Source organism: Corynebacterium sp. KPL4072, assembly GCF_037908395.1.
In the GTDB taxonomy this organism is placed as follows: Bacteria; Actinomycetota; Actinomycetes; order Mycobacteriales; family Mycobacteriaceae; genus Corynebacterium; species Corynebacterium kefirresidentii.
This window is the reverse complement of record NZ_JBBMGE010000001.1, coordinates 1-115,343: the sequence shown is the minus strand read 5'-3', so window position 1 is coordinate 115,343 and position 115,343 is coordinate 1. Positions and strand designations below refer to the sequence as shown.

The window sequence follows — 115,343 nt, the reverse complement described above, 5'->3', positions numbered from 1 at the left end:
CAGGACAAGGCGCAGGAAGAAATTCAGAAAGAGCCCCAGCGCAAGGGCTATACCCCACCGAAGGGTCGTCCTACGCCAAAGCGCTCCGAACAAGAGATCGCGCGCGGCGTAAAGCGCGATCCCCATGGCATGTCCGAAGCACAGCGTTACCAGCACCGCAAGGACATGAAGAAGTCCATGAGCAAGGACGAGTGGAAGGAATATAAGAAAAAGGAGCGCCAAGAGCGCCAGCAGGCCAACCGTGAGCAGCAGGCCCGCATGGCTGACGGTGATCCGCGTTTCCTTCCCGCTCGCGATCAGGGCGCAGAACGCGCCTATGTGCGCGATTGGGTAGATGCGCGCCGCAGCTTGAGCAATTGGGTTATGCCAATGGCCCTAGTTCTCATCGTGGTCGTGTTCTTGACTTACGCGGTACCAAGCATCGCGACGGTCATTAACGCGGTGGCGATGGTTATCCTCATTATCTTTGCCATCGAGGGCATCATCTTGGCCCGCCGCTGCAATAATGCCGTGCGTACCAAGTTCCCTGGCACCACTGAAGCCGGCTTTAGCCTGGGCTTTTATGCATATTCCCGCGCCAGCCAGCCGCGCAAGTGGCGCATTCCGCGCCCCCGCGTGGAGCTCGGTGCTGACGTTTAGGGAGATGTGCTCATGGCCATTCCGCAGCCCGATTCTCAGGCACGTACCGCACACGACGCACAGCTCGCGCCTTATGGGCGCCTGACCGAAGCCGCCCAATGGCTAGCCGCCTGCCAAGGCAGCGCCCCCGCTCAGGAGCCGCAGCGTATACGAGCCATCGTCTTTGCTGAGCAGGAGCCCCAGCTACCGGCTCCCGAGACCGCTGCGCGTCGGGCCGGGGCCGGACTGAATGTAGTCACGGTGACGGATCTATCCCAGGCATATGACTTGGGAGCCGCTACCGCAGATGCGGAAATTAATGCCGGTGCGGACCTACTGATTCCCGGCGGCGTGGAAAGCGCCCGCGTCCCCGCCGTGGTCATGGCGACGATGACGCAGACGGAGCCGGTAGTGATCGTCGGCAAGCAGCCCAGCGTGGAAGACTGGAAGCGAGAGGTCTCCGCCATTCGGGATGCCATGTTCCGGGCCCGCAACCTCGAGGGCATGGAGCTCGTAGCCTCCTGCCAGTCTGCGGTGCTGGCCGCTGCGGTGGGGCTCATTAGCCGAGCCGCGGAGCGTCGCACGCCCCTGCTTATCGATGCCCCCTTGACCGCAACCGCGGCGCTCCTTGCCGAGCGCGACAACCCTGGGGTGAAAGAGTGGCTCTTCGCCACTACCCTATCCACCGCCCCTGCCCATGAGTTGGCGCTAAGAAAACTGGGCCTCCAGCCACTGCAGCAACTGGCAATGGAGCCGGAGCCCGCGCTCGGCGCCCTAGCGGCGCTGCCGATGCTACTTACCGGAGTCGAGATCGCCGCAGACGTCTAAGCCGCCGCCTATTTCACTAGGGTATGCAGCCAGCCATGGGTATCTTCCACGGCACCGCGCTGAATTCCGGTTAGGCGCTCGCGCAAGGTCATGGTGATCTCGCCTGCTTCATTGCCATTGACCTGGAAATCGGCGGAATCGCCCAGCACGTGGCCCACCGGGGTGATAACCGCGGCAGTACCGCAGGCAAAGGCCTCCGACATTGCGCCGGATTCTGCATCGCGCTGCCATTCCTCGGCCGTAATGCGGCGTTCGGTGACCTTGTAGCCCAGGTCTTGGGCAACTTGCAGAAGAGATTCGCGCGTGATGCCCGGCAACAAGGAACCGGATAGTTCTGGCGTAACAATCTCCACATTCTCGCCGGAGCCATAGACAAACATGAGGTTCATTCCGCCCATTTCTTCGATGTAGCGGCGTTCAATAGCGTCCAACCAGACCACCTGGTCACAGCCCTTTTCATCCGCCTGAGCTTGGGCCAATAGCGAGCCCGCATAGTTGCCCGCAAACTTGGCCGCGCCGGTGCCGCCGGGCGCTGCGCGCACGTAGTCGGTGGACAGCCAGACGGATACCGGTTTGATGCCACCACTGAAGTAGGAACCCGCTGGGGAGGCTATAAGCACGTAGCGGTAGGACTTGGCCGGGTGAACCCCCAAGGAAACCTCGGTGGAGATCATAAAGGGACGCAGATACAACGCCGCTTCTCCACCGGCTTCCGGTACCCAGTTCTTATCTACTTCCACCAATTGGCGCAAAGACTCAATAAACTCCTCCTGCGGCAGCTCCGGCATAGCCAAGCGTTCAGCAGAGTTGATAAACCGCTGGGCATTATGGTCTGGACGGAAGGTGGCAATGGAATCATCGGGCTGACGATAGGCCTTGATGCCTTCAAAGATTGCCTGCCCGTAGTGGAATACGTTGCTTGCCGGTTCCATTGTCATCGGCCCGTACGGTCTTACCTGAGCATTGTGCCAGCCCTTTTCTTCGGTCCAATCAATGGTGACCATGTGGTCCGTAAAGTGCTTGCCAAAGCCGGGGTTGGCGAGGATTTCGCTCAATTCCTCCGCAGACGTGGGATTATCGGTCCGAGTAATCGTGTAATCAAGCATGCCCACAATCTACCCCTTTATCTATAGCGAGGCAGGAATAAGTTCACCGCTGCGCGGTACAGTAGAGGGAAGATTGATAAGCCTTTTTATAAAGGAGGACACTATGGCACAAAACGAATTGCCCGCACGCGGTCACTTTCCCAAGCTAAAGCTGGGGAAGAAGGTTCCAAAGAAGGCGGACGCACTACTAATTGCTGCGTTCGAGGGCGAAGGCGGGCTAGAACTGCCGGGCACCGAGTTGCTAAGGGCTGCCGCACTGCGCTCCACCTACGAAGCACTGGTGGCCGTAGGGGCTTCCGGCACCGCCGGCGAGGTCACGCGAGTACCGGCTCCAGCTAAGGCTGGCGTAGCCTCCATCATCGCCGTGGGATTGGGCGAAGCAGAAGAAGTAGACGATGAAACGCTGCGCCGCGCTGCAGGCCAGGCCGCCCGCTCCATTACCAAGATTGAACAGGTAGCTACCTCTCTGGGCGATTTTGGCATCGCCCCAGTGGTAGAAGGCCTCATCCTCGGCGGCTATAAGTACTCCGGCCTACGCAGCGAGCCATCTACGGTGCCCACCACCTTTACCGTAGTGGCCGAGAAGTCAGCCCAAGAGGAATTTGAAAACGCGAAGATTACCGCTGAATCCGTTCTTCTCGCCCGCGATCTGGTCAATACTCCATCCAACCTGCTCTACCCAGAAAGCTACGCCGCTTTCCTTTCCGCCCAAGCAGCAGAGGCGGGCCTTGAGGTAGAGGTCTTGGATGAAAAGGCCCTAGAAAAGCAGGGCTTTGGCGGCATCCTGGCGGTCGGCCGTGGCTCTGCACGTCCGCCGCGTTTGGTCCGCTTGAGCTGGCGCCCGAAGAAGGCCAAGCGCCACGTCGCGCTGGTGGGCAAGGGCATTACCTTTGATACCGGCGGCATTTCCTTGAAGCCAGGCGCCAAGATGTGGGACATGATTTCCGATATGGGCGGTTCCGCCGCAATGGCCGCTGCCATCATCGCTGCGGCAAAGCTGAACCTCAAGGTGGGTATCACCGCTACCCTGCCACTGGCAGAAAACATGCCAGGCAGCGATGCCACCCGCCCAGGTGACGTCATCACCCACTACGGCGGCATTACCTCCGAGGTGCTCAACACCGATGCGGAAGGTCGCCTCGTGCTTGCTGATGCCATTGCGCGCGCCAGCGAGGACAACCCTGACTACCTCATTGAAACGGCTACTCTCACCGGCGCCCAGATGGTTGCTCTAGGTGAGCGGACCGCCGGCGTTATGGGTTCCGAGGAATTCCGTGACCGCATGGCCGAAATCGGCCGCGAGGTGGGCGAGAAGGCTTGGGCCATGCCGCTACTGGAGGAACACGAGGAATCGGTAAAATCCGCCAGCGCCGATATCCGTAATATCAACGCTAAGCGTGAGGGCGGCATGGAATATGCCGGCACCTACCTCCAACACTTTGTGGGTGAAGGAATCGAATGGGCCCATATCGATGTGGCCGGCCCTTCCTTCAACACCACTGGCGCTTATGGATACACCCCAAAGATGGGCACCGGCGTGCCCACCCGCACGGTGGTAGCAGCCCTGCGCGAAATTGCTGAATTAAAGTAGCACCACAGCAGGCTTTATGCGATTAAACTCCTAAAGGCATGAAGCCTGCTCTGATTATCGTTGACGTTCAATATGACTTTTGCCCCGGCGGTGCCTTAGGCACCGAACGAGGCAATGAAGTCGCTGCCAAGATCGCTACCCTGCAACAGGATTATGACACCGTCGTAGCCACGCAGGATTGGCATATAGATCCGGGCTCTCACTTTTCCCAGAGCCCGGATTTTGTTGATTCCTGGCCCGTGCACTGTGTAGCCGAATCCCACGGAGCGGCCATGCATGAGGCTATCGGGCCGGCCCAAGCCTACTTCCGCAAGGGCGAATACACCGCCGCCTATTCCGGATTTGAGGGTGCTGCTAACGGCACCCTGCTTGCTGACTGGTTGCGCGAGCACCACATCGATGCCGTAGACATCGTGGGCATTGCCACCGATCATTGTGTTCGTGCCACCGCTACTGATGCCCTACAGGAGGGGTTCACCGTCCGCGTTCTGCGTGACTATTGCTCCCCGGTAAATGAATCTCGCGGTGAGGTGGCGTTGCAAGAGTTAGCCGCTGCCGGCGCCACGATCTGCTAGGCAAAAGAAAACGCCTGCGGCCCTCGAACCGAAAGTGGTCCGAGGGCCGCAGGCGTCTCTCTACAAGGTGTTTCCATGTATCGGCTAAAACAGCCGCCCTCTGGAAACATGAGGGGTTCTCTCTATCTCTCTCGCATGCGCTCTCTCAAACGCATAAATTCAGTATGGGTTACCGATATTGGATACGGGTGGAAAGATCCTGAAAGTTTCCTGTTGACCTAGCAACCACATTCCTTCACCCTCCCACCACGCATCGCTAGGCCTAGACCACATGCGGAAAACCCTGCGCTGGGTGAAGCGTTTGTTATACGGTGATCTGCGTCCCCACGGGTGCCCGAGCACGGGCTGAGAGTGCGCTACAGCTGCGTATCTACCGTTCGAACCTGTTTGGTTAATACCTACGAAGGAAGAGAGGAGAGCCTGCCATGACGGCTGCCCCAGAAAACCACCCCAAGCATTCCTATTCCCCCATTCGACACAACGGCTTAGAGGTCCCAGAGACCGAAATCCACTTGGACGATTCCCCTCATGCCCCTAACGAGCCCTTCCGCGTTTACCGCACGCGTGGTCCCGAATGCGCACCGGAGCAGGGGCTTCCGGCATTACGCACCGAGTGGATTCAAAAACGCGCGGATACCGAAGAATACCAAGGCCGCAACCGAGAGCTCGCTGATGACGGCCGCGCCGCACAGCGCCGCGGTGCTGCCTCCCAAGAATGGAAGGGCTCTAAGCGCCTGCCACTTAAGGCGAAGGCAGGCCAACGCGTTACGCAGATGCATTATGCCCGCCAGGGCATCATTACCCGAGAAATGGAATTTGTAGCTCTGCGCGAGCATTGCGATGCGGAATTCGTACGTCAGGAGGTCGCTCGCGGCCGCGCGATTATTCCCAATAATGTCAACCACCCCGAGTCCGAGCCCATGATCATTGGCCGCAAATTTCTTACCAAGATTAACGCCAATATCGGCAACTCAGCAGTATCCTCCTCCATCGATGAGGAAGTATCCAAACTGCGCTGGGCTACCCAATGGGGTGCGGATACCGTCATGGACCTGTCTACGGGTGACGATATCCACACCACCCGTGAGTGGATCTTGCGCAACTCCCCGGTTCCCATCGGCACCGTCCCGATTTACCAAGCATTGGAAAAGGTCAATGGCGTAGCGGAGGACCTCTCGTGGGAAATCTTCCGTGATACCGTCATCGAGCAATGCGAGCAGGGCGTGGACTATATGACGATTCACGCTGGTGTGCTTTTGGCCTATGTGCCTTTAGCTAGCAATCGCGTGACTGGCATTGTAAGCCGCGGCGGCTCGATTATGGCGGGCTGGTGCTTGGCCCACCACAAAGAATCTTTCCTTTACGAGCACTTTGATGAGTTATGCGAGATTTTTGCGCAATACGATGTTGCATTTTCGCTTGGCGACGGCCTGCGGCCCGGCAGCCTAGCCGATGCGAACGACGCAGCCCAGTTCGCTGAGCTTAAGACGATTGGCGAACTTACCCGCCGGGCTTGGGAGTATGACGTCCAAGTCATGGTGGAAGGCCCTGGCCATGTCCCGCTCAACATGATTCAAGAAAATAACGAGCTCGAGCAAGATTGGGCCTCTGACGCGCCCTTTTATACTCTCGGCCCGCTAGTTACCGATATCGCTCCCGGCTATGACCACATCACTTCTGCCATCGGCGCCGCCCATATCGCTATGGGTGGCACGGCGATGCTGTGCTACGTGACCCCGAAAGAGCACTTGGGCCTACCCAACCGAGATGACGTAAAAACTGGTGTCATTACCTATAAGATTGCCGCGCACTCCGCGGACGTGGCCAAAGGTCACCCTGGCGCCCGTGCCTGGGATGACGCGATGAGCAAGGCCCGCTTTGAATTCCGCTGGAATGATCAGTTTGCGCTTTCCCTCGATCCGGAAACCGCGCAGGCTTACCATGACGAAACCTTGCCTGCCGAGCCAGCAAAGACCGCCCACTTTTGTTCCATGTGTGGCCCCAAGTTTTGCTCTATGCGCATCAGCCAAGACATTCGGGATATGTTTGGCGGGCAGATGGCCGAGCTAGGCATGCCAACGCTAGGTGAGCAAGTCCGCGAGGCCGTCGACGGCACTGCACCGGAGAAAGGCATGCAAGAAAAGTCTGCCGAATTCCGCCGCCGCGGCTCCCAGGTCTACCTACGTGAAGAGAGCGATCTAGCTTAATTCAGTCCCCGTATCGGGGTTCTCGCCGCGCTCGAACCGGGCGCGGCGTTTTCTTTGTTCTTCCCTTTTACGCAGAATGCGGTTTCGCTCCAGGCGTTCACGCATGCGCTGCGGGTAGCCGGTTTCTTCCACGTCATAAATATCGCAGCTCAATAATGCGGCCACCGCGTCGATACCCTTTGGCCCGCCGATGCGACGGCGGATGAACTCGCCGTTTTCATCGACAACGACAACCGACATCTCGTTGACCACTGTTTCCGGCTCCACAAAGGCCTCTACATACATTCTTCCGGCGGCCCACTGTTGCAAATCCTGCGCGTCTTCTGGGCGGATGGTCTCCCCCGGTCCGCGGGGAGGTCGCAGTGACGATCTGGACTTGTTGCGGCGGAAGGGGTTGAACATAATTCCCTAGCTTACCCGGAAGGAGGGTAGTTACTAACCCCACATCTGCACGAGGGTGAGCATCACGCTGTAAGATTGTCGGGTAGCGATAGAACACTTCCAACTTTCGAGGAGTCTTATAACTCATGGCGAACTCCGTTGAGATGCCCGAGCTGGGCGAATCCGTAACCGAAGGCACCATCACGCAGTGGCTCAAGTCCGTCGGCGACACCGTCGAAGTAGACGAGCCTTTGCTCGAGGTCTCCACCGACAAGGTCGATACCGAAATCCCCTCCCCCGTAGCCGGCACCATTATTGAAATTAAGGCTGACGAGGATGACACCATCGAGGTTGGCGAGGTCATTGCCATCATCGGTGACGAGGATGAGGCAGGCTCCGCATCCAACGACTCCTCCGCTGACAAGGACGAGGAAGAAGCAGAAGAAGCTCAGGTAGAGCCAAAGGCTGACTCTTCTAACGGCGGCTCCGGCGACGCATCCGACGTGGAAATGCCAGAACTTGGCGAGTCCGTCACCGAAGGCACCATCACCCAGTGGCTCAAGTCCGTCGGCGACACCGTCGAAGTAGACGAGCCACTGCTCGAGGTCTCCACCGACAAGGTCGACACCGAAATTCCATCCCCAGTAGCAGGCACCCTGGTAGAAATCCTCGCCGACGAAGATGACACCATCGAGGTAGGCGCAGTCATCGCCCGCATCGGCGACGAAAACGCCACCGCATCCTCCTCCGACTCCAAGCCAGAACCACAGGCCGAAGAAAAGAAGGAAGAGGAAAAGAAGGAAGAGCCAAAGGCAGAGGAAGATAAGAAGCCGGAGCCAAAGGCAGAGGACAAGAAGGAAACCCAGCAGGATTCTTCTCTCAATACCTCCGCGAAGGTCAACAACGGCGACAACGTTCCTTATGTCACCCCACTGGTACGCAAGCTGGCTGACAAGCACGGCGTAGACCTCAACAACGTTGAGGGCACCGGCGTCGGTGGCCGTATCCGCAAGCAGGACGTGCTTGCTGCCGCTGGCGAGGGAGACGCACCTGCCAAGTCCGGTGCGCAATCCGATAACTCCCCACGCGCTCGTTGGTCCACCAAGTCTGTGGATCCGGCCAAGCAGGAGCTTATCGGCACCACCCAGAAGGTTAACCGCATTCGCGAAATCACCGCTTCCAAGATGGTAGAGGCGCTGCAGATTTCCGCACAGCTTACCCACGTGCAGGAAGTCGACATGACTGCCATCTGGGATATGCGCAAGAAGAACAAGCAGGCTTTCATCGACAAGCACGGTGCCAACCTGTCCTTCCTGCCATTCATCGTGAAGGCTACCGCTGAGGCCCTAGTCTCCCACCCGAACGTCAATGCGTCTTATAACCCAGAGACCAAGGAGATGACCTACCACGCGGACGTCAACATCGCTATCGCTGTTGATACTCCGAAGGGTCTGCTCACCCCGGTCATCCACAAGGCACAGGACATGACCCTGCCGCAGATCGCGCAGCAGATTGCGGAGCTGGCTGATAAGGCCCGCAATAACAAGCTGAAGCCGAACGATCTGACCGGTGCTACCTTCACCGTGACCAACATCGGTTCCGAGGGCGCCATGCTCGATACCCCGATCTTGGTTCCGCCACAGGCCGGCATTCTGGGTACCGCAGCCATTGAGAAGCGTCCGGTGGTTGTCAACGAAAACGGCCAAGACGCCATCGCCATCCGCCAGATGTGCTACCTGCCATTCACCTACGATCACCAGGTGGTTGACGGTGCGGACGCAGGCCGCTTCATCACCACCATCAAGGATCGCCTGCAGACCGCGGACTTCCAGGCAGACCTCGAAGTCTAAAGTTCTATCGCCGCTTAAAGCCTCCCAGCCCCACTGCGGGGCTGGGAGGCTTTTGCTATGTCTGGGGTGCCAAGTGGGGGTGATAGATCCGCCTTTAGCTGAACCATCCATCCCGTTTTATTCGAGGCTTTTCGCGGTCGTTCCCCCTAAGCCCGTGGTGAGCGCCTTTGGAGCCACCCTAGACAGTGATGCGGTGCATAAAAGTTTCTCAAGGGGGATCGGCTCACCCATTATTAAACATATAATTAGGGCGGTTATAGCCATTGTCCCCCACTAAGGAGTCTCACTGACATGGAATTCATCTCCCGCCACCTAGGGCCGGATTCTACGGAGCAGGCCACCATGCTTGCGAAGGTAGGCTACGACAGCGTGGACGCGCTGGTCGATGCCGCCATTCCCTCCAAGATCCGCGCCGCAGAATTGCCTCAGCTTCCTGAGGCACTCTCGGAGGATGAAGCACAGGCTACGTTGCGGGAGTACGCCAACCAGAACACTGTGCTAAAGCCTTTCTATGGTCAGGGCTTTTCAGATACCCTCACCCCAGCGGTCATCCGCCGCGGTCTGCTAGAAGATGCTGGTTGGTATACCGCTTATACGCCGTACCAGCCGGAGATTTCCCAGGGGCGTCTGGAAGCGCTGCTGAATTTCCAGACCATGATTGAATCCCTCACTGGACTACCGATTGCGAATGCCTCTCTCTTGGATGAGGCTTCTGCTGCGGCTGAGGCCGTGGGCCTTATGTCCCGTGCGGTAAAGAAGGGCCGCCGTGTAGTGCTCGATTCCCGCCTGCACCCGCAGGTGCTTACCGTCGCCGCGGAGCGTGCCCGCGCGATTGACCTCGAGGTGGAAATCGTCGACCTGCGCGAAGGCCTCGTAGGCGAGGACCTCATTGGCGCCGTCATTGCCTACACCGGCACCGAGGGCGACATTTTTGATCCCTCTTCCCTCATCGAAGAGCTGCATACCCGCGGCGCGCTAGCCGCTGTGGTCACCGACCCGCTTTCCCTGCTTCTCTTGGAAGGCCCTGGCTCACTGGGCGCCGATATTGTACTCGGTTCCTCCCAGCGCTTCGGCGTGCCGCTCTTCTTCGGTGGCCCGCACGCTGCTTATATGGCGGTTACAGAAAAACTCAAGCGGCAGATGCCTGGCCGCATCGTCGGTGTTTCTAAGGACGCGGATGGTCGCCCGGCCTACCGCTTGGCACTGCAGACTCGCGAGCAGCACATTCGCCGCGAGCGCGCCACCTCTAATATCTGTACTGCGCAGGCGTTGCTAGCTAATGTCGCCTCCATGTACGCCGTCTACCACGGTCCGCAAGGCCTCAAGGCTATCGCACAGCGCGTGCATGGGCTTGCCTCCAGCTTCGCCCAATCCGTCAAGGATGCCGGAAAGCAGCTGGTATCTGAAGACTTCTTCGATACAGTCACCGTCGCCGGCGTGGATGCCACCAGCATCAAGGAAAACCTCCAGAAGGAGGGATACCTCGTGCGCGCGATCGGTGAGGACAAGGTATCGGTGTCCTTCGGTGAGTCGGCGACTAAGGAGGACGTCGCCAAGCTAGCCCAAGCCTTCGGTGCCGAGGCGACTGAGGCTGACTTCGACCTGCCTAAGAGCCTGCAGCGCAGCCAGGAACCGCTCCAGCACGAGGTCTTCAACCGCATCCACTCCGAAACCCAGATGTTGCGCTACTTGCGCAAGCTGGCTGATAAGGACTTGGCGCTTGACCGCACCATGATCCCGCTGGGTTCTTGCACCATGAAGCTCAACCCCACCGCCGCCATGGAGCCGATTTCCTGGCCGGAATTTGCTGGCATCCACCCCTACGCCCCGGAAGAGACAACCGCCGGCTGGCGCGCACTGGTCGAGGAGATTGAAGGTTGGTTGGCCGAGATCACCGGCTATGCCAAGGTCTCCATCCAGCCCAACGCCGGATCCCAGGGCGAGCTGGCCGGCCTTTTGGCCATCCGCCGCTACCACGTAGCCAATGGCGATAACGAGCGCGATGTAGTACTCATCCCGGCTTCCGCACACGGCACGAATGCGGCCTCGGCTACGCTGGCTAACCTGCGCGTTGTGGTGGTAAAGACCGCGGACGACGGCTCTATTGATCTGGCGGATTTGGATGAAAAGATTGCCAAGCATGGCAACCACATCGCCGGCATCATGGTGACTTACCCGTCCACCCACGGGGTCTTTGACCCAGAGGTTCGCGATGTTTGCGATAAGGTCCACGCGGTGGGCGGCCAGGTCTACATTGACGGTGCGAATATGAACGCGCTGACCGGTTGGGCCCGCCCAGGGCAGTTCGGCGGCGATGTGTCCCACCTCAACCTGCACAAGACCTTTACCATTCCGCATGGCGGTGGCGGCCCAGGCGTGGGTCCAGTAGCAGTGGCCGAGCACCTTATCCCGTTCCTGCCCACCAATGCCGCGGATCCGCAGCTGGATGCAACCACTGCTACCCCGGTTGGGCAAGGCGTGCCTATTACCAGTACCAAGTATGGCTCGGCCGGTGTGCTGCCGATTTCCTGGGCATACCTAGCTATGAGCGGCGCGCAGGGACTTGCTCAAGCCTCCGCCCACGCAATTTTGGGCGCAAATTACCTGGCCAAGTCCCTGGAAGATTCCTTCCCTGTGCTCTACACCGGCAATGCTGGCTTAGTGGCCCATGAATGCATCCTGGATCTGCGCGCGCTTACCGACGCCTCTGGGGTCACCGCCGCGGACGTCGCCAAGCGCCTCGTAGACTTTGGCTTCCACGCCCCGACCCTGGCTTTCCCGGTGGCCGGCACCCTCATGGTGGAGCCCACCGAGTCCGAGGACTTGGGCGAGCTGGATCGTTTCATCGAGGCAATGCGCACCATCCGCGCCGAGATCCAGGAAATCATCGACGGCCAGGTGTCCTACGAAGGCTCCGTCATCCACCATGCTCCGTTTACCGCGGAGTCCGTTAGCGCCGATACGTGGGACTTTGTCTTCAGCCGAGAAAAGGCCGCTTGGCCAGTGAAATCCCTGCGCCACAGCTACAAGTACTTCCCGCCGGTGCGCCGCATCGACGAGGCCTATGGTGATCGCAACTTGGTCTGCAGCTGCCCGCCGCCGGAAGCATTCGATATCGACGATTCTGAGGAGTAAACATGACCGAACTACTTACCTCCCCACTCAATGCCGAGCACGAGAAGCTCGGCGCCACCTTTACGGCCTTCGGCCCATGGAACATGCCGCTGAAGTACCATAACGAGCTAGACGAGCACCGCGCTGTACGCAACAGCGCCGGTCTATTTGACCTGTCTCATATGGGCGAAATCTGGGTCAACGGCGCCGACGCCGGCAAGTTCTTGTCCTATGCCTTCATCTCCAACTTTGAGCCCCTCAAGGTGGGCAAGGCCAAGTACTCCATGATCACCGCCGAGGACGGCGGCATCATCGATGACCTCATTACCTACCGCTTTGAGGAAGATAAATTCCTGGTCGTCCCGAATGCCGGCAATGCCGATACCGTGTGGGACGAGCTCAACAAGCGCGCCGAGGGCTTCGACGTCACCTTGAAGAACGAGTCCCGTGACGTGGCCATGATCGCCGTCCAGGGTCCTAAGGCCGCAGAAATCCTCGTCCCGTTGGTGGAAGACAATAAGCAGGACGAGGTCTATAACCTCGGCTATTACGCCGCCACCATGGGTAAGGTGGCGCGCACCTTTGCCATCATCGCGCGCACCGGCTACACCGGTGAGGATGGCTTCGAGCTCATTGTGTACAACTCCGATGCCGCGCGGCTGTGGGAAGAGCTGCTCAAGGCCGGTGCAGAATACGACCTCAAGCCGTGCGGCCTCGCCGCCCGCGATTCCCTACGCCTCGAGGCCGGCATGCCTCTTTACGGCAACGAGCTCTCCCGCGACATCACCCCGGTAGAGGCGGGCATGGCCCGTGCCTTTGCCAAAAAGGAGGCCGATTTCGTCGGCTCCGAGGTCGTCCGCCAACGCGCCGCCGAAGGCCCGCAGGTAGCGATCACCGGTCTCACCTCCGAGCAGCGCCGCGCAGCCCGCGCCGGTGCCGAGGTTTTCGTGGGCGATGAGAAGGTAGGCACGGTCACCTCCGGCCAGCCTTCCCCCACTCTGGGACACCCAGTGGCCATCGCGCTGCTGAATACCGGCGCGAACCTCGAGCCCGGCTCCGCTGTAGAGGTGGAGATTCGCGGTAAGCGCTATCCTTTTGAAGTAACCGCGTTGCCGTTCTATAAGCGCGATAAGTAAGCATCTTTTCAACCAGCCCGAAAGGACTACATCACCATGGCTAACCTTCCTCAAGATTTTTCCTACTCCGAAGACCACGAGTGGGTCAACGCTGCCGCCGATGCCGTTGCTGGCGCTACCGTGCGCATCGGCATTACTTCCGTGGCTGCTGACCGCCTCGGTGAGGTCGTCTTCGCCGAACTGCCGGAGGTAGGCGATACCGTTACCGCCGGCGAGTCTTGTGGCGAGGTCGAATCCACGAAGTCCGTCTCTGACCTCTACTCCCCTGTCACCGGCACCGTAAAGGCCGTTAACGAGGTTGTGCACGATGACTACGCTGTCATCAACAACGACCCGTTCGGCGAGGGCTGGCTTTTCGAGGTTGAGGTTGATGAGGCCGGCGAGCTCATGGATGCTGCCGCTTATGCATCCGCCAACGGCCTAGATTAATTCGACCCCACGCGGGAGGGTGTGCCACGCGCACCCTCCCGCTTTGCTTTGCCCACCGCACCAGAGGAAACTTTGAGTCTATGACTGCACCACGCGATCCTTTCTTCCCCGCCGAGCGTTCTATCCGCGCCTCCGATAAACCACTAGAGGTCCGTTTCTTGGGCCGGATGGACTACCAGGAGGCCTGGGACTACCAGGCCGAGGTAGCAGCCGCGCGCGCCAAGGGGGAACAAGACGATGTGGTGCTCGTAGTCGAACACCCCAATATCTATACCGCCGGCAAGCGCACCCAACCGGAAGATATGCCAGATAACGGCCTGCCCGTTATCACCGTTGACCGTGGCGGGCGCATCACCTGGCATGGCGAAGGCCAGCTGGTCATCTACCCCATTATCAAATTGGCCGAGCCCGTCGACGTCGTCGACTATGTCCGCCGCCTCGAGGAGGCCACCATCCAGACGGTCCGCCAGATGGGGGTAACCACCGCCGGGCGCATCGATGGCCGCTCGGGCGTGTGGGTTCCTTCCACTACCGAAGCCAAGGATCCCTCCGCTCCGAAGCGTGACCGCAAGATTGCCGCTCTTGGAATCCGCATTACTCGCGGGGTGACCATGCACGGTTTGGCGCTTAACTGCTGCAATACGCTGGAATACTACGACCACATCGTGGCATGTGGCATCGATGACGCCGATGTCACCACCCTATCGCTGGAGCTCGGACGCCAGGTCAGCCTCGAGGATGCCACCCAACCGCTTTTGCAGGCGCTTGATGACGCCCTCTCGGGCCGCCTCATTGTCGCCGACCACACCTTTGGCTCAGCCCCTGATCCCACGAAGTTAGCGAATGAAAGGGCTAGACAGAGGCGTCGACAAGCGCGGCAAGAACCCTAGTTTGGGGCTGGCGCGGAATAGGATGTGACCGCGGCGAATTATACCTAGAAGAGCTATTAGCCATCACCACCATCAACCGATAAAGTGAGTTTTTGTGACTGTTAAGCCTGAAGGACGCAAGATGCTCCGCATTGAAAAGAAGAATGCGGAGTCACCCATCGAACAAAAGCCACGCTGGATCCGCAACCAGGTTCGCACTGGCCCGGGCTATGAGGACATGAAGTCCCGCGTGGCCGGGGCCTCCCTGCACACCGTGTGCCAGGAGGCAGGTTGCCCGAATATCCACGAGTGCTGGGAATCCCGCGAGGCTACCTTCCTCATCGGTGGCGATAAGTGCACCCGCCGCTGCGACTTCTGCGATATCGCCACCGGCAAGCCGGAAGAACTAGACCGCGATGAGCCGCGCCGCGTAGCCGAAAATATCCGGGAAATGGATCTTAATTACACCACCATTACCGGTGTTACCCGCGATGATCTCCCCGATGAGGGTGCATGGCTCTACGCCGAGGTCGTGCGCAAGATTCACGAGCTTAACCCCCACACCGGCGTGGAAAACCTCACCCCGGATTTCTCTGGCAAACCGGACCTGCTGGAGGAGGTCTTCGAAGCCAAGCCGGAGGTCTTCGCGCACAACCTGGAGACCGTGCCGCGCATCTTCAAGCGCATCCGCCCGGCCTTCCGCTACGAGCGCTCCTTGGACGTCATCCGCCAGGCACATGATTATGGCCTCATTACCAAGTCCAACCTGATTTTGGGCATGGGCGAGACCGAGGACGAGGTCGAGGAAGCATTGCGTGACCTGCGCTCTGCTGGCTGCGATATCATCACCATCACCCAGTACCTGCGCCCCGGCCCGCGCTTCCACCCGATTGAGCGCTGGGTACGCCCGGAGGAATTCGTGGCCCACTCCAAGCTGGCTAAGGAACTCGGCTTCGGCGGCGTCATGTCCGGCCCGCTGGTGCGCTCTTCTTATCGCGCTGGCCGCCTCTACGTGCAGGCTATGGAAAAGCGCGGCTTCGAGCTGCCGGATAACCTCAAGCACCTGGCGGAGACCTCTCAGGGTGCCACCGCCCAAGAAGCCTCCACCCTGCTGGAGAAATACGGCCCATCGGAAGAAACACCCGTGACCACCCGCATGGCCAAGGCTCCGGCTAATGCGAATTCGGCGGCGGCCACCGTCCGCTAAACCACACGTTTTCATAACGGCCTGCGCTTTCCGCGTGGGCCGTTTTAACATTCATGCCCATTGACCTTTAAAGTAGGAGCCATGGCGAAAGATGACAAGGCAGCACTAAAGGCTGCAAAGAAGCAAGAACGCGCGGCCAAGCGCCAGCAGCGTAAGCAAACCTGGTCCCAAATGTGGCAAGCATTTAATATGCAGCGCAAGCAGGATAAGGCGCTTATCCCCATCATGCTGGGCGCCTTCCTGGGCATGGGCTTGCTCTTCTTCCTGATCGGCTCGCTTTTCAACGGCCAGTGGTTCATGCTCATCCTGGGCTTGGGCATCGGCGCGCTGCTCGCAATGTTCCTATTTACCCGCCGCCTTGAGCGCGATATGTACAAGCGCGTGGAAGACCAGCCGGGTGCTGCGGGCTGGGCACTCGAGCAGCAGCTGCGCAATACCGTGGGCATCGTCTGGTCCGTCAAAACCGGCGTGGCCGCCACCCGCCAGCAGGATCTTATCCACCGCGTCATCGGCAATGCCGGCGTCATCTTCGTGTGCGAGGGCAATAAGAACCGCGTGCGCCCTACCCTCAACCAGCTTAAGAAGCGCGTAGACAAGATCGCCGGCGGCGTTCCCATCTACGAGATCTTCGTAGGCAACGGCGAGGACGAGGTCCCCGTATCCAAGCTGCGCAATAAGGTCATGAAGCTGCCGCGCAACTTTAATAAGAACGAAACCTACGAAAACATCCGCCGCATCGAGGCCATGGACTCCATGCCGGGTACCACCCCGGGCATGCCCAAGGGCCCTGTCCCCCACCAGGCCCAGAACATGGCCGGCATGAACCGCCGCATGCGCCGCGCCCAGCAGCGCAAAAAGAATAAGTAGGGCGCCTAAAGCGAATCCCTGCCGCACCATATGAGGTGTGGCAGGGATTTTCTCTTGCCCGGAAAATCCGGGCGACTTAGGAGCGAATAACGATGGTGCCGGTGGCGCGGTCATGCATTCCGCGTCCATCCGCATCAACCATGGCCGCTGGGAAAAGTACTCCGGTCAGCACGGTGCGCAACGCCGCGCGCCACAAGCCCACGCGGGCACCGGGAACGTCAAGTCGGGCAACACCCATGCCTAAAAGCAACATGCCGGGAGTGCGGGCGAAAAGCCAACCACACACGATGCCCATGATGACCCAGAGGGCGTAGCCCAAGAAAGCCACACCGCCGAGTTCCGTAGTAAACATGTGGATGAGGTTGGCGATGAGCATGCACACGATCCAGTCAATCGCCACAGCGCCGGCGCGGCGGCCAACGGAAGCTAGTGACCCCGGTCCGGACTCCGGAAGACCCAGCTTTTCTCCCGGCCAGCGACCGGGGCCTTCCATATCATCGTATTCGCCCGGAATATTTGGGCCGTCGAGCCACGTACGCTTATCTGCCATGCTCACCAATCTAGCGGGCGGAAAGTGAGATGTGAAACGAGGGGAATCGCAATCCCTAGGGCGAGAACCTAGTAGGCTATAGAGAGACAATTCACCGGTCAACAACGAGGAGACAAACGTGTCTTTCGAGACAGTGCAGGACATCGTCCAGTTTATTAAGGACGAGGACGTAAAATTCGTCGATATCCGTTTTACGGACGTCCCAGGCACCGAGCACCACTTTTCCATCCCAGCAGAAGAGTTCACCGTAGAAGATGCCGAAAGCGGCCTCGCTTTCGACGGCTCCTCTATCCGCGGATTCACCACCATCGATGAGTCCGATATGACCCTGCTGCCGGATCCAGCCACCGCGCATATTGATCCGTTCCGTACGGCCAAGACCCTGAATATCAAGTTCTTCGTCCACGACCCATTTACCTTTGAACCGTTCTCCCGCGACCCGCGCAACATCGCGCGCAAGGCGGAAGAGTACCTGCAGTCCACCGGCATCGCCGATACCTGCAACTTTGGCGCTGAGGCCGAGTTCTACCTCTTTGACTCCGTACGCTTTGGCACCGACGTCCAGCACGGCTTTTACGAGGTTGATTCCGATGAAGGTTGGTGGAACCGCGATAGCGAAACCAACTTCGACGGCACCCCGAACACCGGCTACAAGACCCGCCTGAAGGGCGGCTACTTCCCCACCGCGCCGTATGACAAGCACGGTGAAGTGCGCGACGCCATGGTGGAAAACCTGCAAAAGGTAGGCTTCCACATCGAGCGCTTCCACCACGAGGTGGGCGCCGGCCAGAACGAAATCAACTACCGCTTCAATTCCATGTTGCACGCGGGCGATGACATTCAGACCTTCAAGTACGTGGTCAAGCAGACCGCAGCGCAGTGGGGCAAGACCGCCACCTTCATGCCCAAGCCGTTGGCTGGCGATAATGGTTCCGGCATGCACGCCCACATGTCCCTGTGGAAGGACGGCAAGCCGCTGTTCCACGATGAAGCCGGCTACGCAGGTCTTTCCGATATCGCCCGCTACTATATTGGCGGCATCCTCCACCACGCTGGTGCTGTGCTTGCGTTCACCAACCCAACGCTGAACTCCTATCACCGTCTGGTCCCAGGCTTCGAGGCTCCGATTAACCTAGTCTACTCCCAGCGCAATCGCTCCGCTGCAATCCGTATCCCGATTACCGGTTCCAACCCGAAGGCTAAGCGCATCGAATTCCGCGCTCCGGACCCATCCGGCAACCCGTACTTGGGCTTTGCCGCCATGATGATGGCCGGCATCGACGGCGTAAAGAACCGCATCGAGCCACACGCTCCGGTAGATAAGGACCTCTACGAGCTGCCGCCTGCAGAAGCTGAATCCATCCCGCAGGCCCCGACCTCCCTCGAGGCTTCCCTCAAGGCCCTGCAGGAGGACATGGACTTCCTCACCGAAGGCGATGTTTTCACCGAGGATCTCATCGAGACCTACATCAACTACAAATACGAGAACGAGATTAACCCCGTTCGCCTGCGCCCAACCCCGCAGGAATTTGAGATGTATTTCGATTGCTAAAGCTGCGCTAGCCAGCGTCCTATAGGGGACGAAAGGGCACGCGCCTACAAAGCTCAGTCCCGAGACCTTCAGTGGGTCTCGGGACTTGCTTTTTCTAAGCCGACCCCGCGAGATGCGATCGATGCCACAAGATGATCTAGGCTTGACCCCCGCCCCTAAATCCATACTTAGCGAGAGTTCTCACCAGCCCAAACGAGAGCAAAATTCTGATAACCCGACCGAAAGAAATTAACATGTGGGTGTGACTGATAGATTCCGCCAACTCCCAGCCCCTGGCCCCGCGTGGGGAGGCAGCCTCATGGGCACCTCCATCGTTTCGCGCCTACTCGTGGAAGAAGGCATGATGATCCTGGCCGGCATTTTTGCCGCCATTGCGTGCGTCATCTTTGTCGTCCTCACCGCGGGTTTCTTGCGCTACCGCCATCCCAGCTTCGAGCGCACCACGATGGCGGAATGGTCGATGTTTTTCATCGGAATCTTGGCGCTCGGCGCCGCGCTTTCCGGGCTCACGGACATTCCTACTTTCCGCCTCATAGGCTTTTGGATCGGTGGCCCAATTACGGTTATCACGTGGGCTATCCAGCTCACACGCTTTGATGGCGAGCCGAAGTTCACCTGGGGCCTGCCACTGGTTGGCCCCATGATTTCGGCCTCGGTTTCTGGTTGGCTGGCTCACGATTACGGCCAGTTCTACCACGTAATGGGCATGATATTTTTCTTCATGTCCCTGGTAACGGCGGTGCCGACCTTTGCTCGCGTGTACTGGGCCGCATGGCACGGGAAGGTGGATTTTACCGGCGCGAAATCAGCCACTGCCTGGGTACCACTAGGCGTGGTAGGCCAGTCCACCACGGCTATGCAGATTCTTTTCCCCGGCCCGGTATCCATTTATTACGGCCTGACTGCCCTCATCATCGCCATTCCGCTATCCATCTACGCGATGTTTACCTTCTATCCCAATGTAGCTCGGTGGGTCCCCTATTCCCCTGCCTGGTGGTCGTGCACCTTCCCGCCGGGAACCGTCAGCATGGGCGGCCACCAGCTGGCATTGGTCAATGGCTCCGAGCTTATCGACGCCATTGCGCTCACCATCCCGGTTCTCCTCACCGCACACTGGATGCTGTGCTCCACCCGCTTCCTGAGCTGGGTATGGGAAGGCAAAAAGGAAACAGGCCCTGAAGAGCCACTTATCACTACAGGCCAATAAAAGGAGCAACCGCTATGCGAGACGCCAGCTTTGAAGGTGGGAAGCGCCGCAACGGTCGCCGCTGATGTATAGTTCCTCCCCCATCACCTTCATCGCTTGGGAGTGCGCGGACCTGACTGCAGTAAGACAGGTACTCGCCGGCGTGCAGCGAAACGGCATCTATCTCTACGGCGAGCACCTGCTCTTGGAGACGTCGTGGCTGGGCCAAGGCGCACGGGACTTCTACGCCACAGCATGGCGCTGGAGTGCAGATGATTGCCCGCTTTTCTATGAGTTGGCGCGACAGGGCAAGGTCCTCATCACCATTAATACTGCGGTGATTGCCTGCGGCGATAAAGAAGACATCGCCACGGCGCGCGACTGCATTGCACAAGACCTCATCGCCGCCCGCAATCCGCAGCATCTGTGCAAGCTGCTTGCCGACGCCGCAACAAAGCCGACCTAAAGCCCTGGTTGCTCGCTGCGCTTCATCCAGCCCATACGTGGAACAAAGCCGCGGGGATGTTTCATCTGGGCTACTGCGTCAGCAATCATGAGGCGGTGGCGGCGCGAAACGCTATCGGGAAGCTTCGCCACCGAGAACCAATCCGCCTCGGTATTTTCTTCATCACTGATGACCGGCTCTGCGCCCTCTGCTACCGATACACGCAGCGCCGTTCCCATGAAGGTGCACTCATCGCCATTGGGATAGGTCACTGGGCCGGTTTGCCCTACGCCCAAAAGCGCTTCCACCTTGGCCTCGAGTCCGACTTCTTCTTTGACCTCTCGCAGCGCAGTGGTGGTAATTTCCTCGCCCGGCTCACAGATTCCTTCCACCGGTGTCCACACACCATTATCGGAGCGTTTGACTAGGAGCACGGAAGGAACCTCCCACAATGCGGCATCTGCGGGTACATCGCGGAGGAGAATGGCGCTACAGGCCGGCACGAAGATCTGATCGTGACCAATCTTTTCGCGCAGCTGAACAATGAAATCTGGAGTCGGCATGCCACCTAGGGTAGACCAGTGCCGCCGATCTAGGCCATCGGGCCCAACACCTTTTTGGCAAGCCGTTGAATATCGGTAGCCAAGGTGAAAGTCAGCTCCATATCCGTCTGTGTGTTCTCGCAGGAGCGCCCTTCTTCGAGAGATTGCGTCGTCCCAGAGACCACGCCCACGATGGTCTGTTTGCCTTCTACCTCGCCATAGACCGGCCCGCCCGAATCGCCATTGGTACTGCACACATGTGCCCGTGCAGCAAGCGAATCCCACTGGCGGTCCTGCCAGGTAAGCTGCGCAATTTCCGCATCATGGGATAGCGATCCACACGTCTCATTAGTAACCACGCCCAGCTTGCACACCTTCTGTGGCAGATGAGCCAGCGAGGTGGCGACGGTATTGTCCACTTCCCCGGGGACATAGTAATCAGCACTGCTGGTGATTTCGATAAAAGCTACGTCGAGGTCATAACTCTTTTCGGCGTAGATATCAGAATAAATGACCTCACCAATGGGCTCGGCGGGATATTTGAACTCACCGTCGGCAGAGCCAGCCCAGACCTTATCGTGAGGTTTGCCGCAATGGCCGGCGGTAACGGCGATGGTGCGGGCGTCGGCAAGCGTAAATGACCATGCCGCCGTACAAGAGTGGTACTGGAAATAAGCACCCGGCTGCGGGTCATCGCCGGAGAGCTCAAGAGCCGTGCCCGGCGCGATAGGCGCCACGGCCGGGGAATAGACCTCATTAGGAATGAGGTTTTTATAAGACAGGGCAGAAAAACTTGGTTCTTCCCCACCCCGAATCGGGCTGCAGGCCGCGAGGAGCACGGCCGTGCAGACTGCACCAACGCTAGTTGCTATCCGCGCCCGCATCCCCGGCGTCGTCCTTAGCGTCTTCATCCTTAGCCATCTCCGCCTGGGCCTTGAGATCGCGGATGAACTTTTCTGGGTCAAACTCGGTGTAGTGTTCCGGGCCGGCAAAATTTTCTAGGGCCATGAGCTAAACCTCCGTTTTCTGAATCGACGTGGTGATGTAATCCTTGACCACCGCAGCATCATTGGGCAAGTCCTTAACATGCCGCTCAGTATCGAGAATGCCAGCAAAACGCTCAGGCGGCTCGGGGGCAGAGCCAATGGCCTCTGTGATGGTCTCTGCAAACTTCACCGGCAGTGCAGTCTCCAAGCATACGATGGGCGTCTCCAAGCCTTCGCGCTGCGCCCCGCGGGCGACCTTAATGCCATCGGCTGTGTGCGGATCCACCAGGTAGTTGAAACGCTCGTGCACGTCTTTGATGGTGGCGAGGCGATCGGCGTGGGTGGAGGAGCCGGATAGGAATCCGTACTCTTGACCGGCGGCGGCGATCTTCTCTTGGTTGAGGCTGAAACCGCCCTCTTTGACCTTCGTGCCAAAAAGCTCCGCTGCTTGGGCTGCATCGCGGCCGAGCAAGTCGAACACAAACCGCTCAAAATTAGAGGCACGCGAGATATCCATCGACGGCGAAGACGTAGCCACGGTTTCTGCGGCAGGGCGCGGACGGTAGTTTCCTGTGCGGAAAAACTCATCTAGCACGTCATTTTCATTGGTAGCCACGATGAGGCGATCGATGGGAAGCCCCATCTGGCGGGCGATGTGGCCGGCGCAGATATCGCCAAAGTTGCCGGTAGGAACGCTGAAGGAAACCTTCTGCTCGGCATTGTCGGTGACCTTCAGCCAGCAGGAGATGTAGTAGACCACCTGGGCCATAAGCCGCGCCCAGTTAATGGAATTTACCGCACCGATACGGTAGGTGGACTTAAAGTCGGCATCTCCCGAGACCGCCTTGACCACATCCTGGCAATCATCAAAGACGCCATCAAGGGCGATATTGAAGATATTCGGGTCATCCAGGCCAAACATCTGTGCCTGCTGGAAGGCCGTCATGCGGCCGGCCGGGGTGAGCATAAAAACGCGAATGCCCTGGCGACCTCGCATCGCATACTCTGCTGAAGAACCCGTATCACCAGAGGTGGCGCCCAAAATATTCAGCGTCTCGCCGCGGCGGGCGAGCTCATATTCAAAAAGCTCCCCCAAAAGCTGCATGGCCATGTCTTTAAATGCCGCAGTAGGTCCTTCAGAAAGGTGCCCGATAAAAAGGCCCTCTCCCAGTTCGGTAACGGGGACGATCTCTGGGTCTGCAAACTTGGGGCTGGTATAGGCCCGGGCAGCGATATCCTCGATATCTTGCGCCGGAATATCGTCAATGAAAAGCTTGAGCACCTCGGCCGCGAGTGCCGCATAGCCTTCATCCGCAAGGAGCGTGCGCCATGAATTTAAAGTGGCGAAATCCAACTGCGGGTAGCTCTCTGGCAGGTACAAACCTCCATCGGGGGCAAGCCCGCCAAGGAGAATATCCGTAAAAGATGCGGGCTGACGGGCGGTATCGCGGGTCGAAATATACTTCACACAAAAGAATCTTAGTAGTTAAGGCGTAAGGTATCAGCCATGTCGCAGCCGAATCCCAGAGAAGTCATTACCACTCAAGCTTTAGGCATTTGGGTGGCCGCCATGGCGGTCTACCTCGTAGCGATTACTGGCCGTACCTCTTTTGGCGTGGCCGGCTTGGACGCTATTGAGCGCTTCGATGTTGATGCCGGCCGTATCGCGGTCTTTACCTCCGTGCAGCTGGGCGTGTATGCCCTAGCCCAAATTCCTACCGGCATATTGATCGATAAATTTGGCCCACGCCTGCTCCTGGTAGTCGGCGCCGTCATCATGGGCATCGGTCAGGTTGTGCTGGGTTTTACCACGAGCTACGGCGTAGCCATCGCTGCCCGCATACTTATTGGCGCGGGCGATGCCACGGCGTTTCTCTCCGTGATGCGCATCCTTCCCTATTGGTTCCCGCTGCACCGCACGCCTATGTTTACCCAGGTGACCTCGTCGCTCGGGCAAATGGGCCAATTCATCTCCGCAGTGCCTTTCTTGTGGTTGCTGGGCGCAGCCGGCTGGACCGCCGCCTTCGTTACCCTTGGTGCGGTGGGCATTCTCGTGGCCATCGCCGCGATTGTAGCGGTGGCAGATTCACCGGAAAAGCTGGGCATTATCCCCACGGAAAAAGAACCGCCCAACTCTCAGGCCACCAGCATCCCGGCGCGCCTGAAGAAAGTATTCCGCTCCCCAGTGGCATGGCAGGCCTACTTCATTCACTACATCGGTATGCTCCCGCTCATCGTCTTTGTCATGCTCTGGGGAATGCCCATGATGACCCAAGGAATGGAGCTATCCAAGGCGAAGTCCAGCCTGGTGCTTACCTTGTTGGCGGTATTTTTGGTCCTCGTCGGCCCATTGCACGGCAAGATTTCCTCCCGCGCACAGCATATTCGCCCGTGGCTCAGCCTGGGTTTTGTAGCGGTCCACGTTCTGACCTGGCTCATTTTCTTTACCTTCGGCACCGACAGTGGTCTGGCCGCGATTTTGGTGGTGTCCTTCGTTACCGCGCTCTGCACGCCGACGGCTAACTATGGCTTCGATATCGTGCGCGAGCGCATGGATCGATCCGTGGTGGCCACTGCTACGGGCCTGGGCAATATGGGCGGGTTTACCTCCGGCATGCTGGGCGCTCAGCTCTTCGGCATGGTGCTGGACCATTCCTCTGCTGCCCCTAACTACTCCATGCCGGATTTCACTGCAGCCTCCGCGGCGGTGCTAGCCGTGTGGGTGGTCGGCATGATTGGTGTGGTAGTCACCCACTTCCTGCGGCGCCGCGCTGGCGAGGATGGGCCTTCTGTTACCATCGTGGAGGTTTCTTAAAGGCCAGAGCTTGGTTACTCGGGGTTGACAATAAAGCGGATGGTTCCTTCAGGATCCGCTAAAAGCTCACGGGTAGCCGCCACGGCTTCCGCCTCATCGAAGGCGATGCGTTCAAAGCCAGTATCGTTTAGTTCCACAATGTCTGCCCCCGGGCAGGCCAAAAGAATTGGCGAGTGCGTGGCGATGATTATCTGCGCGCCGCGGTCAACCGCTTGGGCTATTTCCCCCACTAGGGCCAGCTGCCGGATAACGGAAAGTCCCGATTCTGGCTCATCAAGGACATATACGCCTTGGCCATTGATGTGCTCATAGAGCATGTCGAAGACGGATTGTCCGTGCGAGCGGCGAGATAAATCTACATTCTGGGACAAGGTGGAGCGGCCTGCGCGTTCGTCTGATGAATCTCCGCGTGCAATCAGATACTCGTGTTTTTCAGCGCGTAGGAAATAGGCGCGTTGGATGACTTTATCCGTGACGCAGCGAATGGGGCTGCGGGGAACGATTTCATCGGGATCGTCCATCCGTCCGCCTTCGGGAGAGCAGCCCAAATCACTGGCCACACCGGCGAGCAAACTAGATTTACCAATGCCGTTTTCCCCCACGAAGACGGTTACCGGCCTCCGCAGCTTAAAGCTTCCTAGGTCGGCCAAGTAATCGAAAACCGGCAGCTTTGCCCTGTAGTCATCGGGCTTAAATTTCAGGCTTAGGGCATCAATCAGCATGGCCTCTAGACTAATTCAGCTCATCCAATATGCGCAGCGCGTCTTCACGTGTAGCTTCCGCACCAAAGTTTTTCAGGTGGCCAGCCAGTTCACCAGTGGGAAGTGATTGGGCGATGGTATCGGCCGGCACGGTATTGACGGCATAGGCCACTCCTACCCCACCGGTGATGGGGATGGCGATGGCGGCGATTACTCCCACCGCGGTCGATAGCGTGGACTTGAAAGTCATAGTCTCCTCCAAAGGCTTCGGCACCGAGCACTATGCTCGTTACCAATTTGTGATGTTTTACCTTAGGAAGAGTTACTGCCAAGGCCATGCCGCCCGGCTGCGGGTTGCCTGAATTTTCATCCCCAATTCGCAGTTAAGCCCGGCTAGTTCGCCGGGTAACTTTCTGCGACGATGCCGTCGCTAGCCGGCATTACAAGTCCTCGTTCAAAGGCCACGAGGACCGCCTTTTCATCAGATTCACTGATGTCACCGGCTTCCACTGCACTGCTCAGCTCGCGCTCAAGGTACACGCGCACATCAGACTTACCGTTTTCGGTCTGGGTAATATCTCGCGGGACGGAGTTTAGGGGAATGCCCAATGCCTTAGCCAGGGAGGTCACCCGGTTAGCATCGGTGGAATTATCGTCCCTAATGGCACCATTGACCTGCGCAGGAACGTCTTCTTGGACTACGCCACCGGCCACGGCCTCGCCCACGGTCATTGTCCCTTTGGGTGGATTGTCGCGGTTGGTTGCCCATACCCCTACTGCGATGGCCACGATGACGGCCACGGCCACAAAGACCCATAGATAGATGAGTTTGCGGCGGTGTACCCCACTGATTTTAGCCATGGAAACCAGCGCCATCGCTAAAAGAACCGTAGTCATTGCCGCGCGGGTTTTCGCCGCGATCATTGAGGGCATCAATGATGGAGCGAATGGTGGCCTCCCCTATGCGGTCGGCGCGGCCCCATGAGCGAGGGGTTTGGCGGGAATTTTGCGGCGTTGATTCCGGGCTCGGCGGTGTGGGCTTGTGCTCCCGAGGCGTGGAGACCTCAATGGTCACTGTGGTGCCATCAAGGTGGAGGGCGTCGCCGTCGCGCACGCCCGCGGCACGCGCAGCGGAAAGCAATGCGGATAGCTCGCCCACCGTAGCGTTATTCACATCAAGTTGCAGCTTAAAAGACATAACTAGCCAGTCCTTCCTCTTTCCCATCCCACTCTAGAGTCCGGCAGTGCAAAAAGTAAGGCCGCAGTGCTCACACCGGGGATTTTCAAGGGCAACTCTAAGAATGCTCGAAGGATTCCTCCTCGCCCCAAAAGACTTCATCGACTACCTTGCGGGCATGCCGGGTTAGTTTCAAATAGTGTTCCAAAAACTCCTGGTTATCTTCCGGTGCCCATCCGGCGGCACCGGCTACTTGGGCCAGCTGCGGGCCAGGTCCAGGCAGTTGGTCCACGCGCTTGCCGCGCACAAGCACTAGCGCATTGCGGGCGTCGGTAGCCATAAGCCAGGCTTCGCGAAGGTCAGATACCTGCCCGGCGGAAAGGATAGCGGTTTCTTCCAAAGCATCAAGCACGCGCAGCGTAGACGGATCATGGAGCTCGGCGTACTCGTGGGCATGCATCATCGTCAGTAGCTGAACGGTCCATTCAATATCGGTTAGCGCACCGCGACCAAGCTTGGTGTGAGTATTGCGGTCCGCGCCGCGCGGTAGGCGCTCATTGTCCACACGTGCCTTCATGCGCCGAATATCGCGAATGGTAGATGCGCTGGCGCCACCTTCTGGATAGCGGAAGCTATCCACCATGGACATAAAGCGCTCGCCTACCTCTTTATCCCCAGCAACGAAGGCCGCGCGCAACAAAGCCTGCAGTTCCCAGGACTCGCCCCATTCGCGGTAGTAACGCTCATAGGAGGAGATAGTGCGCGCCACCGCACCGGAGCGACCTTCGGGACGCAGGCCTAAGTCGACATCCAGTGGCGGGTCTCCCGAGGGTTTAGACAAGCGGCGCCGGAGCTTATCGACGATCCCGATGGCCCACTTCACTGCCTCCCCTTCTGCAGCAGAGTCAGCATCCTGTTCGGCGGGTTCTGCGACCACGAGCACGTCCGCATCTGAACCGAAGCCCAGCTCCATGCCTCCCAGCCGGCCCATGCCAATGACCGCAATGCGCGCTGGTGGCTCCGCATCCTCGTTGGCTAGGCGCCATGCCCGCACCTCGGCGCGAAGGGCAGCTTCCAGCACGGCATCCCAAATGGTAGATAGCTCATAACACACCTGCTTGACCGGCATAAAGCCCAGCAAATCCGCACTAGCAATGCGGGCAAGCTCTACCCGGCGCAGCGAGCGAGCCACCGCCACCGCCTTATCTGGGTCGGCGTGGCGCTTGCTGGAATTAACCAGTGCTTTGGAGACCTGGTCGGGCTTGGTTTCCAGTAGCTTGGGGCCAGTGGCGCCGTCGGAAAGCTGCTTTAGCGAATCCGGCGCGCTAATAATCAGATCCGAGGTAAACGGTGACGTGCCCAGGATGTGCATGAGCCGCTGGCCCACAATTCCTTCATCGCGCAGCATGCGCAAGAACCACGACCTATCTTTCGCAGCCTCGGAAAGTTTGCGATAGTTCAGCAGGCCCATGTCTGGGTCTGCGGTATCGGAAAGCCATTCCATCAAGGTGGGCAGCAATATCGCCTGGATGCGCGCTTTGCGTGAGGTTCCTGCCGCCAGAGAAGTCAGGTGCTCAAAGGCGCGGTCCGGGTGGTTATACCCCAGCGCGGCCAGCTGCAGCTTGGCCGCCTCGGGCGAGAGCTTCAGCTCATCGGCAGACATGGTGACCACAGAATTAAGAAGCGGCCGATAAAACAGGCGCGAATGCAGCTCGGAGATGCGCAGGCGAATCCGGCGCAGGTGCGAAAGCATGCGCTCGGCTGCGGATTGAGTGCCCTGCGGATAAAAACCGGCGATGCGTGCTAGCCACTTCATCCCGTCTTCATCATCACTTTCCGGCAGCGTGTGCGTTCGCCGGAAGCGCTCCAATTGCAATCGGTGCTCAAGCAAGCGTAAAAACTCATAGGCTTCAATGAGCTGGGTGCCGTCCTCACGTCCGACGTACCCTGCCGAAACCAATGCCTCCAGCGCATCCACTGTGGATAATGCGCGAAGCGTTTCATCGGAACGCCCGTGCACCAATTGCAAGAGCTGGACTGCAAATTCAATATCACGCAGGCCACCCACGCCCAGCTTCAGCTCGCGATGTTTTAGTTCTGCAGGAACATTAGCCAGCACGCGGCGGCGCATGGCCTGGACGTCTTCCACAAAGGAGTCGCGCTGGGAGGCCGTCCACACCATCGGGCGAATCTGATCCAGATAGTCCTGGCCCAGTGGTAGGTAACCGGTCATCGCGCGCGCTTTCAGGAGCGCCTGGAATTCCCATGTCTCCGCCCACCGCTTGTAGTAGGCAACGTGCGATTCCAAAGTGCGCACCAAAGCACCCGATTTTCCTTCCGGGCGTAAGTTCGCATCCACCTCGAAGAAGGTGGTGGATCCAATGCGATTGAACTCCGCTGCCAAGCGCATGGCCCGCGGGGTTGCCTCACTGCCGACGAAAATGACATCCACATCAGAGATATAGTTCAGCTCCCCCGCGCCGCACTTTCCCATCGCCATGACTGCTAGTTGCGCGTCTACAGGCTCGTCCCCGTAGATGGTGCGCACAGCGCAGGCGAGGGAGGCGGTTAAGGCAGCGTCGGCAAGCGCGGTGGTCAGCGCCGTAATCTGGCGGAATCCTACCTCCGGCTGGGGTGTGGTCTGGCCCTTGCGTGCATGGAAGGTACCGGCCACATCGCAAGCGGCAATGCGCATCATTAACGTGCGGTAGGTGGTGCGCAGCGCCTGCTTATGCTCTCCCTCGCCGGCGCGGTAGGTGCCCGGCGCGCCAAGATCCTCTCGCGCCGGATCGGGCCGGTCAATATCCTGAGCAAACTCCGCGGGCCGGGCGTCGACGGCGCCGAGCAGGCTCTGCAGCATCTCTTCGGGCTGCGGGAGGGGCTTTTCTAGTTCTCGCCACAGCTCAGGATTTGCCGCGAGGTGATCGCCAAAGGCGGTCGATGCACCCAGTAGGGCAAAAAGGCGCACGCGCACCGTTTCATCGGTGCGCACAGCCTCATCAAGCTCTGGGACTTGCTCATAAATGCGGATCAGATTGTTGAGGGCCAAGTCTGGATCCCCCACGGCCGCAAGGGTCCACAAAAGATTGACCGATTCTGGATTATTCCAGCCCAGCTGCTCAATATCCGAAGCAGCATGCGGGTGGGTAAGGCCAAGCGTGGCCGGTGAAGGCACAGCAGCAGGACGCATTATTCTCCTAGAAATTCAGGTTATTGCGCAGCTCAAAGGTGGTGATCTGGCTTTGATAGCGATGCCACTCATCCCACTTGGAGCGCAGGAAGAACTCAAAGACGTGCTCGCCCAACACCTCCGCCATGAACTCAGATTTTTCAAACTCGCGCAAAGCCTGATCCAGGCTGGTGGGCAGATCCTTATATCCCATTGCCCGGCGTTCGCGGCGGGTGAGCTGGTGGACATCGTCCTCAGCTGGATCATCGAGTTCGTAGCCTTCCCGAATTCCTCGCAAACCGGCTGCCAAAAGCACCGCATAACCCAAGTACGGGTTCATGGAGGCATCAATGGAACGAATTTCTACCCGGCGGGAATCTTCCTTAGTAAGCCGGTAGGTGGGCACGCGGACCAACGCAGAGCGATTAGACACGCCCCAGGTTGCTGAACCCGGTGCCTCGTTGCCAAACATCAGGCGCTTATAGGAATTTGTCCACTGATTAACAATGGCGGACATCTCCGTGGAGTGTTCCAGGATTCCGGCGATGAACTGTCGGCCAGTCTGCGACAAGGAAAATTCATCGTCCGGATCGTGGAAGGCATTAGATTGGCCTTCAAAAAGGCTCAAGTGGGTGTGCATGCCAGAGCCTGGCAGATGCTCGAAAGGCTTGGGCATGAAGGTGGCGCGCACGTTGGAGTTGGTTGCCACCTGTTTGATTACGTGCCGGAAAGTCATGATGCTATCAGCCATGGTCAGCACGTCCGCATGGCGCAGATCAATTTCTTGCTGCCCCGGTGCGGTTTCGTGATGGCTAAACTCCGTGGCAATTCCCAGTGATTCCAGCGCCAGCATCGCCTTCCTACGGAAAAGCGGGGCGGTATCATGCGTAGCTTGGTCGAAATAACCACCATTATCGGTCGGTACCAAGTCCGTGAGTTCGCGGCCACGCTCAAAAAGGTAGAACTCGATTTCTGGTGAGGCCATGCAGGTAAATCCATCATTGGCGGCCTCGGTGACCTGGCGGCGCAGGATATGGCGCGGATCCACCATGGAGGGCTGGCCGTCCGGCTGCGCGATATCGCAGAACATGCGGGCCGATTGGAGGTCCGGCTCATCCATATCAAAGGGCAGAATCTGGAAGGTGGAGGGATCTGGCAACGCGATGGTGTCAGACTCAGAGATACGGGAGAACCCTTCCACGGAAGAACCATCAAAGCCAACACCTTCTTCAAAGGCCGATTCCAGCTCGGATGGGCTCATGACCACGGATTTAAGGGCGCCCAAAATATCCGTAAACCACAGGCGGATAAAGCGGATATCGCGTTCCTCAACGGTTCGCAGGACAAATTCGTGTTGGCTATTCATGCCTTAGACCTTACCGGCTCACCTCCGAGGGATGTGCAGTTCATGCGACAGTTTTTCCAGGGTGAAATGCGCAGGTCGCAAGAGTATCTAGGGGGTATCAAGCGGGGCTTTTCCTTCACGGGCCAACTGATGTGCATGCTTTGCTGAGGAAGCAAGCGAACACACGTACACCTCTTAAAGGACGAAGTTTTATGACCACCCACTGCGATGACCTTTCTACTCACGTAATCGAATGCCTCATCACCGCCGCGCAACATGGTTGGGCACCGGCGGATTTAGAGCACGTCTTAGGCCCGCATGCTTACCCCATTATCTACCGTGCTAGCCCCCATGTGCCGGCACGAATTACCTCCCCTGCCTTACGCAAGGCTTGGCTACAAATGGCACCGCCGGACGAAAATTTCATTCCGCGCGATAAGCTGCGCGCCGTTATGAAAGAGCTAATTCACCTGCCTAGGCTGCGCGATACTGAACTTTTGGCCTCTGGCGAATCCTTGCGAGAAGACGGGCTTAGCGATAAACAACGCAAAATTCGCGCAAAGGTCCTAGGCCTTTTACGCAAGGCTGAGTCCACTAGTTTTGAAGACGAGGCCGAGGTTCTGATTTCTAAGGCGCAGTCCTTGCAACAGAAGTATCGCATCGAGGATCTACTTACTTCCGAGCTCCCCAATCTCATTTCCCACCGCGTGCACATCCACCCGCCCTATATCAAGCACCAGGCTTCCCTGCTCAGCACCATTTCTGACGCCAATGGATGCACCACGCTCCTCATCCATGACAAAGGCCTAGCCTGTGTGATTGGTGCTCCTGCCGACGCCGCCCATTGCGCCGACCTCTTTGCCTCCCTCAACCGCCAATGCGACTGGTTTATGCGTAACGGCGATGGCGCGGAAATCGCCCGCGCTACCAATTCCACTGCCGCATATCGCCGCAGCTTCCGCCTGTCTTATGCCGCCCGCATCGGTGAATTGCTCACCCAAGCTAATGAGGACGGAATTGCTGAAAACCTGCGTGAGTCTCAGTATTGCTCTCACCATGCAGAGGCTGTAGCCACCCAAACCCTTCCCGCTTTGCAAGCACGCACCGATCACGCCATCGATACCCGCAACCGCCTCTTCCCCAATCTCACAGAGATGTCGCTATCAATGAACAGTCTGCACGGCATCAACGATGGCATTGCCGCTGCCGATAAATCTCACTTGGGAGGTGACGCCTCAGGGCTCGGTTCAGTTCCAGAAATTACACGGTAATTTCCCCTGTTTGATACGGTTCCTGGCCCCCGTTCCCTGCTAGCGAACGGGGGCAGAGTATGGCACCGTAACGAGGTCATTACAGGTAAGATCACCGATGAGATTGATTAGGTCTAGAAAGTAGAAGGTACGTGAATGTCTACACAGTCTTTTCTCGAAGTTGAAGCGAAATTCTCCGTAGCCGAGTCCACTCAGCTCCCTGAACTGACCCGCCTTGAGGGAGTTGACCACGTCGCAGACACGCGCCACCACGCACTTTCGGCCATCTACTACGACACTGAAGACCTCCGCCTCACCCACGCTAAGGTCACCCTCCGCCGCCGCACCGGAGGAAATGATGATGGCTGGCATATCAAGATCCCTAGCGAGGCTGGCCGTACCGAAATCCACGCAGAATTGGGAGAGCCTGTCGATGGCCGCTATGAAGTTCCTAGCGAGCTGCTCCATCAGGTTCGCTCCATTGTCCGCCACAACGAGCTCACCCCAATTGCTCAGGTAGACAACAAGCGCACCGAGATGGTCTTGGCAGATGCCGATAATAAGCCAGTGGCAGAGTTTTGCGATGACCATGTCACCGCCTTTTCCTTCCTTCCCGGCGGCGAGCAACAGTCGTGGCGCGAATGGGAAGTAGAGCTCGCAGGTGAGCTACCTGGTACCGAGGAAGGAACGCAGTTCATTCGCCGTGCTACCTCTCTTCTCATCGGTGCCGGTGCACGCGTATCTTCTTCCCCATCCAAGCTGAAATCGGCCTTGGGTGATTCTTATGCCAACGCCCCGCTTCCCCCGGCCCTGGTATCGCCGGACGTGGACCCGGATTCCCCTGCCGCCGCCGTGATCACCGCACTGCAAGCTAACCGCGACAAGCTGGTTGATTATGATCCACGTGTTCGCCGCGATGAGTGGGACTCGGTGCATCAGATGCGTGTAGCTACCCGCGAGCTGCGCAGCCACCTTCAGACCTTCCATGGCATCGTGGTCGGACCAGAAATCGAAAAAATTGAAGCCGATCTGAAGGAGCTCGCTGGCATTTTGGGGGTTGCTCGCGATGCGGAGGTTGTTGAAGAGCGCTGGCAGAAGCTGTTGGAGTCCGAAGATTCTGACACCTTGGATGATTCCACCCGCGAGCACATTGCGCAGGATATGGGCACCGCCTACCGCCGTGCGCACCGTCGCGTTATCGCCGCCCTTGATTCCGAGCGTTACCTCGAGCTGCTAGAGTCGCTCGACCGCTTGCTCGCGGATCCGCCAACGGCCGATAAGCAACAAGAATCCGCTCCGGTAAATGATGATGCGGAGCAGACGGAAGAACAGTCCTCTACGGAGGAAGGCGCTGCTTCTTCCGAGTCCCGCGAGGATAACGCGGCTGCTGCAGAGAAGGCCAAAAAGAAGCCAGAGAAGAAGTCCAAGGACAAGTCCGCGGACATGGACACTGTGATGGCGCAGCACCTTGAAAAGGCCTATAACAAGCTGGTCAAGCGCCATAAGAAGGCCGTAGAGAATTGGGATAACCCGGAGCTGTCCCTGCACGAGCGCGAGGACTATTTCCACGATATGCGTAAGGCTGCAAAGAAGCTGCGTTATGCAGCAGAAGCAGCTGGTTCTGCCACCAACCTTAAGACCAAGCGTCTCTATAAGGCCTGCAAGCAGATGCAGTCGGTGCTCGGTGATTTCCAAGATTCCGTGACCTCGCGCGATAAGCTGCTCGAACTGGCAGATTCCGCTCGCCGCCGTGGCGAAAATACCTTTGGCTATGGCCTGCTCTATCAACGCGAGCGCACCATCGGGCTGAAGGCGCTGGATGATTACGCCGAGTCTTTCAAAGACATCAAGGCGGCGTTTAAGCCGCTGCGTAAGAAACTAAAGTAGCCGCGCTTCCCAGGCAGTTACCGGGAAACACGGCGTAGAAAAGATGGCTGGAGGTTATTTACTTCCAGTCATCTTCTTTGTCTGCGGCATCTGCCGCATCGTTGCGGGCGTGGGCAATTTCGATAGCGTTTTCTGCTTCTTCACGGGTGTCATACGGGCCCATTCGGTTTTCCCAGCCAGAGGTCTTGCCTTGGCTGACTTCCTTGGTGGCTGGATCGAAGAACCACTTCTGGTCTGCATCGCTCATAAAACTATCCTCTCAGTCGTAGCGCCAGCGGCACCGGCTGATCGCTGCCGCTGGTATGGTTTGTGTCCACACTACCCACGCCGTCTAAGCGATGCCCGCTAGAATGTGGGGCAGCACATTTCTTTTATACGATTCCATGTCGTATTCCCCGCCGCCGCACCAAAAGGTGGCGGGCATTCGTTGCTTTAAGCGCACCGCCGCGTGCGAGTGGCAACGAAGACTACTGGTCCCAGAACCTGGAAAAGGAGCTTTAGCACCCATGCCACTGTGGTCAACGCCTGCAGAGCCTGTAGCCGAGCGCGCCGCCCAAGCACATACTGATCTCACGGGCAGCGCTCCAACTCATACCGCTAGCGCGCCGGCAACGTGGTCCCTTATTGGTGAACACATTGACCACTTCGGCGGCATTGTTGCCATGTGCGTGGACAAGCTACGCGCCGCTGCGGCAGTAAGCTCGCGCACCGATGGCGTGGTAACGGTACATTTCCACCCGGCAGAAGGTGAGCCTGCCCATGATTCGATAAGCCTGCAAGCGCTCGCAGAGCTGGCAACAGCGCAACAACCCACCACAGATGCAGAGGGCCAGCCAATCATTCCGCCGGCTCCAGAGGGAGGGCTGGCTGCCCGCGTGGGTGGCATTGTCCACACGATGATTAACCGCCAGTTGCTCTCTCGTGAGACAGCCGGCGCGGATATCACTATCGCCTCCGATATTCCGGAAGGTGCTGGTTTGGGTGCGGATGCCGCTGCGGACGTCGCGGTAGCGCTGGCACTCATGGGGGCGGATGCGGACCTGGATGCGCCGCTAAGGGCTCGGGTGGCAGATGTATGCACCCAGGCCGTTACTACCTTTGGTGCGCGGCCGCCTTTGCGTGCCCGCCATAGCGCGGCTCTGCGCAGCACGGGTGAGGGCGTATGCATCATGGATTACGCCGACGGTTCTGTCACCCACGCCCCGCGCCTTGTAGGTCGCGAGATAGCTGCCTTCGCGGTGGCGGTGCCGGAATATTTTTCCGCGCAGGAAGAAAAGGCCATCGCCGATATCCGCCAGCGGGAGCGCTTTATTGATGATGCCTGCCATTCCTTTGGCACCGATTCGCTGCGCTTGCTTCCAGACGCCCAACAGCGCGTCCTCGATTGGCTCAAGGCCGTCCACAAGGTCTACGGCGAGGAGGGCCACCCGAGCATCAGCGCCGCCACCGAGTGGATGGCCTTTTATGAGGAAGAAACCCAGCGGGTAGAAAAGTTCACCCGCTTCCTGCGCTCGCATCGCGGCGCGGAGCTCTTCCCCATCCTTTTGCAGTCACAGTCCTCCCTGGCCAATATCTACGGCTTGGACTCGGCAGAAAAACTCGCCGAGCTAGTCACGGTCCGCGGTGCCGTAGCGGGGCGTTCGGCACACGCGGGCACATCGAACGCAGTTATTGCCTACGTCCCGGCGAAGAGCGCGCATAATTTTGCGGCCGACTTGGCAGACGATGGCCTGCTCGTAGTCGAATTACAGCCGGGCGAGGCCGCACGCGGCGAGAGCTAGTAGCCTCACCAGCTAGTCAGCAGGCCACGCAAAGAGTACCTCGCGCGAATCGGTATCCGCTGTCACCAGCGAGACTGTGGTTTCGCTGCCGGTTTCTGGCGCGCCTACAGATTGAGCGAAGACGGGTGGCTCCGGCACAAAAATCCGAGCTTTGTCCCGCTTTGCATCGCCGCTTACGACGGTGGCCGGGAAATTAGTGCCGAGCCAGGGGCGCAGCACGGTGGCCTCGGTGAGGTTGAGGCAGGCCTTATCCACTTGGGAGGCAAGCTGCGAGGTAGAACGCATTGCGCCAATGACCTCCGTGGCGCGCTCCCCCACCCAGCCGGGGACCTCGTAATCGCCGCAGAGGGCTAGGCAGACCTCGGTTGCAAACCTATCGGACAGGCGCCGCAGCGGCGCGGTCACGTGTGCGTAGTAGCCGCCTATCCCGGCATGCACCTGCGCTTCCTGTTCTCCAAGCCACGCATAATCGGCGCCTCGCAGGAGGCTTTGGGCCTCGCGCATGACTGCCATGCCGCGTGGGGAATCGGCGTCGACGGTGAGGAGAAACTGGGGAATGGGGGCATCGCCAAGCGCAAAGCCCAGGGCTTGGGCCTCGGCGCGAAATTGGCGCTCGTGCTCCGGTTCGGCGGCGGGCAAAGTACGCAGAAAACCCACGCCCGCTTCCTGCATGAGGCGTCCCGCGCACATGCCGGCAAGCAGAGAGATCTCCGAGTTATAGTCCATGACCTCATAGCGAGGCTCGATAATGAGCTCAAAGGTGCCATCAGAATTTTCCACTACGCGCTGGGAGGGCAGGCGCAAGGAAATGGCCTCGCGGCGCAAGGAGGACTCCTGGCGCAATCGTCCCACCTCCGGCAGCAATGCAATAGACGGGTGCAGGTTACCGGCCGCCAAGTCCGCGTGCGCGCCCTCATAGTCCAGGCGGGCCTGGGAGTAGATGAGCGCGCGCTCGACGTGGAAAGACTCCACCTCACCGGCGTCATCTAGATCAAAGGTCCACAGCACGGCCGGTTTATCGGTTTTAGGCAGCAGTGAGGCACGGTCTTCGGAAAGCTCGGGCGGGTGCAGGCGAGCTGGCGCATCGGGAAGATAAATAGTCTGGCCGCGGCGGAAGGACTCGCGCTCCAGCTCGCTGCCGGGCTCAATAAAGGCGGCGACATCCGCAATGGCATAAAAGACGCGGTAGCCACCATCGCGCCTTTCCAGGTAAACCGCCTGATCCAAGTCCATGGAGCCGGCGGGATCGAGGGTTACGAAGGGAATATCGCGGGCGTCGCGGCGCGAGTCGGCATACCGGTCTTGCGCGTGGGCGGCCTGGTGAGTGACCGCAGCCGGAAAATCGGTGGCTACCGAAAATTCTGCGGCAATGGCGCGGAAATCGAGCGGGGCGGCGTAGAGCTTCATGTCCACCACCATAAACGTCTTGGGGCGAATGAGTCGGCCTATAAGCCGGATTCTGTCTAATCGCGGCACTCCCAAGGGAGCACCGTGCGGTGAACATCCATCTAGACCAACCGTTGCCAGTTGGTTCCAGCAGCTACCTTCAGGCTCGAGCGAGCAGCCTTAAAACGCCTGATCGGGCCCCGCAACGTGGCGGGGCCGTGATGCCTTGCTCCCGGTGGGGTTTACCCAGCCACCGCCATCACTGACGGTGCTGGTGCGCTCTTAACGCACCGTTTCACCCTTACCTTGTTGCTCCAACTTGGGCCGAAGCTCAAGCGGAGGCACAAGGCGGTCTACTTTCTGTTGCACTTGCCCGCGGGTTTCCCCGGGTTGCCGTTAGCAACCACCGTGCTCTATGGAGTCCGGACTTTCCTCGGCGCCCACGCGGCAGCAGCGCGCTGCCCGTATGAAGCGACGCGATCACCCGGCCGGCTCATTCGCGTTCCTTATTCTAGCGCAGGCCTGCCAGGTGGCCCACATCGTTAAATCCGTGCACCATAGAGCCGCCTTCCCAGAATTCCACCTGGGAAATGGCAGCCAGGTCTAAAAAGAGATGACCAAAGGTAGCCGGCCCGGCATCAAGCGCCTGGCGGATAAAGGACTTAATCGGATTGACGTGGCTTACTACCAGCACGGTTTTGCCCGCAAAGCGCTCTTGTAGCTCCTTGCGGGTAGTGCGCACGCGGCGGTTTAGCGCCTGCAGCGATTCCCCGCCCGGACAGGCGACGCTCGCGTCATGCAGCCATTCCTCGTGCAGTTCCGGATCGCGCTGGTGGGCCTCGGCGGCAGTCTTGCCTTCCCATGCGCCGAAGTCCACCTCGATGAGTCCTTCCACGGTCTCTACCTCGATATCGCGGCCATTGGCCACGGCCGCCGCTGTCTCTTGGCAGCGGCGCAGGGGCGAGCAGACGATGGCATCAAAGTGGGCGTCGGCAAGCGCTTGGGCTGCAGCCAGCGCCTGCTTTTGCCCGAGCTGCGTAAGCCCCGGGTTGGCGCGCCCGGAGTACTGCTTAGCGGCCGACATGTCCGTCTGCCCGTGGCGCAGCAGGATAAAGCGAGTGGTAGGTCCGCGGTCCCCAAGCCAATCGGTGGGATGCGGCGCGGTGGTGTCGTGTTCCGTAGCCTGTGCCGGTTCGGCAGTATCTTCCTCCCCGGCAACGATGCCTTCAGGATGTCCGGCGGCCGCGGCGTCCATGGCGTCATTGGATAGGGCGTCTGCCACCTTATTCTTAGCGCGCGGCACCCAGTCCAAGCTGAAGGAATAAAAGCCGTTGATGTAGTCGCGGGCGCGCAGGGCCAGCTTCTGCATGTCCGGGTGCTTTATCTTCCAGCGGCCGTTGATTTGCTCTACCACCAGCTTGGAATCCATGTGGAACTCCACTTCGGTAGCGCCCATTTCGGTGGCGGCTTCCAGGCCGCGCAATAAGCCGTTGTACTCAGCGACGTTATTGGTGGACTTGGTACCTACTACGTAGACGATTTCGCGCAGGATGCGCTGCCCGCTGCCGTCATAAATAACGGTGCCGGAACCGGCCACACCAGGGTTGCCGCGGGAGCCGCCATCGGCATAGATAATGACCTTCATTAGACCAAACGCACCAGGTAGGAGCCGCAATCGCCGCACTGCGGCATTTCATCGGCCGGGGCATTGCGCACCGCGTTTTGCTCCGCCGGCGGCAGGACAATGAAGCAGCCGCCACAAGCGCGGTTGGCCTTGAACTGGGCGGCGCCCACGCCGTTTTCCTCGCGCTGGGTATCGTACTCGCTCAGTACCCCGGCAGGCAGCTGATGGCGCAACTCGCCGATGCGCACGGCCGGGTCTTCCTGGTTGGCAGCCGCCTCCTGTGCCGCCTCGGCCGCGCGACGCAGCTTTTCCAGCTTGCGCTCGGACTCAGAAACGCGCGCACCGTGCACGTCCAGGTTAGAACGCAGCGCGTGCACCTCATTATGTGCTTCTTGTAGCTCGCTCATGAGATCTGCGATGCGGGACTTGGCGGCGTAGAGATCGTGCTCTAGGTCCTTGCGCGTTTCTGGATCTACGGCAGCACCTAGCTGGCGCTTATCATCGCGCTCGCGCTGGCGCAGCTTGCGCTCATCGGCCTGGATGCGCAAGATTTCGGTCTCCATGTCATCGACGGCCATCTGCGCGGAGCCGGATGCATCCAGTAGGCGCTTGTGTTCTTCTTTAGCCTTGTCATACTCGGCTTGTTCCGGGATTTCCTTCTTCGCGCCATGGCCCTGCGAGCGTTCCAGGTTGGCCAGCTCCAGCAATACCGGCTGTAGTTCTTGCGATAGTTTCACTTATGACTCCTTTGGGTGCGCAGAGATAGTCCACGGGTCGGTGCGCAGGCTGATAATTTCCGTATCCAGTTCTAAAGCATTCTCTACGATATCGCGCGCCTGGGCCGTCCACGGAAATTCGCTGGCCCAGTGGGCGGTATCGATGACGGCCGGCCCGCCGGCACGCAAGTGCTCATCCACCGGGTGGTGGCGCAGATCCGACGTGACATACACGTCTACGCCTAGCTTCGCGGCCGCGGAGAGGAAGGAATCTCCCGAGCCGGAAGAAACCGCGACGGTGCGCACCTTTTGTTCCGGATCCCCGGCGGCGCGGATGCCCCAGGCGGTCTCCGGCAGGGCATTAGCCACCTGCTGGGTAAATTCGCGCAGGGTCATCTCCTGTGGCAGCTCTCCTACGCGTCCGAGGCCGAGCGCCTTATCCAGGTCTTGGTGGCCAGCGGTTTCCGTAATGTCATAGGCCGGTACTTCATAAGGGTGCGCGGCGTGCAGGGCCTGCAACAAGGCGGAGCGAAGCGCGGCCGGCGCGACAAACTCGACGCGGATTTCCTCGCCGCGGTGCAGGGCGCCAATTTCTCCCTCCGCCGGGTCTGCTCCCTCTTCCGGCTGGAATTGGCCCGTGCCGGCGATATCGAAGGAGCAGTGAGAGTAGGCGCCGATGTGGCCCGCGCCGGCGTCGAAAAGCGCCTGCTTCACCTCCTCGGCCGCGGCAACCGGCACGTGCACGCCCCACTTATCCACGCCCTGGGGCTCCGGCACGATGGGCCGGCCTGGGTTAATGCCCACCAGCTCCGCGAGCTTGTCGTTGACGCCCGGCCGCGCCTTATCGGCATTGGTATGGGCCGCAAAAAGCGCAACACCATTGCTCAGCAGCGTGTGTATGACCTTGCCCTTGGGCGTATCGGCCGCCACGGACTCCACCCCGCGCAAGAGCAATGGATGGTGGACCACGAGCATATCCGCGCCGAGTTCAACCGCCCGCTCCGCTACCGCTTGGGTGCAGTCCAAGGCAAAAGCCACGCGCTTGACCTCCGCGGTCGGATCACCGCAGATAAGCCCCACGGCGTCCCACTTTTCCGCCAGGTGCGGCGGGTAGGCCTCATCGAGTACGCGGCGGACATCGCCCACGCTCACAGCGGACATGGAGGTACTCCTTTATGCTCGTTTCATGGAATAGTTACTACTGCTATATCCTATCTTCCGCACCACAGTACTATTCGCGCGAAGGGGTTTTCCGCATGACCGAATCCGCTGCCCGCTCCGGCCTCTACCTCGTCTTTGTTTGCACCGGAAATATCTGCCGCTCCCCCATGGCAGAAATCATCGCGCGCGATGAGATGGAAAAGGACATGCTTGACCTTGTCGCCACCGTGGACTCCTGCGGCCTCGGCGGCTGGCATGTGGGCCAAGGAGCAGATCCGCGCGCCATTGCCGAGCTGCGCCGCGGCGGCCACGATGGCGGTTCCCACCGCGCGGCCAAGCTGGGGCCCGAGCACATGGATGCTGATCTCTTCATCGCCATGGACAAAGGCCACCGCGACGCCCTTATTGAGCGCAGCATCGACCCGGACAAGATCCGCTTGATGCGCAGCTTCGATCCCAACTCCCCGGAAGACGCGGACGTAGCAGACCCGTATTACGGTTCTGCCGCCGATTTCGAAACCACCCGCAACAATATCGAGGCCGCCGTACCTGGCCTGCTGGATTGGATTCGCGCTCACCACGACTAAACTAGGCCCCATGCTAAAGACGTTCCTTAAGCCAGGTTGGGTTCTACTGCTGCTGTTCGTCGTGGCCTTTTCCTACCTCGCTTTTACCGTCCTTGCCCCGTGGCAACTGGGCAAGGACGATGACATCGTGGAACGCAACGAGCTCATCACCCACGCCTATGAGGCTGACCCCCAGCCGGTGGAAGACCTCGTGGATGGCAACGGCGCCATCCAGGACGATGAGTGGTCCCGTGCCACCCTCCACGGCCATTACCTACCGCAGGATGAAGTGCTGCTGCGCCTGCGCCCGGTCGATTCCGGTCCGTCCTACCAATCTCTGGTTCCCTTCCACACCGATTCCGGCCTGACCATCCTGGTTAACCGCGGCTGGGTCAAGGCCGGCGAGGCCAACGCCGTGCCGGATATTCCCGCCGCCCCTTCTGGCGAAACGACTTTGACCGGAATGATCCGCGCCGATGAGGCTCAGCACCAGTCCGCCCCCATTAAGCAGGAGGGCTACCAGCAGGTCTACTCCATCCATACGGAGCAGGTTGCCTCGCTTATCGACGCCCCCTTGGCCCACGACTACATCCAACTCTCCGCCGACCAGCCCGGCGTGCTCAACGCCATGCCTATCCCGCAGCTCGACCGCGGCAACCACCTCTCCTACGGCTACCAGTGGATTGCCTTCGGCATCATGGCCCCGCTGGGTTTGGGCTACTTCGTATGGTCCGAAATCCGTGAGCGCCGCCGCCTGCGCGAGGAGGAAGAGGCCTTGGCCGCCCTCGATGCCGATGCCTCAACCCCATCCGAGCCCGAGGACGCCTCCGCTTCAGGCTCCGCACCCGTAAAAGCCCCGTCCCCTGCGACCTCCCAGCACGATGTCCACGCGGTCACTGACGACGCCACCGATGCCGCCACGGCCGTTCCCGCCGCGTCCTCCTCGCATGCCGCCGGCCGCCGCAATCGCTCGCGCTACGGCGACTCCAAACCAGATCACTACGCCAAGCTAAACAAGCGCCGCCGCGAGCGCTACTAGCCACTCTCTGCCTAGGCCTTTGCCTGAACATCCGCCTAGGCCCCAAGGAACAGCCACGTTAATGCGTTATGCCCTCTCCTCTTGGGGCATAACGCGTCCACAAGTTGGCTCTCGAGGCCTTGCCCCCCCTCAACCCTGCCAGGATATGCGACGGAAAGTTCGTCTGTGCGGGTGGGGTCCACGCAGATGAAGGGGGGTAAAACTGGGGCGTTTATAATCTTCAAAGCGATATAAACGTCCCCGGAACGGTCAATCCACGTTCCAATGCAGAGTCTGTGGTAGGCGTGCGCGTTGTCTTAGTGGATGAAGAAAAACGGCACAACAACCAAAGGTACAACTCGATGGCGTTGCACCTCACCGATGTGCGGGGCATTGACGACGGGACCTAGCCCCCGTTAGGTAGACACATGTCACGACCGTGCAATAATCTGCGCGACGACAAGCTATACCCTCAACACGCGTCGGAGTATTTGTTGACTTAAGGATTAAGAATTCCTGCCTCGTGGTGCGTTACGCCCAGGTGACCGAGACAGACTCATAGCCCGCTTCAACTTCTTCAGGGCCTGGTGGGCTAAACAGAGCTTCAAATCTAAAATGCGATGAACGAGCAAGGCATGATTCTAGCCCAAAAATAAAAGGCCTTGGAAGACACCAAGGCCAGCAAAACCGCTACTTCTTAGCTGGTAGCCCCGCCGCATGCAAAGCCCCTGCAATCAACACCGGCTGAAACAACAAACGCACAAAACGCTTAGTATCAGTATCCAACCCGAACCCATTATGCCGCTCCGCATACTGAGCAATATTTCCAGGGAAGATAGCGGTATAAAAAGCCGCCAACGCAACACCAAAAGCAGTACGACGGCGACGCGAAATCAACAAACCTACACCCAACACAATCTCCGCTACACCAGACGCCACAACAACAGCATCCTTGGAACCAGGAAACCAATCAGGAACCTGAGCCTGAAACTCCTCACGCTGATGAGTCAAATGTGACACACCAGCAAACGACATAAACCCACCAAGAACACCAGCAGTTAAACGCTCACTAAACTTACTCATACCCAAACACTACGCCACAAAATCACCGAACAATGAAATATTCTCAACTACGCTCAAAACCTAACGGGCCTGGCCCCGCTTCCCCATGGTAAGAACCGCACAAACAAGGCTTCCGAACCAAACGAGGCACAAGCCTGGGCAGACAAGAATGCCACCAGCATCCGCACTGGCGACTGGATTGACCCTAATGCTGGCAAAGTAACCGTGGGGGAACTTCACCCCGCATAGTGGGCAACCCTCACACCACGCAAACCCAACTATCGCCGTCAACTTAATTCCGCGTGGGAGCACCACGTTAAACCCCACTGGGGGGCACAGGAAAGTAAACAGCATCAAACCATCAGAAGTGCAGGCGTGGGTGGGGTCGATAGAAAAGCGGCGCCATGGGCGCGAGCATGACACCACACCATCAGCAACCCTAATCCTGAACTGTCATGCGGTACTCATGCAGATTCTCGAAGTCGCAGTCAACGACGGGCTAATACGTAAAAATCCCGCTAAGGGGGTCAAACTATCGAAGAAGCCCGGCCCGGTGACGGTGTATCCCACGCAGGAGCAGCTTAACGCCTTGGTGCGGGAAAGCGGCCCGCGTGGTGACATTATTGCGGTGGGGTGAGTTGGCTGGTCTGCGGGTGAGGGATGTGAATGTTCTTCGGCGTTGTTTGACGGTGGCGCAGGAGATTGCTCGTGATGATTCTGGTGAGTGGGTGCCGATGGAGCCTAAGTCGTGGGAGCAGCGGACGGTGGCGGTTGCTGCGTCGATTATGCCTCTAATTGTGAAAGCTATTGAGGGTAAGGGGCCAGATGAGTTTGTGTGGGAGCGGCCTTCTGGCGGGTGTTTACGTCCGTTGGGGCATACGTCGTTCTTTGCTCATGCGGTGAAGCGGTGTGTCCAGGATGGGGTGATTTCGGACAGTCTTACTCCACATGGTTTGCGGCATGTGGCGGCGGGGTTGATGGTGGCGTCTGGTGCGTCGGTGAAGGCTGTGCAAAAGCAGTTGGGGCACAAGTCGGCAATGCTCACCCTGGATACGTATGCGGATTTGCTTGATGGTGACTTGGATGAGGTGGCAGGTCGTATAGATGAGGGGCTGCGTGGGTTGTCGTGGGGTGTGGCGTAGTTCTTCGGATGCAGCGTTTTTGTCGTAGGGTTGAGTAAGACCCCCTCTCCGATTTCTCGAAAAGGGGGTCTGACCTGGTGCGGCCTGAGGGGATCGAACCCCCGACCTATTGGGTGTAAACCAATTGCTCTTCCAGCTGAGCTAAAGCCGCATGCGCTCTTGCGCTGTTAGAAACAGTAGCGCAGGTTGCTAGAGCAACACAAATCAGCAGGTAAAGCCCTACTTCTTGGTGTATCCGCGCTGCACCAAGCAAGAGCCTTGCCACTCGCCTAGGCGCTCTGCCTTGGTCTGCACCAAGCCGGCCAGCTGAGCGGACTCAGAGATGAGCCCTGGCTCTACGGTGCCAGGCTTTCCGGCACCCGGGGTAAGCAGCCAGACCGCACCGTTATCGGCCAGCGGACGGCTCGCGTCAACGAGTCCATCCACAAGGTCGCCATCCTCGTCGCGCCACCAAAGAAGGACTACATCGCACAGCTCGTCATTTTCTTCTTCCAAGAAATCATCGCCGAGCACGGCTTCGATCGATTCAGAGATCGCGGTATCGCAATCCTCGTCCCAACCAAGCTCTAGGGCGATTTGCCCTTCCTTGATTCCGAGCTTGACTGCAGCGTCAGCCACTATGCATTTCCTTCCTAATTTGGTGAATGTCCGGTCCGCGCATCCCCCGCATCCTGCGGGTAAATCGCGGCTTAATAGAAGTATTTTAACGCCCACCGGCCCCTTTTACCCGCCTAAGGGGCGCAATTCCCCCATTTTGCAGGCCCTCCCGCCACTTCGCCCAGTTCCGCAGAGTTTGCAAACTACCCTCTTTTACCCCAATAAACCCGGCAAAGATACTGGTTATGGCGATGTAACGTACCGCACGTCCCCTTAAGTCGGGCTTCACAACCATTGTGGATCTGTGAGCGCGTATCCTAGTAAGCAAACTGTGCAGACCCTTATACAGGAGGTTTAAATGGCCGAGAAGGACGCCACCAAGGGCGACTCCAACTTCCCGCTCATCCGCGACGGCGTTGCATCGTATCTTCACGATAATGATCCAGAAGAGACCCGCGAGTGGATGGATTCCCTCGATGGTCTGCTGGAGCACTCCGATCCGGAGCGCGCACGCTACTTGATGCTGCGCCTGCTCGAGCGCGCTACCGCTAAGCGCGTTGAACTGCCTTCGTTGACGTCCACGGACTTCGTCAACACCATCCCAACCTCCATGGAGCCAGAGTTTCCTGGTGACGAGGAACTGGAAAAGCGCTACCGCCGCTGGATCCGCTGGAATGCGGCCATCATGGTGCACCGTGCACAGCGCCCAGGAATTGGCGTAGGTGGCCACATCTCGACCTACGCGGGTGCTGCCCCGCTCTATGAGGTGGGCTTGAACCACTTCTTCAAGGGCAAGGATGATCCTTCGGGCGGCGACCAAGTCTTTTTCCAAGGCCATGCCTCACCGGGCATGTACGCACGTGCTTTCATGGAAGGCCGCCTGACTGAAAAGGACCTTGATAGCTTCCGCCAGGAGGTATCCCGTGGCGAGGGCGAGGGGCTGCCGTCCTACCCGCACCCACGCCTGATGCCATGGTTCTGGGAATTCCCCACCGTGTCCATGGGCTTGGGCCCGATTAACGCTATCTACCAGGCACGCTTTAATAAGTACCTGGAGACTCGCGGCATCAAGGACACCTCCAAGCAGCACGTATGGGCTTTCTTGGGCGATGGCGAGATGGACGAGCCAGAATCTCGTGGCCTACTGCAGATCGCGTCGCTCTACGAGCTGGATAACCTCACCTTCGTGGTCAACTGCAACCTGCAGCGCCTCGATGGCCCGGTTCGCGGTAATACCCAGATCATCCAAGAGCTAGAATCCTTCTTCCGCGGTGCCGGCTGGGAGGTCATCAAGGTCATTTGGGGTCGTGGCTGGGATAAGCTGCTGGAAAAGGACACCGAAGGTGCCTTGGTCAACGTCATGAACACCACCTCTGACGGTGACTACCAGACCTTCAAGGCCAACGATGGCGCCTATGTGCGCGAGCACTTCTTCGGCCGCGATGAGCGCACGGCCAAGCTGGTAGAAGACATGTCCGATGATGAGATTTGGGCACTGCGCCGCGGCGGCCACGATTACCGCAAGGTCTACGCCGCCTATGCTCGCGCGCTGGAGAACAAGGGCACCGGCAAGCCAACCGTCATCCTCGCGCACACCATTAAGGGTTACGGCTTGGGCCACAACTTCGAGGGCCGCAACGCTACCCACCAGATGAAGAAGCTGACCCTGGATGACCTGAAGCGCTTCCGCGATAAGCAGGAAATTCCTTTCTCCGATGCGGAGCTGGAAAAGGATCCATACCTGCCGCCGTACTACCACCCAGGCAAGGACTCCCCGGAGATCAAGTACATGCTGGAGCGTCGTAAAGAGCTCGGCGGCTTCCTGCCGGAGCGCCGCGAGGACTTCACCCCGCTGGAGGCACCGGCTCTGGACAAGCTGCGCTCTGTACGCAAGGGCTCTGGCAAGCAAGAAGTAGCCACCACCATGGCCTTGGTGCGCACCTTCAAGGAAATTATGCGCAACAAGGAGCTGGGCAAGCGCGTCGTGCCGATCATTCCGGATGAGGCCCGCACCTTTGGTATGGACTCCTGGTTCCCGACCATGAAGATTTGGAACCCCCGCGGCCAGAACTACGTGCCGGTGGACCACGACCTCATGCTCTCCTACCGCGAAGCTACTGACGGCCAGATCATGCACGAGGGTATTTCTGAGGCCGGCGCCGCTGCCTCCTTTACCGCTGCGGCAACGTCCTACGCTACCCAGGGCGAGGCCATGATTCCGCTCTACATCTTCTACTCGATGTTCGGCTTCCAGCGCACCGGCGATGCCTTCTGGGCAGCCGGCGACCAGATGGGCCGCGGCTTCATCATTGGCGCAACCGCCGGCCGCACCACCCTGACCGGTGAGGGCCTGCAGCACATGGACGGCCACTCCCCTGTCTTGGCTGCGACCAACCCGGCCGTGGTTTCTTATGACCCGGCCTTCGGCTACGAGGTTGCCCACTTGGTTTCCCGCGGTATTGAGCGCATGTATGGCAAGGACAACGAGGCCATCATGTACTACCTCACCGTCTACAACGAGCCGGTACACCAGCCGGCCGAGCCGGAGGATTTGGACGTGGAGGGCCTGCACAAGGGCATCTACCACTTCAATACCGCAGAGAGCGGCTCCATTGCTGCCAATATCCTGGCTTCCGGTGTAGGCGTGCACGAGGCGCTGCGCGCACAGCAGATGCTTGCCGACGACTTCGATGTCAAGGCCTCCATCTTCTCCGTCACCTCTTGGAACGAGCTGGCCCGCGACGGCGCCCGCCGTAACAAGGAAGCCCTGCGAAAGGGCGAGGAGCCGAGCGAGGCTTTTGCTACCTCCCAGCTCAAGGGCTACGAGGGTCCGTTCGTTGGTGTCTCTGACTTCACCACCGAGCTGCAGGAGCAAATCCGCCCGTATGTTCCAGGCACCTACATCACCTTGGGCGCGGACGGCTTCGGCTTCTCCGATACGCGCGAGGGCGCTCGCCGCTACTTCAATATCGACGCCGAGTCCATCGTCGTCGCAGTGCTCGATGGCTTGGCTCGCGAGGGCAAGATTGAGCGCTCCGTTGTGGAGAAGGCAGCCAAGGATCTCAAGCTGGATGATCCGACCGTGACCACCCACATCGAAGACTAATCCCCGCTTTGGTGCTGGCTAGGCCCGCGCCACGCGCTACAAGAAAGGCGCCGCCGGCTTCCCCGCCGCGGCGCCTTTTGCGTACCCAGCAAACGGGCTTATGCATCCGGCCCGTCTATATCGCATCAAGGACGCGGCCAAGGGCCGCGGAGATAGCCTCGGGGTCTTCGAGGATCACCATGTGTCCGGAGCCTTCCACCGTCTGCAGGTTCGCGGCGGGCCAATGCTTACAGAGCACCTCGGATTGTGAACGCGGGGTGACAATATCGGCGGTTCCGACTACCACCTCGCCCTTGAGCTTCGCCAGCCGTGGGGCGGCGCCGTACTCGGCGTGTTCCAAAAGGTCGTCGAAGAAGCCGGAGTAGGAGGCCAAGGGGGTATCGAGAAGCATGGCAACGTGAAATTGCAGCTTCTCCATTTGTGGAAAGCCGGCCAAGGTCGCAGCAAAAAGTGGCGCAATGAACCGGGCGGCCTCAAAGCGCGCGCTATCGACGCGACCAGGCAGGCGCAGACAGAGGCGGTAGAGCGCATGCAGAGATTTCGACTGCAGAATCTGCGCTACGCCCTTTGCTGCAAAGCGGCGCATCGAAGTTGAAATTAGCAGCGCGCCCTTGATGCGCTCATAAACCTCGGCTGGAGCACGGCGGATGAGGTTTAAGGCAACCATGCCGCCCAGGGAATGGCCGACGATGACCAGGTTGCCACGGGGAGCGCGCTCTCGAATGACGGCGAGGACGTCGTCAGCCGCCGTATCAACGGTGCACTCCTCTGGGGCGACCGTGGAGGACTGGCCGTGCCCGCGCAAATCCACCAAGAGTGCACGCGCATTGCGACCGCGGAGATAATTGGCCTGGTCATAATAGGCTTCCGCGGATAAGCAATAGCCGTGAATGAAGACCACGGTTACTGGCGCGTCTTCGCGCCCCACCTCGTACCAGGCAATATCTAGGCCATCGTGTTCCACAGTGCCGGAAGCGCTGACCTGGGTAAGGCCCGGCTCGGTGGAGGGATCATGCAATCCGCCATAGAGTTTTTCTAGCTCGGCGCGGTGCGAGGGGCGCAGGCGCTTGAGCCAACTACGCGCCACAACGGAAGAACGTTTTCTCAATGCCATAACGGGATCAATACTAGACTGGTGGGCATGGCAAACGACCTCAGCGCCCAATTACAGGCAAAGTTCAACGCGAGCGCGCCGGAAAAGGAGCCGGAGCGCGATACGCTCGGCCAGCTCCTCGCGCTCATAAACAAGGTCACCGGTACCGAGGAAGATCTGAGCCGGGATACGCGGCTGAAGGATATTGGCGTCGAATCGCTAGATCTAGTGGAGCTGACCGTGCGCGCGGAAGAGACCTTCCAGGTGCGTTTTTCTGAGGAAACGATGCTCAACTGCGAAACCATCGGCGATATTGCCGAGTATGTGGAGGACCACCAATGATTTCTTATCTATCCGATATGGACGGCGTACTCATCAAAGAAGGCGAGATGATCCCTGGCGCCGATAAATTTATCCAAGCGCTCAAGGATAATGACATCGAGTACATGGTGCTGACCAATAACTCCATGTCTACTCCACGGGATCTTTCTGCCCGCCTGCGCAATACCGGCTTGGATATTCCTGCCGAGCGCATCTGGACCTCCGCCACCGCCACCGCGAATTTTCTTTCCAGCCAGGTAAGCTCCAGCAAGGCCTATGTAGTGGGTGAATCCGGCCTTACCACCGCCATGCACGAGGCTGGGTGGATCCTTACCAACGATGACCCTGATTTTGTGGTGCTTGGTGAGACCCGCACCTATTCTTTTGAGGCCATCACGAACGCGATTAACCTCATCCGCAATGGTGCTCGTTTTATCGCCACCAACCCAGATGTCACCGGCCCTGCCCCAGAAGGAGTATTGCCGGCCACCGGTGCCGTGGCTGCACTGATTACCGCCGCCACCAACCGCGAGCCTTATTACGTGGGCAAGCCCAACCCAGTCATGATGCGCTCGGCGCTCAATCATATTGGTGCCCACTCGGAGCACACGGTGATGATTGGTGACCGCATGGATACAGACGTTAAGGCCGGTCTCGAGGCCGGCATGCGCACAGTTTTGGTGCGCTCCGGCATCTCCGATGACCGAGAGATTTCTCGCTACCCCTACCGCCCTTCTGCCGTGCTGAAATCAGTGGCCGAGCTGCCGGACAAAATCTTTGATCCCTTCGCCGAGGAGGAATAGGCCGCCCTCAACCGGCCCTACTAATGGCAAAAGGAAAAGGGAGGGTGGACCAGCAGCTGTTGGTCCACCCTCCCTGTGCTTTCTACGGCAGGCGCACGGCAGCAGTAAAGCCGTGGCGCTGCGCAAGATAGCGCACGACGCAGTCCAGCGCATCTAGCTCTTCGCGGGTGCCGGTCAGCACCTGGTGGCAGCCAATACCGCTGTCTGAGTGGGCACAGGCTTTGCCGCCTCGAGCAAGCGCCGCGACAGAAAGCCCATCCCGGAACCAGCGAGTGCACCACTGAGCGGTCAGTGGGTCATCGCCCGGAATGATAAATTCCGACTCGGTACGGATGCACCGATCCATGGCGCGTTCAATCTCCGAGCGCAGCGAGCGCGGCATCCCGGAAATCTTGAGCACACCGGTAACCACGGTGGCACCACCGTTGACGGAGGGCCACGCGGAGGTGGAGGCCGGCTGTTCAACCGGCGCAGGGTTAACGCACGTATTCATAGCCGATTCTCCCTCGACATAGATCACCACCGCACGAGGCCTGCCGGCCCGGCGCGATGCAAGACGAGCTTCGTCTTCCCCAACGAACTGTCTGATGCGTCTGCACACAATTTTCCTGCGTCACACCTCCCCCTACAACCCTCAACTTTCACTTCAACCCCCGTTTGCTAAACCTCAACCCCAGGTACAGACTGGGACTAAAGTTGCAGGTGAAACCAGTGTTATTAATGTGAAACTTGGCCTTTTCTGTGAACTCCCTAGGCTTGTTCTATATTCTCCACCAGACGGCCTGCTCATGGGCGCGAAAACCCTATTTGACTTACCTCCAACAGCGGCTAGTTACAGGCACGCCGCGATCCCAAGTTTTATGGCCCCTACCGCACAAAAATCCTCGATTTTCCCACCCTGCGGGGGAGCCTTCCACCGTGCCGCTTCCCCGATAAAAGGTTATAGACACGCGCTAGCGCACTGGAGGCGCTAGCTCCGCCGAGCCCGGACGCCTACAAGGCGTTCCAGATGGAGGTATTCGTATCGTGCCAGAGTGGCTTGCACCATTCGCCAAAGTCACGGTCCGTGAGCGCCACCATGGCATACTCGCCGGCCACCCAGAGGTAGGTGCCGGACATGCCAAAGTGACCGACGGCGTCGGCAGGCAGGGCGCCCATCCAGTGTTCTTTGTTGCCGTGGATTTCAAAACCAAGGCCCCAGGTACAATCTTTAAAACTGCCGTAGCCCGGGACAATGCCGCGCAGGCCACCAAAATGGACGCGGCGCATATCGGCCACGGTGGATGGGTGCAGCAGCTGCGGATCCTGGACTTCCGCAGCAAAGGCCGCCAAATCTTTCACCGTGGAGACCAAGCCGTGACCGGCCGAACCTTCGAGACGAGTGGAATCCATGCCCAACGGGGTAAGTACACCCTCGCGTAGGTACTCGGCAAAGTCCATGCCCGTGGCATCGGCCACGGTATCTGCGGCCCACTCATAACCGGCCGAGGAATAGATGCGGCGTTCGCCTACCGGCTTCTGCGGCTCTCGGGAGTCAAAGGAAATGCCAGAGGCGTGTGCAAGCAGGTGTTCCAGGGTCGAGCCCTCCGGACCGGCCGGCTGCCCCAATTCCACCGCGCCTTCTTCCACGGCAAGCATCACGCCATAGGCCGCAACCAGCTTGGTCACCGATGCCACTGGAAACTCGCGGGCGGTATCTCCTACCGTTTCTATGACCTCGCCGCGGTGCAGCAAAGCACCGGCCACCGTATCCGCGGGCCATTGGCTGATCTGGCTAAATTCACTCATGCCCTCCAGCCTACTGAGCCAAGCCCGCCCAAGGCCCGCACTCTAGGGCCGGGCGAGGGGCAAGGAAGTTAACCGCCAGTTAAGACAAAAAGAACTCTTTATGTAATTGGCCTAGGATCGCTTGCACAGGCGGCAAACATGACGAAGCTTTAAATCATGCCTAGTAATTCTCAGAATCAGTCCGCTTCTGCCCGCGGAAACGTCAATCGCCGCCGCTTCCTGCAAACCACCGGCACCGCCGGCGCCGCCATCGCTTTGTCCACCGCCGCCGCCAACTCTGCCAATGCCCAAAGCAGCCTCTCCCCGCGCGTGGAGCAGCACATGGTAGAGCCCCAACTGGGCGAGCGCCCCTTCCTCCACGGCGTTGCCTCGGGCGATCCTATTCCGGATTCGGTCATTTTGTGGACCCGCGTAACCCCGGATGCCGATGCCATGCCGGGATCCGGCCTGGGCGAGGCCACCCGGGTGGAGTGGGAAATTGCCAAGGATGAGGGGTTCGGGGACGTCGTCAAGCAGGGCGAAGTGACCACCGACGCCAACCAGGACCACACCGTGCACGTGGATCCGCACGGCCTAGAGCCGGAGACCGTGTACTTTTACCGCTTTAAGGCGCAGGATAAGTACTCGCCCATTGGCCGTACCAAGACCGCCCCGGCGCTGAGCGCCTCCCCAGAAGAGCTCACCTTCGGTGTGGCTAGCTGTGCAAACTGGGAGTCCGGCTTCTTTAACGCCTATGGCGATATTGCCCAGCGCGGCTGCGCCGACCAGCTGGATTATATGATCTTCTTGGGCGACTATATCTACGAATACCCGCAGCGCGAGTACGCCGGTAATGGCCCGGTGCGCCTGCACCACCCTGCGCACGAGATTATCTCGTTAGAGGATTACCGGATTCGCTTCGGCCGCTACCGCACCGATGAAAACCTGCAAGCCGCACACGGGGCACTGCCGTGGGTTGTGGTGTGGGATGACCACGAGGTGGCCAACGATAACTGGCGCGAGGGCGCCGAAAACCACACCGAGGGCAAGGAGGGCGCCTTCCTCGACCGCCGCAAGGCCGCAATGCAGGCCTACTTCGAGTGGATGCCGGTGCGCGCAACCAATCCTTCCGAGCAGGGCCACCTCTACCGCAGCCTGACTTTTGGTGACCTGGTGGAACTAACCATGATGGACCTGCGCACCTACCGCGATGAGCAGGTGCGCTTTGGCCCGCACAAGATGGCCGCAGAAGGCCGCACGATGCTCGGATCCGAGCAATATAATTGGCTGCTCAATAAGATTGAGACCTCTTCTGCGAAGTGGAATATGCTGGGCAATTCCGTCATGTTCTCCCCCATGAACCTGGCTACCCTGCAAAAGGATGACAAGACCAAGCCGGTTTCTTCCTCGCTGTCTTCCAATATCACCGGCATTCCGGTCAATGGCGACCAGTGGGATGGCTACTCTGCAGAGCGCCGCCTGCTTATCGACGCCCTTTCCAAGCACGATGCCCACACCCTCTTTGTCACCGGCGATATCCATTCCGAGTGGGCGCATAATATCAGCAAGGATGGCCGCATCTTTGGCGCCGAGCTGGTCTGCGCCTCCGTTTCTGCGCCCAATGTCAACGAGCAGCTCAAGCTGCCGGAAGGCAACGAGCTTTCCAAGCTTGCCGAGCGTTACCTGCTAGGTGCCAACCCGCACACCCGCCACGTGGACTTGGACCACCACGGCTATAGCTTTGTAACCGTGCGCCCGGATTCCGCAGAAATGCACTGGCTGCGTGTGGATAACCTGCTGTCCGCTAAGTCCCCGGTGCGCGAGGCTGTGACCATGACCTGGCGCCCAGGCAAGGGCTATACCAAGTAGTTGTAAGTTCTGTCACATGACAGGCACTTGGTGTTAACGAACGGGTAGTACACCTTCGATAGGCATAGTGAAAGACCCTCTCTGGGGAATTTCACTACCTATCACTCTGATGCCTCTCGGCCCCCCTTTATGCCGCGGATTTTTCCCTAGTCCGCGGCATATTCATAATCAATGTAGCCACGCTCGCCGCCCAGGTAGAACGTATCCTGGTCCGGCTCGTTGAGCTCCAAGCCCTCACGCCAGCGGCGCACTAGGTCCGGGTTGGCGATGAGCTGGCGGCCCACCACTGCGGCATCCACGTAGTCCAGCTCGATTTCACGTTGCGCATCTTCCTTGGAAGTCACCGTGGGGAAGCCATCATTCATCAGCACCTTGGTCACGCCATTTGCGCGGGCCTTTTGCGCCAGCGTGGCGATAAGCTCGCTTTCCGGCTCGCCGTGTAGCAGCGACACATAAGCCAGGTTCAGCGGCGCCAGGGCATCGAGCAGTCCGCCGTAGGTGGCCAGCATGTCGTCCTGGTCATCCTCGATAACACCCTGCACATTGTGCGCCGGCGAGAACCGCACACCGACGCGGTCGGCACCGATTTCCTCCGCCACGGCGCGGATGACCACCTCCGGCAGGCGCCAGCGATTTTCCGGGCTGCCGCCGAATTCATCCTCGCGCTTATTGGACGAGGCCGCCATAAACTCGTGCAGCAGGTAGCCATTCGCGCCGTGGATTTCCACGCCGTCAACGCCGGCATCGATAGCCCGGCGCGCACCCTGGCGGAATTCCTCCACGATGCGCGGCAGCTCTTCCTTCTTCAGCTCCCGCGGGACCGGCGCATCCATTTTGCCGGAAAAGCCACGCACGGTTCCGCCCCAATCGAAGGAGCTCGGGGCCTCTGGATCTGCACCGTCAATCAGATCTGGGTGGCTGGTGCGGCCACCATGCATGATCTGCATGAACAAGGTGCCGCCGGCCTCGTGGACTCGGTCTGCTACCGCACGCCAGCCTTCTGCCTGCTCCTCGGTGGCAATGCCTGCCTGGCCTGGGAATGCGCGGTTGGTCCACGCCGGGAAGGTTCCCTCCGTGACAACCAGCCCGGCCGTGGCACGCTGCGAGTAGTACTTCTGGTGCAGCTCGGTAGGCACACCGCTTTCGCCTGCGCGCTGGCGGGTCAGCGCCGCCATGGTCACGCGATTATCTATCGTGTATCGGCCAAGTTCCAGAGGTTCAAATAGTGAAGTCATGCTAGGTGCAACGCGCAGCTAGCTCGCACTATTTCCTCTTTGCCACACAAGATCATTTCTGCACGTCAATAACAATGACATGAGCGTTTATGCCGACTTTGCCAACCACAATAGGAAGCAATGGTCGAAATGGGGGGCACATCCTACTGACGAGGCTCTGCCGGAATCTCTGTGCCTGCGCTACCGGCCGTTCCGGAAGCTTGGGCGCCGTCGCCGGCGTCACCTCCCGCAGTGGGCGCAGTGCCGGCGCCGGTCCCGGAATCTGTCCCCGCGTTGTCTGCGCCATTGGGGGCACTCGGGGCCGGGGAGGCATTACCAGTAGCGCCTGTTCCCTGCCTGCCGCCGGCAGGCGTATCAGTCGTGCCAGCGTCATTCGTACCCTGTGGGTAGTCGGTCTCCGTAGGAGCGGCACTGTCTTCCGTTGGTTCGGACTGTGTACCGGTCTCGGTGGTTGCTGGGGTGGGTTGGTTTGAGGGGGCGTCGGAAAGCTGTGAGGAGGAGGTTTCCTTGCCGCTATCGCGCCAGTGCTCGGGCGAGAGCCAGCCCGCGTCCGCATTTTCGGGATTGCTCGAGGCCAAGGCCAAGGCACCGACGACAAACAGCGCGAGGACAAGGCCCGTGGTGGAGGCGCGGACTCGGCCGCCGAAGGTGGCGATCTTTTGAAACTTGCTATTGGTCTCCAAGCCACGCCAGATGCCCTGGGAGGGCTCTGGTTCTTGATCATCCGCATCAGACAGCGCGGGGTTTCCGGGGCCGTCACTAGCCGGGCCATCCACCTCAGCGTCCGCGGTGGCGGCACTGCGCTCCACCTGCGTCTCAGGGTGGGAGCCCTCCCCTGCGGTGGAAGCGTCTTTCACGGATTCTTGAGCCGCGGTATTTCCCTGCGGTGGGGTTAGCGGGCGCTGCAGTTCATCGAGATCGGCCACATTGTAGTGATCCCAGAACTCCGAGAGCAGCGCCGAGCGAATGGCGCGTTCCACCGCCCATTGGCGGGCCGGGTTAACGGTGACCAGTACGCGGTAGGTCACGTGCCACGATTGGCCGGCGGCCTGCGGGGCAACCAGCTGCGTGGCTGGCAGCACCTCGAGCTCGCCGTTGACATCCACGGCGATGGATGGCTCTTGGATAGCCTGCTCAGAAATGGTGCGCACCCGGCGCGTGATCTCCGGCAAGGTCTCGCCTTCTTGCACGGGCACGTCGAAGTTGACCACGGCACGCGACCATTCCTGGGAATAGTTTGTTACCGCGCCGGCGGAACTATTGGGCACGGTGACGAGCTCGCCGGTGGGAGTGCGCACCTTGGTGGTGCGCAGAGTCAGCATCACCACGGTGCCTTCCACATCGGTTACGCCATCAAAGCTGACGTAATCGCCTACACCGAATTGCTTTTCCGAAAGGATGAAAAAGCCGGAGAGGAAATCCGCAATGATGGACTGGGCGCCAAAACCCACGGCGGCCGAAACTATCGTCGCCGGCACCGCCGCGCCTACCGCAGGAACACCGATATTGGTCAGCGCCGCCCAAATGATGAGGAAGTACGCGATGGCCTGCACGATGTAGACCAGCGCACCGGTCAGCGCCAGGCGCGCCTTGGTGGATTCTTCATCTTCATCGAGGCGGCGCTCTATGATGCGGATCGCCAGCCTACCAACGCGCGGGATCAAAATGCCGATCAGCAGCAGCGCGATAAGCGGTAAGCCGTGGTCCACGAAGATGCTCCACAGCTCGTAGAAGTAATACTTCAGGTTCATGCCTCTACCGTAGGCCGCGGAGCTGAAAACTGGATGCCAGTTCACTGCCAGCCACCATGCAAACACTCCCCCTCGCACAGCCCGTTTCCCCCTATGCCCTGCACAGACTCCGGCACGCGCCGCCATGTTTGGCTACTGTGTGGGGCATGAAGAAATCATTCCTTATTCCCTTCTTTTCCCTAGCCCGTTTTGCCACCGGTTGCGGCGCGACGAGACCGCCACCACCATTTCCACGGTGAAAGAAACCGTTACGGAAACGGCCTCTGAAACGAGCTCTACAGAATCCAGCACCGAGGAAACGTCCACAGAAAAAACGACCACGGAAGTAGCAACTACAGATGCCGCGCAGCACGCCGAACCACAAACAGAAAATCAGGAAGCCGTGCAACCGCCTACCGAAAACCGGCAGCAGGAAAACACCGCGCAGTACCAATGCGCGGACGGCACCTGGGTGGAGTTTGCCGCGTTGTGCAAGGAATCAAACGCTCAACCGCCAGTACAAGCGCCCAATGGGCCGAGTGCGGAGTGTCCGGCCTACCTGTGCGGCTATGGCAACGATGCCAACGGCAACCGGAATAAGAGCTCCGGAGAAATCCAGACCCAATATGGCTGCGAGCAAGGCTATATCACGGACCCGCAGGTTTGCGGCGCGGTTGGGCGCTAAGCCGCCGCGCTAAAGAACCGCGGGCTAGTCGCGGGAGTCATAGCGCTTCATGAGGCGATCAATGAGTTCATCCGTAAGCTTGTCATCTTCCAAAATGGCATCAAGGAGGCGTTGGGATTCCTCGTGGGAGGCCTGTTCCTCCTCGGTGTAGGAATCACCGGTGAGGTCCACGCCGAAGTCCGTATCATCGCCTTCTGCTACCACTGCGCTGAGCTGATCCACATCGGATTCGAAGGACTCCAGAAATTCGCTGGCCTCTGCGGCGGCTTCTACGCGCCGCTTACCAGAGCGCACTTCCTTTTCAATGCGGCGCTGCAGCGCTGCCTCCATCTGGCGGTGGCGCCAAGAACGTAGGCGGTGCGGCTCGAGGCGGCGGCCGACGGCACGGCTTTTATTCTCGGCCTTTTTCGCAAGGACCTTCACCTGTGCGGCGGTGTCATTAATAGGTGCCCAGTCTTGGTAGGCCGGCACGCGCCACCCCGCCCAAATGCCCAGCAGCGCCAAGAAGATGGAGACCAAAGGTCCAATGATCATGCCCACGGCCATCATGTCGAAATGGTGGCCAACCAGCACAATAATCGCACAAGCCACGGCCGGAATAACTGTTGGCTGGTTATCACCAAATACGCTCGGCTCGCGCCCCATCACGATGTCACGAATCATCGAACCACCTGTGGCGGTAAACACGCCCATCATGATGCAGGGAATAAGCGGCAGGCCGTAGGTAATAGCCTTCACCGCGCCGGTGGCGGCCCACAGGCCGGAAACGACGGCGTCGCCATGCGCTTGCAGATAATCCCAGGTCTTGCCTTTGAAGTACACAAAGCGAGCAATCAGCGCGCCGGTAAAAGCCAAGTAGAGGTATTCCGGCTGGCTCATTGCCGCGACGGTGCCGCGGTTAATGAGCACGTCGCGCACCATGCCGCCGCCTAGCGACGAGAACATCGCAATGAAGAAAAAGCCGATGATATCGTAGCCACGCTTGCGCGCCATAGTGCCACCGATGATTCCCATCAGCAGCACACCACTGATATCGGACCAGCGGTAGAGAGATTCAATGAGCGGATCTACTTCAACCATATAGTTATTAGACTTCACCGCCCGCCCTTGCGCAATCAGCACACCCATATGCGCAGATAAGCACAAGAAGGCGCCAGCACTGCTTGCCGACGCCTCCCTATCACCGTGGGGCCAGCGGGGCTCGAACCCGCGACCAACGGATTATGAGTCCGTAGCTCTAACCGACTGAGCTATAGCCCCACGCAGATCGCACGCCCACTTGGGCGACTCTCTGCCCTGAAAAGATTAGTCAAAGAGCGGCCAAAGACCAATTTGCCCCCTTCGCTATTGAGTATTTGTACGCTTCCTACCCCCTGCGGGTAGAAGTTAATTATGCGCAAACTACTCTCTTCTCTCATTCTCGTCTCTGCTCTCACGCTTACCTCCTGCTCGGATAGCGGTAGTGACAGCTCAAAGACGAGCGACTCCAGTAATTCCGCGTCCGATGCACAGACCGATGCGAAGTCCGTAATTGGGACGTGGAAGCAAGAGGACAGCGCTTCTGAAGATGGCTGGATGGAGGCCAGCATCACCGACGACGTCATCACCATCGAATGGGTCATGGACAACGGCGAAAATCGTATGATCTACTGGATTGGCACCTTTGACGCTCAAGCCGCTGCATCCGGCGAGACCGTTACTTCAAACCGCGATACCGTTGCCACTGCCTCTGAGTGGATGGCTGCTTCGTCCGACAAGAAAGATTTCTCTATCGATGACGACGCCTTAACTTTCAAGGTCGCGATTGAAGATAAGGAATTCACCACACACATGAAGAAAGTGAAGGATGATCCGACAACCATTAGAGAGCTAAAGAGCACGGATTTTGGCCAAACCTTTAAAAATGGAGTCCTGGATGTTCCAGCCGCCAAGTTCGAAATAACCGATCACCGTGTTATCAAGCCCGGTGAGCCTGGTAATGAAATAGGTGAAAAGCCACTTCTCGTCTTTAACTATGACGTAACCAATAAAACGGATGAAACTCTAACCACCACCGACTTTGTCGTGTACTTCACCGCCATCCAAGACAATGATCCGAATAAAGTAAACGAGCTCGACCTCGGTTCCTATATTGATCCTGAAACTGACGATACTCAGCTTGAGCAGATTAAAAAGGGAGGCACTGTCGCTGGAACCATAGCCTACGAGCTCGATGATCTAACTACCCCTGTGGACCTTGTTGCAACTAAGTCCTACAGCCAAGATGAAATCGGACGCCAAACTTTCGAGCTCAATTAACTGCCCGTATACAACGCGCTTAAATCTCCCGTTCTAGCCGATACAGGAAGCGAAGCCCGCCGAGATACAACGCCCAAAGGAAATCGAGCCCATTTCTCACTGAGGCAGGCAGTACTTGACAGGCGTAGCCAGGCCCCTCCTGCATCCAATGGGAGGGGCCTGTTGTAGTGCGCAAAGCAGCACTTTAGCTGTGTTTCTCCCCGCGCCAGCGGGGATTTCTCATTTCCCTTCCCCTTAGCACAGGTCCATTTCCAGGTCCGGCCTTTCCGAGAACACACGGTCCCCTTTGCATTGCGACCACGCTAAAGACCGATAGAGCCAATTCGACCGCCCCTTGAGCGGTTGCAACTCCCCCAGTGCAAACGTTACCCCTGCATTTACCTCCCGTTTCTCCACGGCATAAAATCAAGAGTGACATTGACCTTGATGTCACAGCATTTGTGATGGGAGATACATATGACGACACTAGATTCCCTCTTGGTGCCCGGTGCCGTGGACTTGCACGGCACCGCCAAGGACTGGCGAGCAGCTATCCATCTTGCGGGATCGCTGCTTGAAGAAGCTGGCACGATAACCGCAGACTACACGGAAGCAATGGTGCACTCCGTGGAAGAAACGGGCCCATATATTGTCGTGGCTCCCGGTTTCGCTTTTGCGCACGCGCGCCCTTCGGAGGCGGTAAAAGAAACCTCACTGTCGTGGGTGCGCCTGGATAATCCGGTGGAATTCGGTCACGATTCCAATGACCCTGTAGACCTCGTCGTCGCGTTTGCTGCACGGAGCGACTCGGAACACCTGCAGGCGATGAAGCAACTAGCAAAGCTGCTAGCCACCAAGCGCGATGAGCTTCATCGCGCGGAATCCGAAGAAGAGCTCCGCGCAATCCTCACGGCATCAACGTCGAGTAAGAAACGCGCAGCTTCCGCAGCACCGTCGGGGCCAAAGGCCCAACCAGCAAAACAAAAAGCCGCCGATTCTGTTGCTTCCAAAGGAAAGATCCTTACGGTGTGCGGCAACGGGCTAGGAACGTCGCTGTTCCTCAAAAACACCCTCGAGCAAGTCCTGGACGAATGGGGCTGGGGACCATTCCTGACCGTGGAAGCCACAGACACCATCTCTGCCAAGGGCCGCGCAAGCGAGGCAGATTTCTTGCTGACCTCCGGTGAAATCGCCGCAACGCTGGACGATGTCGGGGTTCCCATCTACGTCATCAAAGACTTCACCTCCATGTCTGAAATCGATGGGGCTCTGCGCGAGCTCTATGACATTTAAGGAGCACCCTCATGGATTTTCTTCTTGCTATAGCGGACTTCCTTGTTAATGAAATTCTCTCCGTGCCAGCGTTTCTCATCGGCATCATCACCGCGGTGGGTCTGGCAGCGATGGGCCGCGGTACCGGCAAAACCATTGGCGGCGCCATTAAAGCCACGCTCGGCTTTCTTCTTATCGGCGCCGGTGCAGGCCTAGTCACCGATTCTTTAGAGCCGCTGGGGGCCATGATTACGGGCGCGACCGGAGCCCAAGGAGTGGTTCCGACCAATGAAGCCATCGTAGGTATTGCGCAGGATCAGTTCGGTAGCCAGGTCGCTTGGATCATGATCTTAGGCTTTGTGGTTTCGCTGCTGCTCGCCCGCTTTACGCCAATGAGCTACGTATTTCTTACCGGCCACCATGTTCTCTTTATGGCGACTCTTCTCACCATGGTGCTTGCCCCGGCCGGGTATTCCTCGTGGATTGTCATCGCCTTCGGCGCAGCGCTCCTTGGCATTCTTATGGTTTCACTCCCCGCCATCGCGCATCCGTTTACCCGCCGCATTACTGGCGATGACTCCGTTGCCATCGGGCATTTTGGCACTGCGGGGTATTTGGCTGCGGGCGGCGTCGGCAAGCTGGTGGGCGGCAAGGGCAAGAAGATGTCGCCGTCCACCGAGGACCTGAAGCTGCCGGAGGGGCTGCGCTTCCTGCGCGATTCCATGGTGGCAACCGCGCTGTCCATGGCGCTGATGTACGTGGTCCTCGCCGTGCTCTTCATTGCTCGCGCTGGTTCCGAGGAAGCCTTCACGGCCTTTCCAGATGGCGCCACTAATGTGGGCAATTTCTTGATGCAGTCCGTAACCCAAGGCCTCCAGTTCGGCGTGGCAGTGGCCGTCATTCTCTTCGGTGTCCGCACCATCTTGGGCGAACTCGTGCCTGCTTTCCAGGGCATCGCTGCCAAGGTGGTGCCCGGCGCGATCCCTGCACTGGATGCGCCCATCGTCTTTCCTTATGCTCAGAACGCAGTACTCATCGGGTTTATTTCTTCGTTCCTCGGCGGACTTATCGGCCTTGCCGTCCTTTCCACCTGGCTCAATCCAGCCTTTGGCATTGCGCTGATTCTGCCTGGTTTGGTGCCGCACTTCTTCACCGGCGGTGCAGCAGGCGTTTTTGGCAATGCCACTGGCGGCCGCCGTGGTGCCGCGCTCGGCGCTTTTGTTAATGGCCTCATCATTACGTTCCTGCCGGCATTCCTCCTCGGTGTCCTTGGTTCCTTCGGCTCCGCGAATACCACTTTTGGTGACGCCGACTTTGGCTGGCTCGGCCTGCTGCTGGGCTGCTCCATTCACGCCGGCGGTGCGCTCGGGCTTATCTTCATTGCCCTCATCGCACTGGCTATTTTGGCTTTGGGCTGGGTATGCCAGCGCAAGCTTGTCGACGCCCACTGGGACCCCACTCCCCACCGTCCTTCCCCCATCAGCAACGCCGATACCGCCGCAACCAGCGGTGCAGCCGGCGCACCCACTTCCGCCGGCACAGCCACAAAGTACCCGAAGGTTCTGCCACCCGAAGGTGCGCCAGTTCCACCCGCTCGTATAGACCATTAGCCGCGCGCCACACCCCGAAGGGCGCTACAGTATCCCTATGCAACGCCCTTCCATTCTCCCTCTCGCGTCCGTGCTCCTCGCTACCGGTCTTGTGCTAAGCGCCTGCGGCTCCGGTTCAGACTCCAACTCTGATTCCACCCCAGCAGAAGAGCCAGCCTTCTCCACTGCGCAAGATAGCAACTCCCCGGCTGGTGAAAATGCAGAAGAAACCAGCCCGGAGAAGGAAACGAAGCAACGTCGCACCGAAACGGTCACCAAAGAGGCAGCCCCAGAGCAGCCCACACCACCGGCCGGCGGCAAACACAACATCCATGTAGGCCAGATTGGCGGCTACTGTGGCACATCATCGTCGGGCGATTCCATCGACGCAGGCGATGCCACCTCCTGCGAATTCGCCGCCGCGGTCTTTGACGCCGCGATGCAGGCCAGCTACACCCTACACTCCCCAGATCCCACGGTGACGGCGGTGTACCAGGCAGATATCACCGCCAGCAGCCCGGCGACCAAGCAGTCCTATAACTTGAAGTGCCACATGGGCAGCGACCAACGGAATCTTACCTGCGAAAAGCCCGGAGACAAAACAGTTCGCGCCTCATTCGAAACCGCCGACAAAAGCATATGGTCCAGGCGCGTGGCCACGACGAACTAAGCCCCCTACCTCACAAAGTCTTCTTCGGACGGCCACGGTAGCTCCACGTCGACGGGAGTAGCGGCAAGGACATCGAGAGACTCTTTAAATTCCACTAGGTCGAGGCCCAACTTCTCATAAGCCTCGGCCATTGCTTCGGGGATGCACTCGGCGCGGGAGCGCAGGGCGTCACCATCAGCGGTGAGGCTAACGAGAGTGCGGCGCTCGTCGGCAGGATCGCGGCGCCGCTCCACGTACCCCTGCTTTTCCAAGCGCTTTAGCAGCGGGGTGAGCGTGCCACTATCCAGACCGAGGCGGGAATCAATGAATTTAAGTGGCACCGCGTCGTCGGCCTCCCACAGCACCAGCATGACCAAGTACTGGGGGTAGGTCAGCCCCATCTCATCGAGGAGTGTCCGATAGGAACGCACTACCGCCCTGCTCGCACGATAAAGCGAGAAGCACAGCTGACTATCGAGAGAAAGGTAATCAGTGGGCGCGTCATTCATAGCCAAAAGTATAGACGTCAACAAAATATTGTCCGCAATTTAATTGTGTACAATCGAAATTGGATTTTAAGAAACCAGATTGTGAAATCAAAAGGAGAAATCATGGACGCCATGTACACCACCGAGGCGCTAGCCACCGGAGCAGGCCGCAACGGCCATGCCACTGTCAAGGATTCTGACCTCGACTTCACCCTGGCCATTCCGAAGGAAATGGGCGGCAGCGGCCAGGGCGCTAACCCGGAGCAGCTCTTTGCCGCCGGCTATGCCGCCTGCTTCCACTCCGCTCTGCAGGCCGTGGCCCGCAACCAGAAGGTCGAGTTGGGTGACTCTGCGGTGGGTGCACGAGTGGGCATCGGAAAGCAGGGCGAAGGCTTCCAGCTCGCAGTGGACCTGGAGGTTTCCATCCCAGCTCAAGACAAGGCCACAGCCCAGCAGCTTGCCGACGCCGCCCACCAGGTCTGCCCCTACTCCAATGCCACCCGGGGCAATATTGAGGTCACCGTCAACGTCGTCGAGGACTAGAATTCTTGCGTACAATCGGCGGACGTACAAAGACCCGATAGAAAAGGAGTCATTATGGACGCCGTATACACCACCGAAGCACTGTCCACCGGAGCAGGCCGCGACGGCCGCGCCGTAGTCAAGGATTCCGATCTGGACTTCACCATGACCGCCCCAAAGGAAATGGGCGGCAGCGGTGAGGGCGCTAACCCGGAGCAGCTTTTCGCTGCCGGTTACGCCGCCTGCTACCACTCCGCACTCAAGGCAGTGGCCAAGGACAAGGGTGTTGACGTGGAGAATTCCTCCGTCGGCGCCCGCGTTAAGCTGGGCAAGAACGACGAGGGCTTCTTCCTCGGCGTTGACCTCGAGGTCACCATCCCAGGCGTTGAGGATGACAAGGCACAGGAGCTTGCCGACGCCGCACACCAGATGTGCCCTTACTCCAAGGCCACCCGCGGCAACATCGAAGTCAACGTTGGTGTTGCACAGGACTAATCCTTCAAGATTTTGTCCCAGCCCACGCCGCGCCAATGTGCGCCGCGTGGGCCCTCTTTTATGCCTGCTGGCACACCACCGGCCTACAGATGGAGAGATTCCAGTTCATTGCAAAGCGCATCAATCTGTGTCTTGGTGTGGGTAGCCATTAAAGTCACCCGCAAGATTGCGGCTCCGTGAGGTACGGTAGGCCACCGAATTGCGGGGACTATGAATCCTCGTTCAAGCAGCGCGGCGCTCGCTTCCATCGCTACAGATTCATCACCCACGTGAATAGGAATGATAGGCCCTTCTGGCTTCAAGGTTCCCCTGCGTTGATGCCAATAAGAAAAATTGTCCTGCAGACCGCCGACTAGATTCGGATTGGTTTCCAATAGGTTTACGCCCGCAATAATAGCGGCGCAATTAGCCGGCGTGGGCGAAGTGGAAAATACAAAAGAACGCGCTTGCTGGCGCAATAGTTGGGCTACTGGCTCGCTTGCTGCCACAAAGGCGCCTTCAGCTCCGAGAGCTTTACTGGCGGTAATGAGCTGAATATCGGGCCGAATGCCAAAGTGCTCTGGAAGCCCACGGCCAGTAGCTCCTATAGTGCCAAAGGCGTGGGCATCATCCACCATCAACCAAGCCCCGTGGTTGTCTGTGACTTTATATAGGTCGGACAAAGGGGCGAGCACGCCATCCATAGAAAACAGACCGTCTGTAACCACGAGTGCGTATTCGGTTGTTCTGGTGGATAAAGCCTTGTCCACGGCCTCTACATCGCGGTGCGGGGTCACAACCACGGTCGCGCCGTTCGCCTTGGCCAGCCTGCAGCCATCGATAATGCTGGCGTGATTTCGAGCGTCTGAGACAATAGTGAGCTCTGGTGACGCTAGGGCCTGCAATGTAGAAATATTGGCCTGATAGCCACTGGCAAAAAGCACCGCATCGGGATAGCCGGTGAAGCTTGCTACAGCAGCTTCCGCTTCTATGTGCAGTTTCCCCGAGCCAGTGGTCAACCGCGAGCCACCGGATCCAACGCCGTATTCATCGATGGCTTCTTTTGCCGCATGAGCGATGTCTGGGTGCTCAGCTAAGCCCAAATAGTTGGAAGAGCTAAAAAGAACCGCCTCGCGAACACGGTGGTCTCCCGCCTGCTGCACTATCGCGCTAGGGGTTTGCCCACTTGCAAAAACAGAAGGACTCCGCCGAAGTCCGTCCTCGTCCCATTTTTGAAGTCGAGCCTGTACGGCCTGTTCAAGGCTAGGGTTCATGCTATCGAGTTCACTTCTACTAGGACGGGTTGGCTTTCCAGATACTCAATGAGCGCTAAGACATCAGCTCCCGGCCGGATAATAAAAGCGCGCCCTCCAGCCCGCGAGCCAGGTTCTTTGATGTGCGGCACCCGATGATATGTGCCAGCCACACAAACATAGCCCGTGGTGTAGGCGGGGTCATCGGAGATGCACAGTTCCGCGAGAATATCTGGGTGCGCAGCAACTTTACTGGCAAGAATAACTGCCTCGAGAGCCGCGTTTTTACCCACGCTTTCCGTGGAAAAGGCCAACTTAGCACCGATATGGCTTACGCGTATCCCCCTTTGCAGATCGGGTTCAAGACGGTCGGCTTGGGCGGCGTCGATAAGCATGGCACCGCGCATATCGCGGACCTCAAAGGTTGTTTCAATGATGCGTTCCACATGTGGGGTATGACCGCGCAACAAATCCCGTATAACCGTGTGCGCGTGCTCCGGAGATTTCACGTCCAGGTTTTTAATGCTCACCTGGGGTACTCGCCAAATCTCTTCTTCCTTTAAGGCTTCTACCGTGATGGTTGTGTTTTCCGCGCTGCCTTTGGGGTGGTTAAGAGCGCGTTGCGCCAGGGCCGCACACGTCGCAGCCACGTCATTGGCGCTTACGATATCCTCCGCACCGGAGATGTGCTGGCCCGCTGTGTTTGCGCGCATACGCACAGAGTAGTAGTCCATGTGCAGATAGTACCGAAGAGTTGAACACCGTTCAGGAGATTTGTGAGTCTACTTCTTCAGCGCAGCAGGCACACCCTGCTCGACATCAAGCGCCGTCAGGTTAAGAAGATAAATACTTGGAGTGCCCCCTACCGCGTTCCGTTCGAGTAGAGAAAATCCAGACCAGTTGATGGCACCGGTACTGGGGACCACCCCGCGCTCCCGTAGCGAGCAACAGCGGATTAGGCGGCCGAGAGAAAGCCGCCCCCATTGTTCAGATGACCTGTCTGTCGGTTTCTACGCTAAAAGCCTGCGACCCGAACGCTTATTGTTAAAACACGGGTTTTGACAATAAGGCTGCCGCCAAAGACTCCTAATTTTCAAAATCGGAGATGCGACGAAGCCACTAAGAAAAATGCCGAACGCGGTCGGTGGGAGCTTGCAGGGTCAAATTCACACCATGCGCTCGAGTTTGAACCACCGGCCGCAAAGCTCGGCGGAAACACGAATGCCCTAAGCCACATGAGAGATCGGGCGCTATGACTCGATTACCAGGTTCGCGGCTTCACACCGCTACACCGGCGTGTACTTATTGCTCCGCCTAATCACAAGGAGATTCCCCTTGGAACAACATCCGTATAAGTTGGTTGTCCCCTAAAGGAGTAGTCCCCCATACTGAAGGAAATACAGCCTGATCTTGGAAATGTTTAACGGGCTTCGGCCTCTGGTTAAGTTGCCAGGCCTATTCTTCCTTTTCCCTTTTTCTAGCTTGTCTGCGCTCGCGTCTACGAGCACGCTTTGCCTTGCGGATGTCGACGACCCACTTCGGAACAAAAGGCCACGGAAGCGGAATCCCGACCGCTCCCGTCATTCCAATGAGCCCGATGCCGAGAGCTGCCATTCCCGCAAACATCAGCACGGTTGTGACAAATTCGGGAGGGTTCATCCCCTGTGTCAACCCTATTACACCCAAAGCGCCAAAAATTAGCGAACCGTAAGGATAGACGAAAAGGACGCCATCACTTGCCGCACCTTCCACATCGCCTGAGTCGTACCACTCTTCCGATCTGGGTTCCCTCCGCTCACACCTGATGTAGTACGTCCAGTAGAGCACCATAACTAGCACTGCCCCGGCGCAAAAGAGAAAATAGCCAGTATCCCCGTCCATTGAATAGACCTCCCGTGGCTGCCGGTTGCGGTATGCAAAATGCTACCAGTGTCTGCTGGGGTAAGGCATCAGGCGAAAGCGAAATATGGATGCGCACAAGCACCCGGACCAAGGACATTTAATAAGACTAGGAATTCATGATGCTTGTAGTCTTGTGACCTTTTGTCCTCTTTCCTTTAGCGTCTCCGCCTTCCACAGCATTCACGCCACGCGGACGCACCTGAAGCGTCCTGGGTTTAGTTCCTACCTCAGGTAAGGAAGGATTAGGCACTATGCCCAGAAAGTATTCCGTCGAGTTTAAGGAGAAGGCGGTCCATCAGATCATCGAAATGGTCCGCTTGAAGTCCTGCTCACTACAGCGCGCCTACGAACAGGTCGGCGAGCTCCTCGGCGTATCACGCCACACATTGCGGGCGTGGTACCGCGACAGCGCCTGTACACGAGACGGACGCAAAGCGCCGGATCACGAAACAATGGAAGAAGAACTCAAGCGTCTGCGCCGAGAGAACCGGGAGCTGAAACGAGCAAATGGGATTCTCAAGACTGCTTCAGCCTTTTTCGCGGCGGAACTCGACCGCCCCACGACCAAATGAGCTCCTATATCGACGCGTATAAAGATCAGTTTGGGGTCGAGGCCATCTGCCGTGTCCTTCGACAAGCAGATCGTGGATTCATCACCTCACGCGGCTACCGGAAAGCCACCACACGTGTTCCCAGCGCAAGGGCGTTAAGCGATAGCCTGCTCATCCCAGAGATTCGACGTGTACACGCGGAGAATTTTTCGGTCTACGGTTTCCGAAAAATGTGGCACGCTATGAACCGCGAAGGCTTTCATATTGGCTGCGATAAGACTGCCCGGTTGATGAAGCTCGCAGGTGTTTCCGGCCGCAGACGTGGACGACACCCGGTAACAATGGTAAGCCCAAAGTCGCCCGATTGTCGCCCGGACCTGGTGCAGCGAAACTTTCGTGCGCAGGCACCAGGCAGGCTTTGGGTTGCCGACATTACCTACGTTCGCACTTCGTCGGGGTTCGCCTACACCGCATTTGTAGTTGATGTCTTCAGTCGGAAAATTGTTGGTGTTGCCACGCGCTCTGCACTGCGCACTGATGCGCTGCCGATAGAGGCTTTAGAGCACGCTTTAACCACTGCTGGAAGAATCCATGACAACCAGTTGATTCACCATAGTGATCGGGGCAGCCAGTACGTGTCGTTGAAGTATTCTACGGCTTTATCTGAGTCCGGAATTCGCCCGAGTGTGGGAACAGTCGGCGACTCCTATGACAACGCATTGGCGGAGACAGTCAACGGACTCTACAAAACTGAACTCATCTACCCCCAAGGCCCGTGGACGTCAGTGGGAGAAGTTGAGTTGGCGACCTTGCGGTGGGTGCATTGGTGGAACACCAAGCGCCTTCACGAAGCATTGGACTACGCCACCCCACAAGAGGTATGAAGCCGAGTACTATCTCACGCAGCCCGTCAACACGGGGCCGTAAAAGAAGCGGAACTAAACCCAGGACGCTTCATCAGCTTCTCGCTGACCTCGTTGCCCCTCAACGGGTCATAATTCTTCTTAGGGGACACCGTAGTCATTATCGGTGAAACTCCTTTCAAATCAGAGCCTCCTCCACTCCACTGGTACTGCCCAATGTAAATTGGACGAATTAGATCAATCCTCGATTTTACGGCGCAGAATTGGGCAAATAGCATCGGCTACTTCCTTGCCAAACGTCCTATGCCCTAAATCGTTAAAGTGGACATGGTCATAGAAAAACCGCTCATTATTCTCCCGTGGCATGCTCTGGTAATTCCAGAAAAAATCCACCCTACCTTTGGCCGCAGCTTTTCTTGCATCTTCCTTCACCGCATCATATCGATGTAAGCTCGCATCGTATTCTTGCCGGCTCGAATATCTCTTTTGCAAAAACTTACTTTTCGACCACTCGCCGCACCTTACAGGCGCAGACAGAACGGCTCCTGGAATGTCGTAAGCCGACATAGTCTCAAAAATGACTCTCCACAGAAGGTCTCGGTCGCGGCCAATTTCCGGATACGCAAATGCACCCGTCTTACGAACACCTGGGGTTAACGGATCAACGAAGCGATGACTTGACCAATAGGTTGCAGTATCCAGTTCCAGCTTCGCGTCCGCTCCGGGTGCAATTACAAACAGCCCTGCTAAGCTGCCGGAGTAAGGTGGTATCGTCGCCAAAAGACTTAAGGCAAGGTGTAAAAGAGTCGCACCTGATTTACCACCGTTCAGCACCCGAAATGATCCGGGCGCGCGGACCTCCAACTCATCCTCAACGACATCGGGCCAGCGTTGTCCCTCGGGTGCGTATAGAGACTCCACTACGCTGTCTCCGAGGAAGACAATTGGCCTTCTACTGTCAAGACCGGATGGCCCCGATAAGATGAAACCTGCCGCATCAGTGGTGACTGACGTCGCTCCTGGGAGAAGTGATCCGTCACCATGCCGGGTGTACGTTTCGGGAATTGTTACCCGCCTACGCATTTCACCCGGCCACCTTTTTAACCTAATATTTCGCGGAACACCCTTGTTTGGGTTGACAGTAGGATCTATGTCCTCTAGGCGCACTCTCCTCTCCCGTTGGGCGTTAGGGGTAGCGCAAGGCACTTTATTGCGTACAGGCGTTCGATCCCCACGATTCTGAGAGTTTTGGAAGCCAGCCTGCCTTATTGCCTCCTCAGCCCCAACGCCAGGGTCTCTTAGAGCAGACAGAATACTCAGCAATTTGTCACGAGGTATTGGGACTTCGCCGTCGCCGTCAAAATCCAACCGCTCTGCCAAGTCCAGGTCATTGCCACGCTGTTTTACAAACACAGAGTGGTTAGTTTCAAGGCACTTCGCGTCACCGCTATTTTGATACATAACCGGATAAAAAGGCGCGTTCAGGTCGATAGTTTCCCAGAGATTCTTCGCATAGCTGTCCCTGACCCTGAGGTAAGGAGTTCTACCCTTGACCTTGTGCGCACGATTTACGTACTCAGCTAGTTCCAGATGCGGCTTGTCGGAAAACCCTAAACGCGCATTTATCGTCCCCAGAAAAATGCTGACCGAAATTCATTGCAGCATATCCGCCATCAGACTCACCGTAGAAGATAGTTCGATCTCCTTCAAGGTAATCGACGCTACGCCTAAGAACAGGTAAAAGAGACCGCTTCAGTGGACCGGTAACTCGATTCCCTAAGTACCATCCCACTCGTAGTTCTCGGTCGACCACCACGGTCGGATCCGAAATTGCAATCAAATTGACGCCTGCCAATTCCGATAGTTCCAGACCTAAAAAGCTAGGATACGTGCTCCTCCCAGGCACAGAGCCCTGGAAAGCGACGAGCGTGGTTTCAGATTTGCGGTCAACCAACATCAAATCTAGAGTTGTGGCGTTTAGCTGAATTGTGTGGAAACCGTCATGGTCCAGTTCCCTACAAAACTCCTCGGGATCTGAGTACTGAATTCCCGGTGACCAACGCTTGATATCTCTGATTCGCACAGCATTCATTTTAGCTTTGCGACAATTGACATACCCCCATCGCCCGTACAACAGTCTTAGAATAGCGCCTAGTCTCTATCTCGAATGTCTTAAATCAGAGGCGATAGTTGCCAATTTCCCCCAAGGCCCGTGGACGTCAGTGGGAGAAGTTGAGTTGGCGACTTTGTGGTGGGTGCATTGGTGGAACACCGAGCGCCTTCACGAAGCATTGGACTACGCCACTCCGCAGGAAGTGGAAATCGAGTACTCTCTGACCCAGCCCGTCAGTACGGGGTAGTAAAAGAACCGGAACTAACCCTAGGACGCTTCAATATGGCCTTTAAAAAGGTGCTGTAGCATTTTCCCCATGAGGAAACGAGACACATCCAAGTGGGGGGTCGGCAAACTGTACCCATCTCCTACTTTTTGGTCGAGAAATGAGGCAACTGACGGCCTACATACCATCCAAATTGGAAATCAACTCCTAGATCTCCTAATCAGAGATCGCGGTTCGAGCACCACAGTGGTTACATTCCAACATCGAGTATCCGTCCGAACATCTTTTCCTACGCTTGTAGGCGAAAAGTTTACAGGCGAGGCGGGAGTTAACCTGATTGCAGTAGCAGATCCAAGTGTCAGCTTGGATCATGAGGTTTCTCTTGGTTGGTACCTAGGCAACCGAGCCCTCGGACACCTTAAGCCAATCCTCCACCCCATTTTGAGCGAGGCAATCGAAGCGGTTCATCCCAAGCGCTTAATTTTCTTTGGCAATTCCGGGGGCGGGTACGCAGCCATGAATTATGCCGCTGATTTTCCAAACTCTATCGCCTTAACCGTGAATCCCCGCCTCAATCTGAGCCAAGGCCAAGATCAAGACTGGGCGACTTACATGACTAAATGTCATGGAGCTGTCGGAAGAACTCCATACCAGAGAATCAGCTCCGAGTATGGTATAAATCTCGCCGACGTAATACCAAGTTCGGCCCAATTCTATGCAGCTATGTACCACAATACTGGAGACTCTGAATTTCTCGAGAAAAACCATGCGCCGTTTGTAAAATCTCGTACTAGCGACCTTAATATAGCTGAGCGTCTCGATTTCGATGGTAACGGGCATGTGCCAATACCTAGAGACAAACTTATTGAAATCGTCCGAAAGCTTGCAAACCCTTCAGTACCTCAGCCAGAAGCCATGAAGGCGGCTGGGTTTATACGCCCCTATTAGTTTCACTTCCCACGTTAAAGGCTAAAACACACCTGCAGGGCGACCGTAGGTTCTAAACAAGGTGCGTGCGCGTTTTTCGACTCACCGCTGACAGCAATTCACTTTTAATGCCCTCAAAACCCACTTGATTCGATGCGCACACACTTAATCTCTATTCCCACATTCAATTTCCAATACGCTTTTCGAGTCATACAAGAAGAAAGAATGAAACAGTTAATAGAAAAAATCAGAATAGCTGCATCGATCAGACTGACGTCACGAGAGCCTAAGCAAAGAGCGCAGATAGTCTGCAGATAGTCTGCAGATAGTCTTACGTATAATCTTTCTCACCGGAATTCTACGCGGACTAGACGAATAGAGGACAAAATGAGTTCAACTACACACGTGGCCTTTTTAGGCCTTGGATATATTGGCCTGCCAACAGCAGTCGTCATGGCAAATGCGGGCCTAAAGGTTACAGGCGTAGATGTGAACGCCCCTAATGTAGAAAAAATTAACCGTGGCGAAGTCACCATAATCGAACCAGGCTTGGAAGAAGAATTGCGGAATGCGCTCTCAACTGGAAATTTCAAAGCCACCACGGAGCAAGTACATGCCGATGCCTACATCGTGGCAGTACCAACCCCTTTCACAAAGGGGCATGATATTGATATGAAATTCATCTACTCGGCCGCGGAAGCAATAGCTCCGCAACTTGAGGGAAATGAATTGATCGTATTGGAATCGACTTCCCCTCCTCTGACCACCCAAAAGATGGCGTCTAGAATTCTCGAGCTTCGCCCAGACTTACGGGCCGACAAAGAGGGTGTCGCCGCTAACGAGAAAACTCTCTACTTTGCACACTGCCCCGAACGAATTCTTCCCGGTCAAGCTATAGAGGAGCTAAAGTCGAATGACCGGATTATTGGTGGGCAATCTAAAGAAGCTACACGCCGTGCGACCGAAATCTATGCGAGCTTCTGTAGAGGTCAGCTGCTAGCCACGGATGACGTAACTGCTGAGATGGCTAAGCTCACCGAGAATTCATTCAGAGACGTCAATATCGCATTTGCCAATGAGCTATCCGTAATTTCCGACCGCCTCGGTATTAACGTATGGGAGTTAATTAACCTCGCCAACCACCACCCACGAGTTAACATTCTTCAACCGGGCCCCGGCGTTGGCGGACATTGCATTGCAGTAGATCCTTGGTTTATCGTTTCCGCCGCACCAGAAGAATCACAGCTCATCCACACCGCCAGGAACGTCAATGATGGGAAGCCTAAATGGGTTCTCGGGAAAGTGATGGAGGCTGCCCAAAAATCCGCCAATAATGTTATTGCAGTTCTTGGACTTGCCTTCAAGGCTAATATCGACGATCTACGAGAATCTCCGTCGGTGGATATCGCCACAGCGATTGCCGCAGAATTGCCTGAAAAGCAAGTACTAGTTGTGGAGCCTAACATCCAAGAACTCCCAACTGGCTTGGCCAACAAGGAAAACGTGAAGCTATCCAGCGCTAAAGAAGCGATCGAAGCAGCGGAAGTTATCACCCTTTTGGTAGACCATGATGAGTTCAAATCTATTAATCCGTCGCTTCTAAAAGGAAAGACCATCATCGATACTAAAGGACTCTGGAAATAAAAATGGAGCTAAAATCCTCAAAGCCGATGAGACCTACTTAAGTGATCAAATCTATCGATGGTAGGGCAAGTCACTCCTAGGGTTGCCCGCAATTCGTGGACACGTAGTAGAGCTACCTAGTGGTTAGGCGGCTATTTCTTTTCTGCTAGTGGTTAGGCCAATGTTTTTCTCAAAGTCGACGGGGCTTGCCATCCCGAGTGTGGAGTGCCGGCGCCGGCGGTTGTAGACGACTTCAATCCAGTAGGCAACGGCCTTGCGTGCGGCATTACGGGTCGCCCAGCGCTTTCGGTCGTAGAATTCGGTTTTAAACGTCGACCAGAATGGCTCGGCCATCGCGTTATCGAAGCACACGCCGGTGCGCCCTACGGACTGAGCAATGCCCAGGTTGCGGCAAGCTTCCCAAAGCTTCTCGCTGGTAAATTGGGTTCCGCGGTCAGCGTGAAACACTAGCCCGTCAGGCACGTCACCGCGTAGTGTATGCGCCATCCGTAGGGCCCGTTCGACCAGGTATGTATCTTGAACGCTATCCATAGCCCAGCCCAGTACCCTGCGGGAATGACCATCGCGGACTGCGCACAAGTACAACCAGCCTTCACCGGTGCGCAGGTAGGTAATATCCGACATCCACACTCGGTTGAGCTCACCAGTATCAAACATGCGCTTGACCAGGTCAGGAAGCGTGGACTTACGCTTGGCTTGAATCGTCGTTACGGGAACAAATGCCCTGGGTGAAATGCCCTCAATACTCATTATCCGTATCCGTTTAGCCACAGTCTTACGGTTAAGCACAATATGGTAGCGCTCGATAAGTTCTGCGGTAATCCGCGGAGCACCATAAACCTCATCGGAGTCCGACCAAATCTGATGAATCTTACGGTCAACATCATCGTAAAAAGCTGCACGATTATCTTCACCGGATAGCCGCTTCTGCTGCGTATGGGACCATTTGTAGTATCCAGACCGAGACACTTTTAATAGCCGTGCCATACGTTTGATGCTGAAGTTCGCCTTGCTCTGGCCGCATTAATTCGAACTTTTCTGTTCGCGTTGCTTGGCAGCGAAGAAGGCTGTCGCTTTTGACAAAAACTCGTTATCCATCTTGGCTTCTGCCAGTTCACGGCGCAGACGAGCATTCTCAGCACGAAGATCCGCCTCGCTTAGCCCATCTGATGTTCCTCGACGTTCGCGCTCATTTTTTACCCACCGGCCTAAAAGCCCAGCGGAAACACCAATCTCCTTAGCCACATGAGCGATTGGGCGCTGCGACTCGATTACCAGGTTTGCGGCTTCACGCCGGTACTCCGGCGTGTACTTCTTGCGCTGTTGATTCACAATGAACATCCTCTCCTACGGACACAAGATCCGTACTAATAGGGTGTCCACTACTTGAGGGTAATCTCACTCCAGTATTTACGTACGCGCATGTTTACTATTAAGGTGTTTACTTAGATTACGAGCCTTTCTAAAGGTAGCTTGACCGTCGCAATATTCACGATCAGGAAAGTCCGACTAGACGGATTCCTCTCTTACACCGCTTGCGTCCATGCTCGCGAAGAATTAGCTCTCCATTGACCGAGAAATATCCTAAGTTTCATCACACCGCTCACTGCGAGCTTCCCACAACCCAAGAATCGGAGTCGAATGCGAGTTAGAGACACTCATCGCTGGGGAATTGGAAAACTGTACCCTTCCAAACGAGAGTTTTTGGACAGTTCTGTATCCAGTGGATTGCACACAATTCAAGCCGGAAATCTACATCTAGATATTTTGGTAAGAAATCGCGGTTCTAGCACTACTCTGATCTTCTTTCACGCTTCTGTCACGAAATCCAGCACATTTCCAGTCCTTGTGGGAGATGGGCTGGCAGAAGCGGCTAACGCGAACCTCATCTCGATTTCCGGTCCGACCCTAGCGTACACCGACAAGCTCCGCTTAGGTTGGTACATCGGAGTAAAGCCCCTTGGTTCATTTCCGAACTATGCGAAATCTCTGTTTCACCATGCGGTCGAGAGTCTTAACACGAAACGCCTAATTTTAGCTGGTTCTTCGGGAGGTGGCTATGCTGCTGTGAACTTTAGCCGATTTTTCTCCGATGCAGCAGTTCTCTGCATCAATCCCAGATTGAATCTAGCGACCCGCCCCACACCAAATTTGGGAGAATTCTTAGTTCACGCGTATAGAGCCTCAGGTCGAACCCAAATCTCTAGGCTCAAAGCAACTTAAGTGCAAGAAAACGCGGCCGATTTTTATCCTAAAGCTCCAACGAATCATATAGGCATTCTTCAAAATGCGGGCGATACAGACTACTACGAGGGGCAATTTATCCCTTTCTGTCAGGCACTCAGCCCCGATCCGAAACTCTGGACCAGGACTGATGCCATTGGAGATGGGCATGTTCCCTACCCAAAGCAAATTCTGCACAAAGTAGTCCAAAACTTAGCCGACTTGAAATACACCGTCGCAGAGGCCTACCAAAGATCAGGATTCCAAAACCATGGAGACTGATTTGCTACTTTAGAGACAATAAAACGATATTGGCTGAACTTGTTTCAGAAATTCGCTATCTTCTGTTGAGCAACCTCGCGGCTTCGCTTTCAAAAACTACAGCCGGCTCCACGTATTGCGCTCTATTGTAGTCAACAATCTGCTGCGCCCTTTCAAACCTTTTCTGGGTAATACACTCACCCCATTTGGCGTATTCTGGGGAAATCTCGCTGAGTAGCCCCTCCATAACGATCCTTCCGTCATGGAGCCAGATTGCCTGCTTACAGGTTCTCCGCAAGGTTTTCGCACTATGGGACACCATGAAGACTGTGCCGGCATTGTCAAGCAGTTCAGACATGCGCTTTTTAGCTGTGTCGGCAAAGGTAGCATCTCCGGTTCCCAAAGCCTCGTCAACCATAAGAATTTCCGGGTTCCTAGATGTAGCGATAGCGAACGTCAAGCGGGCCGACATACCAGAAGAATATGTATTCATCGGTCGAATCAAAGCTTCTTCTTCAAGGCTTGATATCTTCTTTACTTCCGAAACATACGCGGGCAAAGCATCCTTCGAAATCCCCATGGCTAGCAAACCAAGCTTAATATTTTCCATTCCTGTCAGTTTCGGCTGCAAAGCAGCCGATACGCCCAGAAGCGACGGTGTGCCGCCCACTAGCACTTCACCAGAAGTCGGAGTCTCAATTCCCGCCAACATTCGAAGCAATGTTGACTTTCCTGATCCATTTTTTCCAAGAATTCCTATTGCTTGCCTCTTCTCCGTGGCAAAGCTGACTCCCTTGACCGCATGAACTGAGCGCTTTTTTGAAGGAAGTAGCCCCTCGAGTCGCCTACCTTCATTTACTGGCACCCGATAGATCTTATTCAAGTTCCTTGCGACTACCGAATATTCAGCGGACATTGGAATACCTCGCTTCTGCCCGCCAAAAGAAAATAATCCCAATAGCTAACATGCCAAAAGCACTTGCGAACATATATGCCCAAACTTTTAGCGATGGTAATTCGGAATAGAGCACCACACCTCGTGCAGACTGTAAGAAATAAAAGGCTGGATTGAGCTCCAAAATAGCTTGCGCTGTGGCGTTAGATGTAAAACGATCAATCGAAAAGAATACACCCGAAGTATAGAACCAGGCCCGCGACACGAAAGTCAGAATAGCTTTCAGATCAGGAATAAACGCAGTTATACGAGCCACGACTAAGGAAAGTCCACAAGAGAAAACGTGCATCAAAACAAAAATAGGAATGACCAAAAACGCACTAGGCTTTAAGACATCAGGATATTGGAAGACAAGACCAAAAAATATAGCTACTAACGCCGGAACGATATTCTGTAAAAAATTTTTAGTCGTCAGAGAAAATGCAAGAGCCGCTCTGGGGAATTTGAAAGAGGAAACTAGACCCTTCGACGACTGAATCAATCCCGCGCCTCCGTTAAGGCCTTGGCTCATGAAACCGAAAAAGACAAGACCAATAATCAAATATCCAATGAAATTATCAATGCCCCGGGAGGTCTTGAGTAAAAGCCCGAAAATGACTCCGTACATCGCAGAGTTAAGCAAGGGACTGAGGACGTTCCATGCACGCCCAAGAATCATGTCTCGATTATTGGTTGACGACTTTCCTTTAGCCTCTTCCCAAATAAAGTGTCGTCTATTCCATAAGTTCTCCAGGTAGTCCTTCAATGGAGGTCTAAAAGACACAGGCCGAAGACCTGCGTCATCGATTATCATCAGTTTCCGCCTCGACTCGCGTTTAACGGACTCGTCCACAAAATCCTCAATCCATCAATTAGGAACTTACCCTAGGAAAGGAACGGGGCTTTTCCCCTTATCCAAGCTGAACCAATATTATCGCCTGTGGAGTCTTCAAGCCTAAGCAAAGCCCTTGACGTCCAATTCTCCGCATCATACAATAACGGTGTCTCAAGTGGTTTTATAAGTTCGGTTCTTCCTTTATCTGTTCCAACGTTGACCACGACCGTTATTTCCGCCGGATTTGAAATCCCACGCTTGTTCAAGTATTCGGTGAAGTTTCCGTCGATCCGGAGCTTTCCGGTCGCCTTATCGTAATCTCCACGTACGGCGAGCGAGGGAGGATCAACTGAGAAAGTGTACGCATTCGTTTCACAGTTCGCTTGTGCATTTTGGACTAAAGTCATTGCCGCGTTCCGAGTATCAAAAAACGTTCCGATACCCTGTTTACTCATCGCCCCACGAAGATAATGGTCCGTTTTGAGCATGCCCGAAAGATTCCCATAAGACCGAACATAGAGGAAAAAAGCTTTGCTTCCTCTAATCACTCTGAGATCGACCCCCAGACTCCTGAAGGCGCGCGCTTGAACATCAGTGAAAGCTTCAGGAAGCATCCACGGGGTAAACTCCTCAAGTTTCTTGAAATCATTGGCAGAGAAAAACTTAGACCCAGTCATGACTAGGTCCCATTCAGCCAAATCGACCTGTCCCGCTCCGGTAGGGTAATAGACTAACTGATTTGCCACACCAATCGCCTTGGTTACACGGCCTCCTTGCCCGGCTGCCGCATCAGCTATTTGGAATATCTCCGACGCAGCCCAAGGAAGCCATTGGTCATCGTCATCAATTGCAGCTCTAATGTTCGTTGCAAAATCCAAATTTGATTCCAGCCGCAATCGGCACAATGTCTTTGCGGTCAGTTTCTTTGCGTTGTCTGGATAATATTTGTTGGGGAGACGGACTGCATCAATATGTCCAGTATCCGCCTGAGGATAGCCTCCCCGCGGATGAATGTATGGAACCAGTAAGAATGTGAAGAAAGATGATTGCCTGTTAAGAGCGTTAATCAATCGAGACAAGGAAAGGAGCTCTTGAAGCTTGTCAACAGAGCAATACGTCACATGGAGCGCCGTACTATTGACAATAAAATGTTGATTCGCAATCGATTCAAGCGTTTCCCGATACATTGTCAATAGCTTTGAAAGCGCATCGTGGTTTGATTCGGTGTCGGCGAAAATAGTTTCGACCAACAAAAATCTCCTCGCGGCTGGCTCAAGAAGTTCACGTGAAGAAGAGAAATTGGTCCCGTGTCCACTAGCCAAGATAACCTGGTTCAGTGCTTCCGCTTGGTCTTCCTCAAGCAAAGAAAGATCCACCGTATACCGAGCCCCGCTGTCAGCTTCGATACGCTCTCCCCACCACAAATACAGTCGGCGCCAAGATAAATTCGCAGGGGCTTTTATCGATTTAAAACGGTCGGCGTTTGCCATTTTTAACTCCCGTTCTGTCGCCAGTCACGCAAATGTCTCGAGATCCTCGTTAGAGCATTTGCCTTTTCCTTTATATTTTCTTTAGGCAACGTATGAAGACCCCGCCGATTTTTCCAGATTTCAACCTGAACACGTCCGAGCTTTGAATTTCGCAGGGCATCCAATCGCCGTTCAGATGTAGCCAAGCGCTCTTCAAGTACCTTCTTTTCTTCTCGCAGGTGCGCCAAGTTGGAAATAGCCGACTGGTTCTTCCCTATGGGCTGCTTTGTGAGACCGCCCTCAGAGATTCGAGTTGCGGCCGTTAAAGCTTGCGGACTCTCTTGAACAATCCGATTTTGCCGCACTTCGATTTCAGCTGCGCGCTTGCGTAGTAAGGTCGGCAACTTCTGCGCCAATTTTTCATCCTGCGCAAGTTCGGAGAGTTGCTGTGCGACAGGGTCCCGTCCTTCGATAGTTGGATCAACCCAACAGATTCCACCGTGAACATTCACGAGACCTTCTTCGGGAAGCTGGCTCATATGAGGTTGCCTTGAGGTTAGTGCAAACGAAGACTCGCTAAAAGCTTGAGGAGGCGTATTTCCAAGATGGCACAAAAGCTGACCACGAATTGATGAGTAAGAATGGTCTTTTGCGATGTTAAAGCATCTCTTTGCTGCTTCTTCCACATCGTTTGGGCGATCAGGAAGAGTCAACAGCAATTCTTTAAATTCAGAAATAGAGTTAGCGAAAAGTGGGTAGTCATCTCCGAGCAGCTGCTCATGCAAGGGCGTACGGTTTATGATGGAGGGCCTAGCTAATGCTCCATACTCGAGTATTTTCGTCGATAGCTCCGAACTGTTATTCATCGCCTCAGCCCGCCAACCAACGCCAATTTGAGCAGCTGAAATGAGGGAACGTGAGGTCAGTCTAGGTACTCGTCCGTGCCATGTCACCCCCGGAGTGGAATCCATTAGCCAACGGTTATTATCGACGAAGTAAGGATCGTCCTCACTCCTCCGGAACTGATCACCAGCAATATCCAGGGTCAAACAACTTCCAGATGCAGCTACCGACTTGAAGGATGCCAAGATCAGGTCGGTATTCCATGCTTTAAAAAACTTTCCTGTGTAAACAAATCGGTCAGGGTGCTTACTGTAATGATAAAGTTCTTCGAAAGATCCTTCCGCATCAGGGACATGCGGAGGCAAAAGAGCAAGCTTTTCAGGATCATGAGACGGCAACAGCCGAGACAGTCTTTGAAGTATCGCCTGAGTCTGACAGAGGAATTTGACCCCAGAATCTCTTAACACTCTTAGCATTTGAACTATATCATCATCAACGCTTTCATTGACCGTAGTAATACCAGTTACGTATACGGACAGTTTGGATGCTACTTCCGGAAATTCCTTAACTAGGTAGAAAGCCGTTTCCGTGTCACGCAAGAGTATTGAATCGAAGTCTTTTTCTATCTCACCTATCGCTCGAGCATACTCGTGCCTTTGCATTCTTTCCCCCGACGGGGCATTGGAGAATAGTGCACGGTTTTTCGAAGCAAACGGGTCCAAAATAGAAACGTTTTCATAATAAAGAACTTCGTCTAATACTTCTGTCTTCCGAATTGGATTAGCAGTTAAAAGAGTAACACTTACCGAAGACACCCCAGCCAGCATCGAGCAAACTCCTGCTAGGAAAAAGGCAGACCCGTCGACAACGTTAACGTTAATGTACCCAGAAACTAAGACTCGAAAATCTTTCCGCTCATATGAATGATTCATTTTAAATTGCTACCCTTTTAGTCTGAATTTGGCCTCGAAATCCTGGAGCGTTGGTTTTCACTTTCACAAAACACTCATTAGCTCCCAAGCGTTGCCCAAGTGCAACTGGTACGGTATTTGACCGCTGAAAGTTGATACTTTCTACCACTTCACCGTCACGCATAAAATCAAAGGCATACTCTAAATTCTCGCCGTTGGCAACACAGATAATGTGTGGTGCCCCCACGAATTCATGCGTTACAACTTTTCTCAATCCAAACTCGGCTTGGTGCCCTTCCCTCGAAGAGTTCATAGATTTTCCCACTTGGCGAATCACCTGTTCTAGGGTTCTTTCCAATTCGTAGTACCGATCCCGCCAAACGATCTCTTGCTCGTCATAATTCATAAGTGCTTCCTAACTTTTATTCAGTTGCAAACGAATATAATCAACCTCTGCGCCAATCGTGGCCTTCCGCCCACATTTTTCTAACATCGCCAGTGAGCCCTGCTTTGACAAGCGCTGAAAGAGCTCCGCGTCAAAGTAGAGTTCCTCGATTAAATCTGCCAAATCATTTATTGACTCAGGTTGGGCGAGCAGACCTGATACACGGTGCTCGATAAACTCGGGAACGGCAGCTACTTCACTGCTAATAGTGACCAACCCTGAAGACGAAGCCTCACACATTGACACACCTTGCGAATCAAAGCGAGTCGGGCTTAGGAAAATCCCATGCTCGGCATGCAAGTCCCGAATTTCTTCCTGCGTAAAGAACCTATTTTCCAACTTAACGTTATCGAACTGACGAAGTGGTTCGACTGTCTGATCGAACATCGGACCGCTTCCACATATTGTAAAGCTAAGAGCCTTAAAATACGGCCGCTTTGAAAGTTCAAGTATGGCACCAACAGTCTGGTCATTTGCGTATTTGAGCGAGGCGAATGGGCGGATACTCAGGATATTGAAACGCTTTTTATCTTCTTTTTCGCGGTATGGAAATACTTCCTCATCTACCAAATTCGGGATGACCGTTGAATTTCGGAATTCAGCGCCATTGTCGGGTTCTACGACATACTTCTGAAACCATTTCGAAACATTAACGAAACTAACATTTAGCTCTTCCTGCGTCATAAGGTCATGGAAGAAAGCGTTTTGCTTTAAATAATAAGTCTCCTTCTTTTCTAAGGCTGCCTTTATATCTTCCGATGTATTTATGAAGTTAAACCATCTACGGTACCAAGCTTCCGCTTCAAACCCATGAACCCAAACAATGACCGGCTTTTTTACGTTTAATTTCTGCAAAGGTCGAATGCGCTGGGGCTCCGCAAAATGTATTAGGTACCCATCAAAGTCATTACTGGCCACATGTAATTCGAGAGCACCTTCATTTCCAACCGTCACTCGTACGCCATCAAATTCGTATTCATAAGCCTGCCGTACCGGTTCGTGATTATAGAAAACTTCGACATCTAATCCAGCTTCTTTGTAGGCTTTGACTCGCCTGTGTATGAATCCATTACGATATAGAGCCTGCTCGCTAGGATAGGCGTTACAAATAACTAATAGTTTTTCGGACATTAGGCGTTCTCCTTCTTGACCATCGAAAAGTTTGGCTCACGCCTAACTTTGGGATTCGTTTCCTTCCAAGTAAGCATAAATCTCTCTATATCGGTTCGCATTTCCTTTCCATGTCCGCCCTTTCACCCATTGTTTCCCTAGCCTGATCAGTTCTTCATCGCCCATCGCCTGTTCAATTTGATATACAAATTGATTCAAATCATCAGGAGGGAAAAACAGGCCTCCTGCACCTGCTACCTCTCTAAGCGCCGGAAGATCTGAGCAAACAGTCGGTACTCCGAGAGCCTTTGCCAAGAGCGGTTTCAATGGCGTTACGTTTCTACAAACCTGAGCATCGATCCGAGGAATAACAAAGACATCTAAGACTGCATACCATTTCCAGATATCTGCATTTTCTTGGCGGCCGGCAAAGAGGACCCTATTCCGTACCTCTAAATCTTCAGCAAGTTTCCTTAGGTTTGGTAATTCAGTTCCATCCCCCACGATTAGCAGATTCCAAGTTTTGTCGAGTTGAGTTAACGCTCGGATCGCTAGCTCGAGACCTTCATAGCCCACCACTGAAGTCACCGATCCGAACCATTTAGAATCGCTGTCTAACTCCAGCTCTGTTCTAAGCTTTGGAACGTCAATGTCGCGATATAGATCCTGATCATCGATTGCATTAGGAACTACAAAGATTTTGGAGGCCTCAACGCCACGAGTTACCAAATTCGCCTTGGATACTTCACTAAGAACCACTACGGCACTCGCTGCCTTCATCGCCTCAGTTTCTCTCGCCCGAGCCAGTTTATAGTACTCGGATTGGAGAGCGATTCCTCGCTCCTCTTCCTGCACCTTTGACAGCCAAGTATTTTCAAGTTCGCCTCGTACTTCATACACCCAAGGAACCCCCAGCTTTTCAGCTGCCCGCGAGACGATTTGAGCATTCTTGAAGTCAGTTGTTGTGTGGAGAACCCGGGCATCTAGCTCTCGGGCACACTCAATCAACATCTCCGCAGTAAGCTCACTCCTCTCTGTCAAAGTGGATGGATACCTAATAGGAATCAATCGGCGATATCGAACACCATCAACCGTTGAAACAGGAGTAGAAGCAATCGATCCAATCACGACCGGGTACCCCAATCGTGTAACACCTTGAACTGACGTCCCGGTAGTTTGAATAGCCTTTAAAGAACTATGGGTTCGATATGTATATCCCGACTTTGTAAATGGAAGGCTGTTGTTTAGGAACCAAAGCACTGTTCCATCGTTGGGTTTGCCGGTACGGTCGCTACTGGCAGCCCGTTGCTCTAAGCAAGGGGCGATCTCCTGTTTCAACTGTGACTTTTGCTGCTCTAAGCGTCTAGCAAATCTTTTTCCAGCTCTTTCTTTAATTCCCTTTGCTGAGCTATAAAGAAAAATAGCTTGCGTAAGCTCTCCCCGACGGTGCTCATCATCGCCCTCAAGCACACTTCGGCTAATCTTCATCTTTGAAAGCAATTTATCGAGTTTGTCCAGACCAGCACGCTGACGAATTTTTTCCAACACATTATTGTATAGCGCTGCTGGATCTTCTTGTGCCATTCTTACAGCTGCCTCGAACAAAAAGATCCACTGCTTAAGAACAAATTTAAAACTCGGCATCTCGATGAACACTTTCCAATAAGTTCACAACGTTTACCTCGGCAACCTCGTTACGCTCTTTGTAGGGCCAAGTGGAAGCTTCTTCTCGCGGCATTAAAGTGCCAGGGTCATTAGCAAGCTTTTTCCACAAATTGGCGAGATCCCTTGGCTCGTTTGGCGACACAATGTCACCAGCGCCTGTTGTTCGGATTAGCTCAGCGGTTTCACCTTGGACTACCCCTGAAATATGCATCTTCGCTGCCATCAGTTCGTAGGTTTTTGAAGGGACAGTCCTCAGAAGCGGCTCCCAATCAGCTAAGTGAACCAACGCCGTATCCGCCCAAGCATAAGGCTCATCCATTTCCGTTGCTGACCTCTGCTTTTCGAAAGTAGCGGACACTCCAAGGTCTTTGGCTCGATAGATCAAGTTTGTCTTTCCGTCCCCCGCCCCAATAATTCGCAAATTCACATCGACGCCCGACTCTTGCGCGATTTTTACAGCCTTCAGCACATTTTCCAAATTTTGCGCTCGCCCAATAGTCCCCGCATAAAGGACGTTAATTTCAGATCGAGAAGACCGAGGAATGCTAGTCTTTTCAAAATTCGTCTCCCGCGGAAAAACGTTTCTCACAGTAACCAATCTTGGCTTCTTTGAAGCTACCCGTGCATCAACTTTCTCTGCCAATTCGTCTTGAAGCCATGACGAAGTCACCATAACTCCATCCGCTTCAAACAATGATTTGTCCAAAGCCACTTCAGTCAACATTTTGATAATTTGCAGAGGTCCTTTACTAAGGATTTTTTGCCGCAAAGATACCGAGCCAACACTCTCATTCCACCTGTGCGACTCGTGCAGAAGGTCCGGCCACGCATCTCGCAAATCAATCACATACGGGATTCGTAAAATTTTTGCTGCTGCGTAGGTGACCATGGCGGTGGGTAGCGCGGGAACTGTACCAACGATCACGTCTGGCCTCGACTTGGAACCGCCAAGGCCACGAATCAAAGTTACGAAAAATTGCCCTGCCGCCACTGAGATTTGACTTACAACTCTAGCTGTCAGACTTGAGGATGAAGGTACGGCGGCGACTCTAAAGATACGTTCCCCCGCCGCCCCGCCTTCACCCCTGCCATAGGGAGCTCTTAGTTCACGAAGAGAGCAGAACCACTCAGATATCCCCATATTTCTACGAAAGCTTCTTGGCGGAGCAACTACATCCACCTGGTTTCCTGCCTTGACCAACACCGATGTTAACCATTGCCAGCGCCTTTGCGGGACCCCGTTTTGCGGATACCAGTAGTGCGACAACACAAGAATCTTCAAGACATGGCTCCCTTTCGTACGTAATTTCACCGCAAGCTTACCAGGCAACCACTGAATTAATTGCGCAAAACTTTTACCTCAGCAAACGAGGAAACCCGCCGGAATATTCTAATTTCAATGCTCCAACCAGGCGATTTGGCTGTAGGGCACAAGTCCATATATAGTTAATTCTCGTTGCACAGAGAACAGCAAGTTCGATGTACAGCGTACGCATAATCCTCCATAGCTCAGTTGGCAGAGCATTCGACTGTTAATCGAAGGGTCACTGGTTCGAGCCCAGTTGGAGGAGCGGTGTATCCACCCCCTCTTACCGGCATAAATGCTGATGAGAGGGGGTTTCTTATTTTTTGGCTTCCAGTAGTTTCCAGTCGTTTCCAGTCGTTTCCAGTGGCTTATGTCGTCAAAATGTCGTCAAAATGTCGTCACAAAACAGGACCAAAATCCCAGCTCCACCACCCTATTCACACCGACAACCTCACCACACAAACAAATAAACCCCGCCCTGTCGACGCTGAGTCAACAAGACGGGGCCAAATGCAGCGAGAAAACTACTTCTTTAGGTCGCCAATGAACTTATTAAAGCCTTCCTTAATGTGCTCACCAGCGTCGTGAAGCTTGTCTTTGGCTTCGGAAGTGGCCTGCTCGCCCTTACCTTCATTGGCTACCTTGCCATTGTCGGCAGCTTCGCCGTAGGCCTCTTTAGCTTTTCCGACGAGATTATCCTTCTTGTTTTCAATATCACCCATGGTCAGCTCCTTACTTTTGTACTCGGGGTGGAACAACTAACACTACCCTTCTTTTACCTGTCAATGTCTCGAAACTTTATTTTTGCCAACCCTCCGCCACAACATCAGTGCCAATAAAAAGGCCTCGGGCCAAAACTAGCCCGAGGCCTCTCCCCCGAATTTGCAGTATCTCTAGATCCAGTACCCCGATGACACTGCCACAACTAAGCATAGCACACTATAATAGAACTTATCACCTATTATCCGCTTATTATTTTGGGGGAAAGTAATGGCAGGACGCGGTCCCGCACCGAAGAATCCAAAATCACGTGCGAGAAGAAACCAACAAAACATCGAACAACGAGAAATCGTTGTCACTTTCGTACCGCAGCCTAAACTCACCGACATCTACGGCCCTACCAACCCGGCCACAGACGAGCCCTGGACAAACCAAACTCTCCGCTTCTGGGACACCTTGTCTGAATTCCCACCATTGAAGACTCAAGGCCTCCAAGAAACTCAGTGGCTCGACTTAGCACGCACCATGATTCTCGACGATGCCTACAACCGCGGCGACACCAAACTCGGCCCAGAACGTCGCCTACAACTAGCCCAATACGGCATCACACCAGACAGCCTCGCTCGCCACCGCATCACCATGGCAACCGCAGACGAAGCTGAAGACAAGCGCCGCGCTTCCCGCGCCGCAGCAGACGTACGCGGACGCTACCGCAGCCTGAAGGCGGTGGACTAACCCTATGCCTTTTAAGCCCCGAGAACCTGGAGAATTCCCCTCGCTCGGCTGGGAATGCCTGGCATGGATAGAAGAAAACCTCGCCCAGCCAGACTGCGCCGAATACCAACCCCTGGTACTTACACCTGAACAAGCTCGCTTTATTCTGCACTACTACAGACTCGACCCTGAGACCGGACAACGTGTCTATACACGCGGCATTCTCTCCCGCCCTAAAGGCTGGGGTAAGTCGCCAATCATGGGCGCTATTGGCGCCCTCGAAGCACTAGGCCCAGTATGTTTCGGCGGGTGGGACGCATCAGGGCAGCCTGTGGGGGTTCCATGGTCTGAATTCACCACACCGAAAGTACAATTTGCCGCAGTCAATGAGGGCCAGTCCAAAAACGCTTATGGGCCGCTGCTAGAGATGCTGCGAGACGGCCCAGCCATGCAAAACTACGACATTGACCCAATGGAAACGTTTGTCGCTCTTCCTAAAGGCCGCATCGAATTCATTACCGCGGGAGCATTGTCAAAAGAAGGCGGCAGGCCTGTATGGTTTTCTGCCGACCAGACCGAGGCGTGGACTCAGAGCAACGGTGGTGTGAAGCTAGCTGCGGTGCTGCGCCGCAATACAGGCAAGCTAGGTGGCCATTCTATCGAGACCCCTAACGCCTATAGGCCGGGCAGTGGTTCGGTTGCTGAGGAAACGTTTAAAGCTCTCGAGCTGCAGCAGCAGGGGCGGCTTAAGCGAGAAACGATTCTGGTGGACCATCGTGAAGCGCCAGAGGATACGGACTTAGCTGACCATGATTCTCTCTATGATGGTCTGGTTCATGCTTATGGTGACTCGGCTAAAGATAATGGTGGCTGGGTGGATATTGAGCGTATTATCACCGAAATTTGGGACCCTTCAACGGACCCTTCCGACGCGCGACAGTTTTACCTTAATCAGATTGTCTCTTCGTCCGATTCCTTCCTCTCCCACCTCGAGGTTGATGCGATTGAGGATAGGGATAAGGCTGTACAGCCAGGCGATAAGATAGTGCTGGGTTTTGATGGTTCTAGAGGTCGTGTGCGTGGTAATGCGGATGCAACCGCGCTGATTGGGATGCGCGTAACAGACGGGCACCTGTTCGAGATTGCAGTGTGGCAGTCGAAGAACCCACGAGACCCGGACTGGGAGCCAGATACGCGCCAAGTAGATGCAGTCGTACGCGATTGTTTCTCTCGATATCGTGTCGTGGGCATGTACTGCGACCCGTCTGGCTGGACAGAGCACGTTTCAGCGTGGGAGGCAGAATTCGCCCCGAAGCTGAAGGTGAAGGCAACTTCGTCGCACCCCATGATGGCGTGGCCGAGGGGTAAAAGCGCCGCGGTGTATCAATCATTAAGTGAATTTCGACAGGCGGTGGTCAACCGGGATATTACCTACGATGGCGGCCCGTATTTGCGCGCTCATCTTCTGAATGCCAAACGTAGGGAAACGCGGACTGGATATTTGCTTTATAAGTCGTCACCGGAGTCTGCTGATAAAATTGACGCAGCGTATGCGGCAGTCATGGCTTATAAGTGCTACTTGGATGCTGTGTCTCGAGGGGTGTCAAAGCCGAAGAAGAAGAGGGGGTCATTCGTTTTATGATTCGGGGGCTAACGCAAAATGAAGAAGACATTCTAGGTGTATTAACGACTGAGGTCACAGGACACCAGCAGGGTAATAAGCAGCTGGCGTCATACTATGATGGGACGCATCGTGTGCAGCGCATTGGCGTGGCTGTGCCTCGTACTTTGTCGGATATTGGGGTTGTTTCCGGATGGCCGGCAACCGTGGTGGATACCTACGGTGATTTGCTACGCATGGATGGGTTCATCTCGCCTGACTATGGCGAAGAGATGCGGCTAGTCACACGTCGGTTCAATGTTCCGCTTCGAGTCTCTGAAGCTATCTTGGACATGTTGATTTTCGGTCTGGGTCTACTAGCTATAGAGCCCGACCCACACGGCGTATTCCGCCTGCGGTCAGTATCGCCCTTATCTGGCTCACTGCTGTGGGATGACGCCACAAACGGGCCAGTAGCCGGGTACCGCCGCTCTGGAGTTAACTCCGACGGCGTGTACCGCGAAGTACTCTACCTCCAGGGCGAAGTCATCGTTATTTCCAAAGACTCAACCGACATAGGCACGGTGCGCTCAGTCGAGCGATTCGACGTTCCTGGAGGCGGGTTCCCGATGTTCAGACTGCGCAATCGCCTGCGTACGTCACACTGGTCTGGCCAATCGGAAATTACCCCAGCCGTGCGGTATCTTACCGACGCTGCCGCCCGTACTTTGGAAAACATGGAGTACAATTCCGAGTTTTATGCTTCTCCTCAACGCTGGGCCACCGGCGCCTCACCTGAGGATTTCGGCTACGACCCGGAAGGCATGACGGAGTTCGACCGCGTTGAAATGGGCTGGCGTACCTCTATCGGCAAAATGCTTGTCATCAACGGCGATGAGGACGACCCCAAGCAGCCCAGCGTCGGACAATTCGCGTCGTCTCCCCCAGCTCCATTTATCGAGCAGGTACGTGCCTATTCTCAGTTGATTGCTTCTGAGTCAAAGATTCCTGCACAGTATTTTGGTTTCATGACGGAAAATCCGCCGTCGGGTGACTCGATTCGTGTGTGGAAAGAGCAACTGATTCGCGCATCTGAAATTAAGACGGAGTTAATGAATCCGGATTTGCTGGAGCTGGCCCGCGTACTGGTGCAGGTGTCCGACCTCGACCAGGACGTCGACATTGAGGACCTCGTCGACGGGCTCGAAGTGGATTGGCGTGACCCGGCTACCGCGTCCAAGGCCGCTGATGCTGATTGGGCTCTAAAGCTACTGACTTCCGGAGTACTCGCACCTGATTCCGAAGTGCTCCTGAAGAACCTGCATTTTTCGGCGGCTGACCGGCTTCAAATCGAGCAGGAGAATCGCAGCAAGCGTCTATCTCAGTTAGCGAAGGTGCTTCAGGCATCATCGGAGCCGGAACAAGCACTCAATGATAATCAGCCTCAGAGTGCAGACGATGTCACGCCGTCTCCAAGGGAGGACGCCAGCGAAGATGCCAAGGAGGCACGTTAGATGGATGTGCAGCGGCCTTGGGAGACGATTACGCCTGTGGTTGATTCCATCGCGCGTAAGGCTATTGAGGATTTGAACTCTCGAGCTCGAGTTATTCCGGACCTTACTGCTGACCCTTATCGGCAAAAGGAGCTTTTGCGCCAGATGGTGAGAGAGACTATCGACTCGTATGGCATGGCCGTCTCTGATGCCACAATGGTGTGGCTAGAGGAGCAGGAAGACCACATGGGAATGCGGCCGGTGGAATGGAAACCTCAGCGAGTGGATTCCCAGCAGGTTGAAGCCCGGATGGCGCATGATTTCGCGCCTTTGTTCTTCGAGGAGCAGGGTTATAATCGGACGTTAAATTCGATGGGGTTTATCGTCGCCGATGAGTTGTATTCCCGTCAGCGGAAGAATGCAGAGCATACGACCTGGAAGGGTGGGGGTTCGTGGGCTCGTGTTGCGCATCCTGGGGCGTGTGCTTTTTGCACCCTTTTGGCCTCGCGCGGGTTTGATTACACTTCCCGGTCTGCTGCTGGTGGTGGTTATTCCGGTGCTCACTTTCATGACCATTGCCGGTGCCTTGTGATATGCCGTAAGCGCGGCCATGTTGAGCTTCCAGAGTCGACGATTCGGGCGCAGAAGATTTATAAGAAAGCTCACGATGAAGTCGGTAGTACGGAGCCGGATGTTTTGTTGCGGGCGATGCGTCAGGTGGGTGACCTGAGTAAATGAACGTGTGTGCTATTGTGTGGTGTGGTTACGGTTTGTATCCGAAAGGGATGAATGAGGCCGTAGTCCACAAACTGAACATTTAGGGGGACGCTGTGTCGCACGAGGACGCAAACGCTGAAAATTCCGAAAAGGAAACCACCAGCCAGGATTCCGCAACCAACGCCGCAAAGGCGGAAACCGAAACCGCATCAACTGACTACCGTAAAAAGTACGAAGACATGCGGGCCCACTCTCGCACGTGGGAAAACCGGGCGGAAAAATCGTTAGCGCAAGTTGAGCAACTTACCGCAGATAAAGAGGAACTCGAGTCCACGATTAAAGACCTACAATCCGAGCTTTCGACGGCTCATAGCCAAGTTGAAGATGCTCAGCATAATCGTGATTTGATTATCCACATTGCGGCACTCGGCGGCGACGTAGAGCAATTATTCGACTCGAAAAGCTTCTGCGCAGCCGTCGATAAAATCAACTCTGACGACGACGATTACGAATCCACGCTTAAAGACCTCATCGGCAAGCACTCCCCCGCCGCCCCTTCACCGTCGCGGCTTACCTGGGAATCTCCGAATCAGGGCATTTCTCGGGGTGAGGAGCTGTGGCAAAGGCGTAAAAAGCGCCAGGGGGCGTAGTCCGCATTCATCACATCATCGGGGGATATTATGCACTTTCGGCCAGAATTTGACCGTTACTCTCCCAGCGACCTGTCGTGGCTGGGCTCTCGCCACGCAGTAGACAACGCCGAAACCGGCACGCTGGGCGAAAAGACTACCCATATTCGCACATCCGTCCTGCCCTCTGGCACCGCCTTGCACCGCGAAGGCGACTACTGGGTACCAGTAACGTCCAAGACCCAGTCCGTGGACGGGTTCTTGCTGACCGACCAGGACAACAATCCAGGCGAGGTTGTACCCATCCTGTGGCAGGGCCGTGTTCGCATTGACCGTCTTCCGGATTCCAACAACCGCGTGAACATCGCAGATTGCGACCATGCAGAGTTCACATTCGTGCACGAACCGCACGGTTCCTTGTGGAATGAGGATGGTTCCACCAACTTCGATGCTATCGGCGACGTACGGGAGGATTAATCATGGGTTCTACGCAAATTTGGAACGAGGTCCTCTCACCGGAGGACCTGACTATCTACGCCAACCACTACCTGAACGACCTGCAGACCGCCGGCGGCTCCCTGTCTGCTTACTTCCCCGACCAGCTAATCAACGACATGTTCTTTAGCTGGATGACTGAACAGGACACCGGCCGACTCGCAGAGGTTCGTTCTGCAGATGCTGAAACGCCGATTGGTTCTATGGGCGGCGGCCAGAAGGCCATGATGCAGATGGCACTTATCGGCCAGAAGGTCCGTATCAACGAGATGGACCAGCTGCGTAGCTTCCACCAGGGTGATTCTCGCTTCCAGGAAGACGACATGACCAAGGCCACCGAGACCGTAGTGCGCGCAGTTGCTAACCGCGTCGAGGTTGCCCGCGGTGACGTTCTCACCACTGGCCGTGTGCGCTATATCGAAAATGGCGCCATCGTCGACGCCGGCATTGGCCGCGATGAAGAATTTGAGGTCACCCCGAAGAAGCACTGGGATGACCAAGACTCCGGAGCCTTAGAAGACATCATTTCATGGGCTATGGCCTATGAGGATGCCAACGGTACTAAGCCGGGCACCATTATTGCTTCTCCAAAGGTTATCCAGAAGCTGCAGACGAATAAGCAGTTCCGCGATGCGGCCAACACTACGGGCGAATTGGCACGCGTATCGTCTGGCGCTCTAAACGCCGTGCTGCAGGACCAAGGCCTTCCGGGGATTACGTCGTATTCTCGTTCGGTGCGTGATGGTAAGGCTGCTCGCCGCATTCTCGATGAGAATACTTTGTACTTCCTTCCGCCAGAGACTCAGTCTGGTCTTTTGGGCTATACCGTGTGGGGCCAGACGGTGGAAATGAATTCGCCGGAGTACAACCTATCTGGTGCAGGCCAGATTGCGGTCGGCGCGTGGCGTGAAAACGACCCGATGGCCTATTGGGTGCGCGCTAACTGTGCTGTGCAGCCCATTTTGACGAATCCGAATATGGCCATGGTGGCCCACGTGGTTAAGCCTGGTCCGGCGAAGAAGACTGGCCGTAGCGCTAAGTAGTCCAGTTTGGGGGTTCATGTGGACGCGTACTGCACGATTGACGACGTTACTGACCGTTTAACCATCGAGCCAGATAAGGACGATAAACGCCTTATTGTGGCGATGGTGGAAGAGGCGACTGTCGCTGTTGATGCTTACTTGGGTAAGCATTTTGATAGGTCAGTTCCGGCGGCGGTTCGTGTGGTGTGTGCTCGTGTGGCTGCTCGAGCCGTGTCTCGTGGCTTGTCGTCTGCTCCTGTGGGGGCTGAGTCTCAGTCGTTTACTGCGGGTCCGTTTTCGACGAGTCAGAATTTTGGGTCGAATTCGAATGCCGGCGGTGTTTTTCTAACGGCTGAGGATAAGCGCATGTTGCGTTCGGTTGGGGGTGGTCGTCGTGGCGCGTTCACGGTCTCACTCTACTAAGTCGGGGTATCCGCTTCCTTTCCGCGTGCAGGTTCGCCATCGTGAGGATTCGGGGGAGGATTCTTTCGGTAATCCGGTAACCAGATGGGGTGGTCCTCAGGTTGTGCGGGTTGCTGGTTGGTCTATTAGTGATTCTCCAGAATTCGGCCCAGATGACGAGGACGTTCGACGTGTAGATTGGGCGGGGTCGTTGTTCACTCTTCCTGGTGAAGTGTTTGCTGGCGATTTGGTCCATCTGGGCGGTGTTGATTTCGTGATTGCCGATGGTGGGCATGATTTCACGCACGGACCGTGGTGGGACCCGGGCTTGGCGGAGTATAAGCTGCGTATTTTTGAAGGAGTTGAGCGTGGCTGACAGCTTTAAGTTCAAGATGAATCACCAGTTTTTTAATCGCGTGCTCAAGGAATCATCGGAGACTAAGCATCTGGTTGATAACAAAGCCGAGGAGTTCCGGTCGAAGGTCGGCGAACACTACGTCGTCAAGGAAGCGGAACCTGGTCATCGTAGGTGGCGTGCGCTTATCGTGCCGACTCCGTATGACTGGGAGGCCTACGGTCACGAGAAAAAGCATAATGCTCTGCAAAAGGCCGTAGGTACCTACCCAGTCGCGTCGAAGTCACCGAAGAAGGGGGCTTAAGTGATGCGGCATCCGTCTGCGATTGTTGTTTCTTGTTTGAAACGCTGGTTTCAAGGCTCAGAGTTTGATGGGGTGTATGTGGCAACGAAGGTTCCAGATAAGTTATCTGGGCCGATGGTTCGTGTCGATGCTGCTGCCCCTAACCGGGAAACGCCGGTGACTGACCGTACTCGGATTATGTTTCAGGCTTACGGCACAGATGATGAGTACTGCGTGGACTTACTGTCGGCCTGTCTGGAGGGTATGGAGGTCTCCTATCGCGCGGAGGGGGATATTTTGGATTGGGATACTGATACCGACCCGTATATTTTCCCTGACCCAGATAGGCCATCTGCAGTGCGGTGGCAGGCTGGTGGCACATTGTGGACAGCGTTAAGTTAAGTATTTTTCATGTATAATATGTGGTAACTGCCCTGCTTGGGGTGGTTACTCGGGGTAAAAAAATTTGGGGGAATTCGCATGTCACGTATGCGACAAAATATCGTTGTCGGCGCGCCCGAGGTCAAAAGCGGCGGCGCCGCATGGATTGGCATGGCGGGCATCAACCCGCTACAGACACCACACTCTGCATCTGTCAGGGTGGCTGCACTACCAGCAGTCAACAAGTTCAGCCCGGCTGGCTACATCAGCGAGGACGGACTCACCAAGACTGTCGACCGTGACACCGAAAAGGTCATGGACTGGGATGGTGACACCATGGCAGTGCTGCAGTCCAACCACTCGGTGCAAATCAAGTGCAAGTTCCACGAGATTGTCAATTCTCATGTGGCTACTGCTGTTATGGGCGAAGGCAACTTCCGTTCCCGTCATGATGGACGAGCAGTCCAGATGATTGACAACGCGACGGAAACTCCCTATCGCTCATTCATCTTTGACATTCACGGCGGCGAAGACCTGAAGGGACGCCTGTTCATCCCGAATGGTCGCGTCACCGAGCTCGACGACCAGGTGTTCTCGCGAGGAGAAGTCGTAGGCTTTGATGCCACGATTGAGTGCTTCCCGGATGAAAAGGGAAACAACCTCTACACCTACATTGACCGCCGCAACGTTAAGAAGGATGATGATGACCGCTTCCCAGATGATGGGCTACCGGTTGTATCCCTGGCAGAAATTGAAGACATTGTGCGCAATGCTCTCAATGGGCTGCCTATCTCGCCGGATTTGGTTGCGGGCTTGTTCTACTCGCTCATTGACGGTAAGGGCGGATTGAACCTTGATTTCATCGAAAAGCTCGCGAAGCACCTTGCGCCGCTTAACGGCGTGGACGATTTGCTGCAGCTGATTTCCGACCTGGTAGAGGGCAAAGACGCCGCCACGCTGATTAAGGATGTGGAGGCACTTCCGTTTACTCCGCTCAATCGTCACAACCGTTGGGCCCAAGCAGTTGTAGACCTGCTTACCGGCTCCGGCGGACGTCAAACCATTGATGACCTAACCGGCGGCATCATCTAACCAATCTTCGGGGAATTTTTCGAAACTATTTTTGGGGGTATATTTCATGGCTGATAAGGATAGCCTACTTTCTCAAATCACTAACTCCATCCGCGACCTGCAGCAGGAAGGCGGAGTGGAAAAGGACACCGCCGATTCTCTTACCGGCATGTTCTCTAATTTCAATACCATCATCGACAAGATTTCCGAGTCCATTCCGCAGCAGGTCTCCATGCTGGGCCGCACCGTCAAAGACGCAAAGACGCTCGTAGATGACCTCAAGCAGATTCTCGGCGGCCCCTTGGTATTCCCAGGCACTGGCGTTCCCTCTGCAATCAAGGGCATCGAAGACGCACAGACTCGCCTGCACGACCTAGTCTCCGAGCAGTTCGGTGATACTGACATTCTGCCGGAGAAGGCTGCCGAGCACGTCAAAGAACTAGCAGACCACGCCAGCAAGGTCGGTTCCACTATTGACGAGTTTGTCGGCTCTTCCTATGCAAAGAAGCTGTTCGACGGAATCACCCCGGGCGATGGCTTCCCAGAACTAGTAAGCAAGTTTGACGCTCTTCCCGAGGCTGACCGTAAGAAGCTCACCGACCTGGTCACCGGCATTGGTTCCTCCGCCCAGCCAATCGGTTCCACCCTCGTAGACATTCTTCGCGCATTCAACGAGGACACCAAGGAGGAAAAGTAATGGAATACAAGTACACTGACCGCGATAGCTACGGCGAATTCAACCCCACCCACCTCGTGGACCGCCTCGAGTCGGCCGGCGTTATTCCACACGAAATGGCAGACGCACTCACCCAAGCCTCTAGTGCTCTGCTGAACTTGGGTGACGATACTCGCAGCGAGGTGGAAAAGGCTGTTTCTACTCTTGTTGGTGAGGCCGAAAGTGGGCAGGAAGTTCTGGATACGCTCAAGGCCAATATTGATACCGCTATTCATGAGCCGGACCCGCTGAAGAAGGTTGCCGACTTTAAGTCCGCGGCTGATGAGCTCGTTGATGGGCTTGAGGACCAGCTGAAGGACCTTGGCTTGGAGAAGGTCTCTGACCTTTCTGAGATTCGTTCTATCGCCCGTGACTTTGCTGAGGCGTTGGATACGCTGAATGCTTCGGCACCGATTGCACAGGTGGTCAAGAAGCTGCCTGGTGGTGCACTGCCTGGCCATGTGTTGGAAGCTTTGGCTGAGCTGCGACAGGATGAGCTTGATAAGCTAGCGAAGCACTTTGACGCTGTCACTGAGCGTGGCGGCAAGCTCATTGGCGAGTTGGCTTCCTTGGGCGCTGATGAAGCTGTGCACAAGGCTGTGAAGGCTGCTGAGGGATTGTCGCCGTTGCTGGCTGTGGCTCTGGCTGCGGGCTCTGTCGTTGCCCAGGGCGCTGAGGCGGTTAAGGGCATTGTTGACTTGGGTGTTGCGGTGAAGGCTGCGATTGGCAAGGGCTTGTTTACCGCGGGTAAGGGCCTTCTAGCGGCTCCGGTTATCGCGCAGTTTAAGGCAGCAAAGAAGCTGCCGTTTATTGTTGTCGCACTTCAGATGTTTAATCACCATGAGGTACGTCAGGCGCTGCTGCACGTCTTTAACGAGGTGCTTATCAACTCGCTGACAGCGTTTAACACTAAGGCCGTGGTGAAGGCTGTTCGCGCGGCGGTGGACTTCCTTGTCCTGTCTACCCCGATTCGTGTCGCGGTGCGTGGCAATAATCTGTTGAAGATTGTCAATGGGCTGAATATCGGCCGCATTCTCTTCAACGTATTCTTGCTGTCGCGTATCCCGCAGCTGGGTCATCTGCCGGTTCGTGGCTTGGGTCTGCGTGGTGTGGAGACTTTGGCTGGCGGCCTGTTTGCAAACTGGCGCGTGCTGAAGACCGTGCTGACTCCATTGGCCCTGAAGCCGGGCGTTCTTATCGGCGATGTGGTAGCGTTAACCGTGGTCGCGTACCTTGTTGTGGGTGCGTTGACTATTTAGGGAATAATGTCCATGGAGCCAAGGGGCTGAAGGAATCCTCCTTCGGCCCCTTACTTCTGGGATAATTCAGCATTTTTAGCAAACAACGGCTCCTGACACTAGCGCCCCGTCGGGGCGCGTTTTGCACTTCGTTGGTACAGATACAGGTCGCGGGCCGGTTTTCCGCCTTCCACTGCTCAATGTGGGGGTCGTTGTTGGCATTTTAGTATGTTGATTTTAGAGGGTTAGTTTCGTTCGATAATGATGCGTGGTTCGACGAGTTCTTCGTTTAGGGATAAGGGTTCTCCATCGTGGCCTGTGTTGTAGTCGACTAGGTGGAATTGTTCTGGGCTGTAGTCGGCTAGGAACGTGACTGGTACGCCCATGAGCCCGGTGTAGTCGGAGGGTATGTTGTCAGTGTTGGGGATGTCTAAAGCGTTGAGGTTGTCGTATCTCGGATAGAGAGATTTATTGTGCGCCCAGGTCTTGGTCAGTGGAATGGGTTGGTGGCGTTTAAGGTGGTCAATGTTGGTCAGCCATATGAAGCTTTCTGGAGTAATAATTCGGTTGCCTTTTTGGTTGTACCCTGGATAAGTTTTCAGGGCTTTTATTTTTTCCGGTAATACGAAACCTGAGAAATCGTGGTCGGAATTGTAGCCCAACCATAGTTGGTCATTTTGGAATAGCTTAAATACGTCCTTGCGTTTGATTGAATCAATATGCGATATGAATAGAAAATTTTTCCGAAATATCTCCATATAGTTGAGGTAATCGTGGGCCAGGGAATATGGTGGGTGAGTGACCACGATGTCGGATTGATAAAGAAATTCCAAGCATTCGTCGCTTCGGAAGTCGCCGTTTTTCGTTAACTTCCATTCTGAGCCGTTGTCTCCATCGTAAATGTATAGGCTTCCTTGGCGCCTATAGTTGGAAGGTCCTGTTGCAATAAGTTTCTTGAGTCTAAGTTGATGGAAGTGGTTTTGAAAGTAGCGGACAAAGCTTGATTCTTTTGAGGATTCAGCGTTGCAGTACACCACTTTTTCTTCGAACACGGAGGTGTAGTGCCTGAGCTCCTTTTCGATGTCGGTTTCTTGGGTAAGTAGGTCATCGTTTCGGGCCAGTCGAGCACGCCTCCATGCACGTAAGTCTTCGGGATTAGTCAATGCTTTCTCCTGTTGTTTCTTGAAACTTTGCTAATGCACAATCTTTCTGATTGCACGAAGTAATCGTTTTGGTTAGTGGGACCTTCGCATTTTGGGAGGCTGAGACTCCTTGCGAAGATTATAGGAGCTGTGTGCGAGATGGCGCCTATCGGGCAGAGTAGTAAGAACCGTGTTTTATACTGGTGTAAGTGTTGTGACGCTATTTTGGGGGTTTTATGCGTAATCGGGGGAATCTTGTCCATGGTGTGCCGAATGTTTCGGCCGGTGGTGGTGCTTGGATTGGCCGGCCGGTGTCGAGTCCTTTTGCGGTGCCTTTATCGGCGAGTGAGCCATTGCGTCGGCTTCCAGGCGTCGGGATGGCCCCTGCGGGTTATGTATCTGCTGATGGTGTGACGGTGGATACGTCGGTGGATGCTGAGGAGTCTAAGTCGTGGTCTGGTTTGTCGATGAGTACTGTCTCCTCACCGGATGGGGTGAGCCTGTCGGTGTCGTTTATGGAGTTGGGGAATTCGGCGGTGATGCGGCTGACTCACCCTGATGGTGGCGTGAAGGAATTGTTTGATTCTTCGCGTGTGAGGGTTGAGGAACGTCTTGATGGGGCGTTGCCTTATCGTTCGTTGAATTTTGATTTGTTGGCTTCTGATGGGCAGCGTGTGCGTTTGTTTGTCCCGCGCGCGGTGGTGACGTCGATTGATTCGCAGGCGTTTAATCGCAGTGAGTTGGCAGGCAGTGTGGTGACGCTGTCGTGTACGCCGGATGCGAATGGTGTGTGTTTGTACCGTCTGGTGGATAGGAATCCTCAGGAGCCTACCGGTCGCGACGATAAGGGCCCGGATTTTGCGTTTACTGGCAAGGTACGCGAGTGGGTGGACTATATTACCGGCGATGGCAGGTTGACGAATCTTGGTGCTATCCGGGTGAATGTGTCTACTGCTCTGGATATTATTTCTCGTCTTTCTGAGAGGTCATTGTTGGATGCGGTGGATCAGTTGATTAACCGTGTGGAGCACACGGTTGCGGATATGACTGATTCAGAGTTGCTGCGCATCATTGCGGATTGGGCTCCGCGGGACCTTATTAGTGGCGCTAACTTGGATAACTTTCGCGCGGCTTTTGACCATGCAATGTCGTGGCTGCGCCGGCGGAGTAAGTCGGTGGCGCATGCGTTGAAGAAGATTGCAACACTGTGGTCGAGTGTTGGTGTCGGTGGTCTGATTGCCGGCTTGGCTAATGGTGATGTGCAGCAGGCTATTGGTGATTTCCTGTCGACGGCGGGGGCGAATTGGCAGGATTGGTTGGATGCCATTCTGCGTGGCGATGTTGACCATCTTATTGATAATGCGATTGCGTCGGTGAATTTCCCCGCGTTGGGTGATGCTTTGGCGAATATGGTGTCCTCTGCTGGTTTTTCGCAGTGGGCTGGGCCTATTCGTGCGTGGGCTGGTCGTTTGGGCCAGATGTCTGGCGATGTTGGCAAAATGGTTGGTGACGCACTGCGCGGATTTTTGAACAGGCAGAACATCACGGACGTTAATGAGTTCATTCGTGATGCTATGCGTCGGTGGGATGATATTTCCGGGGATTTCATCAAGCGTATGACCTCGGGGGAGATTCTGTCTAATATTGCTCGTGCGGGTAGTAATCTTTACCGCGCGGCGCAGCAGCTGTGGGGCACAGTTGTTGACATTGTTCGGGATAATTGGGGTGTCTTCAATCCGTCGAATCTTGTGAAGGCGTGGAATGCGTTTATTGGTGCGCTGGACCCGGCCCAGTATGGCGATATTGCGAACAGGTTTCTAACGGACTGGTCGAATCCTCCTGCTCTTGCCAATGACGTGGGTTTGTTGGTTACTGCGGTGGCTAGTGACATTGGCCAGGGCTGGATTGCTGCGTTGAATGCTTTGAATTTGGGTCAGGTGCTTCCACAGCTTACTGGGGCGTGGGATGCGTTTCTTGATGGCGTCGATAAGGCTATTGCGGAGCTTTCGACACAGGATTTGATTCTTGTGGGTGCGATGTTGGCGTTGCCGGTGATGGCTTTGGCGGCCGGGGTGGCGTTGACGTTGGTGCTGCTGGTGTTTGGCAAACCATTGCTTGCAGTTCCGGTTGCTTTATCGACCGCGGGACTGTTGTTGGGCATGCTGGTTGTGGCCTTGAAGTTTTTCGGCTTTGGGCTCAGCGGTGTGGTGTTGCCGTGGGCGGCGGACTTGATTGTGATTGCTCTTCTGACTGGGCATCCGCTGGCGGCGTTGTTTATTTTTTGGTCGGTGGTCAATGGTGCGAAGTTCATTATTTTGGACTTCCCGCTAGTTGTTATTGCTGGCGCGTTGCCGGTGACGTTGAAGGCCTTCGTGTTGTTTGTGGCTGCTGGGTGGGCGCTATCTCATCTTGCGGTATTAGCCGCGGTTGTGTTGTTCGTAGTGGCGAAGATTCGTGTGTTGTTGCGGATTACTCAGCCGTTGCGGACGACGGCTCTGGAAAAAGCTGTTATTGCGGTCGCTATTGCTGTGACTACGTTCGTCATTGTGGCGTTGTTTGCCTCTACTGTTGTGGGGCTGATTATCTTTCTGATGATTCGTAGTTCTACTCTTTCTGGCCGGTCATTGTTGTTGAATTTGGTGCGCACGGTCATTATTGGTGGGGTTTTTGTCCCGTTTGTTGGGATTAGTATCGTCGTGTCGTTGCTGCGGTTGTTGCGGTTCAGGTTGGATACGGTTCCTCCGGTTGTTACTGCGGTTGCGGTGTCGTTGCCGATTGTTCAGGTTTTGGTATTTCGGTCTTTGGTGACGGCTCGCTTGGCGGGTAAGCAGCTTCGTGCGGCAGTTAGTGTCATTCGACCATTTGTGCGTTTTGTGCTGGCTGCACTGTTTTTGATGTTTACCACGGTGAGGGCCTTGTTGCCGGTGGCCGGGTCTGGGGTGACGGCGTTTGTTACGGCAATTGTTGCTATTCCGGCGTCGATTATTTTTTATGTGGCTTCTGTGGCGTGGGTGGCGTCGAATGTAGCGGCGTTTCCGTTGCTGAAGAAAGCTGTCGCTCCTGTCATTCTGGCGTTGGGGGCTGTGGTTGCTGTGTCGCTTTTGGCAATGGCTGTAGCGACGCTTTTGCTTCTTCCTGTTTTGGCGCCGCCGGTTGTTTCTGCTGTTGCTGCGGTAGCTGCAGCCTTGGCCACAGTGGGTGCTACTGTGGCGGCGTTTGTCGCCCATCAGCTGTCCTTGCTGGTCACGAGTCTATTTGGTGCGGGCCAGTTACTTTTACGCGCGGTGACTGCCGGTGTGATGCTTGTCGGCGTTGCGTTTATGGCTACCGGTGTCTTTGCCGCCATCGGGCCATGGATTGTCCGGCTGGTTTTACGTGGTGTGGAAACCGTACGTGCAGCAATTTCTGTCGGGTTTATTCCCCTTTTTGCATCGCCAACGCGGCTTTTATATCCAGTGCGTGCTGTAGGCACCACTGTGGTTAGCCTAATCTCTGCAGTAGTACTGATAGTGGCGTTGTTGACGCTTCCTGCACTGTTTTTGCCGTACAGAGGCCTGCTGTATCGCGTATTGATTCCCCTGTCCATGAATGTTTTCTTGCTGAAGTGGAATTTTTACAGCGTCAGCGTACAAGTTGTTGCCTGGGGGCTTTTGGTAATCTTTGCTAGCGTGTCCGCAGCAGCATGGGCTGCGTGGGCTGCGGCTGGTGGACCAGCGAATCCGGCAACGAATACCATTTGGCTCGTCGCTGGCGGTGCAGGAAATTTGGGCATCGCCCAGTTAGTAATCATGCTCGTGGGCTATATAGTGGCTAAGCCTCAACGTGCACTTCGCCGCCTACTGACTCCTTTTGTCCTTCCGTGGACTTTCTTGGATGCTTTCGGCATTGACACTGTCACTACGTTGGGAGTCGCGCTAGCGCATGTTGTAGCACATACACGGGGAATCATTGGGCGTATTCTCCGCCCTATCCTCCCGCTTATGGTAGGTATTCTCGGGTCGAGTGTTATTGCTGCGGCTCGTTGGATGGGGTGGAAGGTTCCTGTCATTGCAGCGCGGTTGCTTACCCCTGTTGCAATCGTGCTGGGCGTGAATCATCGTTTTGTCATCGCTGTACTTGTTGTTCTCACTTGGGTTGGGAAACGTCTTAAGAAGTGGCCAAAGTTCGCCCTCAGTAGTATTGCTACCGTTGTTTCTGCCATTGTGGTCGCACTTGCAACTGCCCGCGGGACACGCCACTTACTCTTGGACGCTGGAGTTATTGCTGGTGCCTTCCCATGGATGAAGACCCAAAAGTTGGAGCGACTCGCATTGGGGTTGATGATTTCTGCTGTAGTTACTGTGTTCGTGGGCGTTCCATTACTTCTTGTGTCGCGGAAGTTAGCGAAGCCGTGGAGGATATTAGCCAAGGTGTCACTGTTGACGATTGCGGTGACGTTTTCTGCGGCAACGTTGACGATTGTGCCAGGTGTTGCCGGTGCCATTATTTTGTTCTTGTCGGTGGCGACGTTTCTGAGCATGGTCGCAACGCACCCTCGAGTACTTCTAGCCCCGTTAGCTGCACTGCTCACGGCGGTGACGGGACTTGGTCTGGCTGGCGCTTTCGCCTTTCTTGCCGCTGGTACTCCGGTGCGTTCTGGTAGGCGACTGTTTAGTCGCCTTCGTGTAGCTGGTCTTGTGGCAGCGGCACCTATCCTTGTGTGGGCCGTGTTGATTTTATCGGCTTCTTCGCTCATTGTTGCAGTTGCTAGTGCCTCGCATGCGGTTCGAGCTGTTGACCTTATATCTTCCATTGCGGTATTTGCCGCGGTGGTGGGGCTTTTGGGTATTGTTTTAGGCTCGCTGGCGCTGACTCTGTTCAATCGTGTGGCAGGTGTTGTGCTTGCCGGTATTGTGACTGTCACGTTTATTGCGGTAGCTGGGCTGATTATCATGTTGAGCTTAGTGCCGATTTACCTTCGGGTGGTCAATACAATCGCGTTTCCTCTGGCGGGTATCCCGTTGGATATTTTCAACCTGTTAACGCGTCATTCGCCGTTAGGCAGGTTGTTGCGTCTATGGGTGGTTGCTCATTTGGCGGTGCTGGCAGTCGTGTCTTTGGGGCTAGTGGCCGTAGTGATTATCCTCAACATTGCTGGGACGTTAACCGGGTTTGTTGCTGTGTCGGGTATTGCTATCACCATTGTGCTGGCGTACCTGTACGTGTTTATTCCAATTGTCGCTGTACTCATTTTGGCTTACTTCGCAATCGCAGCCGGTTTGGGATGGTTGCTAGCTAGCTTTGGGCCGTAAACAGCCGTACATAAGTGCTGCTATCATGAGGGTGCAAGGATTGCAGTAGTCTCCTTCCAGCAAGGTAGGAGGCTGCGCAAGTCCGCATGTAAAACACGTATTCGATTCGGGGGAATTGTTTCTTATGGCTGCAAAGAAGAACGCCAAGAAAAACACTAAGCCGACCAACGACTGGTTTAACTACACCACCTCTAACGGCGACGACATCACTCTGCCGCCGATTGACTCCATCATCACCGTCGGCGACCGCCGCCGCGCCAAGCGAGACGGCCTTGATGATGAAGACTTCTCCTGGATGATTCTCGAGCGCGCCGCCGATAAATCCGACGACGGCACCCTCGATGTCATCGATAACATGCACATGGACGAGTTCAACACGTTCATGCAGGACTGGAGCGAAGGCGGCGACAAAAGCTAGCCTTGGCGAAATCGTCTCCCTCATCGACGCCGTGGACACCGACACCCGATTTGCTATGGCAGTCGAAAGAGAACTCATCGAAGCCGGTATACGCTGGCGGTGGATAAACGACGGCACAGACCGTGTCACGTGGAATGATGCCATCGCTCTGATTGCCACCGCTGGCCCAGACTCGGCACTGGTGCGCAATGCACAAAAGAAGGACTGGGAATGGAACCTTACCAATCAGCTCCTGGCGCATATTGCTGACCAGCAAGCGATGAGTGCTTGGGGAGGTAAGGGGCAAAAACCGAAGCCTATCCCCCGCCCCGGCGTAAACGATACGACAACTGAGACTGCTGGTATTCAGGCAGAGGGACTTACCAAGCAAGAAATGGACGAATGGCTAGGCGATGAGTGGCCTGGCGTTGACGGGGGTTAATCATGGGTGCAAACTTCGATGTTGGTACCGGCTGGGTCAGTATCGTGCCGAAAATGGGAGATTTTTCCCAGGTACGCAAGCAGATTGATAAGGCTGTGGTCAGCCCTTCTAGCTCGTGGGGCGAGAAGATGGGTGGCAAAATCACCAGTGGTCTGAAGAAGACGATGAAAGCTGGTGCTGTAGCCACCACCGCCGCTGCTGGTGTCAGCGCGGGTAAAGCCTTTAGTGATGGTTTTAACCGCTTGGCGTCTACCGACAAGGCGGAAAAAGCCCTCGAGGGCCTAGGCTATAAGGGCAAAGACATCGACCAGATTATGGGCAATGTCAATAAGTCCATTGAGGGCACCTCCTTCCTCATGGGTGATACCGCCCAGGTTGCCTCTGTCATGCTCAGCTCGGGCATTAAGCCGGGGCAGGACCTTCAGGACACGCTAAGCCGTGTTGCCGACTCTGCTGCTCATTCTGGTGTTTCTATGGGCGAGATGGGCTCTATTTGGTCCAAGGTTGCTGCCCGCGGCCACGTTGACGGTGAAGTTATGGCCCAGTTGATGGACCGAGGAATCGGCCTGCAGCAAAAACTCGCCGACCAGATGGGCGTGACTAAAGAAGAAGTCACCGACATGATTAGCTCGGGCAAGGTCTCATTCGAGGACTTTTCTAACGCCATGAACGACATGTTCGATGGCGCCGCCCAAAAGCAACGCGAAACATTCAAAGGCTCCTTTGACACCATGGCCGCGTTCGCATCCCACGTGACCGCAGCGTTCATCCAGCCTTTCTACGATGGAATGATTCCCGTCTTTAACGCATTGGCGGATGGCTTTGACAACATCACCCCGCAGATTAGTGATTTCGCTGAACAGCTTTCGGACAAAATCGCCCCAATATTTGACCACCTGGCCGATGAGATCATCCCGAAAATGTTCGATGCTATCGGCAACATTGATTTTGATTCGGTCATGGATTCTTTATCTTCCATGGGTGATGTAGCTGTGCAGGCGTGGCCGTACGTTGAGCAGTTAGCGGGCTCCATCGGACAGCTTTTGAGCGCTATAGCACCGGTTTTGCCGTCGATTGTTACGGCGATGGGGTCTATCGCTGTGGGTAGTTTGCCGGCCATAGTTGATCTTTTGAATGCTCTTGCCCCTCTTATCTCCACGGTGGTTGTCCCCGCGATTGAGAAGCTCACCGACCATATGGCTAAGCATCCTGGTTTGGCTGCTGCGGCTGCTGGTGGGTTTATGACGTGGGCTAAGGTTATTGCTCCGATTACTCGTGGGTTTAAGGCGTTTAAGGCAGGCGGCGACATTATCGCATCATTCGGGCCGAAGTTGGGCCCTGCGATAAAGGGGTTTATGGGATTCCGTAAGGCTTTGGGCGGAATCATTAAGGTCGGGCGCATCATCTTCACTGGGCTGCGTACCTTGCCTGCACTGTTGGCGGCTATTTTTGACACAAACCCAATTGGCCTTATTGTCACAGCTATTGCCGCCGTCGTTGCAGGCATTACACTCTTTTTGACAAAGACCGAGGTCGGGCATCAAATCTTGTCGAAGATTGGTGACGCGCTCCGCAGCTTCTGGGAATGGATTCAGCCTGTATTTTCGGCTATTGGTGAGTGGTTTTCGAAAGCGTGGGCAGTTATCCAGCAGGTAGCGCCCTACATCATCACGGCACTTCTGACACCTATCATGATGCAGTTCATGCTGGTTAAGTCCATAGTGATGGTGGGGTTCGAGGCCATCAAAGCAGGCTGGGAGCTACTCGTAACCGGCATTCAAGCCCTGTGGGAAAACGTACTCAAACCCGCATGGGACGCTGTCGCACAAGCAGTGCACTTCCTATGGGAAGCAGCTATCCAACCAATCCTCAACCTGATAAAGCAGCTCTGGGAAGCTGTCGTAAATAGCATCAAGGCCCTCATCGATACGGTACTTATCCCAGCGTGGGACGCGATGAGCCAATTCCTGTCCGCTATCTGGAATAACGCTATTCAGCCAGTATTTAACGGGATTAAAGCCGTGTGGAACATGGTTGTCGACGGTATCAAGGCCATTATTGACAACGTCCTTCTTCCTGCCTGGCAACACATGTCAGACTTCATTAAAGGCATTGTCGATGCACACGTTCGTCCTGCTTTTGACCGCATGAAGCAAGGGGTCGACCAAGTTAAGCAATGGTTTGAAAAAGCCGCTGGTGGAATCAAGTCCGCATGGAACAGTGTCTGGGAAACTATTAAGTCAATTGCCGGCAAAATTGCCAACGTCGCCTACAACAACGGCATTCGCCCCGCATGGAACGCTGTATCCAAGGTAACTGGTGTAGACGAGCTTCCTGAGGTTAGCTTCGCCAGCGGTGGCGTCATGCCCGGTTACACCCCAGGCCGCGACATACACACCTTCTTCTCGCCTACCGGCGGAACGCTCAACCTATCCGGTGGTGAGGCCATCATGCGCCCAGAATGGACCAGAGCAGTCGGCGGCCCAGCAGCAGTCGCACGTATGAACGCTACAGCACAAGCAGGAAAAGGCACCGGACTTTCCGGCTCCTTCGCTGACGGCGGTGTTATCGGCGCCATCAAATCCACAGCAGGCAAAGCATGGAACGTCACTGACGACGTCATCAACAAAGCCATCGAGCTCGGTGGTGACTTCGCCAACGCAGCAAAGAAACTCTTCGATGGCAAAATCAACGCTGTTAAAGACAAACTCGGCATCAATAACGGCACTGTTTTAGCAAACTCCGTGGCTCCCGCCTACCTCACTAAAGGCGCCGACAACGCATGGAACTGGCTCAAAGACAAAGTCACCGCCGTGGCCAAAAAGGTCAAGGAGCACTTAAGCGTCGGCGGCGACGTCAACAAGTATCGCGGACTTGTCACCCGCCTGTTGAAAGAAAAAGGCCAGCCCGCCTCCCTCGTCGATACCGTGCTGCGCCGCATGCAACAAGAATCCGGAGGCAACCCGCACGCCATCAACGATTGGGACTCCAACGCCACCAAAGGCACCCCATCCAAGGGACTTATGCAAACCATCGACCCCACATTCCAATCCTACAAAGACCCCGGATTCGACGACATTTGGGACCCGGAAGCCAACATCCGCTCCTCCATGAACTACGCCATGGCTACCTACGGTTCTCTCTCCGCGGCCTACGACCGCGCCGGAGGCTACAAAAACGGCGGTGTACTACCTGCATTCTTACGCGACTCCGGTGGTGTACTCCCCAATAACTCTGTTGCAGTCAACACGTCCGGCCAATCAGAATGGGTACTTAACTCCCAACAGATGACTAATTTCGCTGAAGGCATTACTTATGCTGCCCAGCACTTGGACGCCACCGCTCAGACCTTCTCAGAAGGCGTCGAAGCATGGCTTAACGGTCAAGAAGAACGCGTCGGCGCCCCCATCGAATGGGGCTCACAATTCCTCGGCGACGTACTTGCCGACATCACCGACGACCTCGGCTCTCCCTGGGGCATTGACGGGGCCAACGCCCCAGACATTCTTGACAATCAAGGCCGTGTCAAAGTCGCTGTCGCCGGAACAGCCGACGACCCCGGAAAAACTGCCCTGCCACCAGTCGAAGTTCACCTCAACATGAACGGCGACAATATGGAAGTCTCCTCCGACGATGTACGCCGCGGCGTCAACCAAGCCCTCGACGATTATCAACGCCGCATCGAAGCACTCGAACGCGGAGTCAAAATCAACACCTTCACCACCCCAATGGTCGTCTAGCAGGAGGAAAGCACAGTGGACATCCAACTAACCGACTATAAAGGCCACACCTGGCACCTCGCCGGCCACAGGGAAGGAGACGAAGGCGTCACCCTACATAAAATCTCCGGCACCACCGGAAAACTATCCGACCACCCAGTACTAACCACCCAACACTTCCCCACCCACACCTACGATACGGCCACCCCCGAGCCCATCACCCCAACACTGACAGTCAGCATCACCCACACCACCGAACTGACCACTGAAACCACTATCCGCCGCTTCCTCGACGGCCTCGACTTCTACAAACCCGCCCTCCTCACGTTCCATCAACCCCGACAACCCGAACTCCAACTCTTCGTCCACCTCGAGTCCCCCATCGGACTTCCCGAAGAAACCGCCCCCAAAGACACCACCACCCTCGAAATACACCTCACCGCTCAAGACGGCCGATACTTCGGCCCAGAACACACCTCCACCGGAATCACCACCATCGAAAACACCGGACAACTCCCCCTCTGGCCCACCATCCACTGGAAAGGCCTCACAGCCCGCATCACCGAAGACAAAAACGGACTCATCATCCTCCCACCAGCACTCGGCGCCACCGGACTCATCTACCACACCAACCCCGACACCGGAGGCCTTATCACCGACACACACGGCTACCCCAACCACAACGCCTGGGCCACACTACGAGGAGTCGCCTGGACACGCCCCATCATGCCCGGCGACGCCACCGCCATCGACTGCCACAAATGCCACATCAAATGGCGCAACCAATACCTACAACCATGGTCACAAACAGGAGGAATAGTAAGCAATGCAGGAACATCAAATAGCGCACATGGCCGCACTTGGGCAACGGCATCAGGACGACCACACGCCATTCGTCTATTTGACTGACAAATACCTCACCCCACAAACCATCATCACCGGCTACACCCAACTCAAAGCAAACGACAAAGTCAACGACGCCGGCACCGTCACCCTCGAAGTACCCACCAACCACCCCATCGTCGACCTCCTCATACCACCACTAGCCTTCGACGGAGACCCCAACTCCACCCTGCGCAAACTCACCGACATCCAACAATTCCTCGTCATCGAATACGGCCACACCCGATACACCTACTTCGTCGACACCATTATCGACCACGCCCAACAACACAACCCCACCGTCGAAATCACCGGCACCTCCATCCACGACATGGCCAACTACCTCGTCATGGAATCCAACCCACTAGCCATCAAAGCCATCCAACCCAAATACATGGACGTCCGCGCCGGCGACTCCCTCCGAGTCATTAAAACATTCATCCTGATGAACCTACGCCGCCTCTACCAATTCGACCTCCTCCCCGACGCCGACCCCTGGTCCCCCATCGCCTGGCGCGACTACGCCGACTGGCCGATTATGGTCAATCCACTGCACAAATCCACCACCACCGCCTGGACCGTGCTTGCCGCCCGCTTCGACTCACTAGCAGACCTAACAAAAGAAACACTCGACGCGGCCGGACTCCGCCTAACCATCACCCTCTGGATGCCCTGGGACAAACAACCATTCCCCACCCACACCCGACTCTGGAAACCCACCTTCATCATCGACATCATCCCACTGACCAACGACTCCTCAGTCGCCGGACACGTCCACGAAGGCGTCAAAAACATCACCCGCAAATGGGACCCCGAAGACAACGTCTCCACCGTCGGACTCGGCGACCGCACCAACCCAGACGGCTACAAACCCTGGGTTATGCTCCGTCCCACCCACATCGACTACGCCACCAGCGACGTCACCATCACACGCTCCAAGTACGCAGACGTCACCGTCGGTGGAAAATCCCCCAACGCCATCAACCAACTGTTGAAGCGGGCAACCGCCACTTTCGTCGGCGGAGCCATCGCTGGCGCCAAAAACGCCTGGCCCGGAAACGACAAACAACTCGACGACCTACAAAACAAACTCGAAAAAGCCACCGGCAAACTCACCGAAGACAAACTACTCGCCTTCACACACCACCAAGCCACCCGCAGAGCACGACACCTTGGCCCCTACCGACGCCGCGAGCTTGTCGCCTCCGGAGAAGGCTTCACCATCGAAGGGCAACAACAAGCATTTGAGGCACTCGCCAAAGGCAAAGGAAACCTCTCAGCCTCATTCAAACTCGCCGATAATTGCCCCTACCAGCTTGGCTACGAAGTAAACGTCGGCGACCAAATCGGCATCCAATGGCGAAACATGAACCTCTCCACCTGGATTGATGAAGCCACCATCAGCCACAAGCCCGGCACACCACCCAAAACCGAACTAGCTGTCGGCGAAGCACAGCCCCGCCAATCCGCCCTCCAACAACTCAACGAAAACCAAAAACACATCTCCGCCACAACCAAACGACTCAAAACCCTCATAGGGTAAAATCACCACACAGGAACACCAGTTCCACACACAACGGGGGATAAAACATGGGAGTATGCCTAAACCGCGACACACCACCAGGCGCATGGGTCGTCAACCAACCCATACTCAACGCCACCAACCAACTACACGCGCTCTTCTTCGGCCCAGATGACTACACCACCGGCCGAAACACCATCGAAGCGCTCACACCAGCCCTACACAGCTGGCTCAACAACTAAAACCATAAAACAAGGGGGAAAATAATCATGCCACTGTACGGACTCGACGTGTCTGAACACAACAACGGACTCAACCTACACACCGCACAACAAGAAGGCTACGACTTCGCCATCATCCGCATCTGCGACGGAACCTACAAAGACCCCATCTTTCACTCCCACCTGAAGGACGCAGAAACCGCAGGACTCATTACCAGCGGGTACTGGTACCTCCGCGCCCCCTCCGAAGGCACCACCATCGCCCAACAAGTCGACACCATCGACCAACAATTACAAGGCCGCAAAGACCTCCCCATCTGGATAGACGTCGAATCCATCGACCCTTCAGGCAACGCCCTCCTCTCCGGAAACGACGTCTGGGCAGCAAAACACGAACTCGAATGCCGCGGCTACAAAGTACCCGGAATCTACTCCGGCGCCTGGTACTGGGAGAAAATGATAGGCGGCGAACCCTCCATGGACGGCCTCGGCGCCCTCTGGGTCTCCAACTACGGAGCTCAAAACAGTCACGGCACCGCCGCACAACTCTACCCAGGCGACGACAGCCCACGCTGGAACTACCCACTCGGCGACCACACCCCCGACATCCTCCAATACGGCTCCAACGGCCACGCCGCCGGATACCCCGGAGTCGTAGACATCAACGCCTACCGCGGCACCCACGACAACCTCAAACACCTACTCAACCAATAACCCCGTACACACCAGAAAGGAGAAACAACTATGCCAAAGCACGCACAAAACATCATCCACCCACAACAATTCCAACTCGACCGCGGCATCACCCACTCCCCCTGGTACATCCGACAAACCATCTACACCATCACCGGTATCATCGCCCTCACCGTCACCGCATTCGGTATTGCCAGCCCCGACCAAGTTGATACCTGGCTACAAAACACCAGTGGTATCACTGCCACCATTGCCAGCGCCCTGGCCGCCATCACCACCGGCGAACACTCCGACTATCGCCCCACCCCAACCCAACCCCCACAAGACACCTCACCAGCAGCACAAGACACCCCAACAGCCCCAGCGCCACAACACCCCACACCCAACCATCCACAAGGAGCAACGCCCGGACACCCCGCACCCAACCCACAACAACCACCCCAATAACCCAACAACACGCAAAGGAGGCACACCATGACACCACTAACAACCATCATCGCCACAGGCACCACCAGCACCATCACCGGCATAGCCTCCTGGATAACCGCCACCATCAACGCCCACTCAAAAGAACGACAAACCCAAGAACAAACCCGCTACCCCGAATGGAAAGCATTCGTCGACACCATCCAACAAGAAACCCATCAACTCACCGACCGAGTCAACAATCTCCAAGACCAAGTGGACACACTCCGCGGCCGTGTCAACACACTCAGCCACAAGTACAACTCCGCACTCAGCCACATCACCGAATGGCGCCAAGCACACCCAGAAGAAATCCCCCACCACCCAGCACCAACAGCAATCAAACCCGACCTCTAAACCACCATGAGCAACAAAAACCCACACCACCCAGGAACCCCACACCACTTACGCCGATATGTCCGCAACCGCGACAACCACACCTGCCAGAAATGCGGCAAACCAGGACACGAAGTAGACCACATCACCCCAATAAGCCAAGGCGGCACACACAACCTAGAAAACCTCCGCGTACTTTGCCACCAATGCCACACCAACAAAACCACCCAAGAAACCCGCACCGGCAAACACAAAAAGAAAAAACTCCTCCACCTCCCACAACAACCCCACCCCGGACTAGCCAACTAACCACAATCACCACACCAGCAACACTCAAAACATTTCACTCAAAACCAAAATTCTGGCATTCCACTGAAAAACCGATATCCTAGACAAAGGAAACTCAAGCAAACAGCAAACTAAAAGGAAACTAAAGATGAAATCCCCCACTAAATACACAGCAGCAATACTAGCCACCACCACCGCCCTGGCCGCAGGAAACACCACCGCACTCGCAGCCACACCAGGCAACACCGTACTAGTCGGCGACAGTGTAGTAGCCAACCCAACATTCTCCGACTACTGGAAAAACAAGGCAAACGCCAAAACCAACACCGGAGTAGGCTGCGTCACCGACGGCTCCATCGCCGACGAAATCGCAAACGCATCCGGAGGCGCCCACGTCGACCAATACCAATGCGCCGGCGCCTCCTTCGCAACCGGCGGCCACCACATTGACGATTCACTTCGCACAGCCGCACAACACGGCGACCTTAACCCACAAACCAAAAACGTCGTCATCGTCGCCGGCGCCAACGACACCTACCCATACAAACAAGACATCCAAGCATCAGACCACGCAATCCGAAACGGCCTACGCAGCGCACTGCAAGTAGCACACAAAAACGCCCCCAACGCCAAAATCACCGTCGTCGGCTACCCACACATATCCGACGGCGCCAACACCTGCCTCACATCAGCAACCATTCCACTACCCGCCGCAGCCGTTGCAGAAAATGAAAAACGAGTCCAAAACACCCTGCGCGAAGTTTCAGACCAAAACGACGCAACCTTCCTAGACGCACAGCCGATGTCCACCGGACACGACAACTGCTCCCGAGACCGCTGGTGGGTCAACCTAATCGATCTCTTGCCACCAGCACCAGGAAACCTACCCCTCCACCTCAACGCCAACGGCCAATACATCGGAAAAAATATCGCAAAATAGACCCCACCCCACCCAAATTCCCGTGCACCACACCCACCACACGGGAATTTTCCATCAGCAAAAAGGAACAACCCCCGTGAAACCAACAAAAATAAGCGCCGCACTCGCCACCGCAACAATCACAACCACACTCCTAACCCCCACAGCACAAGCCCTCCAACCAGGAGACAAATACGTAGCACTCGGCGACTCCTACGCCTCAACCGGAACCATCACACAACCCGCACCAAATAGCACCCCCACCTGCGTCAAAGACCAAGACAACTACCCACACCAACTAGCCAAACAACTCAACCTCCAACTCGACGACGCCTCCTGCGCCTGGGCATTCACCTACCAATACGACAACCCCCAACACCACGCACTCCCCCTC

At 56.1% G+C, this 115,343-nt stretch carries 101 protein-coding genes, 3 tRNA genes, 1 other RNA gene and 4 pseudogenes (1 of these 109 running past the window's edge); 64 read left to right on the top strand and 45 right to left on the bottom strand.

Annotated elements, in window-relative coordinates:
- Together WMP97_RS00530 and WMP97_RS00525 are read left to right on the top strand one after the other, a co-directional pair.
- On the top strand, window positions 1-639 hold the 3' portion of the coding sequence (locus tag WMP97_RS00530; RefSeq protein ID WP_200288854.1) for a DUF3043 domain-containing protein. The gene continues 54 nt to the left of window position 1, outside the view; 639 of the gene's 693 nt are visible here — the last part of the coding sequence; its start codon lies off the left edge, out of view; its stop codon occupies window positions 637-639.
- A gap of 12 nt (window positions 640-651) precedes the next feature.
- Window positions 652-1,446, top strand: a complete 795-nt coding sequence (locus tag WMP97_RS00525; RefSeq protein ID WP_340439610.1) for a nicotinate-nucleotide--dimethylbenzimidazole phosphoribosyltransferase — start codon at window positions 652-654, stop codon at window positions 1,444-1,446.
- Between the two features lie 8 nt (window positions 1,447-1,454).
- Here the strand turns inward: WMP97_RS00525 and WMP97_RS00520 are convergent, their stop codons facing one another.
- Complete coding sequence (locus tag WMP97_RS00520; protein WP_445293073.1) at window positions 1,455-2,552, bottom strand: branched-chain amino acid aminotransferase; 1,098 nt, start codon at window positions 2,550-2,552, stop codon at window positions 1,455-1,457.
- 103 nt (window positions 2,553-2,655) lie between these two features.
- On the opposite strand from WMP97_RS00520, the gene WMP97_RS00515 reads away from it, so the two are divergent.
- The 3 genes from WMP97_RS00515 (at window position 2,656) to thiC (ending at window position 6,925) form a co-directional block, all read left to right on the top strand.
- Window positions 2,656-4,143, top strand: coding sequence for a leucyl aminopeptidase (locus tag WMP97_RS00515; RefSeq protein WP_340439608.1), 1,488 nt, complete (start codon window positions 2,656-2,658; stop codon window positions 4,141-4,143).
- Between the two features lie 38 nt (window positions 4,144-4,181).
- Window positions 4,182-4,718, top strand: a complete 537-nt coding sequence (locus tag WMP97_RS00510; RefSeq protein ID WP_023021166.1) for an isochorismatase family protein — start codon at window positions 4,182-4,184, stop codon at window positions 4,716-4,718.
- Window positions 4,719-5,143: 425 nt separating this feature from the next.
- Window positions 5,144-6,925: a phosphomethylpyrimidine synthase ThiC gene (gene thiC, locus WMP97_RS00505; RefSeq protein WP_301731903.1), complete on the top strand. Its 1,782-nt coding sequence runs from the start codon at window positions 5,144-5,146 to the stop codon at window positions 6,923-6,925.
- Here thiC and WMP97_RS00500 read toward each other — a convergent pair.
- Entirely contained in the window at window positions 6,917-7,327 is a 411-nt protein-coding gene (locus WMP97_RS00500; RefSeq protein ID WP_023021164.1) for a hypothetical protein, read from the bottom strand. The genes thiC and WMP97_RS00500 overlap by 9 nt on opposite strands.
- Before the next feature lie 125 nt (window positions 7,328-7,452).
- Between WMP97_RS00500 and sucB the strand changes: the two genes are divergently transcribed.
- From sucB to WMP97_RS00465, 7 genes are all read left to right on the top strand, one after another.
- Window positions 7,453-9,156 (top strand): 2-oxoglutarate dehydrogenase, E2 component, dihydrolipoamide succinyltransferase, encoded by a 1,704-nt coding sequence (gene sucB / locus WMP97_RS00495; protein ID WP_308767020.1) that lies wholly within the window; start codon window positions 7,453-7,455, stop codon window positions 9,154-9,156.
- A gap of 291 nt (window positions 9,157-9,447) precedes the next feature.
- On the top strand, window positions 9,448-12,291 hold the full coding sequence (gcvP, locus tag WMP97_RS00490) for an aminomethyl-transferring glycine dehydrogenase (protein ID WP_239207510.1): 2,844 nt from the start codon (window positions 9,448-9,450) through the stop codon (window positions 12,289-12,291).
- A gap of 2 nt (window positions 12,292-12,293) precedes the next feature.
- Window positions 12,294-13,406: a glycine cleavage system aminomethyltransferase GcvT gene (gene gcvT, locus WMP97_RS00485; protein WP_340439607.1), complete on the top strand. Its 1,113-nt coding sequence runs from the start codon at window positions 12,294-12,296 to the stop codon at window positions 13,404-13,406.
- A gap of 36 nt (window positions 13,407-13,442) precedes the next feature.
- Window positions 13,443-13,835 (top strand): glycine cleavage system protein GcvH, encoded by a 393-nt coding sequence (gene gcvH / locus WMP97_RS00480; RefSeq protein WP_340439606.1) that lies wholly within the window; start codon window positions 13,443-13,445, stop codon window positions 13,833-13,835.
- An 80-nt stretch (window positions 13,836-13,915) separates the two neighbouring features.
- Window positions 13,916-14,725: a lipoyl(octanoyl) transferase LipB gene (gene lipB / locus WMP97_RS00475; protein ID WP_023021158.1), complete on the top strand. Its 810-nt coding sequence runs from the start codon at window positions 13,916-13,918 to the stop codon at window positions 14,723-14,725.
- 121 nt (window positions 14,726-14,846) lie between these two features.
- Window positions 14,847-15,911, top strand: a complete 1,065-nt coding sequence (gene lipA, locus WMP97_RS00470; protein WP_284835852.1) for a lipoyl synthase — start codon at window positions 14,847-14,849, stop codon at window positions 15,909-15,911.
- A gap of 81 nt (window positions 15,912-15,992) precedes the next feature.
- A complete protein-coding gene (locus WMP97_RS00465) occupies window positions 15,993-16,778 on the top strand; it encodes a DUF4191 domain-containing protein (RefSeq protein WP_086587363.1) in 786 nt (261 codons plus the stop codon).
- A 76-nt stretch (window positions 16,779-16,854) separates the two neighbouring features.
- On the opposite strand, the gene WMP97_RS00460 is transcribed toward WMP97_RS00465, so the two are convergent.
- On the bottom strand, window positions 16,855-17,328 hold the full coding sequence (locus tag WMP97_RS00460; RefSeq protein ID WP_023021155.1) for an RDD family protein: 474 nt from the start codon (window positions 17,326-17,328) through the stop codon (window positions 16,855-16,857).
- Between the two features lie 118 nt (window positions 17,329-17,446).
- On the opposite strand from WMP97_RS00460, the gene glnA reads away from it, so the two are divergent.
- The 3 genes from glnA to WMP97_RS00445 all read left to right on the top strand — a co-directional run bounded on the left by glnA (window position 17,447) and on the right by WMP97_RS00445 (window position 20,532).
- Window positions 17,447-18,880: a type I glutamate--ammonia ligase gene (gene glnA, locus WMP97_RS00455; RefSeq protein ID WP_239207505.1), complete on the top strand. Its 1,434-nt coding sequence runs from the start codon at window positions 17,447-17,449 to the stop codon at window positions 18,878-18,880.
- 241 nt (window positions 18,881-19,121) lie between these two features.
- Window positions 19,122-20,087 carry a TDT family transporter gene (locus WMP97_RS00450; RefSeq protein ID WP_340439605.1) on the top strand — a complete coding sequence of 322 codons (966 nt, stop codon included), beginning with the start codon at window positions 19,122-19,124 and terminating at the stop codon, window positions 20,085-20,087.
- Between the two features lie 64 nt (window positions 20,088-20,151).
- Complete coding sequence (locus WMP97_RS00445; protein ID WP_301732247.1) at window positions 20,152-20,532, top strand: hypothetical protein; 381 nt, start codon at window positions 20,152-20,154, stop codon at window positions 20,530-20,532.
- On the opposite strand, the gene WMP97_RS00440 is transcribed toward WMP97_RS00445, so the two are convergent.
- From WMP97_RS00440 to thrC, 4 genes are read right to left on the bottom strand one after another with little or no spacing between them, the layout of a single operon-like run.
- The gene (locus WMP97_RS00440; protein ID WP_239204425.1) at window positions 20,529-21,074 is read right to left on the bottom strand and encodes an NUDIX hydrolase; all 546 of its coding nucleotides are present in this window, start codon (window positions 21,072-21,074) and stop codon (window positions 20,529-20,531) included. The genes WMP97_RS00445 and WMP97_RS00440 overlap by 4 nt on opposite strands.
- 29 nt (window positions 21,075-21,103) lie before the next feature.
- Window positions 21,104-21,892 (bottom strand): trypsin-like serine protease, encoded by a 789-nt coding sequence (locus WMP97_RS00435; RefSeq protein WP_340439604.1) that lies wholly within the window; start codon window positions 21,890-21,892, stop codon window positions 21,104-21,106.
- Between the two features lie 22 nt (window positions 21,893-21,914).
- The gene (locus WMP97_RS00430) at window positions 21,915-22,061 is read right to left on the bottom strand and encodes a hypothetical protein (protein WP_023021149.1); all 147 of its coding nucleotides are present in this window, start codon (window positions 22,059-22,061) and stop codon (window positions 21,915-21,917) included.
- A gap of 3 nt (window positions 22,062-22,064) precedes the next feature.
- On the bottom strand, window positions 22,065-23,507 hold the full coding sequence (thrC, locus tag WMP97_RS00425) for a threonine synthase (RefSeq protein WP_340439603.1): 1,443 nt from the start codon (window positions 23,505-23,507) through the stop codon (window positions 22,065-22,067).
- Between the two features lie 39 nt (window positions 23,508-23,546).
- Here thrC and WMP97_RS00420 point away from each other — a divergent pair, with 39 nt between their 5' ends.
- On the top strand, window positions 23,547-24,854 hold the full coding sequence (locus WMP97_RS00420) for an MFS transporter (RefSeq protein WP_049361303.1): 1,308 nt from the start codon (window positions 23,547-23,549) through the stop codon (window positions 24,852-24,854).
- Between the two features lie 14 nt (window positions 24,855-24,868).
- Here the strand turns inward: WMP97_RS00420 and WMP97_RS00415 are convergent, their stop codons facing one another.
- From WMP97_RS00415 to WMP97_RS00390, 6 genes are all read right to left on the bottom strand, one after another.
- Window positions 24,869-25,576 carry an AAA family ATPase gene (locus tag WMP97_RS00415; RefSeq protein ID WP_340431793.1) on the bottom strand — a complete coding sequence of 236 codons (708 nt, stop codon included), beginning with the start codon at window positions 25,574-25,576 and terminating at the stop codon, window positions 24,869-24,871.
- A 10-nt stretch (window positions 25,577-25,586) separates the two neighbouring features.
- On the bottom strand, window positions 25,587-25,805 hold the full coding sequence (locus WMP97_RS00410; RefSeq protein ID WP_023021145.1) for a hypothetical protein: 219 nt from the start codon (window positions 25,803-25,805) through the stop codon (window positions 25,587-25,589).
- Window positions 25,806-25,948: 143 nt separating this feature from the next.
- A complete protein-coding gene (locus WMP97_RS00405) occupies window positions 25,949-26,416 on the bottom strand; it encodes a hypothetical protein (RefSeq protein ID WP_340439602.1) in 468 nt (155 codons plus the stop codon).
- Window positions 26,409-26,753: a hypothetical protein gene (locus WMP97_RS00400; RefSeq protein ID WP_239204435.1), complete on the bottom strand. Its 345-nt coding sequence runs from the start codon at window positions 26,751-26,753 to the stop codon at window positions 26,409-26,411. Before WMP97_RS00400 ends, WMP97_RS00405 begins: the two co-directional genes overlap by 8 nt.
- A 97-nt stretch (window positions 26,754-26,850) precedes the next feature.
- Window positions 26,851-29,922 carry a bifunctional [glutamine synthetase] adenylyltransferase/[glutamine synthetase]-adenylyl-L-tyrosine phosphorylase gene (locus tag WMP97_RS00395; protein ID WP_340439601.1) on the bottom strand — a complete coding sequence of 1,024 codons (3,072 nt, stop codon included), beginning with the start codon at window positions 29,920-29,922 and terminating at the stop codon, window positions 26,851-26,853.
- A 7-nt stretch (window positions 29,923-29,929) separates the two neighbouring features.
- Window positions 29,930-31,267, bottom strand: a complete 1,338-nt coding sequence (locus WMP97_RS00390) for a glutamine synthetase family protein (protein WP_086587351.1) — start codon at window positions 31,265-31,267, stop codon at window positions 29,930-29,932.
- A gap of 191 nt (window positions 31,268-31,458) precedes the next feature.
- On the opposite strand from WMP97_RS00390, the gene WMP97_RS00385 reads away from it, so the two are divergent.
- Entirely contained in the window at window positions 31,459-32,517 is a 1,059-nt protein-coding gene (locus WMP97_RS00385; RefSeq protein ID WP_340439600.1) for a DUF2786 domain-containing protein, read from the top strand.
- Window positions 32,518-32,652: 135 nt separating this feature from the next.
- On the top strand, window positions 32,653-34,383 hold the full coding sequence (locus WMP97_RS00380) for a CYTH and CHAD domain-containing protein (RefSeq protein ID WP_086587349.1): 1,731 nt from the start codon (window positions 32,653-32,655) through the stop codon (window positions 34,381-34,383).
- Window positions 34,384-34,441: 58 nt separating this feature from the next.
- On the opposite strand, the gene WMP97_RS00375 is transcribed toward WMP97_RS00380, so the two are convergent.
- The gene (locus WMP97_RS00375; protein ID WP_049361312.1) at window positions 34,442-34,630 is read right to left on the bottom strand and encodes a hypothetical protein; all 189 of its coding nucleotides are present in this window, start codon (window positions 34,628-34,630) and stop codon (window positions 34,442-34,444) included.
- A gap of 259 nt (window positions 34,631-34,889) precedes the next feature.
- Here WMP97_RS00375 and WMP97_RS00370 point away from each other — a divergent pair, with 259 nt between their 5' ends.
- Window positions 34,890-36,164 carry a galactokinase family protein gene (locus WMP97_RS00370; RefSeq protein ID WP_340439599.1) on the top strand — a complete coding sequence of 425 codons (1,275 nt, stop codon included), beginning with the start codon at window positions 34,890-34,892 and terminating at the stop codon, window positions 36,162-36,164.
- Window positions 36,165-36,176: 12 nt separating this feature from the next.
- On the opposite strand, the gene WMP97_RS00365 is transcribed toward WMP97_RS00370, so the two are convergent.
- From WMP97_RS00365 to WMP97_RS00345, 5 genes are all read right to left on the bottom strand, one after another.
- Window positions 36,177-37,571: a ribonuclease catalytic domain-containing protein gene (locus WMP97_RS00365; protein WP_301716661.1), complete on the bottom strand. Its 1,395-nt coding sequence runs from the start codon at window positions 37,569-37,571 to the stop codon at window positions 36,177-36,179.
- Window positions 37,572-37,596: 25 nt separating this feature from the next.
- An RNA gene (gene rnpB / locus WMP97_RS00360) (RNase P RNA component class A) lies at window positions 37,597-38,046 on the bottom strand.
- 15 nt (window positions 38,047-38,061) lie between these two features.
- On the bottom strand, window positions 38,062-39,195 hold the full coding sequence (locus WMP97_RS00355) for a bifunctional RNase H/acid phosphatase (RefSeq protein WP_340439598.1): 1,134 nt from the start codon (window positions 39,193-39,195) through the stop codon (window positions 38,062-38,064).
- A complete protein-coding gene (locus WMP97_RS00350; protein WP_340439597.1) occupies window positions 39,195-39,911 on the bottom strand; it encodes a zinc ribbon domain-containing protein in 717 nt (238 codons plus the stop codon). The genes WMP97_RS00355 and WMP97_RS00350 overlap by 1 nt, the downstream gene beginning before the upstream one ends.
- Window positions 39,912-41,051: a Nif3-like dinuclear metal center hexameric protein gene (locus WMP97_RS00345; protein ID WP_023021133.1), complete on the bottom strand. Its 1,140-nt coding sequence runs from the start codon at window positions 41,049-41,051 to the stop codon at window positions 39,912-39,914.
- 95 nt (window positions 41,052-41,146) lie between these two features.
- Here WMP97_RS00345 and WMP97_RS00340 point away from each other — a divergent pair, with 95 nt between their 5' ends.
- The 3 genes and pseudogenes from WMP97_RS00340 to WMP97_RS11795 form a co-directional block, all read left to right on the top strand.
- Window positions 41,147-41,638 carry a low molecular weight protein-tyrosine-phosphatase gene (locus WMP97_RS00340; protein ID WP_034655439.1) on the top strand — a complete coding sequence of 164 codons (492 nt, stop codon included), beginning with the start codon at window positions 41,147-41,149 and terminating at the stop codon, window positions 41,636-41,638.
- Window positions 41,639-41,648: 10 nt separating this feature from the next.
- The gene (locus WMP97_RS00335) at window positions 41,649-42,656 is read left to right on the top strand and encodes an SURF1 family cytochrome oxidase biogenesis protein (protein WP_340439596.1); all 1,008 of its coding nucleotides are present in this window, start codon (window positions 41,649-41,651) and stop codon (window positions 42,654-42,656) included.
- 303 nt (window positions 42,657-42,959) lie between these two features.
- Window positions 42,960-43,037, top strand: a pseudogene (locus tag WMP97_RS11795) (IS1/IS1595 family N-terminal zinc-binding domain-containing protein); the annotation flags it as partial.
- A gap of 288 nt (window positions 43,038-43,325) precedes the next feature.
- Here the strand turns inward: WMP97_RS11795 and WMP97_RS00330 are convergent.
- Window positions 43,326-43,718: a DoxX family protein gene (locus WMP97_RS00330; RefSeq protein WP_301732237.1), complete on the bottom strand. Its 393-nt coding sequence runs from the start codon at window positions 43,716-43,718 to the stop codon at window positions 43,326-43,328.
- A 590-nt stretch (window positions 43,719-44,308) separates the two neighbouring features.
- Here WMP97_RS00330 and WMP97_RS00325 point away from each other — a divergent pair.
- Window positions 44,309-44,839, top strand: a complete 531-nt coding sequence (locus WMP97_RS00325) for a tyrosine-type recombinase/integrase (protein WP_340439595.1) — start codon at window positions 44,309-44,311, stop codon at window positions 44,837-44,839.
- A gap of 75 nt (window positions 44,840-44,914) precedes the next feature.
- Here the strand turns inward: WMP97_RS00325 and WMP97_RS00320 are convergent.
- A tRNA-Val gene (locus WMP97_RS00320) sits at window positions 44,915-44,990 on the bottom strand.
- A 68-nt stretch (window positions 44,991-45,058) separates the two neighbouring features.
- Window positions 45,059-45,457 carry a DUF3052 domain-containing protein gene (locus tag WMP97_RS00315; protein WP_023021130.1) on the bottom strand — a complete coding sequence of 133 codons (399 nt, stop codon included), beginning with the start codon at window positions 45,455-45,457 and terminating at the stop codon, window positions 45,059-45,061.
- A 337-nt stretch (window positions 45,458-45,794) separates the two neighbouring features.
- Between WMP97_RS00315 and aceE the strand changes: the two genes are divergently transcribed.
- A complete protein-coding gene (gene aceE, locus WMP97_RS00310) occupies window positions 45,795-48,542 on the top strand; it encodes a pyruvate dehydrogenase (acetyl-transferring), homodimeric type (protein ID WP_023021129.1) in 2,748 nt (915 codons plus the stop codon).
- A 115-nt stretch (window positions 48,543-48,657) separates the two neighbouring features.
- On the opposite strand, the gene WMP97_RS00305 is transcribed toward aceE, so the two are convergent.
- Entirely contained in the window at window positions 48,658-49,656 is a 999-nt protein-coding gene (locus WMP97_RS00305) for an alpha/beta fold hydrolase (RefSeq protein WP_023021128.1), read from the bottom strand.
- A 27-nt stretch (window positions 49,657-49,683) separates the two neighbouring features.
- On the opposite strand from WMP97_RS00305, the gene WMP97_RS00300 reads away from it, so the two are divergent.
- Together WMP97_RS00300 and WMP97_RS00295 are read left to right on the top strand one after the other, a co-directional pair.
- Window positions 49,684-49,977: an acyl carrier protein gene (locus WMP97_RS00300; RefSeq protein WP_239204490.1), complete on the top strand. Its 294-nt coding sequence runs from the start codon at window positions 49,684-49,686 to the stop codon at window positions 49,975-49,977.
- The gene (locus WMP97_RS00295; protein ID WP_023021126.1) at window positions 49,974-50,759 is read left to right on the top strand and encodes an HAD-IIA family hydrolase; all 786 of its coding nucleotides are present in this window, start codon (window positions 49,974-49,976) and stop codon (window positions 50,757-50,759) included. Before WMP97_RS00300 ends, WMP97_RS00295 begins: the two co-directional genes overlap by 4 nt.
- An 82-nt stretch (window positions 50,760-50,841) precedes the next feature.
- Here the strand turns inward: WMP97_RS00295 and WMP97_RS00290 are convergent, their stop codons facing one another.
- Together WMP97_RS00290 and WMP97_RS00285 are read right to left on the bottom strand one after the other, a co-directional pair.
- Window positions 50,842-51,252 (bottom strand): hypothetical protein, encoded by a 411-nt coding sequence (locus tag WMP97_RS00290; RefSeq protein WP_051138330.1) that lies wholly within the window; start codon window positions 51,250-51,252, stop codon window positions 50,842-50,844.
- A 500-nt stretch (window positions 51,253-51,752) separates the two neighbouring features.
- The gene (locus WMP97_RS00285; protein WP_340439594.1) at window positions 51,753-52,547 is read right to left on the bottom strand and encodes a serine hydrolase domain-containing protein; all 795 of its coding nucleotides are present in this window, start codon (window positions 52,545-52,547) and stop codon (window positions 51,753-51,755) included.
- A 156-nt stretch (window positions 52,548-52,703) separates the two neighbouring features.
- Here WMP97_RS00285 and WMP97_RS00280 point away from each other — a divergent pair, with 156 nt between their 5' ends.
- Complete coding sequence (locus WMP97_RS00280) at window positions 52,704-54,395, top strand: alkaline phosphatase D family protein (protein WP_340439593.1); 1,692 nt, start codon at window positions 52,704-52,706, stop codon at window positions 54,393-54,395.
- Between the two features lie 146 nt (window positions 54,396-54,541).
- Here WMP97_RS00280 and WMP97_RS00275 read toward each other — a convergent pair whose 3' ends face one another.
- Window positions 54,542-55,630, bottom strand: coding sequence for an alkene reductase (locus WMP97_RS00275; RefSeq protein WP_340439592.1), 1,089 nt, complete (start codon window positions 55,628-55,630; stop codon window positions 54,542-54,544).
- 143 nt (window positions 55,631-55,773) lie between these two features.
- Window positions 55,774-57,381: a mechanosensitive ion channel domain-containing protein gene (locus WMP97_RS00270; RefSeq protein ID WP_340439591.1), complete on the bottom strand. Its 1,608-nt coding sequence runs from the start codon at window positions 57,379-57,381 to the stop codon at window positions 55,774-55,776.
- Between the two features lie 235 nt (window positions 57,382-57,616).
- On the opposite strand from WMP97_RS00270, the gene WMP97_RS00265 reads away from it, so the two are divergent.
- Window positions 57,617-58,045: a hypothetical protein gene (locus WMP97_RS00265; RefSeq protein WP_340439590.1), complete on the top strand. Its 429-nt coding sequence runs from the start codon at window positions 57,617-57,619 to the stop codon at window positions 58,043-58,045.
- A gap of 24 nt (window positions 58,046-58,069) precedes the next feature.
- On the opposite strand, the gene WMP97_RS00260 is transcribed toward WMP97_RS00265, so the two are convergent.
- Window positions 58,070-59,125: a trimeric intracellular cation channel family protein gene (locus WMP97_RS00260; protein WP_284799204.1), complete on the bottom strand. Its 1,056-nt coding sequence runs from the start codon at window positions 59,123-59,125 to the stop codon at window positions 58,070-58,072.
- A gap of 106 nt (window positions 59,126-59,231) precedes the next feature.
- Window positions 59,232-59,305 (bottom strand) — tRNA-Ile (locus tag WMP97_RS00255).
- A gap of 132 nt (window positions 59,306-59,437) precedes the next feature.
- On the opposite strand from WMP97_RS00255, the gene WMP97_RS00250 reads away from it, so the two are divergent.
- The 4 genes from WMP97_RS00250 to WMP97_RS00235 all read left to right on the top strand — a co-directional run bounded on the left by WMP97_RS00250 (window position 59,438) and on the right by WMP97_RS00235 (window position 63,853).
- Window positions 59,438-60,343, top strand: a complete 906-nt coding sequence (locus tag WMP97_RS00250) for a DUF5067 domain-containing protein (RefSeq protein WP_340439589.1) — start codon at window positions 59,438-59,440, stop codon at window positions 60,341-60,343.
- 456 nt (window positions 60,344-60,799) lie between these two features.
- Window positions 60,800-61,615, top strand: coding sequence for a PTS sugar transporter subunit IIA (locus WMP97_RS00245; RefSeq protein ID WP_340439588.1), 816 nt, complete (start codon window positions 60,800-60,802; stop codon window positions 61,613-61,615).
- Between the two features lie 11 nt (window positions 61,616-61,626).
- The gene (locus WMP97_RS00240; protein ID WP_340439586.1) at window positions 61,627-63,204 is read left to right on the top strand and encodes a PTS ascorbate transporter subunit IIC; all 1,578 of its coding nucleotides are present in this window, start codon (window positions 61,627-61,629) and stop codon (window positions 63,202-63,204) included.
- Window positions 63,205-63,241: 37 nt separating this feature from the next.
- The gene (locus WMP97_RS00235; protein ID WP_340439585.1) at window positions 63,242-63,853 is read left to right on the top strand and encodes a hypothetical protein; all 612 of its coding nucleotides are present in this window, start codon (window positions 63,242-63,244) and stop codon (window positions 63,851-63,853) included.
- 5 nt (window positions 63,854-63,858) lie between these two features.
- Here WMP97_RS00235 and WMP97_RS00230 read toward each other — a convergent pair whose 3' ends face one another.
- Window positions 63,859-64,341, bottom strand: coding sequence for a MarR family winged helix-turn-helix transcriptional regulator (locus WMP97_RS00230; protein ID WP_340439584.1), 483 nt, complete (start codon window positions 64,339-64,341; stop codon window positions 63,859-63,861).
- A 102-nt stretch (window positions 64,342-64,443) separates the two neighbouring features.
- Between WMP97_RS00230 and WMP97_RS00225 the strand changes: the two genes are divergently transcribed.
- A complete protein-coding gene (locus WMP97_RS00225; protein WP_340439583.1) occupies window positions 64,444-64,863 on the top strand; it encodes an organic hydroperoxide resistance protein in 420 nt (139 codons plus the stop codon).
- 54 nt (window positions 64,864-64,917) lie between these two features.
- Window positions 64,918-65,337 (top strand): organic hydroperoxide resistance protein, encoded by a 420-nt coding sequence (locus WMP97_RS00220; RefSeq protein ID WP_023021112.1) that lies wholly within the window; start codon window positions 64,918-64,920, stop codon window positions 65,335-65,337.
- Window positions 65,338-65,420: 83 nt separating this feature from the next.
- Here WMP97_RS00220 and WMP97_RS00215 read toward each other — a convergent pair whose 3' ends face one another.
- The 3 genes from WMP97_RS00215 to WMP97_RS00205 form a co-directional block, all read right to left on the bottom strand.
- Window positions 65,421-66,479, bottom strand: a complete 1,059-nt coding sequence (locus WMP97_RS00215; RefSeq protein WP_239207485.1) for an aminotransferase class I/II-fold pyridoxal phosphate-dependent enzyme — start codon at window positions 66,477-66,479, stop codon at window positions 65,421-65,423.
- Between the two features lie 107 nt (window positions 66,480-66,586).
- Window positions 66,587-67,303 carry a 6-carboxyhexanoate--CoA ligase gene (locus WMP97_RS00210; RefSeq protein WP_340439582.1) on the bottom strand — a complete coding sequence of 239 codons (717 nt, stop codon included), beginning with the start codon at window positions 67,301-67,303 and terminating at the stop codon, window positions 66,587-66,589.
- A gap of 721 nt (window positions 67,304-68,024) precedes the next feature.
- Complete coding sequence (locus tag WMP97_RS00205; RefSeq protein WP_239208990.1) at window positions 68,025-68,450, bottom strand: hypothetical protein; 426 nt, start codon at window positions 68,448-68,450, stop codon at window positions 68,025-68,027.
- Between the two features lie 272 nt (window positions 68,451-68,722).
- Between WMP97_RS00205 and WMP97_RS00200 the strand changes: the two are divergent.
- Window positions 68,723-69,949, top strand: a pseudogene (locus WMP97_RS00200) (IS3 family transposase).
- 173 nt (window positions 69,950-70,122) lie between these two features.
- Here the strand turns inward: WMP97_RS00200 and WMP97_RS00195 are convergent.
- The gene (locus WMP97_RS00195) at window positions 70,123-70,806 is read right to left on the bottom strand and encodes a hypothetical protein (RefSeq protein ID WP_340439581.1); all 684 of its coding nucleotides are present in this window, start codon (window positions 70,804-70,806) and stop codon (window positions 70,123-70,125) included.
- A gap of 1,280 nt (window positions 70,807-72,086) precedes the next feature.
- On the opposite strand from WMP97_RS00195, the pseudogene WMP97_RS00190 reads away from it, so the two are divergent.
- The 3 genes and pseudogenes from WMP97_RS00190 to wecC all read left to right on the top strand — a co-directional run.
- Window positions 72,087-72,245: pseudogene (locus tag WMP97_RS00190) on the top strand (integrase core domain-containing protein); the annotation flags it as partial.
- Between the two features lie 420 nt (window positions 72,246-72,665).
- Entirely contained in the window at window positions 72,666-73,172 is a 507-nt protein-coding gene (locus WMP97_RS00185) for a hypothetical protein (protein WP_239208986.1), read from the top strand.
- Window positions 73,173-73,538: 366 nt separating this feature from the next.
- Window positions 73,539-74,795: a UDP-N-acetyl-D-mannosamine dehydrogenase gene (gene wecC, locus WMP97_RS00180; protein WP_340439580.1), complete on the top strand. Its 1,257-nt coding sequence runs from the start codon at window positions 73,539-73,541 to the stop codon at window positions 74,793-74,795.
- A 123-nt stretch (window positions 74,796-74,918) separates the two neighbouring features.
- Here the strand turns inward: wecC and WMP97_RS00175 are convergent.
- Window positions 74,919-76,136: pseudogene (locus WMP97_RS00175) on the bottom strand (IS3 family transposase).
- A 300-nt stretch (window positions 76,137-76,436) separates the two neighbouring features.
- Between WMP97_RS00175 and WMP97_RS11790 the strand changes: the two are divergent.
- Window positions 76,437-77,018 carry a YqiA/YcfP family alpha/beta fold hydrolase gene (locus WMP97_RS11790; RefSeq protein WP_445293072.1) on the top strand — a complete coding sequence of 194 codons (582 nt, stop codon included), beginning with the start codon at window positions 76,437-76,439 and terminating at the stop codon, window positions 77,016-77,018.
- 337 nt (window positions 77,019-77,355) lie between these two features.
- Here WMP97_RS11790 and WMP97_RS00170 read toward each other — a convergent pair whose 3' ends face one another.
- The 8 genes from WMP97_RS00170 to WMP97_RS00135 all read right to left on the bottom strand — a co-directional run bounded on the left by WMP97_RS00170 (window position 77,356) and on the right by WMP97_RS00135 (window position 86,773).
- Window positions 77,356-78,162 (bottom strand): ABC transporter ATP-binding protein, encoded by an 807-nt coding sequence (locus WMP97_RS00170; protein WP_239208804.1) that lies wholly within the window; start codon window positions 78,160-78,162, stop codon window positions 77,356-77,358.
- A gap of 22 nt (window positions 78,163-78,184) precedes the next feature.
- A complete protein-coding gene (locus tag WMP97_RS00165) occupies window positions 78,185-78,892 on the bottom strand; it encodes an ABC transporter permease (protein ID WP_239208806.1) in 708 nt (235 codons plus the stop codon).
- A gap of 206 nt (window positions 78,893-79,098) precedes the next feature.
- Window positions 79,099-80,538 (bottom strand): hypothetical protein, encoded by a 1,440-nt coding sequence (locus tag WMP97_RS00160; protein ID WP_239208808.1) that lies wholly within the window; start codon window positions 80,536-80,538, stop codon window positions 79,099-79,101.
- A 2-nt stretch (window positions 80,539-80,540) separates the two neighbouring features.
- Window positions 80,541-82,292, bottom strand: coding sequence for a hypothetical protein (locus WMP97_RS00155; protein ID WP_239208810.1), 1,752 nt, complete (start codon window positions 82,290-82,292; stop codon window positions 80,541-80,543).
- Between the two features lies 1 nt (window position 82,293).
- The gene (locus WMP97_RS00150) at window positions 82,294-82,677 is read right to left on the bottom strand and encodes a hypothetical protein (protein ID WP_239208812.1); all 384 of its coding nucleotides are present in this window, start codon (window positions 82,675-82,677) and stop codon (window positions 82,294-82,296) included.
- Window positions 82,678-82,686: 9 nt separating this feature from the next.
- Window positions 82,687-83,847, bottom strand: coding sequence for a glycosyltransferase family 4 protein (locus WMP97_RS00145; protein WP_239208814.1), 1,161 nt, complete (start codon window positions 83,845-83,847; stop codon window positions 82,687-82,689).
- A 42-nt stretch (window positions 83,848-83,889) separates the two neighbouring features.
- Complete coding sequence (locus WMP97_RS00140; RefSeq protein ID WP_239208816.1) at window positions 83,890-85,482, bottom strand: glycosyltransferase family 4 protein; 1,593 nt, start codon at window positions 85,480-85,482, stop codon at window positions 83,890-83,892.
- Window positions 85,457-86,773: a glycosyltransferase family 4 protein gene (locus tag WMP97_RS00135; protein WP_239208818.1), complete on the bottom strand. Its 1,317-nt coding sequence runs from the start codon at window positions 86,771-86,773 to the stop codon at window positions 85,457-85,459. The genes WMP97_RS00140 and WMP97_RS00135 overlap by 26 nt, the downstream gene beginning before the upstream one ends.
- A 216-nt stretch (window positions 86,774-86,989) precedes the next feature.
- Between WMP97_RS00135 and WMP97_RS00130 the strand changes: the two genes are divergently transcribed.
- Window positions 86,990-87,062 (top strand) — tRNA-Asn (locus WMP97_RS00130).
- Window positions 87,063-87,321: 259 nt separating this feature from the next.
- Here the strand turns inward: WMP97_RS00130 and WMP97_RS00125 are convergent.
- A complete protein-coding gene (locus tag WMP97_RS00125; RefSeq protein WP_340439578.1) occupies window positions 87,322-87,519 on the bottom strand; it encodes a CsbD family protein in 198 nt (65 codons plus the stop codon).
- 268 nt (window positions 87,520-87,787) lie between these two features.
- Here WMP97_RS00125 and WMP97_RS00120 point away from each other — a divergent pair, with 268 nt between their 5' ends.
- From WMP97_RS00120 to WMP97_RS00065, 12 genes are all read left to right on the top strand, one after another.
- Entirely contained in the window at window positions 87,788-88,252 is a 465-nt protein-coding gene (locus WMP97_RS00120) for a phage terminase small subunit (RefSeq protein ID WP_023021091.1), read from the top strand.
- Window positions 88,253-88,256: 4 nt separating this feature from the next.
- On the top strand, window positions 88,257-89,873 hold the full coding sequence (locus tag WMP97_RS00115; RefSeq protein WP_340439577.1) for a hypothetical protein: 1,617 nt from the start codon (window positions 88,257-88,259) through the stop codon (window positions 89,871-89,873).
- Window positions 89,870-91,345, top strand: coding sequence for a phage portal protein (locus WMP97_RS00110; RefSeq protein ID WP_340439576.1), 1,476 nt, complete (start codon window positions 89,870-89,872; stop codon window positions 91,343-91,345). Before WMP97_RS00115 ends, WMP97_RS00110 begins: the two co-directional genes overlap by 4 nt.
- On the top strand, window positions 91,346-92,062 hold the full coding sequence (locus WMP97_RS00105; RefSeq protein ID WP_340439575.1) for a VG15 protein: 717 nt from the start codon (window positions 91,346-91,348) through the stop codon (window positions 92,060-92,062).
- A 92-nt stretch (window positions 92,063-92,154) separates the two neighbouring features.
- The gene (locus WMP97_RS00100; protein ID WP_239206714.1) at window positions 92,155-92,691 is read left to right on the top strand and encodes a hypothetical protein; all 537 of its coding nucleotides are present in this window, start codon (window positions 92,155-92,157) and stop codon (window positions 92,689-92,691) included.
- Between the two features lie 30 nt (window positions 92,692-92,721).
- Window positions 92,722-93,147, top strand: a complete 426-nt coding sequence (locus WMP97_RS00095) for a hypothetical protein (protein WP_340439573.1) — start codon at window positions 92,722-92,724, stop codon at window positions 93,145-93,147.
- Between the two features lie 2 nt (window positions 93,148-93,149).
- Window positions 93,150-94,208, top strand: a complete 1,059-nt coding sequence (locus WMP97_RS00090; protein WP_340439572.1) for a major capsid protein — start codon at window positions 93,150-93,152, stop codon at window positions 94,206-94,208.
- A 749-nt stretch (window positions 94,209-94,957) separates the two neighbouring features.
- Entirely contained in the window at window positions 94,958-95,248 is a 291-nt protein-coding gene (locus WMP97_RS00085) for a hypothetical protein (protein WP_340439571.1), read from the top strand.
- A 156-nt stretch (window positions 95,249-95,404) separates the two neighbouring features.
- Window positions 95,405-95,629 (top strand): hypothetical protein, encoded by a 225-nt coding sequence (locus WMP97_RS00080; RefSeq protein ID WP_340439570.1) that lies wholly within the window; start codon window positions 95,405-95,407, stop codon window positions 95,627-95,629.
- A 78-nt stretch (window positions 95,630-95,707) separates the two neighbouring features.
- Entirely contained in the window at window positions 95,708-96,700 is a 993-nt protein-coding gene (locus WMP97_RS00075; RefSeq protein ID WP_239206720.1) for a hypothetical protein, read from the top strand.
- A 46-nt stretch (window positions 96,701-96,746) separates the two neighbouring features.
- Complete coding sequence (locus tag WMP97_RS00070) at window positions 96,747-97,376, top strand: hypothetical protein (protein ID WP_340439569.1); 630 nt, start codon at window positions 96,747-96,749, stop codon at window positions 97,374-97,376.
- Window positions 97,376-98,653: a hypothetical protein gene (locus WMP97_RS00065; protein WP_340439568.1), complete on the top strand. Its 1,278-nt coding sequence runs from the start codon at window positions 97,376-97,378 to the stop codon at window positions 98,651-98,653. The genes WMP97_RS00070 and WMP97_RS00065 overlap by 1 nt, the downstream gene beginning before the upstream one ends.
- A 224-nt stretch (window positions 98,654-98,877) precedes the next feature.
- On the opposite strand, the gene WMP97_RS00060 is transcribed toward WMP97_RS00065, so the two are convergent.
- On the bottom strand, window positions 98,878-99,795 hold the full coding sequence (locus WMP97_RS00060; protein WP_340439567.1) for an adenine-specific methyltransferase EcoRI family protein: 918 nt from the start codon (window positions 99,793-99,795) through the stop codon (window positions 98,878-98,880).
- Between the two features lie 356 nt (window positions 99,796-100,151).
- On the opposite strand from WMP97_RS00060, the gene WMP97_RS00055 reads away from it, so the two are divergent.
- The 12 genes from WMP97_RS00055 to WMP97_RS00005 all read left to right on the top strand — a co-directional run bounded on the left by WMP97_RS00055 (window position 100,152) and on the right by WMP97_RS00005 (window position 114,970).
- Window positions 100,152-105,065, top strand: coding sequence for a hypothetical protein (locus WMP97_RS00055; RefSeq protein WP_340439566.1), 4,914 nt, complete (start codon window positions 100,152-100,154; stop codon window positions 105,063-105,065).
- A 124-nt stretch (window positions 105,066-105,189) separates the two neighbouring features.
- On the top strand, window positions 105,190-105,483 hold the full coding sequence (locus WMP97_RS00050) for a hypothetical protein (protein ID WP_023021075.1): 294 nt from the start codon (window positions 105,190-105,192) through the stop codon (window positions 105,481-105,483).
- Window positions 105,484-105,538: 55 nt separating this feature from the next.
- Entirely contained in the window at window positions 105,539-105,904 is a 366-nt protein-coding gene (locus WMP97_RS00045) for a hypothetical protein (RefSeq protein ID WP_340439565.1), read from the top strand.
- A 53-nt stretch (window positions 105,905-105,957) separates the two neighbouring features.
- Complete coding sequence (locus WMP97_RS00040; RefSeq protein ID WP_340439564.1) at window positions 105,958-109,644, top strand: tape measure protein; 3,687 nt, start codon at window positions 105,958-105,960, stop codon at window positions 109,642-109,644.
- Between the two features lie 15 nt (window positions 109,645-109,659).
- On the top strand, window positions 109,660-110,532 hold the full coding sequence (locus tag WMP97_RS00035) for a hypothetical protein (RefSeq protein ID WP_340439563.1): 873 nt from the start codon (window positions 109,660-109,662) through the stop codon (window positions 110,530-110,532).
- Window positions 110,474-112,048, top strand: a complete 1,575-nt coding sequence (locus WMP97_RS00030; RefSeq protein ID WP_340439562.1) for a Gp37-like protein — start codon at window positions 110,474-110,476, stop codon at window positions 112,046-112,048. The genes WMP97_RS00035 and WMP97_RS00030 overlap by 59 nt, the downstream gene beginning before the upstream one ends.
- Window positions 112,049-112,095: 47 nt before the next feature.
- A complete protein-coding gene (locus WMP97_RS00025; RefSeq protein ID WP_259825016.1) occupies window positions 112,096-112,269 on the top strand; it encodes a hypothetical protein in 174 nt (57 codons plus the stop codon).
- A 27-nt stretch (window positions 112,270-112,296) separates the two neighbouring features.
- On the top strand, window positions 112,297-112,962 hold the full coding sequence (locus tag WMP97_RS00020; protein WP_340439561.1) for a glycoside hydrolase family 25 protein: 666 nt from the start codon (window positions 112,297-112,299) through the stop codon (window positions 112,960-112,962).
- Between the two features lie 30 nt (window positions 112,963-112,992).
- Complete coding sequence (locus tag WMP97_RS00015; protein ID WP_340439560.1) at window positions 112,993-113,388, top strand: hypothetical protein; 396 nt, start codon at window positions 112,993-112,995, stop codon at window positions 113,386-113,388.
- 27 nt (window positions 113,389-113,415) lie between these two features.
- Window positions 113,416-113,763 (top strand): MbeD/MobD family mobilization/exclusion protein, encoded by a 348-nt coding sequence (locus tag WMP97_RS00010; RefSeq protein WP_340439559.1) that lies wholly within the window; start codon window positions 113,416-113,418, stop codon window positions 113,761-113,763.
- A 6-nt stretch (window positions 113,764-113,769) separates the two neighbouring features.
- Window positions 113,770-114,051: an HNH endonuclease gene (locus WMP97_RS11785; protein WP_445293071.1), complete on the top strand. Its 282-nt coding sequence runs from the start codon at window positions 113,770-113,772 to the stop codon at window positions 114,049-114,051.
- Window positions 114,052-114,178: 127 nt separating this feature from the next.
- Window positions 114,179-114,970 carry a GDSL-type esterase/lipase family protein gene (locus WMP97_RS00005; RefSeq protein ID WP_340439558.1) on the top strand — a complete coding sequence of 264 codons (792 nt, stop codon included), beginning with the start codon at window positions 114,179-114,181 and terminating at the stop codon, window positions 114,968-114,970.
- The last annotated feature ends 373 nt before the right edge of the window (window positions 114,971-115,343 follow it).

Coding starts and splice junctions, on each gene's coding strand:
- WMP97_RS00400 (WP_239204435.1), bottom strand. CDS start 26,753: ATGTCTTTTAAGCTGCAACTTGATGTGAATAACGCTACGGTGGGCGAG.
- WMP97_RS00375 (WP_049361312.1), bottom strand. CDS start 34,630: ATGAGCGATGCAGACCAGAAGTGGTTCTTCGATCCAGCCACCAAGGAA.
- WMP97_RS00525 (WP_340439610.1), top strand. CDS start 652: ATGGCCATTCCGCAGCCCGATTCTCAGGCACGTACCGCACACGACGCA.
- lipB (WP_023021158.1), top strand. CDS start 13,916: ATGACTGCACCACGCGATCCTTTCTTCCCCGCCGAGCGTTCTATCCGC.
- WMP97_RS00510 (WP_023021166.1), top strand. CDS start 4,182: ATGAAGCCTGCTCTGATTATCGTTGACGTTCAATATGACTTTTGCCCC.
- WMP97_RS00210 (WP_340439582.1), bottom strand. CDS start 67,303: ATGGACTACTACTCTGTGCGTATGCGCGCAAACACAGCGGGCCAGCAC.
- WMP97_RS00010 (WP_340439559.1), top strand. CDS start 113,416: ATGACACCACTAACAACCATCATCGCCACAGGCACCACCAGCACCATC.
- WMP97_RS00125 (WP_340439578.1), bottom strand. CDS start 87,519: ATGGGTGATATTGAAAACAAGAAGGATAATCTCGTCGGAAAAGCTAAA.
- WMP97_RS00240 (WP_340439586.1), top strand. CDS start 61,627: ATGGATTTTCTTCTTGCTATAGCGGACTTCCTTGTTAATGAAATTCTC.
- WMP97_RS00020 (WP_340439561.1), top strand. CDS start 112,297: ATGCCACTGTACGGACTCGACGTGTCTGAACACAACAACGGACTCAAC.
- WMP97_RS00445 (WP_301732247.1), top strand. CDS start 20,152: ATGTATAGTTCCTCCCCCATCACCTTCATCGCTTGGGAGTGCGCGGAC.
- WMP97_RS00030 (WP_340439562.1), top strand. CDS start 110,474: ATGGCCGCACTTGGGCAACGGCATCAGGACGACCACACGCCATTCGTC.
- WMP97_RS00275 (WP_340439592.1), bottom strand. CDS start 55,630: ATGACTTCACTATTTGAACCTCTGGAACTTGGCCGATACACGATAGAT.
- WMP97_RS00305 (WP_023021128.1), bottom strand. CDS start 49,656: ATGGCATTGAGAAAACGTTCTTCCGTTGTGGCGCGTAGTTGGCTCAAG.
- WMP97_RS00345 (WP_023021133.1), bottom strand. CDS start 41,051: ATGTCCGCTGTGAGCGTGGGCGATGTCCGCCGCGTACTCGATGAGGCC.
- WMP97_RS00280 (WP_340439593.1), top strand. CDS start 52,704: ATGCCTAGTAATTCTCAGAATCAGTCCGCTTCTGCCCGCGGAAACGTC.
- WMP97_RS00355 (WP_340439598.1), bottom strand. CDS start 39,195: ATGAAGGTCATTATCTATGCCGATGGCGGCTCCCGCGGCAACCCTGGT.
- WMP97_RS00415 (WP_340431793.1), bottom strand. CDS start 25,576: ATGCTGATTGATGCCCTAAGCCTGAAATTTAAGCCCGATGACTACAGG.
- WMP97_RS00230 (WP_340439584.1), bottom strand. CDS start 64,341: ATGAATGACGCGCCCACTGATTACCTTTCTCTCGATAGTCAGCTGTGC.
- WMP97_RS00420 (WP_049361303.1), top strand. CDS start 23,547: ATGTCGCAGCCGAATCCCAGAGAAGTCATTACCACTCAAGCTTTAGGC.
- wecC (WP_340439580.1), top strand. CDS start 73,539: ATGAGTTCAACTACACACGTGGCCTTTTTAGGCCTTGGATATATTGGC.
- WMP97_RS00205 (WP_239208990.1), bottom strand. CDS start 68,450: ATGGACGGGGATACTGGCTATTTTCTCTTTTGCGCCGGGGCAGTGCTA.
- WMP97_RS00095 (WP_340439573.1), top strand. CDS start 92,722: ATGCACTTTCGGCCAGAATTTGACCGTTACTCTCCCAGCGACCTGTCG.
- WMP97_RS00340 (WP_034655439.1), top strand. CDS start 41,147: ATGACCGAATCCGCTGCCCGCTCCGGCCTCTACCTCGTCTTTGTTTGC.
- sucB (WP_308767020.1), top strand. CDS start 7,453: ATGGCGAACTCCGTTGAGATGCCCGAGCTGGGCGAATCCGTAACCGAA.
- WMP97_RS00430 (WP_023021149.1), bottom strand. CDS start 22,061: ATGGCCCTAGAAAATTTTGCCGGCCCGGAACACTACACCGAGTTTGAC.
- thiC (WP_301731903.1), top strand. CDS start 5,144: ATGACGGCTGCCCCAGAAAACCACCCCAAGCATTCCTATTCCCCCATT.
- WMP97_RS00500 (WP_023021164.1), bottom strand. CDS start 7,327: ATGTTCAACCCCTTCCGCCGCAACAAGTCCAGATCGTCACTGCGACCT.
- WMP97_RS00015 (WP_340439560.1), top strand. CDS start 112,993: ATGCCAAAGCACGCACAAAACATCATCCACCCACAACAATTCCAACTC.
- WMP97_RS00390 (WP_086587351.1), bottom strand. CDS start 31,267: ATGAATAGCCAACACGAATTTGTCCTGCGAACCGTTGAGGAACGCGAT.
- WMP97_RS11785 (WP_445293071.1), top strand. CDS start 113,770: ATGAGCAACAAAAACCCACACCACCCAGGAACCCCACACCACTTACGC.
- WMP97_RS00515 (WP_340439608.1), top strand. CDS start 2,656: ATGGCACAAAACGAATTGCCCGCACGCGGTCACTTTCCCAAGCTAAAG.
- aceE (WP_023021129.1), top strand. CDS start 45,795: ATGGCCGAGAAGGACGCCACCAAGGGCGACTCCAACTTCCCGCTCATC.
- WMP97_RS00075 (WP_239206720.1), top strand. CDS start 95,708: ATGTCACGTATGCGACAAAATATCGTTGTCGGCGCGCCCGAGGTCAAA.
- WMP97_RS00145 (WP_239208814.1), bottom strand. CDS start 83,847: ATGTCCGAAAAACTATTAGTTATTTGTAACGCCTATCCTAGCGAGCAG.
- lipA (WP_284835852.1), top strand. CDS start 14,847: ATGCTCCGCATTGAAAAGAAGAATGCGGAGTCACCCATCGAACAAAAG.
- WMP97_RS00285 (WP_340439594.1), bottom strand. CDS start 52,547: ATGAGTGAATTTAGCCAGATCAGCCAATGGCCCGCGGATACGGTGGCC.
- WMP97_RS00025 (WP_259825016.1), top strand. CDS start 112,096: ATGGGAGTATGCCTAAACCGCGACACACCACCAGGCGCATGGGTCGTC.
- WMP97_RS00335 (WP_340439596.1), top strand. CDS start 41,649: ATGCTAAAGACGTTCCTTAAGCCAGGTTGGGTTCTACTGCTGCTGTTC.
- WMP97_RS00090 (WP_340439572.1), top strand. CDS start 93,150: ATGGGTTCTACGCAAATTTGGAACGAGGTCCTCTCACCGGAGGACCTG.
- WMP97_RS00270 (WP_340439591.1), bottom strand. CDS start 57,381: ATGAACCTGAAGTATTACTTCTACGAGCTGTGGAGCATCTTCGTGGAC.
- WMP97_RS00160 (WP_239208808.1), bottom strand. CDS start 80,538: ATGGCAAACGCCGACCGTTTTAAATCGATAAAAGCCCCTGCGAATTTA.
- WMP97_RS00005 (WP_340439558.1), top strand. CDS start 114,179: ATGAAATCCCCCACTAAATACACAGCAGCAATACTAGCCACCACCACC.
- WMP97_RS00460 (WP_023021155.1), bottom strand. CDS start 17,328: ATGGCAGATAAGCGTACGTGGCTCGACGGCCCAAATATTCCGGGCGAA.
- WMP97_RS00410 (WP_023021145.1), bottom strand. CDS start 25,805: ATGACTTTCAAGTCCACGCTATCGACCGCGGTGGGAGTAATCGCCGCC.
- WMP97_RS00235 (WP_340439585.1), top strand. CDS start 63,242: ATGCAACGCCCTTCCATTCTCCCTCTCGCGTCCGTGCTCCTCGCTACC.
- WMP97_RS00300 (WP_239204490.1), top strand. CDS start 49,684: ATGGCAAACGACCTCAGCGCCCAATTACAGGCAAAGTTCAACGCGAGC.
- WMP97_RS00065 (WP_340439568.1), top strand. CDS start 97,376: ATGGAATACAAGTACACTGACCGCGATAGCTACGGCGAATTCAACCCC.
- WMP97_RS00290 (WP_051138330.1), bottom strand. CDS start 51,252: ATGAATACGTGCGTTAACCCTGCGCCGGTTGAACAGCCGGCCTCCACC.
- WMP97_RS00165 (WP_239208806.1), bottom strand. CDS start 78,892: ATGATTCTTGGGCGTGCATGGAACGTCCTCAGTCCCTTGCTTAACTCT.
- gcvP (WP_239207510.1), top strand. CDS start 9,448: ATGGAATTCATCTCCCGCCACCTAGGGCCGGATTCTACGGAGCAGGCC.
- WMP97_RS00405 (WP_340439602.1), bottom strand. CDS start 26,416: ATGGCTAAAATCAGTGGGGTACACCGCCGCAAACTCATCTATCTATGG.
- WMP97_RS00120 (WP_023021091.1), top strand. CDS start 87,788: ATGGCAGGACGCGGTCCCGCACCGAAGAATCCAAAATCACGTGCGAGA.
- WMP97_RS00150 (WP_239208812.1), bottom strand. CDS start 82,677: ATGAATTATGACGAGCAAGAGATCGTTTGGCGGGATCGGTACTACGAA.
- WMP97_RS00370 (WP_340439599.1), top strand. CDS start 34,890: ATGCCACTGTGGTCAACGCCTGCAGAGCCTGTAGCCGAGCGCGCCGCC.
- WMP97_RS11790 (WP_445293072.1), top strand. CDS start 76,437: ATGCGAGTTAGAGACACTCATCGCTGGGGAATTGGAAAACTGTACCCT.
- WMP97_RS00045 (WP_340439565.1), top strand. CDS start 105,539: ATGGCAGTCGAAAGAGAACTCATCGAAGCCGGTATACGCTGGCGGTGG.
- WMP97_RS00440 (WP_239204425.1), bottom strand. CDS start 21,074: ATGCCGACTCCAGATTTCATTGTTCAGCTGCGCGAAAAGATTGGTCAC.
- WMP97_RS00295 (WP_023021126.1), top strand. CDS start 49,974: ATGATTTCTTATCTATCCGATATGGACGGCGTACTCATCAAAGAAGGC.
- WMP97_RS00055 (WP_340439566.1), top strand. CDS start 100,152: ATGGCCCCTGCGGGTTATGTATCTGCTGATGGTGTGACGGTGGATACG.
- WMP97_RS00050 (WP_023021075.1), top strand. CDS start 105,190: ATGGCTGCAAAGAAGAACGCCAAGAAAAACACTAAGCCGACCAACGAC.
- WMP97_RS00365 (WP_301716661.1), bottom strand. CDS start 37,571: ATGAAGCTCTACGCCGCCCCGCTCGATTTCCGCGCCATTGCCGCAGAA.
- WMP97_RS00385 (WP_340439600.1), top strand. CDS start 31,459: ATGACCACCCACTGCGATGACCTTTCTACTCACGTAATCGAATGCCTC.
- WMP97_RS00395 (WP_340439601.1), bottom strand. CDS start 29,922: ATGCGTCCTGCTGCTGTGCCTTCACCGGCCACGCTTGGCCTTACCCAC.
- gcvH (WP_340439606.1), top strand. CDS start 13,443: ATGGCTAACCTTCCTCAAGATTTTTCCTACTCCGAAGACCACGAGTGG.
- WMP97_RS00380 (WP_086587349.1), top strand. CDS start 32,653: ATGTCTACACAGTCTTTTCTCGAAGTTGAAGCGAAATTCTCCGTAGCC.
- WMP97_RS00070 (WP_340439569.1), top strand. CDS start 96,747: ATGGCTGATAAGGATAGCCTACTTTCTCAAATCACTAACTCCATCCGC.
- WMP97_RS00115 (WP_340439577.1), top strand. CDS start 88,257: ATGCCTTTTAAGCCCCGAGAACCTGGAGAATTCCCCTCGCTCGGCTGG.
- WMP97_RS00465 (WP_086587363.1), top strand. CDS start 15,993: ATGGCGAAAGATGACAAGGCAGCACTAAAGGCTGCAAAGAAGCAAGAA.
- WMP97_RS00520 (WP_445293073.1), bottom strand. CDS start 2,552: ATGCTTGATTACACGATTACTCGGACCGATAATCCCACGTCTGCGGAG.
- WMP97_RS00260 (WP_284799204.1), bottom strand. CDS start 59,125: ATGGTTGAAGTAGATCCGCTCATTGAATCTCTCTACCGCTGGTCCGAT.
- WMP97_RS00330 (WP_301732237.1), bottom strand. CDS start 43,718: ATGAGTAAGTTTAGTGAGCGTTTAACTGCTGGTGTTCTTGGTGGGTTT.
- WMP97_RS00225 (WP_340439583.1), top strand. CDS start 64,444: ATGGACGCCATGTACACCACCGAGGCGCTAGCCACCGGAGCAGGCCGC.
- WMP97_RS00250 (WP_340439589.1), top strand. CDS start 59,438: ATGCGCAAACTACTCTCTTCTCTCATTCTCGTCTCTGCTCTCACGCTT.
- WMP97_RS00155 (WP_239208810.1), bottom strand. CDS start 82,292: ATGAATCATTCATATGAGCGGAAAGATTTTCGAGTCTTAGTTTCTGGG.
- WMP97_RS00245 (WP_340439588.1), top strand. CDS start 60,800: ATGACGACACTAGATTCCCTCTTGGTGCCCGGTGCCGTGGACTTGCAC.
- WMP97_RS00110 (WP_340439576.1), top strand. CDS start 89,870: ATGATTCGGGGGCTAACGCAAAATGAAGAAGACATTCTAGGTGTATTA.
- WMP97_RS00105 (WP_340439575.1), top strand. CDS start 91,346: ATGGATGTGCAGCGGCCTTGGGAGACGATTACGCCTGTGGTTGATTCC.
- gcvT (WP_340439607.1), top strand. CDS start 12,294: ATGACCGAACTACTTACCTCCCCACTCAATGCCGAGCACGAGAAGCTC.
- WMP97_RS00040 (WP_340439564.1), top strand. CDS start 105,958: ATGGGAGATTTTTCCCAGGTACGCAAGCAGATTGATAAGGCTGTGGTC.
- WMP97_RS00220 (WP_023021112.1), top strand. CDS start 64,918: ATGGACGCCGTATACACCACCGAAGCACTGTCCACCGGAGCAGGCCGC.